The organism is Pseudomonas sp. B3G-3, assembly GCF_028640915.1.
GTDB lineage: Bacteria > Pseudomonadota > Gammaproteobacteria > Pseudomonadales > Pseudomonadaceae > Aquipseudomonas > Aquipseudomonas chlororaphis_I.
Genome location: NZ_JAQZAB010000077.1, coordinates 1 through 88,709 on the forward strand (window position 1 = coordinate 1; position 88,709 = coordinate 88,709).

General features: G+C 62.0%; 85 protein-coding genes and 1 tRNA gene. 55 read left to right on the forward strand and 31 right to left on the reverse strand.

All coding sequences use genetic code 11. The features are described from left to right. Positions 1-143: 143 nt before the first annotated feature. The 7 genes from PVZ80_RS08750 to PVZ80_RS08780 all read right to left on the reverse strand — a co-directional run bounded on the left by PVZ80_RS08750 (position 144) and on the right by PVZ80_RS08780 (position 10,161). Positions 144-1,631 carry a sensor domain-containing diguanylate cyclase gene (locus tag PVZ80_RS08750; RefSeq protein WP_053269867.1) on the reverse strand — a complete coding sequence of 496 codons (1,488 nt, stop codon included), beginning with the start codon at positions 1,629-1,631 and terminating at the stop codon, positions 144-146. Between the two features lie 153 nt (positions 1,632-1,784). After that, complete coding sequence (locus tag PVZ80_RS08755) at positions 1,785-3,065, reverse strand: OprD family porin (protein WP_273863716.1); 1,281 nt, start codon at positions 3,063-3,065, stop codon at positions 1,785-1,787. Positions 3,066-3,296: 231 nt separating this feature from the next. Beyond that, complete coding sequence (locus PVZ80_RS08760; RefSeq protein ID WP_016703533.1) at positions 3,297-3,521, reverse strand: hypothetical protein; 225 nt, start codon at positions 3,519-3,521, stop codon at positions 3,297-3,299. A gap of 337 nt (positions 3,522-3,858) precedes the next feature. Then, the gene (locus PVZ80_RS08765) at positions 3,859-5,223 is read right to left on the reverse strand and encodes a heavy metal sensor histidine kinase (protein WP_273863692.1); all 1,365 of its coding nucleotides are present in this window, start codon (positions 5,221-5,223) and stop codon (positions 3,859-3,861) included. Beyond that, complete coding sequence (locus PVZ80_RS08770) at positions 5,213-5,890, reverse strand: heavy metal response regulator transcription factor (protein WP_273863693.1); 678 nt, start codon at positions 5,888-5,890, stop codon at positions 5,213-5,215. Before PVZ80_RS08770 ends, PVZ80_RS08765 begins: the two co-directional genes overlap by 11 nt. A gap of 9 nt (positions 5,891-5,899) precedes the next feature. After that, positions 5,900-8,995, reverse strand: a complete 3,096-nt coding sequence (locus tag PVZ80_RS08775) for a multidrug efflux RND transporter permease subunit (RefSeq protein WP_273863694.1) — start codon at positions 8,993-8,995, stop codon at positions 5,900-5,902. Next, positions 8,992-10,161, reverse strand: coding sequence for an efflux RND transporter periplasmic adaptor subunit (locus PVZ80_RS08780; protein ID WP_273828879.1), 1,170 nt, complete (start codon positions 10,159-10,161; stop codon positions 8,992-8,994). The genes PVZ80_RS08775 and PVZ80_RS08780 overlap by 4 nt, the downstream gene beginning before the upstream one ends. A 239-nt stretch (positions 10,162-10,400) precedes the next feature. Here PVZ80_RS08780 and PVZ80_RS08785 point away from each other — a divergent pair, with 239 nt between their 5' ends. Then, positions 10,401-10,643: a hypothetical protein gene (locus tag PVZ80_RS08785; RefSeq protein WP_009050706.1), complete on the forward strand. Its 243-nt coding sequence runs from the start codon at positions 10,401-10,403 to the stop codon at positions 10,641-10,643. Positions 10,644-10,771: 128 nt separating this feature from the next. On the opposite strand, the gene PVZ80_RS08790 is transcribed toward PVZ80_RS08785, so the two are convergent. From PVZ80_RS08790 to norR, 5 genes are all read right to left on the reverse strand, one after another. Continuing rightward, a complete protein-coding gene (locus PVZ80_RS08790) occupies positions 10,772-11,521 on the reverse strand; it encodes a YkgJ family cysteine cluster protein (protein ID WP_038634983.1) in 750 nt (249 codons plus the stop codon). 92 nt (positions 11,522-11,613) lie between these two features. After that, the gene (locus PVZ80_RS08795) at positions 11,614-11,949 is read right to left on the reverse strand and encodes a hypothetical protein (RefSeq protein ID WP_009050704.1); all 336 of its coding nucleotides are present in this window, start codon (positions 11,947-11,949) and stop codon (positions 11,614-11,616) included. Between the two features lie 170 nt (positions 11,950-12,119). Beyond that, positions 12,120-12,611, reverse strand: coding sequence for a GNAT family N-acetyltransferase (locus PVZ80_RS08800; RefSeq protein ID WP_273863696.1), 492 nt, complete (start codon positions 12,609-12,611; stop codon positions 12,120-12,122). Positions 12,612-12,614: 3 nt separating this feature from the next. Further along, positions 12,615-13,517, reverse strand: a complete 903-nt coding sequence (locus PVZ80_RS08805) for a chemotaxis protein CheV (protein ID WP_009050702.1) — start codon at positions 13,515-13,517, stop codon at positions 12,615-12,617. 228 nt (positions 13,518-13,745) lie between these two features. Then, positions 13,746-15,296, reverse strand: coding sequence for a nitric oxide reductase transcriptional regulator NorR (gene norR, locus PVZ80_RS08810; protein ID WP_053269861.1), 1,551 nt, complete (start codon positions 15,294-15,296; stop codon positions 13,746-13,748). A gap of 156 nt (positions 15,297-15,452) precedes the next feature. Here norR and hmpA point away from each other — a divergent pair, with 156 nt between their 5' ends. The 9 genes from hmpA to queC all read left to right on the forward strand — a co-directional run bounded on the left by hmpA (position 15,453) and on the right by queC (position 24,423). Further along, positions 15,453-16,634 carry an NO-inducible flavohemoprotein gene (hmpA, locus tag PVZ80_RS08815; protein WP_273863697.1) on the forward strand — a complete coding sequence of 394 codons (1,182 nt, stop codon included), beginning with the start codon at positions 15,453-15,455 and terminating at the stop codon, positions 16,632-16,634. Between the two features lie 278 nt (positions 16,635-16,912). Beyond that, positions 16,913-17,452: an ester cyclase gene (locus PVZ80_RS08820; protein WP_016703523.1), complete on the forward strand. Its 540-nt coding sequence runs from the start codon at positions 16,913-16,915 to the stop codon at positions 17,450-17,452. 24 nt (positions 17,453-17,476) lie between these two features. Then, a complete protein-coding gene (locus tag PVZ80_RS08825) occupies positions 17,477-17,986 on the forward strand; it encodes a disulfide bond formation protein B (protein ID WP_009045493.1) in 510 nt (169 codons plus the stop codon). Positions 17,987-18,779: 793 nt separating this feature from the next. After that, a complete protein-coding gene (cyoA, locus tag PVZ80_RS08830; protein ID WP_009050698.1) occupies positions 18,780-19,721 on the forward strand; it encodes a ubiquinol oxidase subunit II in 942 nt (313 codons plus the stop codon). Positions 19,722-19,724: 3 nt separating this feature from the next. Beyond that, positions 19,725-21,743: a cytochrome o ubiquinol oxidase subunit I gene (cyoB, locus tag PVZ80_RS08835; RefSeq protein ID WP_009045490.1), complete on the forward strand. Its 2,019-nt coding sequence runs from the start codon at positions 19,725-19,727 to the stop codon at positions 21,741-21,743. A 3-nt stretch (positions 21,744-21,746) separates the two neighbouring features. Beyond that, positions 21,747-22,373, forward strand: a complete 627-nt coding sequence (locus PVZ80_RS08840) for a cytochrome o ubiquinol oxidase subunit III (protein WP_007929702.1) — start codon at positions 21,747-21,749, stop codon at positions 22,371-22,373. Further along, the gene (gene cyoD, locus PVZ80_RS08845; RefSeq protein WP_007929704.1) at positions 22,373-22,708 is read left to right on the forward strand and encodes a cytochrome o ubiquinol oxidase subunit IV; all 336 of its coding nucleotides are present in this window, start codon (positions 22,373-22,375) and stop codon (positions 22,706-22,708) included. Before PVZ80_RS08840 ends, cyoD begins: the two co-directional genes overlap by 1 nt. Before the next feature lie 11 nt (positions 22,709-22,719). Next, on the forward strand, positions 22,720-23,607 hold the full coding sequence (cyoE, locus tag PVZ80_RS08850; protein ID WP_007929705.1) for a heme o synthase: 888 nt from the start codon (positions 22,720-22,722) through the stop codon (positions 23,605-23,607). A gap of 117 nt (positions 23,608-23,724) precedes the next feature. After that, positions 23,725-24,423: a 7-cyano-7-deazaguanine synthase QueC gene (gene queC / locus PVZ80_RS08855; RefSeq protein ID WP_273863717.1), complete on the forward strand. Its 699-nt coding sequence runs from the start codon at positions 23,725-23,727 to the stop codon at positions 24,421-24,423. A 96-nt stretch (positions 24,424-24,519) separates the two neighbouring features. Here queC and PVZ80_RS08860 read toward each other — a convergent pair whose 3' ends face one another. After that, positions 24,520-25,401, reverse strand: coding sequence for a queuosine precursor transporter (locus tag PVZ80_RS08860; protein WP_009050696.1), 882 nt, complete (start codon positions 25,399-25,401; stop codon positions 24,520-24,522). Continuing rightward, positions 25,388-25,990 (reverse strand): helix-turn-helix transcriptional regulator, encoded by a 603-nt coding sequence (locus PVZ80_RS08865; RefSeq protein WP_028683348.1) that lies wholly within the window; start codon positions 25,988-25,990, stop codon positions 25,388-25,390. Before PVZ80_RS08865 ends, PVZ80_RS08860 begins: the two co-directional genes overlap by 14 nt. Before the next feature lie 492 nt (positions 25,991-26,482). Between PVZ80_RS08865 and glyA the strand changes: the two genes are divergently transcribed. Beyond that, entirely contained in the window at positions 26,483-27,838 is a 1,356-nt protein-coding gene (glyA, locus tag PVZ80_RS08870) for a serine hydroxymethyltransferase (RefSeq protein WP_038634967.1), read from the forward strand. A 95-nt stretch (positions 27,839-27,933) separates the two neighbouring features. Here glyA and PVZ80_RS08875 read toward each other — a convergent pair whose 3' ends face one another. The 3 genes from PVZ80_RS08875 to PVZ80_RS08885 all read right to left on the reverse strand — a co-directional run bounded on the left by PVZ80_RS08875 (position 27,934) and on the right by PVZ80_RS08885 (position 31,476). Further along, complete coding sequence (locus PVZ80_RS08875) at positions 27,934-28,635, reverse strand: hypothetical protein (RefSeq protein WP_009050693.1); 702 nt, start codon at positions 28,633-28,635, stop codon at positions 27,934-27,936. Between the two features lie 214 nt (positions 28,636-28,849). Next, positions 28,850-29,992: a fatty acid desaturase family protein gene (locus tag PVZ80_RS08880; protein ID WP_273863698.1), complete on the reverse strand. Its 1,143-nt coding sequence runs from the start codon at positions 29,990-29,992 to the stop codon at positions 28,850-28,852. A 14-nt stretch (positions 29,993-30,006) separates the two neighbouring features. Then, the gene (locus PVZ80_RS08885; protein ID WP_273863699.1) at positions 30,007-31,476 is read right to left on the reverse strand and encodes an amidase; all 1,470 of its coding nucleotides are present in this window, start codon (positions 31,474-31,476) and stop codon (positions 30,007-30,009) included. A 349-nt stretch (positions 31,477-31,825) separates the two neighbouring features. On the opposite strand from PVZ80_RS08885, the gene PVZ80_RS08890 reads away from it, so the two are divergent. From PVZ80_RS08890 to PVZ80_RS08950, 13 genes are all read left to right on the forward strand, one after another. Continuing rightward, positions 31,826-33,667 carry a fatty acyl-AMP ligase gene (locus tag PVZ80_RS08890; RefSeq protein WP_124315409.1) on the forward strand — a complete coding sequence of 614 codons (1,842 nt, stop codon included), beginning with the start codon at positions 31,826-31,828 and terminating at the stop codon, positions 33,665-33,667. Beyond that, positions 33,664-34,533 (forward strand): LuxR C-terminal-related transcriptional regulator, encoded by an 870-nt coding sequence (locus tag PVZ80_RS08895; protein ID WP_007929724.1) that lies wholly within the window; start codon positions 33,664-33,666, stop codon positions 34,531-34,533. The genes PVZ80_RS08890 and PVZ80_RS08895 overlap by 4 nt, the downstream gene beginning before the upstream one ends. Positions 34,534-35,018: 485 nt before the next feature. Next, entirely contained in the window at positions 35,019-35,285 is a 267-nt protein-coding gene (locus tag PVZ80_RS08900) for an acyl carrier protein (RefSeq protein ID WP_016703515.1), read from the forward strand. Between the two features lie 3 nt (positions 35,286-35,288). Then, positions 35,289-37,901: an aminotransferase class III-fold pyridoxal phosphate-dependent enzyme gene (locus PVZ80_RS08905; protein ID WP_273863700.1), complete on the forward strand. Its 2,613-nt coding sequence runs from the start codon at positions 35,289-35,291 to the stop codon at positions 37,899-37,901. Positions 37,902-37,929: 28 nt separating this feature from the next. Further along, positions 37,930-39,066 carry an acyl-CoA dehydrogenase family protein gene (locus PVZ80_RS08910; protein ID WP_016703514.1) on the forward strand — a complete coding sequence of 379 codons (1,137 nt, stop codon included), beginning with the start codon at positions 37,930-37,932 and terminating at the stop codon, positions 39,064-39,066. A 79-nt stretch (positions 39,067-39,145) separates the two neighbouring features. Next, positions 39,146-40,450, forward strand: coding sequence for a fatty acid desaturase (locus PVZ80_RS08915; RefSeq protein WP_273863701.1), 1,305 nt, complete (start codon positions 39,146-39,148; stop codon positions 40,448-40,450). Continuing rightward, complete coding sequence (locus tag PVZ80_RS08920) at positions 40,447-41,478, forward strand: ferredoxin--NADP reductase (RefSeq protein ID WP_041984282.1); 1,032 nt, start codon at positions 40,447-40,449, stop codon at positions 41,476-41,478. The genes PVZ80_RS08915 and PVZ80_RS08920 overlap by 4 nt, the downstream gene beginning before the upstream one ends. 26 nt (positions 41,479-41,504) lie before the next feature. After that, the gene (locus tag PVZ80_RS08925; protein WP_273863702.1) at positions 41,505-42,461 is read left to right on the forward strand and encodes a fatty acid desaturase family protein; all 957 of its coding nucleotides are present in this window, start codon (positions 41,505-41,507) and stop codon (positions 42,459-42,461) included. Between the two features lie 48 nt (positions 42,462-42,509). Further along, on the forward strand, positions 42,510-43,007 hold the full coding sequence (locus tag PVZ80_RS08930) for an HIT family protein (RefSeq protein WP_273863703.1): 498 nt from the start codon (positions 42,510-42,512) through the stop codon (positions 43,005-43,007). A gap of 110 nt (positions 43,008-43,117) precedes the next feature. After that, complete coding sequence (locus PVZ80_RS08935) at positions 43,118-44,632, forward strand: flavin-containing monooxygenase (protein ID WP_273863704.1); 1,515 nt, start codon at positions 43,118-43,120, stop codon at positions 44,630-44,632. Next, on the forward strand, positions 44,629-45,012 hold the full coding sequence (locus PVZ80_RS08940; protein WP_009050682.1) for a hypothetical protein: 384 nt from the start codon (positions 44,629-44,631) through the stop codon (positions 45,010-45,012). The genes PVZ80_RS08935 and PVZ80_RS08940 overlap by 4 nt, the downstream gene beginning before the upstream one ends. A gap of 162 nt (positions 45,013-45,174) precedes the next feature. Further along, complete coding sequence (locus PVZ80_RS08945) at positions 45,175-45,990, forward strand: carbon-nitrogen hydrolase family protein (RefSeq protein ID WP_016703509.1); 816 nt, start codon at positions 45,175-45,177, stop codon at positions 45,988-45,990. A 105-nt stretch (positions 45,991-46,095) separates the two neighbouring features. Further along, positions 46,096-47,190 (forward strand): polyamine ABC transporter substrate-binding protein, encoded by a 1,095-nt coding sequence (locus PVZ80_RS08950; protein ID WP_273863705.1) that lies wholly within the window; start codon positions 46,096-46,098, stop codon positions 47,188-47,190. Between the two features lie 229 nt (positions 47,191-47,419). Here PVZ80_RS08950 and PVZ80_RS08955 read toward each other — a convergent pair whose 3' ends face one another. Then, on the reverse strand, positions 47,420-48,694 hold the full coding sequence (locus PVZ80_RS08955; RefSeq protein WP_124300435.1) for a glycoside hydrolase family 68 protein: 1,275 nt from the start codon (positions 48,692-48,694) through the stop codon (positions 47,420-47,422). Between the two features lie 405 nt (positions 48,695-49,099). Between PVZ80_RS08955 and PVZ80_RS08960 the strand changes: the two genes are divergently transcribed. Then, positions 49,100-49,921: an amidohydrolase family protein gene (locus PVZ80_RS08960; RefSeq protein ID WP_124340710.1), complete on the forward strand. Its 822-nt coding sequence runs from the start codon at positions 49,100-49,102 to the stop codon at positions 49,919-49,921. Positions 49,922-49,930: 9 nt separating this feature from the next. Here the strand turns inward: PVZ80_RS08960 and PVZ80_RS08965 are convergent, their stop codons facing one another. From PVZ80_RS08965 to PVZ80_RS09010, 10 genes are all read right to left on the reverse strand, one after another. After that, positions 49,931-50,170, reverse strand: a complete 240-nt coding sequence (locus PVZ80_RS08965) for a hypothetical protein (RefSeq protein WP_009050677.1) — start codon at positions 50,168-50,170, stop codon at positions 49,931-49,933. Positions 50,171-50,317: 147 nt separating this feature from the next. Next, positions 50,318-51,568, reverse strand: a complete 1,251-nt coding sequence (locus tag PVZ80_RS08970) for a 2-aminoadipate transaminase (protein WP_009050676.1) — start codon at positions 51,566-51,568, stop codon at positions 50,318-50,320. 123 nt (positions 51,569-51,691) lie between these two features. Next, positions 51,692-52,282, reverse strand: a complete 591-nt coding sequence (locus PVZ80_RS08975; RefSeq protein ID WP_009050675.1) for a DedA family protein — start codon at positions 52,280-52,282, stop codon at positions 51,692-51,694. Between the two features lie 102 nt (positions 52,283-52,384). Beyond that, positions 52,385-54,334 (reverse strand): alkaline phosphatase D family protein, encoded by a 1,950-nt coding sequence (locus PVZ80_RS08980; RefSeq protein WP_273863706.1) that lies wholly within the window; start codon positions 54,332-54,334, stop codon positions 52,385-52,387. A gap of 138 nt (positions 54,335-54,472) precedes the next feature. Beyond that, positions 54,473-55,003: a hypothetical protein gene (locus PVZ80_RS08985; RefSeq protein ID WP_273863707.1), complete on the reverse strand. Its 531-nt coding sequence runs from the start codon at positions 55,001-55,003 to the stop codon at positions 54,473-54,475. Beyond that, the gene (locus tag PVZ80_RS08990) at positions 55,000-55,731 is read right to left on the reverse strand and encodes an alpha/beta hydrolase (RefSeq protein ID WP_273863708.1); all 732 of its coding nucleotides are present in this window, start codon (positions 55,729-55,731) and stop codon (positions 55,000-55,002) included. Before PVZ80_RS08990 ends, PVZ80_RS08985 begins: the two co-directional genes overlap by 4 nt. A 3-nt stretch (positions 55,732-55,734) precedes the next feature. After that, complete coding sequence (locus PVZ80_RS08995; protein WP_273863709.1) at positions 55,735-56,232, reverse strand: PAAR domain-containing protein; 498 nt, start codon at positions 56,230-56,232, stop codon at positions 55,735-55,737. Positions 56,233-56,436: 204 nt separating this feature from the next. Next, on the reverse strand, positions 56,437-56,613 hold the full coding sequence (locus tag PVZ80_RS09000; protein WP_164485205.1) for a hypothetical protein: 177 nt from the start codon (positions 56,611-56,613) through the stop codon (positions 56,437-56,439). A 207-nt stretch (positions 56,614-56,820) separates the two neighbouring features. Further along, a complete protein-coding gene (locus PVZ80_RS09005) occupies positions 56,821-57,096 on the reverse strand; it encodes a hypothetical protein (RefSeq protein WP_041984296.1) in 276 nt (91 codons plus the stop codon). Beyond that, a complete protein-coding gene (locus tag PVZ80_RS09010; RefSeq protein ID WP_110176017.1) occupies positions 57,083-57,871 on the reverse strand; it encodes an MlaA family lipoprotein in 789 nt (262 codons plus the stop codon). Before PVZ80_RS09010 ends, PVZ80_RS09005 begins: the two co-directional genes overlap by 14 nt. A gap of 168 nt (positions 57,872-58,039) precedes the next feature. Between PVZ80_RS09010 and PVZ80_RS09015 the strand changes: the two genes are divergently transcribed. Both PVZ80_RS09015 and PVZ80_RS09020 read left to right on the forward strand, forming a co-directional pair. Beyond that, a complete protein-coding gene (locus tag PVZ80_RS09015) occupies positions 58,040-58,750 on the forward strand; it encodes a response regulator (RefSeq protein WP_009050668.1) in 711 nt (236 codons plus the stop codon). Next, positions 58,747-60,090, forward strand: coding sequence for a sensor histidine kinase (locus PVZ80_RS09020; protein WP_038634909.1), 1,344 nt, complete (start codon positions 58,747-58,749; stop codon positions 60,088-60,090). Before PVZ80_RS09015 ends, PVZ80_RS09020 begins: the two co-directional genes overlap by 4 nt. A gap of 64 nt (positions 60,091-60,154) precedes the next feature. Here PVZ80_RS09020 and ppk2 read toward each other — a convergent pair whose 3' ends face one another. Together ppk2 and PVZ80_RS09030 are read right to left on the reverse strand one after the other, a co-directional pair. Beyond that, positions 60,155-61,243 (reverse strand): polyphosphate kinase 2, encoded by a 1,089-nt coding sequence (gene ppk2 / locus PVZ80_RS09025; protein ID WP_273863710.1) that lies wholly within the window; start codon positions 61,241-61,243, stop codon positions 60,155-60,157. Between the two features lie 275 nt (positions 61,244-61,518). Continuing rightward, positions 61,519-61,603 (reverse strand) — tRNA-Leu (locus tag PVZ80_RS09030). A gap of 108 nt (positions 61,604-61,711) precedes the next feature. Between PVZ80_RS09030 and queA the strand changes: the two genes are divergently transcribed. The 6 genes from queA (at position 61,712) to PVZ80_RS09060 (ending at position 67,798) form a co-directional block, all read left to right on the forward strand. Next, on the forward strand, positions 61,712-62,761 hold the full coding sequence (gene queA / locus PVZ80_RS09035; protein ID WP_273863711.1) for a tRNA preQ1(34) S-adenosylmethionine ribosyltransferase-isomerase QueA: 1,050 nt from the start codon (positions 61,712-61,714) through the stop codon (positions 62,759-62,761). 14 nt (positions 62,762-62,775) lie between these two features. Beyond that, positions 62,776-63,891 carry a tRNA guanosine(34) transglycosylase Tgt gene (tgt, locus tag PVZ80_RS09040; RefSeq protein WP_162096445.1) on the forward strand — a complete coding sequence of 372 codons (1,116 nt, stop codon included), beginning with the start codon at positions 62,776-62,778 and terminating at the stop codon, positions 63,889-63,891. A 47-nt stretch (positions 63,892-63,938) separates the two neighbouring features. Continuing rightward, positions 63,939-64,274: a preprotein translocase subunit YajC gene (gene yajC, locus PVZ80_RS09045; RefSeq protein ID WP_007929510.1), complete on the forward strand. Its 336-nt coding sequence runs from the start codon at positions 63,939-63,941 to the stop codon at positions 64,272-64,274. A 62-nt stretch (positions 64,275-64,336) separates the two neighbouring features. Then, on the forward strand, positions 64,337-66,205 hold the full coding sequence (secD, locus tag PVZ80_RS09050; protein ID WP_009050646.1) for a protein translocase subunit SecD: 1,869 nt from the start codon (positions 64,337-64,339) through the stop codon (positions 66,203-66,205). A 9-nt stretch (positions 66,206-66,214) separates the two neighbouring features. Next, positions 66,215-67,129, forward strand: a complete 915-nt coding sequence (secF, locus tag PVZ80_RS09055; RefSeq protein ID WP_009050645.1) for a protein translocase subunit SecF — start codon at positions 66,215-66,217, stop codon at positions 67,127-67,129. Positions 67,130-67,249: 120 nt separating this feature from the next. After that, on the forward strand, positions 67,250-67,798 hold the full coding sequence (locus PVZ80_RS09060; protein WP_009050644.1) for a glycine zipper 2TM domain-containing protein: 549 nt from the start codon (positions 67,250-67,252) through the stop codon (positions 67,796-67,798). A gap of 233 nt (positions 67,799-68,031) precedes the next feature. Here the strand turns inward: PVZ80_RS09060 and suhB are convergent, their stop codons facing one another. Further along, positions 68,032-68,847: a type III secretion system regulator SuhB gene (gene suhB / locus PVZ80_RS09065; protein ID WP_007929514.1), complete on the reverse strand. Its 816-nt coding sequence runs from the start codon at positions 68,845-68,847 to the stop codon at positions 68,032-68,034. A gap of 256 nt (positions 68,848-69,103) precedes the next feature. On the opposite strand from suhB, the gene trmJ reads away from it, so the two are divergent. From trmJ to PVZ80_RS09175, 22 genes are all read left to right on the forward strand, one after another. Next, a complete protein-coding gene (gene trmJ / locus PVZ80_RS09070; protein ID WP_009050643.1) occupies positions 69,104-69,883 on the forward strand; it encodes a tRNA (cytosine(32)/uridine(32)-2'-O)-methyltransferase TrmJ in 780 nt (259 codons plus the stop codon). Next, positions 69,876-70,652, forward strand: coding sequence for a serine O-acetyltransferase (gene cysE, locus PVZ80_RS09075; RefSeq protein ID WP_007929518.1), 777 nt, complete (start codon positions 69,876-69,878; stop codon positions 70,650-70,652). Before trmJ ends, cysE begins: the two co-directional genes overlap by 8 nt. A 281-nt stretch (positions 70,653-70,933) precedes the next feature. Further along, the gene (gene iscR / locus PVZ80_RS09080; protein ID WP_009045442.1) at positions 70,934-71,425 is read left to right on the forward strand and encodes a Fe-S cluster assembly transcriptional regulator IscR; all 492 of its coding nucleotides are present in this window, start codon (positions 70,934-70,936) and stop codon (positions 71,423-71,425) included. A gap of 50 nt (positions 71,426-71,475) precedes the next feature. After that, positions 71,476-72,690, forward strand: a complete 1,215-nt coding sequence (locus PVZ80_RS09085; RefSeq protein ID WP_273863712.1) for an IscS subfamily cysteine desulfurase — start codon at positions 71,476-71,478, stop codon at positions 72,688-72,690. A 102-nt stretch (positions 72,691-72,792) separates the two neighbouring features. Continuing rightward, the gene (iscU, locus tag PVZ80_RS09090; RefSeq protein ID WP_007929523.1) at positions 72,793-73,179 is read left to right on the forward strand and encodes a Fe-S cluster assembly scaffold IscU; all 387 of its coding nucleotides are present in this window, start codon (positions 72,793-72,795) and stop codon (positions 73,177-73,179) included. Positions 73,180-73,226: 47 nt separating this feature from the next. Continuing rightward, the gene (gene iscA, locus PVZ80_RS09095; protein ID WP_007929524.1) at positions 73,227-73,550 is read left to right on the forward strand and encodes an iron-sulfur cluster assembly protein IscA; all 324 of its coding nucleotides are present in this window, start codon (positions 73,227-73,229) and stop codon (positions 73,548-73,550) included. 8 nt (positions 73,551-73,558) lie between these two features. Beyond that, the gene (hscB, locus tag PVZ80_RS09100; protein ID WP_038576126.1) at positions 73,559-74,080 is read left to right on the forward strand and encodes a co-chaperone HscB; all 522 of its coding nucleotides are present in this window, start codon (positions 73,559-73,561) and stop codon (positions 74,078-74,080) included. Positions 74,081-74,131: 51 nt separating this feature from the next. Continuing rightward, entirely contained in the window at positions 74,132-75,994 is a 1,863-nt protein-coding gene (hscA, locus tag PVZ80_RS09105; protein WP_124312045.1) for a Fe-S protein assembly chaperone HscA, read from the forward strand. Between the two features lie 3 nt (positions 75,995-75,997). Beyond that, positions 75,998-76,339, forward strand: a complete 342-nt coding sequence (fdx, locus tag PVZ80_RS09110) for an ISC system 2Fe-2S type ferredoxin (RefSeq protein ID WP_007929527.1) — start codon at positions 75,998-76,000, stop codon at positions 76,337-76,339. Between the two features lie 14 nt (positions 76,340-76,353). Next, positions 76,354-76,554, forward strand: coding sequence for a Fe-S cluster assembly protein IscX (gene iscX / locus PVZ80_RS09115; RefSeq protein ID WP_007929528.1), 201 nt, complete (start codon positions 76,354-76,356; stop codon positions 76,552-76,554). A gap of 94 nt (positions 76,555-76,648) precedes the next feature. Then, positions 76,649-77,074: a nucleoside-diphosphate kinase gene (ndk, locus tag PVZ80_RS09120; protein ID WP_007929529.1), complete on the forward strand. Its 426-nt coding sequence runs from the start codon at positions 76,649-76,651 to the stop codon at positions 77,072-77,074. A 29-nt stretch (positions 77,075-77,103) separates the two neighbouring features. Further along, positions 77,104-78,252 carry a 23S rRNA (adenine(2503)-C(2))-methyltransferase RlmN gene (gene rlmN / locus PVZ80_RS09125; RefSeq protein WP_007929531.1) on the forward strand — a complete coding sequence of 383 codons (1,149 nt, stop codon included), beginning with the start codon at positions 77,104-77,106 and terminating at the stop codon, positions 78,250-78,252. Between the two features lie 12 nt (positions 78,253-78,264). Further along, complete coding sequence (pilW, locus tag PVZ80_RS09130) at positions 78,265-79,023, forward strand: type IV pilus biogenesis/stability protein PilW (protein ID WP_009050639.1); 759 nt, start codon at positions 78,265-78,267, stop codon at positions 79,021-79,023. Then, the gene (locus PVZ80_RS09135) at positions 79,023-80,048 is read left to right on the forward strand and encodes a RodZ domain-containing protein (RefSeq protein WP_273863713.1); all 1,026 of its coding nucleotides are present in this window, start codon (positions 79,023-79,025) and stop codon (positions 80,046-80,048) included. Before pilW ends, PVZ80_RS09135 begins: the two co-directional genes overlap by 1 nt. A gap of 3 nt (positions 80,049-80,051) precedes the next feature. Beyond that, complete coding sequence (gene ispG / locus PVZ80_RS09140) at positions 80,052-81,161, forward strand: flavodoxin-dependent (E)-4-hydroxy-3-methylbut-2-enyl-diphosphate synthase (protein ID WP_007929536.1); 1,110 nt, start codon at positions 80,052-80,054, stop codon at positions 81,159-81,161. A gap of 37 nt (positions 81,162-81,198) precedes the next feature. Next, complete coding sequence (gene hisS, locus PVZ80_RS09145; protein WP_009050637.1) at positions 81,199-82,488, forward strand: histidine--tRNA ligase; 1,290 nt, start codon at positions 81,199-81,201, stop codon at positions 82,486-82,488. 40 nt (positions 82,489-82,528) lie between these two features. Next, positions 82,529-83,170, forward strand: coding sequence for a tetratricopeptide repeat protein (locus PVZ80_RS09150; RefSeq protein WP_007929540.1), 642 nt, complete (start codon positions 82,529-82,531; stop codon positions 83,168-83,170). Beyond that, complete coding sequence (bamB, locus tag PVZ80_RS09155) at positions 83,163-84,314, forward strand: outer membrane protein assembly factor BamB (protein WP_009050636.1); 1,152 nt, start codon at positions 83,163-83,165, stop codon at positions 84,312-84,314. The genes PVZ80_RS09150 and bamB overlap by 8 nt, the downstream gene beginning before the upstream one ends. A gap of 139 nt (positions 84,315-84,453) precedes the next feature. Next, positions 84,454-85,926, forward strand: a complete 1,473-nt coding sequence (gene der / locus PVZ80_RS09160; RefSeq protein ID WP_038634893.1) for a ribosome biogenesis GTPase Der — start codon at positions 84,454-84,456, stop codon at positions 85,924-85,926. A 190-nt stretch (positions 85,927-86,116) separates the two neighbouring features. Continuing rightward, positions 86,117-87,265, forward strand: coding sequence for a pyridoxal phosphate-dependent aminotransferase (locus tag PVZ80_RS09165; RefSeq protein WP_273863714.1), 1,149 nt, complete (start codon positions 86,117-86,119; stop codon positions 87,263-87,265). After that, positions 87,253-88,050, forward strand: a complete 798-nt coding sequence (locus tag PVZ80_RS09170; RefSeq protein ID WP_038634887.1) for an amidohydrolase — start codon at positions 87,253-87,255, stop codon at positions 88,048-88,050. Before PVZ80_RS09165 ends, PVZ80_RS09170 begins: the two co-directional genes overlap by 13 nt. A 54-nt stretch (positions 88,051-88,104) precedes the next feature. Further along, the gene (locus PVZ80_RS09175) at positions 88,105-88,518 is read left to right on the forward strand and encodes a hypothetical protein (RefSeq protein WP_273863715.1); all 414 of its coding nucleotides are present in this window, start codon (positions 88,105-88,107) and stop codon (positions 88,516-88,518) included. Positions 88,519-88,709: the final 191 nt, after the last annotated feature.

Genomic DNA, 88,709 nt, shown 5'->3' on the forward strand with positions numbered 1-88,709 from the left:
GAATTCTTTTTCATGAAGATCAAGAGCGTCTTTCCCGGTATTCCGTGAAGAACCTTTTTTTATGCCCGCAGATTGTTGCGCGGCTGATGAGGTTATCGCGGGCAGCACGGGCCCCGTAGAAGCGAGGCTTGCCCGCGATGAGGTCAACCCACCACCCGGTTTCGCCCCTCGGCCTTGGCCTGGTACAGCGCCTTGTCGGCCATCGCGCACAGCGCTTTCAGGCTGGACTTCGGTGTGCCTGCCCAGGTGCCGAGGCCGATGCTGATGGTGATCGGTGAGGCGCCGTCCTGGATCGGCGGCAGGCGCTCGATCGCCAGGCGAATATGCTCGGCGATACGCCGGGCGCCGGCGTTGTCGGTCTCCGGCAGGACCACGGCGAACTCTTCGCCGCCGTAGCGTGCGGCCAGGTCGCCGGGGCGACGGATATTGTCACTGATCACCCGGGCGACGATGCGCAAGGCTTCATCGCCGAGCGGGTGGCCATAGCGATCGTTGAAGGCCTTGAAGTGATCCACGTCGAGCATCAGCAGCGACAGCGCGCTATGGGAGCGCTGCGCGCGACCCCATTCGCGAGCCAGGGTCTGATCCAGGCTGCGACGGTTGTCGAGGCCGGTGAGGGCATCGGTGGCCGCCAGTTGCGCGAGTTCCTGCTCGGCGCTCTGGCGCCGGCGCAATTCCCGGCACAGCAGCCAGGTCAGCCACAGCAGGCCCAGGCACAGCGCACCAGTGGCGCCGCCGACCACCAGCGCGGTGCGCTGCCAGGAGGCGAATACTTCATTGCTGGAGAGCGCCACGATCACGATCAGCGGCAGGTCCCCGACCTGGGAGAAGGTGTACAGGCGCGGCTGCTGGGTGCTGGACATGCCTTTGAAGCTGCCGTTCCCCTCGCGCAGGATGCGGATGAAATTGGGCCGTTGGCTGAAGTCCTGGCCGATCAGGTTGTCCGCTCGCGGCGGCTCCTGGGCCAACAGGATACCGTCGCGACTGATCAGGTTGACCGAGCTGTCGCGGCCGACATTCAGGCTTTTGAACAACTGGCTGAAGTAGTCCAGGCGCATGGCCGCTTCGGCCACGCCGAGGAATTCTCCACGTTCGTTGGAAACCCGCCGGCTGAAACTGATGCGCCAATCCAGCTCGGGCGGGAGGGCGCGGAACGGTCGGCTGATCAGCATGCCCGGATCGGGGTTATTCACATGAGACTGGAAATACTCCCGATCGGCAAAGTTGCCCTTGCGCGGTTCGACCGAAGCGGAGTCGGCGAGCACATCGCCGTGCGCGTCGAGCAGCAGGATGTTGCCCTTGTAGGGTGCAGCCGTGGCCCGGTCGAACAGCGCCATATGGCGAATGGTCGGCGAGACCTGTTTCAGGTCCTCGTGTTGCGAGGCGCTGATCAGGCCTCGCAGGGAGACGTCGTACAGCTCGACGTTGCGCAGCACGTCGGCGTCGATCAATTGCACGATGTTGGAAGCCGCGCGGGTGGCGGCTATTTCGGCGCTGCCGCGTTCGCGAATCAGCAAGAAGGTCACGATGCTCAGGATGGAGATGACCATCAATGAGCTTCCAAGAATCAGCATCCTTTCCGACCGGCTCGAAGTGGTCGTGTTGCGGGGTGTCGCACTACTCACACTCATGGTTCTGGCTTCTGCGTTGTGTACGTTTTCTATAAGGGTGTTTCGGGTGAAGCGAGCAGAGTTGCAGAGACCGATCGCGCCTGCGGGCGCATGTATAAATCGCAGACAAAAAAAAGGCCAGCAAAATGATGCTGGCCTTTTGCGTATTCGCGCTTAGAACACATTGATCGGGTAATCGACGATCACCCGGTATTCGTCGGTGTCGTTGTCCAGCGCGCCATAACCGTTGCCGCCACGGTTGGTGGCCCACTGCAGGCGGACCGCCAGGTCCTTGGCCTGGCCACCCTGCACCACGTACTTGAGGTCGAGGTCGCGTTCCCAGTGCTTGGCGTGCTCGCCGCCGGCGCTGTACCAGTGGGCGTAGCCACGGCTGTGCGGATCGACCTTGGTCAGGTCCAGCTCGCCGCGCGAGTAGGAAAGCGCCGACGTCAGGCCCGGCAGGCCGAGACCGGCGAAGTCGTAGGCGTACTTGAGTTTCCACGAGCGTTCGTTGGGGCCGTTGAAATCCGAATACTGCTGGGAATTGTCCAGGTAGATGCTGTCACCCTGGTTGATGTAGTCGAACGGTGTGTTGCCGTTCACCCGCTGGTAGGCGGCGGTGAGGCTGTGATGGCCCACGCCCAGGGTGAAATGCAGGCTGTAGGTGTTGTTGTCGATGTCGCCCAGCAGCGCGTCGCCGGTGTCCTGGGTGTGATAGAAGTGCAGGCCCGGGTTCAGGATCACCAGCTCGTTCAGCGCATAGCTGTAGTCGAGGTCGTAGTAGTACTGGTTCCAGATGTCCTTGAGTTCGGCGGCGTACAGGCTGCTGGTCAGCCCGTCCACGCCGCTCCAGGCCACGCCGGCCCAGTTCAGGTGGCGGCTTTCATCGCCGTCCAGCAGTTTGCCGTAGGCCGTGTCGATACGCTGGCGGCCGCTCTGGTTGTAGAGCTTGGTGAAGCTGGCCTGGCCGCCTTCGAGCAGCCAGCCGTCGAAGCTGTGGTTGCTCAGGCTGACCCCGCGGAAGGTCTGCGGCAGCATGCGGCTCTGGCCGCCGGCGATCACCGGATTGTTGAGGAACAGGTCGCCGGCCTTGAGCTCGGTGTCGAAGGCGCGGATTTTCAGGGTGGCGCCAGCGGTGGAGAACGACGTCGGGGCTTTGCCGTTGCCGTCGCTGATCGGCAGGATGCTCGAGCTGTCGGTACCGCCACCGCCATCGAGTTTCAGGCCGAGCATGGCGTTGGCATCGAGGCCGAAACCGACCGTGCCCGGGGTATAACCCGACTCGAAGATCCCCAGGAAACCCTGGCCCCATTCGATGTTGTCATCGTTCTGCTGGTGGCGGTTGCGATTCATGTAGTAGTTGCGGGCGTTGAGCTTGAGGCTTGCGCCTTCGACGAAGCCTTCGGGGCTGGCCTGATCGGCCGCCTGGGCACAGGGGGCGATAGTTGCAGCCATTGCAATGAACAACGGGCTGAGAGTTGAAGTGACCTTCACCGGTATAAAGCTCCTTGGATGAATGATGACAGTTGTTATTGTCGATTCGGGTGTTTCTTGTTCTGGGTGAAACGAATGAAACAGTCGGTTCTACATGGCAAAAAAAAGCCGCTGTTATCAGCGGCTTTAAGACAACTTACTCCGGGAGGTAGAGCAGAGAAGTTGTCGAGGGAAACGAGTCGGTAGCGGGTATCAGCTGTCTTTCTGAACTTCCGGCTGGCGCTGTTCCGCCGTGATGTTCTGCGGCTGCTCGCTGTTCTGTTGCTTGGCAGCCAGCACTTCCTGGGCTTCCTGGAATGCAGCGGCGCGTGCAGCGTTATGCGCGGCGAAAGTCTGCGATTCTTCGGCCATGGCCATAGGGGCCAAGAACAGGGAGGACAAAACAAAGGCGCTGGCAATACCCATACTGTTGGACATTTCTGAAGACCTTCTTGCAGAGCAAGTTCAAATTAGGTGCGACAAAAATATAACTTCAAGGCAGCTGGAAAAAGCGCCGAACAGGATAAGCACTGTTACACCAAAAGCAATAGTTGATACTGCTTCTGCAGGAACCAGGCTTGCTGGCGATGCAGGCAATGCGTTGTGTCTGACGTACTGCTATCGCGGGCAAGCCTCGCTCCTACAGGTCCGTGGTGGCCTTGGCTTCTGTAGGAGCCAGGCTTGCCGGCGATAGAGGCAATGCGCTGTGCCTGACGCACCGCTATCGCGAGCAATCGAGCGTCGACCGGCTGCTCCTACAGAGCAGAGGGAGAGTTCAGACCGGCAGGTAGATGCCGAAGGTGTTCATGCCGTCATCGCTGCGCACGAACACGTCGCCGCCGTGCATCAGGGCGATGGCCTTGACGATCGCCAGCCCCAGGCCGTGGTTGGCGCCACTGTTGCTGCGGGAGGCATCGACCCGGTAGAAGCGCTCGAACAGCCGTGGCAGATGCTCGCGGGCGATGGCCTGGCCGGGGTTGCTCACGGCGATGGCCACCTGGTGTTCCTGCACATCGATCTGTACCCGGATCACCTGCCCGGGCTCGGTGTGCTGCACGGCATTGCTCAGCAGGTTGATCAGCGCCCGGCGCAGGTGGGCGATCTCGATCTGCACCTGGGCATCGCCGCGGACCTCGACCTTGACCTGGGCGTCTTCGAGGATGAAGTCCAGGTAGTCCAGGGTGGTCGCCACTTCGCTGGCCAGGGAGGTGCTGGTGAGCTTGGTGGCCTTGCTGCCCTGGTCGGCGCTGGCCAGGAACAGCATGTCGTTGATGATCGAGCGCAGCCGTTCCAGCTCTTCGAGATTGGATTGCAGTACCTCGAAATAATGCTCGGCGGAACGCCCGCGGGTCAGCGCCACCTGGGTCTGGCCGATCAGGTTGGTCAGCGGCGAGCGCAGTTCGTGGGCGACGTCGGCATTGAAGGATTCCAGGCGCGAATAGGCCTGTTCCACCCGTTCCAGGGTCGAGTTGAACGAGTTGGCGAACTGCGTCAGCTCCGGCGGCAGCGACGACAGCTGCAAACGCCCGGAAAGCCTCGGCGGGGCCAGGCGCTGGGCTTCTTCGGACAGCCCGATCAAAGGCTTGAGGCCGATGCGCGCCACCCAGTAACCCAGCGCCGAGGCCAGCAGCACGCCGACGATGGCCAGGCTGATCAGGGCAATCAACAGCTGGTGCTGGGTTTCGTAGAAGGTCTCGGTGTCGATGGCGATCAGAAAGCGCAGCGGCGGGCGCAGCTCCTTGGCTGGCAGCTGGCTGACCAGCACTTTCAGCGGATAGGGATGCCCGGGCAGGGTCAGGTCGCGCATGCCCAGCGGACCCTGGGCGAAGCGGCGGATCTGCGGGTCGGGGTTGCCGTATTCGTAGGCGGGGTCGCCGCTGACCACCCAGAAACGGATGCGCTTGTCTTCTTCGCTGAGCAGCTTGAGCTTGTTGTTGATCTTGGCCCAGTGCTCCGGGTTGCCGAAGCGCGTCAGGGCCGACTCCAGCACGCTGTAGCGCGCGTCCAGTTCGGCCTCGGGCAGCAGGCCCAGGCCTTTGTCCACCTGTTGATAGAGCGCGCCGCCGATCAGCAGGAACACCAACAGGGCTACCAGGGTGAACAGCCCGCTCAGGCGCAGGGCAATCGAATTACGAGGCACCGCGGTTCTCCAGCACGTAACCCATGCCGCGGATGGTGTGCAGCAGTTTCTGTTCGAACGGCCCGTCGAGCTTGGCCCGCAGGCGCTTGATCGCCACTTCGACGACGTTGGCGTCGCTGTCGAAATTGATGTCCCAGACCATCTCGGCGATCGCGGTTTTCGACAGGATCTCGCCCTGGCGCCGGGCGAGCACGCTGAGCAGCGAGAACTCCTTGGCGGTCAGGTCCAGGCGCGTGCCGGCGCGGCTGGCCTTGCGACTGATCAGGTCGATCCACAGGTCGGCGATGCTGATCTGCACCGGTTCGTGGCCGCCGCTGCGGCGGGTCAAGGCCTGCAGGCGCGCCACCAGTTCGAGGAAGGAAAAGGGCTTGCCCAGGTAGTCGTCGGCGCCGTCGCGCAGGCCCTTGATCCGATCTTCGACGCGCTCGCGGGCGGTGAGCATGATCACCGGCGTCTGCTTGCGCGCGCGCAGGGCCCGCAGCACGCCGAAGCCGTCGATGCCGGGCAGCATCACGTCGAGCACGATCACCGCGTAGTTGCTTTCCAGCGCCAGGTGCAGGCCCTCGACGCCGTCGCGCGCGCGGTCCACGGTGTAGCCTTGTTCGGTCAGGCCGCGGTGCAGATAGTCCGCGGTTTTCTCTTCATCTTCGATAATCAGAACGCGCATGACCCCGCCTCAGGATGTGCTTGCCAGCGCTGGCGCTGGTGTGGGCCGATGGAATAGCCGCTCGAGCCACAAGTATATGACCGGAGTGGTGAACAGCGTCAGCGCCTGGCTCACCAGCAGGCCACCGACCACGGCGATCCCCAGTGGCTGGCGCAGCTCCGCGCCGGCGCCATAACCGAGCATCAGCGGCAGGGCGCCGAGCAGGGCTGCGAGGGTGGTCATGATGATCGGCCGGAAACGCGTGATACAGGCCTGGTAGATCGCTTCCTGCGGCGGCAGCCCGCCCTGGCGCTGGGCTTCGAGGGCGAAGTCGATCATCAGGATGCCGTTTTTCTTGACGATGCCGATCAGCAGCACCAGGCCGATCAGGGCCATGATCGAGAAGTCCTGGCCCAGCAGCCAGAGCATGATCAGCGCGCCAAGGCCGGCCGAGGGCAGGGTGGAAATGATGGTCAGCGGATGGACGAAGCTCTCGTAGAGCACGCCGAGGATGATGTACACCGCCACCAGCGCCGCGAGGATCAGCCACGGCTGGCTGGCCAGGGAACTCTGGAAGGCCTGGGCCGCGCCCTGGAAGTTGCCGGCGATGGAGGCGGGCATGCCGATCTGGTTTTTCGCCTGCTCGAGCATGATCACCGCATCGCCCAGGGCCACGCCGGGCGCCAGGTTGAACGACAGGTTGGCGGCCGGGAACATGCCGTCGTGGGCGATGGACAGCGGGCCGACGGTGGGCGGGTCGACCTTGGCCAGCGCCGACAGCGGCACCATCTCGCCGCTCAGGGGTGAGCGCAGGTAGAAGTAGTTCAGGCTTTCGGCCTTGCCGCGTTGCTTGGCGTCCAGTTCGAGGATCACGTTGTACTGGTTGGTCTCGGTCTGGAACTCGTTGACCTGGCGCTGGCCGAAGGCGTCGTAGAGCGCTTCGTCGACATCGGTGGCGGTCAGGCCGAAACGCGCCGCGGCGCTGCGGTCGATGCTGATATGGGTGATGCTGCCGCCCAGTTGCAGGTCGTTGGACAGGTCGCGAAAGGCCGGGTTGGCCCGCAGTTTTTCCGTCAGGCGCTGGGTCCAGGTATTCAGCGTCGGCCCGTCGTTGCTCTTGAGCACGTACTGGTACTGGCTGCGGCTCGGCCCGGAGCTGAGATTGATGTCCTGGCCGGCCCGCAGGTACAGGACGATACCCGGGACCTTGGCCAGCTGCGGGCGAATGCGGTCGATGAACTGGCTGGCGGAAACATCCCGCTGGCCGCGGTCCTTGAGGGCGATCCAGAAGCGGCCGTTGGCGATGGTCTGGTTGTTGCCGGTGACGCCGACCGAGTGGGAGAAGGTTTCCACCGCCGGGTCGGCGCCGAGGATCTTCGCCAGGGCCAGGTGTTTTGCCACCATGTCCGGGTAGGAGATGTCGGCCGCCGCTTCGCTGGTGCCCAGCACGAAGCCGGTGTCCTGCACCGGGAAGAAACCCTTGGGAATGAACACATAGCCGGCGATGGCCAGGCCCAGGGTCAGGCCGAACAGACCGAGCATCAGCCGCTGATGGGCCAGGGCCCGGCGCAACCCATGTTCGTAGAGCGCCAGCAGGCGTTCGCCGAAGCCCGGGCGATCGTGAGGATGATGAGTCGGGGCGCGCATGAACAGCGCCGCCAGGGTCGGCGCCAGGGTCAGCGACACCACCACGGAAATCAGGATGGTCGAGGTGGCGGTCAGGGCGAATTCCTTGAACAGCCGCCCGACCACGCCGCCCATGAACAGCAGGGGAATGAACGCGGCGATCAGCGAGAAGCTGATGGACACCACGGTGAAGCCAATTTCGCCTGCGCCCTTGATCGCCGCTTCGCGCATGCCGTCCCCGGCTTCCAGGTGGCGATGGATGTTCTCCACCACGACAATCGCGTCGTCGACCACGAAGCCCACCGAAATCACGATCGCCACCAGGGTCAGGTTGTTCAGGCTGAAGCCCATTACGTACATCAGCGCGAAGCTGGCCACCAGCGACACGCCGAGCACGCTGGAGACGATCAGCGTCGCCGACAGCTGGCGCAGGAACAGCGCCATTACCGCCACCACCAGCAACACCGCGATCAGCAGGGTGATTTCCACTTCATGCAAGGACGCGCGGATGGTCTTGGTGCGGTCCGAGAGCACGGTCACGTCCACCGAGGCGGGCAGCATGGCTTCCAGGCGCGGCAACTCGCTCTGGATGCGGTCCACGGTGTCGACGATGTTGGCCCCCGGCTGGCGGAAGATCACCAGGTTGAGCCCCGGCTGGTCGTTGGACCAGGCCTGCACGTAGGCGTTTTCCGGCCCGCTGATGACCCGGGCGACATCCTTGAGCTGCACCGGTGCGCCGTTCTTGTAGGAGACGATCAACTGGCCGTAGTCCTCGGGATGGAACAGCTGGTCGTTGGTCGACAGGGTCGAGATGCTCGACTCGCCATACAGCGCACCCTTGGCCAGATTGAGGCTGGCCTGCTGCAGGGCGACGCGGATATCGGCCAGGGTCAGGCCGATCGCCGCCAGCCGGTCGGGCGAGGCCTGGACGCGGATCGCCGGGCGTTGCTGGCCGGTGATGTTGATCAGGCCGACGCCGTCGATCTGGCTGATCTGTCGGGCCAGGAGGGTTTCCACGTAGTCGCTGAGCTCGGTGCCGGGCATCTGCGTGGAGCTGATGCTGAGGATCAGCACCGGGCTGTCCGCCGGGTTGACCTTGCGCCAGGTGGGCAGGCTCGGCATGTCGTTGGGCAGCTTGCCCGAGGCGGTGTTGATCGCCGCCTGCACTTCCTGGGCGGCGGTGTCGATGCTCTTGTCGAGGGTGAACTGCAGGGTCAGGATGGTCGAGCCCAGGGCGCTGCTGGAGGTCATCTGGGTCATGCCGGGGATGGCGCTGAACTGTACCTCCAGCGGCGTGGCCACCGAAGAGGCCATGGTTTCCGGGCTGGCGCCGGGCAATTGCGCGGAGACCTGGATGGTCGGGAATTCGGCTTCCGGCAGCGGGGCGATGGGCAGCCGGGGAAAGGCGATGGCGCCCAGCAGCACCAGGGCGAAAGTCAGCAGCAGGGTGGCGACCGGATGATCGACGCACCAGGCGGAGATCGAGCCGTGGCCCTTCATGGCTGCGGCTCCGTGTTCGCGGCCTGGATCTGTTGCGGCGGTTCGCTGAGCACCTCGATGTGCGAGCCGGCCTTGAGCCGCGACTGGCCGTCACTCACCAGCAGGTCGCCGGCCTGCACACCCTTGATGATGTTCTGGCCGCTGTCCTGATAGACCATCTGCACCGGGACGATTTCCACCTTGTCATCCTTGACCCGATACACGAAGTGCTTGTCCAGGCCGCGCTGCACCACGCTGGGCGGCACCACCAGGGCGGCTTTTTCCACGGTGGTGCGGATCTTGATGGTCACCAACTGGCCGGGCCAGAGCTTTTGCCCGGGATTGTTGAATTCGGCCTTGGCGCGGATGGTCCCGGTATTGGTGTCGATCTGGTTGTCGATCAGGCTCAGGTGACCTTCACCCAGGCGCTCGCCGGTGGCGGAGTCGGTATCGGCGCCCAGGTAGGCGTCCACCGTGGCCGGGTGTTCGGCGACCAGCAGCCCCTGCAAGGTCGGCAGCATCTGTTGCGGCAAGGAAAACTCGACCGCGATCGGGTCGATCTGGGTCACCGAGAACAGGCCCTGGGTATCGCTGGTGCGCAGGAAATTGCCTTCGTCCACGGTGCGGATGCCGACGCGGCCGGACACCGGCGAGCGGATCTGGGTATAGGACAGCTGCACTTGCGCCGCATCGATGGCGGCCTGGTTGCCCTGGGCGCTGGCCCTGAGCTGGTTGACCAGCGCTTGCTGCTGGTCGTAGGTCTGCTGGGACACGCCGTCATCCACCGACAGCAGCTTGTAGCGCTTGAGGTTGACCTGGGCCACCTGCAGTTGCGCCTGGTTTTCCGCCAGTTGCGCCCGGGCCTGGTCGAGACTGGCGCGGATCGAGCGGTCGTCGATGGTCGCCAACAGGTCGCCGGCCTTGACCAGTTGGCCTTCCTTGACCAACAGCCGGGTGAGGATGCCGTCCACCTGGGGCCGGATCACCACGCTGTGCAGCGACAGCACCGAACCGATGCCGCTGACATACCGCGGCACATCCTGCCGGGCGACGCTGATCACCCGCACCGGCACGGCAGTCGGCGCTGCCAGTTTGGTGCTGGGCGGCTTGAGCAGGTGCCACAGGCCAGCGGTGGCGAGAACGGCGAACACGCCTGCGAGCACAAGGGTTGTTTTTCGATTACGCATGGACGCCAGCGCCGGGGGGCAGGTGGGACGGGAGGATGGCCAGTATCGATGGCCCCTTTATAGCCGCCCGACCCGGTCAGCAACGTGACGCCTGCCTGACAGCGCTGTCAGCAAAGGCCGACCGATGACCCTGGCCCATGCCGGTCGCGGCAGGTCAAAGACCCGCAACCTGGGTATACTGCCGGCCCTCGCGGCCCGCTTGCCCGGGCCCGGCCTTTGCTTTTCACCCCGGAGCTTCCATGACTACCCCAGCACAACCGCCTGTGTCCGACGCTCCCAGCGCCGACCAGGTCGATGACGCCAACGCGCCTGGCGAAGGCAAGCCGGCGATCGCGCCGTTCAAGTTTCCGTTCAAGCCGTCCGAGTTCGCCCAGGCCAAGAATGCCCAGCAACCCTGGTACAAGAACGGCGCCACCAACGGCCACACCAAGACCCCGGGCGCGGCGCCACCCGGCACCCGTCGCTCGATGGGCAAGCGCTGAACCTGAGCTTTTGTAGCCGCTGCCGCAGGCTCGGGCCGCGTTCGGACAATCGACCGCGAAGCGGGCGCACGACCTTAAGATCGCCGAAGGCCTTCGGCCTTATCGCAGCCTGCGGCAGCGGCTACGGATCAGGCCGCTCGCAGGGAAATGAAGGCGTAGGTGAGTGGCGCCTCGGTCACCACCTGGGCGCCGGCCTCCTGCACCTGCCCGGCAATGTCTTCACCAGATACATGGAACAGCCACTCGCTGGCCGGCGCGGCCAGCGGTTGCGCCTGGACCCGCTCGATGGCTTCGGCCAGGGCAGCCATGTCCGGCAGGTAGGCGGTAAAGCCATCGCCCTTGAGGGCGGTGGTGTGAATCCCCAGCAGTTGGCAGATGGCTTGTTTGCTGTGGATATCGTCGCGGTCGGCCTGGCGTGAACGCTGGATCAGTTCGGCCAGTTCCCGGTCCACCAGCTCACCGCCGACAATCAGCTGCGGGCCTTTTTCCCAGGACTCGGGCGGGCAATCCTTGATCGCCGGGTTGAGCGGGATGTGCGGATTGATTTCCATCGGGTAGATGCGGCACACCAGCGGCCGGCGCTCATAGATCCGGCACAGCTGGTCTTCGTCAAGATTCCGGCAGGGGCCGACGTTGTAGGCGGCGAAAGTGATTGCCACGTGGGCCTGGGCTGTGCCGCTGGGCACCACGCAGGAACGCCGTTCGGCGTGTTCGCGCTGCTGGGCCGGCAGCCCCAGGCCATTGCTCAGGAACCCCTCCACCAGCACGATCACCTGGCCGCCATCCAGCGCCCACTGGCGGGCTTCGCCGAGGGTCAGGGGGACGTGGTGATCGTTGCAGCACTTGCCGCAGCCTACGCAGGAAAAACGAGTATTCATTGAGCCGACAGCCATAGTCGAAAGGTGGAAGCGGCGACGGAATGACTCACATCGCCCTCTAAATAGCGCTCTCGAAGCAAGTTATGCGCCAGTCACCGGCCCTTGGCCTCGAGGGCGGGGCGGATCGAATCCCATTCGGTGACATGGGCGCTCTTGCGCTGCTTGTCGTACAGGCACAGTTCCATGCCGGTCTGGCCCTTCATGTGTTTTTGCGGGTACTGGCCCTGAAGCAGCAAGGCGCTGTAGCCAACCCGGTCGTCGAACTGCGCGGCATTGCCCAGCACTTTGACATTCTTTAGCTGGCTGGCCTTGGTGCAACTGGCCCGCACCTGCTTGTCGAATGTCGCCCAGGCATCCGGGCTGGAGGCCTGGGCCTGGCTGGCGAGGAGGGTGGTCAGGCAGGCGAGGCTCAGAGACAGGGCTTTCATGGCGGGGCGTTCCTTCGTTCGCGGGTATGCGCAGGAGTATGCCTGAGGCGCGGGCGATGAAAGATCTGTAGCCGCTGCCGCAGGCTGCGATCGGCCGGAACGGCCGCGGCGATCTTGAAATCGCTGAAGGTCCTGCGGACCTTATCGCAGCCTGCGGCAGCGGCTACAGGTTACAGCGGCGTCTGGGGAACCTGCTCGCGGCGGATCGTGACCATGCCGACGCTGTCATACAGCCCGCGGGCTCGCTGGTTGTCTTCCAGCACGCGCAGGTCGACAAAGGCCTCGCGGCGCTGGCGGAAGACCTCGAAGGCCTGCAGCAGCAAGGCCCGTCCCAGGCCCTGGCGGCGGGCCCGCGGATGCACCACCAGATCCTTGATATAGGCGCTGGTCCAGCACTGGATCACCCCGACGACGCCCTCGGCATCCTGGGCCACCAGGCACAGTTGCGGGTCGTATTCGGCGTCGCTTTCGAAACGCTGGCGCCAGCTGTCCAGCTCCGGCACGCGCCCGCCGCCGTCCTGGTAGCCAAGGTGCATCAGGCCATGCACCGCTTCGGCCAGTTCCGGCCGATAGCTGTCGAGGCTGAAGGCGGCCGGCCAACTGGCGGGAGCCGGTTGCCCGGTCAGGTCGCGGCGCATCAGCAGGCAGTAGTCGTCGGCCATGGCTCAGGCGCTCTGGGCGGCGACGTGACGGGCCGCTTCGATCAGGCAGCGGGTCAGGTCCGGCGAGGAAAACTTGGTCAACACCGCGTTGGCGCCGGCCAGGCGGGCCTTTTCTGCGTTCATGGCGCTGTCCAGCGAGGTATGCAGCAAGACGTAGAGGTGGGCGAAGTCCGGGGTCTCGCGCAGGGTGCGGGTCAGGGCATAGCCGTCCATCTCCGACATCTCGATGTCCGAGACGATCAGGTTGATTTCCTGGGCGGTGCCTTGCAGGTCCAGCAGGCAGTCGATGGCCTCCTTGGCGCTGCGCGCGGTGTGGCATTGCAGGCCGAGGTTGCGCAGGGTATGCACCGACTGCTGCAGGGCCACCTGGCTGTCGTCGACCACCAGGATCCGCGCGTTACCCAGCAGTTCGGCGTCTTCCATGCTCAGCTCGGTCGGCGCGGTTTCGATCTGCGCCGGGGCGATGCCGTGGATGACTTTCTCGATGTCCAGCACCTGCACCAGGGTGCCGTCGACCTGGGTGACCCCGGTGATATAGGACTTGACCCCGCCGGAGCCATAGGGCGGCGGACGGATATCGGTGGTCAGGCAATGCACGATCTTGCTCACCGCCTGCACATGCAGGCCCTGCTTGGAGCGGCTGACGTCGGTGACGATCAGGCAGCCGCCCTCCGGGTCTTCCAGCGGCCGTTCGCCGATGGCCCGGCTCAAGTCGATGACCGACAGCGAATTACCGCGCAGGGTGGCGATGCCTTTCACGTGCGGGTGCGATTCCGGCAGTTTGGTCAGCGGCGGGCAGGGAATGATTTCACTGACTTTGAGCAGGTTGATTGCCATCAGCTTGCCGCTGCGCAAGGTGAACAGCAGAAGCGAAAGGGAATCTGCGCGGGCTTTGTTGGAAGACATAAAAACCTTCTGTGGAAAAAGGTGGTTCGCGCAATAGGTCGCGAACAGCTAGCGATAACGGGTTATCGACGCGTGGAGGGCTGGCTTTAGCGGCTTTGTCGGTTTGCGGATCAACGCACGCGGTATTACGACAATTGTAGGAGCGAGCTTGCTCGCGATAGGCCGAAGGTCGCTTGTGAGTTCGCTATCGCATCGCGAGCAAGCTCGCTCCTACAAGGTTCGCACTCTTTATTTCAGTCCCAGGCGCTTGGCCATGCGCCCCAGGTTGGCGCGGTCCAGGCCCAGCTCGCGGGCGGCGCTGGCCCAGTTGTGCTGGTGACGCTCAAGGCAGGCGCTGATCAGCTGGCGCTGGTAGTTTTCGGTGGCCTGGCGCAGATCGCCACTGCCGGGAATCTCGGCCATGGCTGCCGGGGCGGGCTGGGGCGCGACCGGTGTCGAGGCGTCCGGCAGGTCCAGGTCGGCGGCGCTCAGGCTGAGGATCTTCGGCCGTTCGCGGCAATTGCCCAGGGCCTTGAGGGCGCTGCGGCCGATCAGGTGTTCCAGCTCACGCACGTTGCCCGGCCAGGCGTAGGCCAGCAGCGCCGCCTGGGCATCGCTGGTCAGGCGCAGGCTGCCCAGGCCCATGCGCGAGCGATTCTGTTCGAGGAAGTAGCCGCTGAGCAGCAACACATCGCGGCCGCGGTCGCGCAGGGCCGGCACCAGCAGCGGGTAGACGCTGAGGCGGTGATAGAAGTCCGCGCGATAGCGGCCGCTGCGCACTTCTTCGGCCAGGTCGCGGTTGGTGGCGGCGATCAGCCGCACGTCGACCTGATGCTCCTGGTCCGACCCCAGGCGTTGCAGCTGGCCGCTTTGCAGCACGCGCAGCAGCTTGGCCTGGACGGTCAGCGACAACTCGCCCACTTCGTCGAGAAACAGCGTGCCGCCATTGGCCAGCTCGAATTTGCCGCGGCGGTCGTTGGTGGCGCCGGTGAAGGCGCCGCGTACATGGCCGAACAGTTCGCTTTCCACCAGGGTGTCGGGCAGGGCGGCGCAGTTGAGGCTGATCAGCGGCTTGTCGGCCCGGGGCGAGGCGGCATGGATGGCCTGGGCCACCAGTTCCTTGCCAACCCCGGTTTCGCCGGTGATCAGCACCGTCAGGTCGCTGCCGCCGACCAGGCCGATTTCCTCCAGCAGGCGTTTGTGCGCCTTGCTCTGGCCGATCATTTCGCGGTTCTGGCCGCTGGCCTGGCGATAGACCTCGGCGCGCTGGTGTTCGTCTTCGGCGCGCAGGGCCAGGCGCTCAATGCGCTCGGCGGCGTTGACGGTGGCCGCCGCCAGGCTGGCGAAGGCCTGCAGGGCATCCAGTTCGATCGGCTCGAAGCGCTGCGGGTCGAGGGCATCCAGGGTCAGCAGGCCCCAGGGGCGTTCGTCGATAAACAGCGGGCAGCCCATGCAGTCGTGGACTTCCAGGTGTTCATGCAGGCCATCCACCAGGCCGTCGTAAGGGTCCGGCAAGTCGCTGTCGCTGGCGAAGCGGGTAGGGCCGGGATGGCTGAGCAGGGCGGCGAAACGCGGGTGTTCGCTGACCTTGAAACGCCGGCCCAGGGTGTCGGTGCTCAGGCCGTCCACTGCCAGCGGCACCAGCCATTCGCCATCCAGGCGCAGCAGCGCGGCGGCGTCGCAGGGCAGCAGGGCGCGCATGGCTTCCAGCAGGCGGCGGTAGCGCTCGCCTTCGGGCAGTTCGCGGGACAGGTCGGAGACCAGGGGCAACAAGGCGGTGAGCAGGGACTTTGCGGTCATAATGACTCCGTATGGTCTTAATGACTATAAATGCCGGTGTGTCGATATGACTACAATTATTTTAAGATATTGATTTATATGGTTTTTATTGTTGGCACGAAAACTGATTGGTAAAGGGCAACCTGCAAGTAGTCAGAAGGCTCAGGAGTTGTACTTATGCTTAGCGTCGAAGATCGTGCCATCATCAAATCCACCGTTCCGCTGCTGGAAAGCGGTGGCGAAGCCCTGATCACCCACTTCTACCGGATGATGCTCTCCGAGTATCCGCAAGTGCGTCCGCTGTTCAACCAGGCGCACCAGGCCAGCGGCGACCAGCCACGGGCCCTGGCCAACGGCGTATTGATGTACGCCCGGCACATCGACCAGCTCGACCAGTTGGGCGACCTGGTGGCGAAGATCATCAACAAGCACGTGGCCCTGCAGATCCTGCCGGAGCATTACCCGATCGTCGGCAGCTGCCTGCTGCGCGCCATTTCCGAAGTGCTGGGCGAGGAGATCGCCACGCCGGCGGTGATGAGCGCCTGGGGCGTGGCCTATAACCAGTTGGCGGATATCCTGATCGGTGCCGAAGGCGCGATCTACGACCAGAAGGCCCAGGCCCCGGGCGGCTGGCGCGGCGCGCGGGAATTCAAGCTGGTCCGCCGGGAGCAGGAGAGCGCGGAAATCACCTCGTTCTATTTCGAGCCTGTGGATAACGGCCCGATTCTCGCCGCCGAGCCGGGTCAGTACATCGGCATGCAACTGTTCCTCGATGGCGAGGAAATCCGCCGCAACTACTCGCTGTCGGCCCTGTCCGACGCCGGCCAGTACCGCATCAGCGTCAAGCGCGAGGCCGGTGGCCGTGCTTCCAACTATTTGCATGACCAGATGCAGGTTGGCGCCAGCATCCAGCTGTTCCCGCCAGCGGGCGAATTCACCCTGGCGGACAGCGACAAGCCATTGGTGCTGATCAGTGGCGGCGTCGGCATCACTCCGACCCTGCCAATGCTCGAAGCCGCGCTGGCCAGCCAGCGTCCGGTGCACTTTATCCACTGCGCGCGCAACGGCGGGGTGCATGCGTTCCGCGATTGGGTCGACGGTCTGGCCGCGCGTCATCCGCAACTCAAGCGCTTCTACTGCTACGCCGAAGACGACGGCGTCAGCCCGGCGGCGGACAAGGTCGGCCTGCTGAGCCAGGAACAACTGGCCGCATGGTTGCCGCAGGAGCGTGACCTGGACGCCTACTTCCTTGGCCCGAAAGCCTTCATGGCGGCGATCAAGCGCCACCTCAAGGCCCTGGGCGTACCGGAAAAGCAAAGCCGCTACGAGTTCTTCGGCCCGGCCGCGGCCCTGGAGTAACCCCCATCGGCCAGCCTCCGCCCGGAGGCTGGCCTCTTTGTAGCCGCTGGCGCAGCCTGCGATCGAGCGCGCAGCGCTCGCAACACTATCCCCCCGAGTACACCAGGCAAACCGCGAGCTCAGGCTGACGGTCGCTGCGCAACCGGTCGCAGGCTGCGCCAGCGGCTACAGGCCGCACTCGTAAAAATCCTTTAAAGGTTAATCCGTTCTTAACCTGTTTATCGTTAATTCCCCGATGCTGATGATAGGCGCTCGTTCGCACTGATCAGGATCATCCCATGCAACTCTCAGCCATTCCCCGCATCACCCTGGCCGCAACCTTGCTCGCCAGTCCCCTGGTTTTCGCCGAGCCGGCCTTGCTCCAGGCGCAAACCCTGGTCGTCGACCAGAGCCTGCCCAAGGCCCAGCGCGAGGCCATGGAACTGGCCGCGCGGCGCTACGGCAGTTTCTGGAACAGCGGCGATGAAAGCCTGGCCAAGGCTGCGCTGGCGGAGAACTTCGTCGATATGACGCCGCCTGCAGGGCGGGTCCAGGGCCCGACCGGGCCGCTGCTGGCGTCGCGCTTCTTTCGTACGGCGGTGCCGGACTTGAGCGCACAAATCGAGCAGATGATCGTGGCCGGGGATCGGGTGGTGCTGCACCTGCATTTTCGCGGGCACTTCAGCGGGACCTTCAATGCACTCAAAGGTCATGGTCAGCGTGTAGACTTCCGGGCAACCGACATTTATCAGATCGCCAACGGCCGGATCACCGCCAATTGGCATATCGAAGACAACCTCAGCCTGATGCAGCAGTTGCAAGCGCTGCCATCGGGTTGAGCCACAGAAAGAAAGGAATTGAGGATGACTGACGACACACTGCGCTTGGGGCGCGAGCGACGTTTTCTGGTGTTGCTGGGGGTGATCTGCCTGGCGCTGATCGGCGGCGCGCTGTACATGCAGGTGGTGCTGGGCGAGGCGCCTTGCCCGCTGTGCATCCTGCAGCGCTACGCGTTTCTGCTGATCGCGATTTTCGCCTTCATCGGCGCGGCCATGCGCAGCCGTCGCAGTCTCACGGTGCTGGAAGCGTTGGTCATGCTCAGCGCGCTGTTCGGCGCGGCGGTGGCGGGGCATCACGTCTACACCCAGGCCCATCCTGCGGTCAGTTGCGGCATCGATGTGCTGCAGCCGATCGTCGACAGCCTGCCGTTGGCGACCGTCTTCCCGCTGGGGTTCCAGGTCGATGGCTTCTGCTCCACGCCGTACCCGCCGGTGCTGGGCCTGTCCCTGGCGCAATGGGCGCTGGTGGCCTTTGTGCTGACCCTGGTGCTGGTGCCGCTGGGCATCATTCGTAACCGTCGTCAAAGCGCCTGATCCGGCGTAAAAAGCCCCGCTCCCGATGTTCGGGGCCGGGGCTTTTTTGCGTGTAGGACAATGTGCGAAAGGGGCGTGATATGGGGCAATCGGACGTGCGATAAACGTGCGACATGTTGTCACATGGAGGGTGTCGCACCTGTGTTTGCGCAGATGACAGTACGCCGTTTTTTTTGTGTCAGAAACGGAAAAAGTCTGTCAGTTCGTGTTGGCGCAGTGAGCGGCAAAACAAACATAGCCGGCTATCTAAATAAATCGTTTCAGCCCTCGTTTTACAAGGGATAGCGCGATGCCATCGGTGGATTTTGCGCGGGTGAAAGGCCCCTTTTTCGAGCTGGCTGGAAGGCGTTTTTGGGGCTTTTTATTGCGAATGAATCTCGATATGATCGCGACCCGTTGCAATAATCGCCACGCATTGTTGCGCGAACCGATAAAAATTATTTCGGGATAAGACATGGTTTATAAAACGCTACATATCTACAATCGCCCGCACTGAATTTCCGGCGCTGCTCACCCTGAGCTTACGGCGGCGGTCGAGGGGCGTTGGACGCTCCATGCGACCCCAGGTGTCGGCACCTTCCAAATATCCGCACCAAATGGAATTGGTCTGTAACAAGGCCTTTGACCACGAATTCGAATAAGAACTCACTGCTAGCCCAGGATTTGTCAAACAGCGCGTAACGCGCCGGGCAGGCCCTTATTCAATCGAAGAAAAAATGCCAACCCTTGGCACGGTGAAGTGTTGGCCATCAAAACCCAACTGCATTGCGCAAGCTGCTTTAGAGGTCGTGAGATGAGTAAAAACAGGTACCCCCGATTACTAGGCTTTTTGCCGCTGCTTGGCATGATGTTAATGCTGGGAGGCTGCAAGTGGACCTTGCTCGACCCGAAAGGACAGGTCGGTCTGGATGAGCGAAACCTGATCATCACCGCTACCTTGCTGATGCTGCTGGTCGTGATCCCGGTGATCGTGATGACCTTCGCGTTCGCCTGGAAATACCGCGCGTCCAACACCAACGCGACCTACGCGCCCAAGTGGTCGCACTCCACCAAGATCGAAATCGCGGTGTGGCTGGTCCCGATCCTCATCATCATTGCCCTGGGTTATGTGACCTACAAGTCCACCCACGCGCTGGACCCGTATCGTCCGCTGGAATCCGACGCCAAGCCGATCAACATCGAAGTGGTCGCGCTGGACTGGAAGTGGCTGTTCATCTACCCGGACCAGGGTATCGCCACGGTTAACCAAATCCGCTTCCCGGAGCACACTCCGCTGAACTTCAAGATCACCTCCGACGCTGTGATGAACTCGTTCTTCATCCCTGCCCTGGGCGGCCAGATCTACGCGATGGCAGGCATGCAGACCAAGCTGCACCTGATCGCCAACCAGAAAGCTGAAATGGAAGGCATCTCCGCTAACTACAGTGGCGCTGGCTTCACCGGCATGAAATTCAAAGCGATCTCGACGAGCCAGGAAGATTTCGACGCCTGGGTAGCCGAAGTCAAGGCCGCACCTAAACAGCTTGATCAAGCTGAATACGAAGCCCTTGCCAAGCCAAGCCAGAACAACCCTGTCGCGCTGTACTCCTCGTACACGCCGGACCTGTTTCAGAAAATCGTCGACAAGTATGAAGGCATGAAACCAGGCAAGCCGGTCAAGCACGAGAAGAAAGAAGTGGCCGCTGTGGAAGGGACTGACATGAGCTCGCATTCAGCTGCTGGGGCAGAGGAGTAAACGATGTTTGGTAAATTAAGTCTGGACGCGATACCGTTCCACGAGCCGATTGTCATGGTGACCGTTGCCATGATCATCCTCGGTGGTCTGGCGCTTGTCGCGGGTATCACGTACTTCAAGAAGTGGTCCTACCTGTGGACCGAATGGCTGACTTCGGTCGACCACAAGAAAATCGGCGTGATGTACATCATCGTCGCCATGGTCATGCTCCTGCGCGGCTTCGCCGACGCGATCATGATGCGTACCCAGCTGGCCATGGCCACCGAGGGTTCGCCGGGCTACCTGCCTCCTGAACACTATGACCAGATCTTCACCGCCCACGGTGTGATCATGATCATCTTCATGGCGATGCCATTCTTCACCGGCCTGATGAACCTCGCAGTGCCGCTGCAGATCGGCGCGCGTGACGTTGCCTATCCGTTCCTCAACTCCCTGAGCTTCTGGCTGCTGGTTTCCGGCGTCGTGCTGATCAACCTGTCCCTGGGCGTCGGCGAATTCGCCAAGACCGGCTGGGTTGCGTATCCGCCGCTGTCGGGCCTGCAATACAGTCCGGGCGTGGGTGTCGACTACTACATCTGGGCGCTACAGCTATCCGGGCTAGGGACGACACTGACGGGGGTCAACTTCCTGGCCACCGTGCTGAAAATGCGTACCCCGGGCATGAAGATGATGGACATGCCGATCTTCACCTGGACCTGCACCTGGGCCAACGTGCTGATCGTCGCTTCGTTCCCGATCCTGACCGCTACCCTGGCACTGCTGACGCTTGACCGTTACATGGATTTCCACATTTTCACCAATGAACTTGGTGGCAATCCAATGATGTACGTGAACCTGTTCTGGGCTTGGGGTCACCCTGAGGTGTACATCCTGATCCTGCCGGCGTTCGGTATCTTCTCCGAAGTCATCTCGACCTTCTCGGGCAAGCGCCTGTTCGGCCACCACTCGATGATCTACGCTTCCGGCGCGATCTCGGTACTGGGCTTCATGGTCTGGCTGCACCACTTCTTCACCATGGGTTCGGGGGCCAGCGTCAACGCCTTCTTCGGCCTGGCGACCATGCTGATTTCCATCCCGACGGGTGTGAAACTATTTAACTGGCTGTTCACCATCTACCACGGCCGTCTGCGTATCACCAGCCAGGTCCTGTGGACCCTGGGCTTCATGGTGACCTTCGCCATCGGCGGCATGACCGGCGTACTGCTGGCCATCCCGGGTGCTGACTTCGTCCTGCACAACAGCCTGTTCGTGATCGCGCACTTCCACAACGTGATCATCGGTGGTGCTGTATTCGGCTACATCGCTGGCTTCAGCTTCTACTTCCCGAAAGCGTTCGGCTTCAAGCTGCACGAAGGCTGGGGCAAGGCTGCATTCTGGTTCTGGATCTCGGGCTTCTTCGTCGCGTTCATGCCGCTCTATGCACTGGGCTTCATGGGCATGACCCGTCGCCTGAATGCCACGACCAACCCTGAGTGGGTGCCGTACCTGTACGTCGCCATGTTCGGTGCGGTGATGATCGCCATCGGTATCGCCTGCCAACTGATCCAGCTGTACGTCAGCGTGCGTGATCGCAAGCAGAACCAGTGTGTTTCCGGCGACCCATGGAATGCCCACACCCTGGAATGGTCGACTTCGTCGCCACCACCGTTCTACAACTTCGCCGTACTGCCGAAGGCCAATGGCATCGACCCGTTCACCGAAGCCAAGGAAAACGGTACCGCGTACCAGAAGCCTGCTCGCTACGAACCGATCCACATGCCGAACAACACCGCCACCGGCCTGGTGATGGGTGCTCTGTTGACCGTCTTCGGTTTCGCGATGATCTGGCACATCTGGTGGCTGGCGATCGCTAGCCTGGCCGGTACCGTGATCTATTTCGTGATCCACGCGGCTCGCGATGATCAAGGCTACATGGTGCCGGTCGACGTGATCGAACGCATCGAAGCCGAGCAGCACGCTCGCCTGGTAGCCGAGAAGAAGATTCCGGCCAACCGTGTAGAAACCTCGTTGGAACAGGCTTAAACCATGTCGAACTTAGTGACCAATGCTGGACACACCCATGTCGATGACCATGGGCACGATGACCATCACCACGACTCGGGCGAGATGACCGTATACGGTTTCTGGCTCTACCTGATGACCGACTGCATTCTGTTTGCGTCGATCTTCGCGGTGTACGCGGTACTGGTAAACAACGTAGCGGGTGGCCCGTCGGGCCACGACATCTTCGAACTGCCTTACGTGCTCGGCGAAACCGCCTTGCTGCTGTTCAGTTCGATCACCTACGGCTTCGCCATGCTGGCGTTCTTCCGGGGTAACAAGAAGCAGGTCCTGGGCTGGCTGGCCCTGACCTTCCTGTTCGGCCTGGGCTTCATCGGCATGGAGATCAACGAGTTCCACCTGCTGATCTCCGAAGGCTACGGCCCTAGCCGCAGCGGCTTCCTGTCCGGGTTCTTCACCCTGGTCGGCACCCACGGTCTGCACGTGACCGCTGGCCTGATCTGGATGGCGATCATGATGTATCAGGTCAACAAGCACGGCCTGACCGCAACCAACAAGACCCGCCTGAGCTGCCTGAGCCTGTTCTGGCACTTCCTGGACGTGGTCTGGATCTGCGTCTTCACCGTTGTTTACCTGATGGGGACTATGTAATGGCTAATGCACACTCCCATGACAGCCATGATGCTGGCCACGGCAGCGTAAAGTCGTACGCCATCGGCTTCATCCTGTCGGTGATCCTGACGATCATCCCGTTCGGCCTGGTGATGTACCCGACCCTGCCGAAATCCATCACCCTGATGATCGTGCTCGCCTTCGCGGTGATCCAGGTCCTGGTTCACCTGGTGTACTTCCTGCACCTGGACCGCTCCGAGGCCCAGCGTAACAACGTGATCGCGTTCGTCTTCGCTGCCCTGGTGATCGTCCTGCTGGTTGGTCTGTCGTTGTGGATCATGTTCAGCATCCACACCTACATGATGGCGAAGTGAGGTAAGACCCGATGTCGCTCAAGCACTTTATCCAAATCACCAAACCGGGGATCATTTTCGGTAACGTGCTTTCTGTGGCGGGCGGTTTTTTCCTGGCCTCCAAGGGACATGTCGATCTGGCCATCTTCCTGGCCGCGATGATCGGCACGTCCCTGGTGGTAGCTTCCGGTTGCGTGTTCAACAACTGCATCGACCGCGACATCGACTTGAAGATGGAGCGCACCAAGAACCGCGTGCTGGTTCAGGGCCTGATCTCCCTGAAAGTGGCACTGGTCTACGCGACCCTGCTGGGTGTCGCCGGCGTTGCGTTGTTGTACAAGGTGGCCAATCCGCTGGCGGCGCTGTTTGCCGTGATCGGCTTTGTCATCTACGTCGGTTTCTACAGCCTGTACCTCAAGCGCAAGTCGGTGCACGGCACGCTGGTGGGCAGCCTGTCCGGGGCGATGCCGCCGGTGATCGGTTACGTGGCCGTGAGCAACAGCTTCGACATGGCCGCGCTGACCCTGCTGGTGATGTTCAGCCTGTGGCAGATGCCGCATTCCTACGCCATCGCGATCTTCCGCTTCAACGATTACCTGGCCGCATCGATTCCGGTGCTGCCAGTGAAGCGCGGCATCCTGGTGGCCAAGAAGCACATCCTGCTCTACATCCTGGCGTTCCTGGTGGCGACCCTGATGCTGACCTTCAGCGGGTATGCCGGCATGAGCTACCTGGCCGTCGCGGCCGCGATGGGCATGTACTGGCTGTACATGGCCTGGACCGGCTACAAGGCGGTGGACGACACCGTCTGGGCCCGCAAGCTGTTCGTGTTCTCGATCTTCACCATCACCGCGCTGAGCGTGATGATGTCCCTGGATTTCAAGGTACCGAGCGAACTGCTGCTGACCTACGCGCCATAAGCTGCAAAGGCTATGAAAAAGCCCCGCCTTCGAGAGAAGCGCGGGGCTTTTTATTGAGTGTCAGTCAGTGGGCTGTTTAAATATTCAAATGACTCTATTCATGCAGGAAGCAGAATGATGAAGAAAAAAGCTGTTGTCGTATTCAGTGGCGGGCAGGACTCGACGACTTGTCTGATCCACGCATTGCCGCTCTATGATGAAGTGCACTGCATTACCTTTGATTACGGCCAGCGTCACCGCGCAGAAATAGAAGTGGCGCAGCAGCTCGCGAAGCAGCTGGGAGCGACAGTCCACAAAGTGCTGGATGCTTCGTTGCTCAATGAGTTGGCGATCAGCAGTCTCACTCGGGACAATATTCCGGTGCCGACGGTGAACAGTTCAGGTGAAAGCCTGCCTAGCACTTTCGTGCCGGGAAGAAACATTCTGTTTCTGACCCTGGCCTCTATCTATGCCTACCAGGTACAGGCTGAAACAGTCATTACCGGGGTGTGTGAAACGGACTTCTCGGGTTATCCCGATTGCCGTGACGAGTTTGTAAAGGCCTTGAACAAGGCCGTCGAGTTGGGCATGGAATACCGCCTGCGTCTTGATACGCCACTGATGTGGCTGAACAAGTCGGAGACGTGGGCGCTGGCGGATCATCACAATCAGTTGAGCCTGATCCGCGAGCAGACCCTGACGTGCTACAACGGCGTGATTGGCAGCGGTTGTGCCAATTGCGATGCGTGCAACCTTCGTGCAAGAGGGCTGAGTGATTACCTGGGGAACAAGACAGAAGTCATGAATAGCTTGAGAAGCAAGATGAATCTGCAATGACGGCTTGATCGACAGTACGTCAATGGATTTCAACACTGCATCCACACCTGCCGGATGAGTGTTGAATCCATCAGCTTGAGATAAAGAGTGGTTGCACTACTTTGTCTGGCTGTCCGTCATGTATCTCTTGAACAGTGACCTGGCTCCATAGGCAGGCAAGATGTTGAAGAAGGCAAAGCACACCTTGATCGCGATCTGCACATAAATCATGTTCAGGATGTCGTTGTTTTGCATCGAGCCATAAAAGGCGATGTAGCAAAACACGAAGCTGTCGATAATGACCGCGAACAGCGTACTCAAGAATATCCGCAGGAACAGGAACCTGGAATTCGTCAGCTCTTTTATCTTGCACAGCAAGTACGAGTTGATGTTCTCGGAAACCAGGAAAGAGACAGAGGACGCCACCAGGACAGATGACACATGAATGATCACATCGTTGTACGGGGTGTCGAGCTTCCAGCCTGGCAGGCCGGGGAGAAAGGTCGAGCCATAGAGCAGGATGATAATCATGGCGTTGCTGGCGAAGGCAAAGAAGATCGCTTTTCTTGCCAGCCGCAGTCCAAAGTTTTCGTTCAACAGGTCAACGATCAAGAATGTCAGGGGATAAAGGAAGGTGCCCGGAGTGATAATGATGCCAAGGGATTCAAGATAAATGGGCTTGGTGGCGGCAATGCTGGTGAAGATATAGAAGGTAAAGAGCAGTAGATTGAGGATGATATAAATCATCCATGAGCTTTCGTGGCGGTCATTCAGATCGTATGCGGTCAGCGCTCCTCCTTGGGAGTAGAACTTCTTGTAGATGTTTTTAACTTCCATTTTGTTCAGGTTTTCCATTATTTCGCTGTTAAGCACTTCGCTCAGTTTGATTTTTATGACTTTGCCCGTAGCGATGATCATGATCACCGCCAGGCTCTTGTTGTTTTCAAAGCCCAGAAGTTTATATTTGCTGTTCTCGAGTTCGCCTTCATAAGCTGCCATTGAATCGCTCCTCGATGATGTCACCCACCACAAGTACTCGGTCTGAGTCGGAGCATGGCTCATTGATGATGAACAGCTTTCTTGCCTGTCTGTCGTAGACCAGTTTTTCCTTGTCGTCGCTCGACACTCCCTTTTGAATGATCAAGAGGTCGCCGGCCTCGTACAGGCCCTTGATCTCATTCTCCAGCAGCACCGCTATCAAGTTGTAGGAGGCGCCGAAGTAATAGGTCAGTGGGTGAAGTATGGCCAGTTCGCCAATCCGCTTGTCCATGTTGATCATCAACAGGCTTTCCTTGAGGATCGGAACCGCCGCCGGGTTCATGTTTCCTTGTGGGGAAATACTGCTGTCGATGATTTCCTTCTCTTCAAAATCGACGGTTTCTATTTCTTCGTAGGAGACACCGAAGAAATCAGAGATTTTGCGAATGGTGGATTGCTGTACGTTGCTGACCTTGCCTTCCAGAATGTTGTAGATGGTCGTCCTGGTCAGGCCGCTGGCATTGCATAAAGACAGTTGCGTCTCGCCGCGACTTTTTATCAGGTATTTGATATTGCTCTTCAAATACTCTGTTCTTTCTCTTCTGTGCATCAAATGCTCACCATTTCCTTATAGTCGCCACGCTTAGGGGCTTTCATAGCGTGCGTGGCGTGCATGACATTCAACTGCTCGACGCCAGGGGGTGAGAACAGTCGGATTGATGCGGCAAGAGCTTGTCGGCTTTGTGGTCTGTACCAACTCGCTAGTGCTCCTTTAGCCAGCCTGCATCCATCCTGGAATATTTCGCTGTCGGTATCGGGCGCGCCCGGAATCCTTGGGAGGGTTCGGACCGAGGGCGCCGCGGGGGGCAAGTGTTGCATGTCCCTGTCATGACAATAAAGCCCCGAAATGCGCGGTGCCATCGCCTTGATAGGCGAACATCCAGCAGCAACGCAAACCTGCTGTCCCTTCCCGCTCCTCGGAAAAGAAGCATTTAATTTGGAAAGTGTTTAATTTTTTGATTAATTAGCTGCCCACGAACGTTAAACCAGGAAGCGTGCTGTCGTTCGTAGCACGCAAATGACAAGGAAGGAACACCGAACGATGGCAGCTTATACAGAACCACTGAGGGACCAGGCCGACCTGTTGCGACGTGGTTTGGCGGATTTGCGCGCTGAAGACGCCGAACTGGCCGGGATCCTGGACGCTGAAGTCACGCGTCAACACCGCACACTGTCCCTGGTTTCATCCTCCTGCGCGGCCAACCCTCGCATCCTGGCGGCGTCTGCCTCGGCACTGGTCAACGTCACAGCCGAGGGCACGCCAGGCAAGCGTCATCAGGTTGGCTGCGAGAACGTCGACCTGGTCGAGTCGCTGGCGATTCGCCGGGCGCGGGAGTTGTTCGGGGCGCAATATGCCAGCGTCCAGTCACACTCCGCCTCGAACGCCAACTACCAAGTGCTGGCTGCCCTGCTCGAGCCGGGGGACACCATTCTCGGAATGGCCCTCGATCATGGCGGGCACCTGACCCACGGCAGCCCTGTCGCATTCACCGGCGCCCACTACAAGGCAATCCGCTACGGTACTACCTCGCAGGGCGTGATCGATTACGCAGAGGTACGCCAACTGGCGCTCGCCCATCGTCCGCGCATCATCATCTGCGGTGCGACCGCCTATTCCCGGGTCGTGGACTTCCAACGCTTTCGCGCTATTGCCGACGAGGCCGGGGCCATCCTCCTGGCGGATATCTCCTATATCGCCGGGCTGGTCGCAACGGGGCGGCATCCGAGCCCGATCGACGTGGCGCATGTCACCACCGCTTGTACCCACAAGCAACTCGCGGGGCCTCGTGGCGGCCTCATTCTTTCCGGCCGGGACGCCGACACCAAGGTTCCCGGCCTGAGGGCGAGCTTCAGTCGGGTCCTTGAACAAGCGGTATTCCCCCGGATGCAAGGCGCGCCGGCGGTCAACATGATCGCGGCCAAGGCCGCTGCGCTGGGCTACGCGATGTCCCCCGAGTTCGATGCCTACATGGGACGGATTCGCAGCACGGCCGATGCAATGGCCAGCGCATTCATGGCGCAGGGCTACGAGGTCGTGGGCGGGGGGACGGAGAACCACACGGTTCTGCTCAGGTTGCGTGGGGGCATCAGCGGTTCGATTGCCGCCTCGGCACTGGAGCGATGCGGCATTATCGTGGGTAAAAACCGCGCACTGGGGGAAACCCGGTCCTCATTCGTCGCCAATGGCTTGTGTATCGGCACCGGTTCCATCGCCCAACGCTACATCGATTCCCAAGGGTGTCGTGAAGTGGTCGATCTGGTGTGCCGGATACTGGACAAGGTCACGCCACTCAGCGAGCAGAAGTACAGCCTGGAGCCTGAGTTGCAAGAGCAGTTCCGACTCCAGACCGAGGCGTTGTGCGCGATGTATCCCATTGCCGATTACCGGGGCAACTGAGGGGGCCCGGTCTTTCATTCGCAGGAGCCAGCCGCTGAGGGGCGCTGCGCTGTTGCGCGATCCGCCCTCTGCGCGAGCCAGCTCGCGGGTACGGGTTATTGCTGTTGTAGAGCGCTGTAGCCTTCGAACGCGGTCTGCTGCTGGATCGCGGTGACGATGTTCTTGCGGGTGGCTGGTTGTTCGTTGCCGTCCTTGTCGAAGAACACTTCGCTTTCCAGCTCAGCCTCGTCGCCTTCGCCGACAAAGGCGAAACCGAGGAATTCGAAGGCTTCACGGTCGACGTTGGCCTTGGAGCGCGGGCGGATCGGCAGGGTGACGCTGATGCCGTCCTTGCTGATGGCGAACACTTCCATTTCTTTCTTCGGCCGCGCCTTGCTTTTGCCGCCGCCTGGGCTGCTGATGGCCTGGTGGGTCTGGTTCAGCACTTTCAGCGCCAGGCCGTAGACCAGCTCCTGGAAGCTCGGGTCGTCCTTGTAGCTGGACAGGATGCGGCTGATCGGGAACTTGCTGCTCAGGTCTTCGAGGGCGGCGCTGTCGGCGGCCTCGGCGTCCTTGAGCTGCTTGAGCTGGCCCATGAGTTCATAGGCGCGGTCGTCGTCGAAGCGGTCGTGAGCCTGGCGGATCTCGGCGCGCAATTCGCGGATCTGGTCGCTTTCCTTGGTGGACTGGAAAGCATCGAGGACCATCTCGCTGATGGTCTTGGCCTGGGACACGTGCTGTGAAAGATTGATGGCGTTTTCGTATTCCGCTTTGGACGACAAGGCGTTTACGGATTCTTCTGTATTGGAATCGGACATTGATATTTCACTACTTCGTTTAACTGGAAATGAGGCTAGAAAAGCACCGGGCCTTTTCAGGGCGCCTAATTTATGGGACCGAGGCCCCATTGTCACGGACCAACGGACCGGTGCGAAAAGGCGTGGCTCTACTGACCCACGATCGACGGGAAAATTCCGGCGTCGATCATCCCTGGCGAGTGCTCGCCGGGCAACGCCCGACAGCTCATTTCCTTCAGCGTTGCGCCTGCTGGTGAAACTCGGCGAACGAGATCATGCGCTGGTGCGCCGGGTCCCACAGCTTGAGTCGCAGGCAGCGGTAGATATCCCGCGGGTGCAGCGAGGTGATGATGGGGGACTGCAACGCGGGGATCGCCGCCATGGCTTGCGGCAGGCGGTAGAAGGGGATGCCCGAGTTGGCGTGATGCACATGGTGGTAGCCGATATTGGCGGTGAACCAGGCCATCAGTGGGCCGGTGCGCATGTAGCTGGAGGAGAACACCGCGGTGGCGGCATAGTCCCAGTCGGCGCGCTCGGGGTAACGCACGCCGGGGAAGTTGTGCTGGCAGTAGAACATGTAGGCGCCCAGCGCCGAGCCGGACAGGCTGGGGATCAATACCCCGTACAGCAGGATGTCCGGTGCCAGCAGTGCCAGGGCGACGGCGCTCGCCAGGTTCAGCGCCAGCGCCAGTAGCGACCAGAGCCGATGCCGCGGCTGGGTGATCAGCGACACCATGCAGATGCTGAAAATGAAGATGCTGAATGACGCCAGCAGGATCATCAGCGGGTGCCGGGCGACACGATAACGCAAGCGCTTGAGGCGCCCGGCGCGGGCATATTCCTCGGTGGACAGCAGGGGAAAGGTGCCCAGGTCAGTGTGGGTGGACAGCAGCGGCAGGCGGTTTTGTTCCGCGCCGACGTACTGGCAGCTGTGGCCGTGGTGGTAGTCGTGGGACTGCTTCCACAGCGTCGGCGGGGCCATCAGCAGCAGGCCGAAGGTCTTGAAAAACACCTCGGCAAAACGCGAGCCCTTGAGGATCGCGCCGTGCATGTAGTCGTGGTACAGCACGAACATGCGCACCAGGGACAAGCCCAGCAGCACGCTGCACGCCAGGCGCAGCGGCCACCACAACGGCATGGCCACGGCCGCGCCGAACAGCCCGATCACCAGCAGCGTCGAGTAGAAATGCCACCAGCTCAGGCGGCGGTTTTCCACGGTAAAAGGCAGGGTCTGGCGAATCAGCTCCTTGCCATAACGCGCCAGTTGCTCGCGGTTCAGGCCATCGGTGGGCCAGGGAATGGCCCCCGGCAGGCGCTGCTCCTGGCCTGAACCAACGGGGCAATAAGGCGGGGCGGTCGAGGTGTCCAGCGTGCGCATGGGTGCTGCTCTCCTTAGCCGATAACCGCTTCGTTGGGGCGGTGCTGCATGAACAGCTGCGGCCGCCGGTCCTTCCATGGCCGTGCCTGTTCCAGCTGGCCGGCCAGGCGGAACAGCAGGCTTTCCTCGCCAAAGGCGGCGCTGAGCATCAGGCCGATCGGCAGGCCCTCGGCGTTCCAGTGCAGCGGCAGGGAAATCGCCGGCTGCCCCGAGGCGTTGTGGATGGCGGTGAACGGGCTGTAGTCGATCAGCGGGCCGTAGGTGTTTTCCAGGTCGCAGGAATGGATATCCACCACCCCGTTGCGCAGCGGCGGCCGGGCCAGGGTCGGGGTCAGCCAGCAATCATAAGTCTGGTGGAAGCGCGCCATTTCCCGGCCGACCTGCTGCAGCACCAGCTCGGACATCTGGTACTCCACCGCACTCACGCCGAGGCCGCGTTGATGCACGGCCTGGGTCAGGTTTTCCAGTTCGCCGGGCAGCGGGCCGCGTCCTAGTTGCAGGCTCATCAGTTCTACGGCGAAGGCGATTCCGGAGAACCACAGGGCGCTGAAGGCTTCGGCAAAACTTTGCAGGTCCAGCTGCGGCGCGGCTTCTTCCACATGGTGGCCGAGGGATTCGAGCAGGCGCGCGGTGCTTTCCACCGCTGCGATGCAGTCGGGGTGCAGCGGCCGACCGGCCGGGTCGGTGCTGGAGAAGGCGATGCGCAGGCGCCCCGGTTCGCGGCCGAGCTGGTCGAGAAAACGCCCCTGCATGGGCGGCGCGCGATACGGATCGCCCGGCACCACGCCGTGGGTGGCGTCGAGCAGGGCGGCGCTGTCGCGCACGCTGCGGGTCAGCACATGTTCGTCCAGCAGGCCGCTGAGCAGTTCGCCGAAGTCCGGGGCCAGGGAGTTGCGCGCCCGGGTCGGCTTGAGGCCGACCAGACCGCAGCAGGAGGCGGGAATGCGGATCGAGCCGCCGCCGTCGTTGCCATGGGCCGCCGGGACCATGCCAGTGGCCACCGCGGCGGCCGCGCCACCACTGGAGCCACCGGTGGAATACTCCAGGTTCCACGGGTTGCGCGCCGGGCCGTAGAAGGCCCCTTCGGTGGTGGGCAGAATGCCGAACTCCGGGGCGTTGGTCTTGCCGACGAACACCAGCCCGGCCTGGCGAAAACGCTTCACCAGCTCGCAGTCCTGGGGCATGACCCGTGCTTGCAGCATGCGCGAAGCCAGGGTCGAGGGCAGGTCCTGGCAGTCGCCGAGGATGTCCTTGAGCAGGAACGGCACGCCGTGCAGCGCGCCCGTCGGCACGGCCTTGTCCTGTTCGGCGGCCTGCGCCCGGGCCTTGTCGTAGGCTTTGTAGACCACGGCGTTGACCGCCGGGTTGAAGGCTTCGATGCGGCGTATGGCTTCCTCCAGCAGTTCGGAGGGGCGTACCTGTCTGGTTCTGACCAGATCGGCCAGGCCGACCGCGTCGAAGGTGGCGTATTCGCTAAAAGACATCCTGTTCTCCCGGTGCTGCGCACGCTGGTGGCGAAACCGGAACGCTCCCGTTCCGGCGTGGATTTCATGACATGGCCAGTTACACAAGCCCAGCTTGCGCAGGCCCGGATAGTCGGCTTCACCTCTTTGAAAAGGGCTGATGACTGCAAGGCTGTATGGCAAAAAGCCATGCATGCATCGAGCTGTGAGGCGAATATGCGCCGGGGGCGGAAATTGCGGGTATACGCCGTTCGGAGTATTAACTTCGAGTGCGCGCTCCCAGAGGATGATCAAGCGTAATGGATGCGCAAGGCCGCAGATTTCGGGCCTTGCGGGAGATGGCTAAGTACGGCTGCCTGGACACAAAATAATGACTACGAACGACCACGATAGCGACGTTCCGTATGCGAATTTTTCGGAATGTCTGCAGCTTCACGCCCATACGATCCCGGACCGATTGGCCTATCGTTTTCTGCACAACGGGCGAGACGAAGAAACCCTGATCACCTTCTCTGAACTGGACCGCGCAGCGCGAGCGGCGGCGGCCCGGTTGCAGGGGCATTGCCGGGTGGGGGACAGGGTGCTGATCCTGCTCAAGCCGGGCCTGGACTATGTGATCGCCTTCATGGGCTGTCTGTATGCCGGGCTGGTGGCGGTGCCGGCCTATCCGCCGGGGGCGACCAAGACCCTGGACCGGCTGGACGGCATCATCGATGACTGCCAGCCGACGGCGGCGCTGGCCAGTGGCGAGGATGTCCCGACCATCCAGGCCCGGCTGGGGCAGGCCGAAAGTCCGCGGGTGCTGGACATGGCGACTCTGGACCTGGCCCTGGCCAGCGAATGGCGGACGGTTCCTGTGACCCGGGACGATATCGCCTTTTTGCAATACACCTCCGGCTCCACCGGGATTCCCAAAGGAGTGGCGGTGACCCACGGCAACCTGATTCACAATTCGCGCAGCATCAGCCGCGGCTTTCTGACCCACAAGGACAGTCACCTGGTCAGCTGGCTGCCGCCGTATCACGACATGGGGCTGATCGGCGGCATCCTGCAATCCTTGTTCGTCGGCTTCGGCTCGACCCTGCTGGCGCCGATCCACTTCCTGCAACGGCCGCTGCGCTGGTTGCAGGCCATCAGCACCTACCGCGGCACCGTCAGCGGCGGGCCGAACTTCGCCTATGAATTGTGCCTGCGCAAGATCAAGGACGAAGAGCTGGCCGGCCTCGACCTGAGCAGTTGGGAGGTGGCCTTCAACGGCGCCGAACATGTGCGGGCGCAGACCATTGCCGCCTTCCATGAGCGTTTCGCCCGCGCCGGTTTTGCCAGCACCTCGGCCTTTCCCTGCTACGGGCTGGCCGAAGGTACGCTGATGGTCAGCGCCGGCGGTAGCAAGCGCGAGCCGGTGATTCGCCAGTTCCATGCCGGCTTGCTGGAGGACAATGTGGCGCGCCTGCACGACGACCAGGGCAGCGACGCCGAGTTGCGCCTGCGCACCCTGGTCAGCAGCGGCCGTGGCATTCCGGGGCAGGGCCCGTTCATCTGCGACCCGCACACCGAACAGCCGCTGGAGGACGGGCGGGTCGGCGAGATCTGCATCCTCGGCGACAGCGTCGCCAGCGGTTACTGGCAGCGCCCGGAGAGCACCGCCGCGGCCTTTCGCCCGGCCCCGCCGGCGCTGGGCTGGTCGCGCTACTTCCGCACCGGCGACCTGGGCTTCCTGCTCGATGGCGAGCTGTTCGTCACCGGGCGGCTCAAGGACCTGATCATCGTCAATGGCGTCAACCATCACCCCGGCGATATCGAGAACACCGTGCTGCGTACCCATGACAGCTTTCGCCCGGACGGCACCGCGGCCTTCAGCATCGAGACCGGCGACAGCGAGCAGGTGGTGATCGCCCAGGAAATCGAGCGGCGGGCCTTGCGCAGCCTCGACCTGCCGCAGCTGTTCAGCGACTTGAAGGCGCGGCTGTGGCAACAGCACCAATTGGCGCGGCCGGTGCTGTTGCTGGTGTTCGGCGGGTCGTTGCCGCGTACCTCCAGCGGCAAGATCAAGCGCCAGGAGTGCCGCAAGCAGTTCGCTCCCTGGCTGGCGGCACTCGAGGGCACGGCGCCGGCCGAAGCCCATCCGCTGGACAAGTCGGTGGTCGCGGTGGAGAGCAACGGCCGGGTATTGCGTGACATCACCGTCGACAGCCAGGTCGTGGAAGCATGACCAGTCTATCGATCGGCCCGGTGCATGCGCCCAAACCCGCGGCGTTGCTGTTCGCCCAGCCGGCCTTCTGCGAACCGCGGCTGGAACTGGCCAGCCGCCCGCGGTCGGTGCTGTCGTTGCCGCCCACCGACAGCCAGCAACGGTTGCAGCTGACCAGCGTGCTCAACTCCATCACCTCGGCGCGCAGCATCGCCGAGCTGACACAGCAGACCCAGCTGGCGCTGCCGCAGATCCTGCCGTGCGAGAACTTCGTGTTCGCCAGCGGCCGGGTCCGTGCGCACCGGGTGTTCTTTTCGCACCTGATTCATCCGGACAGCGTCTCCGATGACCTGATCAAGGCCATCGTCGGTCGCGACGGCATGATTCCGCCGCTGGGCATCGACCCCATCGAGCATTGCGGACGCCCCAAGTTCACCACCCTGGAGCGCCTGGGTAACTCGCAGGACCAGGTGTGGGCGAAGATTTTTCGCGAACACGGCATACGCAATCTGGGCTGGACCCTGCTGCCCGGATTGCACCGCAACACCTTCACCGGCTACTTCTTTCACAACATCTCGGCCACCGTGGCCCATGAAAGCAAAATGCGCATGATGGTCTTCGCCCCGTACCTGCACATCGCCCTGAACCGGGCGCTGGGCAGCAAGCTGTTGCGCCACAACCCGGGGCCGAACCATCAACTGTTGTCCATCCTGTCCAGCCGCGAAGCGGAGATTTCGCGCTGGGTGGCCCGAGGCAAGACCAACTGGGAGATTGGCCAGATCCTCGGCATCAGCGACAAGACCGTGAAAACCCACCTGCAGAACATCTTCTCCAAACTCCAGGCGTCGAGTCGGGCGCAGATCGCGGCGTTGTTCTGCGACGAGTGAGTGCTGCCTGTCTTTCATCCAGTAACCACCCCCTCAGTGCTGACGAGGCTCAGTGCTTCGGCGTCGCCTGCGCCTCCCCCCTGTAGGAGCGAGCTTGCTCGCGATAGCCGCGCAGCGGCGGCTCCATTGGACACCGTGCCGTCATTGAGTTTTTTTTCGCGAGCAAGCTCGCTCCTACAACGGAGTGGGCGGTCGTCGCTCAGGTGTTGGCGATGCTGGGCACGGCATTTCGAGGCGCCGCGTGCCCGCTCATTTTCGGCTTCGACCGCGTCCTCCGGCCCGGCGCTACTCCTTACGGAGTATTGAGCTGAGCCGGCATGACGCCGAGCATCGGGGTGTAGCAAATGGCCTGCTGCGGCGGGTCATCCACACTCAAAACGCGTTTGCATCATGACGCCTGCCCAAGCGTCGATCCCGTGGTTTCACCACGGGGTGGCGCGGGCCAACGGCCATGCAAAGGAAGCGAAATACGCTGGGAGGCGACTGTGCATATAGACGAAATAACCTTTGCCGTGACCGAAACCCTGGCCAGCCTGCTGGAGGTCGATTCCGGGTCGCTGGACGTCGAGCGTTCGTTCCACGAGATGGGCGTCGACTCGGTGCTGATCGTCGGTCTGTCCGCCGAGTTCGAAGACCGTTTCGGCATCTCCCTGGACCCGGAACTGGCCTACCTGCACGACACCGTGAGCAAGGTCAGTCAGCATCTGTATGGCGTCATCAACCAGGGCGCGCTCGGCGCGGTGGGGAGGTAAGCCATGGCTGACTCTTTGCTCAATATCACCCGCCAGGAACTGCTGGAATTCGTCGGCCTCAACGAGACCGTGGTTCGCGCCCAGGGCACCCGGATCGAAACCGCCAGCGGCCAGACCCTGATCGATTTCGTCGGCCAGTTCGGCGCGGTGCCCTTCGGGTATGGCGCGGCGCCAATTACCGAGGCGATCCACACATTCCTCGCCAGCGGCCAGGCCTCGCTGGTCCAGCCACTGATCAACCCCGGCGCCGAAGAACTGGCGCGGCGTCTGATCGAGCTGGCGCCGGGCAGCCACTCGAAAGTGACCTTCACCACCAGCGGCGCGGAGACGGTCGAGGCGGCGATCAAGCTGTGCCGCGCCGCGACCCAGCGCGAGCTGGTGATCGGCACCCTGACCGGCTTTCACGGCAAGACCCAGGGCGCGGTGGCGGTCACCGGCAAGGCCATTTACCGCGAGCCGTTCCAGATCCGCGCCGAGGGTTTCAGCCATGTGCCCTATGGCGACCTGGAGGCCCTCGAGGAACAACTGAAAACCCGCCGTGCCGCGGCCTTTTTCGTCGAGGCGGTGCAGGGCGAGGCGGGCATGATCACCCCGCCGCCAGGCTACCTGCTGGCGGCGCAGAACCTCTGCCGGCAATACGGCACCCTGTTTGTCCTCGATGAAATCCAGACCGGCCTGGGCCGCACCGGCGAGCTGTTCGCCGCCACCGCCCACGGCCTGGAGCCGGACGTAGTACTGCTGGCCAAGGCCCTGGGCGGCGGTGTCGCGGCCATTGGCGCGTGCATCTACGGCGAGCAGTGCTGGAGCCGTGATTTCGACCGGCACCACAGCTCCACCTTCGCCGTAAATGGCTTCAGCGCCGCCATCGGCCTGGCCGTGCTCGACCAGCTCACAGCCAACGACGGCGCCCAGCTCAAGCACGCGGCGCAGCAGGGCGCCTACCTGCATGCCGGGCTGTCGCGTCTGGTACGCGACTATCCCGAGGTGTTCCACAGCCTCGACGGCCGCGGCCTGATGCTTGGCCTGAAATTTCGCCGCTGGAGCGGCGAGCGCCTGTATACCCTGTCCCTGGCCAGCGCCTTCGGCGCCCTGGTACCGATCGTTTGCGGCTACCTGAAAAGCCGCCATGGCGTGTACTGCCTGCCGACCCTCACCGAAGGCAACGTGCTGCGCATCCAGCCACCGCTGTGCATCGAACGCGCCGACATCGACCTGCTGCTCGAAGGCCTCAAGGCGGTGGCGGAACTGGTGGTGCACAACCAGCAGCATCGCTTGATCCTCGAAGCCCACGGCTATGCCGGGCCACGGGGTGTGCCGAGCCCCTGGGTGGTGCCCGGCAAACCGCGCAGCAGCGGGCGCTGCCTGGGTCGCTTCGCCTTCCTGCTGCACCCGACCACCGCCGAGAGCGTCAACGGCGACAGCGTGGTGGACGGCCTGGGGCTGTCGGCGGCGGAAAAAACCTTCATGCAGGGCTGGCTCGACGACTTCTCCGAATGGGCCAAGCCGGACCTCGATGCCGGTGTGTCCTATCACGCCCGGCGGGTCTACAACGATGCCGGCGACTACGTCGAAGGCTGGCTGGTCGGCAGCCTGCTGCAACCACGCGACCTGATGCGCCTGAGCCTGGGCAAGCGGCGCAAGCTGCTGGCCAACTACCTGGACAGCGTCGCCGAGCTGGAGGTGGATTTCGTCGGCCTGGGGGCCTACACCTCGGTGATTTCCAGTGCTGGTGTCGATGTCATCAACGAGCGGTTCCACACCACCACCGGCAACAGCCTGACGGCCATGGTCGGTGTCGATGCGCTGCTGAGCACCTGCGCCAATCGGGGCGCGCCGCTGGCCAAGCGCCTGACCGGGGTGATCGGTGCCTACGGTTCGGTGGGCCGCCTGGCCAGCCTGCGCCTGGGGCGCCTCTGCGAGCACCTGGTATTGCTCGGCAATGGGGCCAATCGGGGCGCCATGGACGAGCTGCGGCTGGTGGCCGGCGAGCTGTATCGCGACGCCTTGCTGCAGATCCAGGGCGGCCACAGCAGCGGCATCGCCAAGACCCTGGTGCTGCTCCTGCCGAGCCTGGCCAGCGTCGAGCAACTGCTGGATCGCGACCTTGGAGACGAGGAGCAATTGCGCGAACTGTTCGACCGCATCGATGCCCTGGCCCAGGGCAAGCCGCAGGTGCAGCCGCCGCTGGTGATCACCGCGGACCTGGGGAGCTGGCTGCCACGCCTGGAAACCGTGCTCTCGGCCACCTCCAACGGCTCGGCCTTTATCGACCCGCTGGTCCTGCATCAGAACGCGATCATCTGCGACTGCGCGCAGCCGCCGGACATCGGTCACGTCACCCTGGCGCTGCGCCCGGACGTCACGGTGATCGAAGGCGGCCTGATCCATTTGCCCGACCGCAGCCAGCGTTTCGGCCAGCAGAACCTCACCGGTCTGCCCACGGGCGTGACCTTCAGTTGCCTGGCCGAAACCATGGTCCTGACCATGGCCGGCCTGCAGCGCGACTACAGCATCGGCAAGCGTCCTCCGCTGGAGGATGCCGAAGCGATCTTCGACCTGGCCCGAGCCTTCGGTTTCGCCCCCGCGGTGGAGCAGTTGATCGAAAAAGCCGGTTAACCCTGACAACGAGAAAGGAGTCCACACCATGTCGATGCACAACGCCCGCAACGCCACCGAGAAGTACCTGCCGGGCCTGCTCGCCGCCCTCCAGGAGCGTGGCCTGATGGCCCTGGAGCAGGCCGACCCGGCCGTGCTCTGCGGGCTGTTTCGCGACTACCGCGCCGCCGGCCTGATCATCCCCGAGACCTACGGCGGCCTCGGCGCCTCGCCGGAGGAAACCGTGGAAATCCTGCGGGCCATCGGTTCGCTGTGCCCGTCCCTGGCGGTGATGATGACCATGCACCACCACACCATCGCCACCATTGTGCAACTGGGCGGGCTGATCCCGGCGGCGGAAGAACTGCTGTGGGGCATCACCCAGAACCAGTTGCTGATCGCCTCGGCCTTCGCCGAGGGCAAGCCGGGCTCGGAGATCTTCAACCGCAGCGTCAAGGCGCGGCCGGTGGAGGGCGGTTTCGTCCTCGACGGCAGCAAGAAGCCCTGCACCATGAGCCACCACATGGACGTGATCGTGGTCGGTGTCGCCTGTGAGCAGGACGACGGCAGCGTCAGCCAGGGTTTTGCCGTGGTCTTTGCCGATGGCAGCACGGTCACCCGTGAACCCTTCTGGAACGCCACGGTGCTGCGCGCCACCGACAGCAACGAACTGGTGTTCAACGGCGTGTTCGTGCCCAGCGAGCGCATGCTGCTGGCCGACGGCGCCGACAGCGAAGAAGTGGCCGCGACCGCCATGGAAACCTCGCTCAACGGCCTGAGCTGGTTCCAGCTGATGGTCGGCGGCAGCTACCTGGGCGTGGCTTCGGCCCTGGTCGACCGGCTGCTGCGAAAAGCCTTCGCCGACCCCGCGCAACTGGCGCTGCTGTGCATCGAACTGGAGGGTGCCCATCAGGCGCTGCTCGGCACCGCCGGCGAATTGCAGGCGCAACAGGATGCGCCGATGAACACCTACCACAAGGCGCTGTGCACGCGCTTCCTGGTACAGGCAGCGATCGAGCGTGCGACCAACCTCAGCGTCGAGCTGTTGGGCGGCATGGCTTTCATCGCCTCCGACGAAGTGGCCTATCTGCTGGCGGCCTCCCGGGCGATCTGCTTCCACCCGATCTCCCGCGGCGCCGCCACGCCGTTGCTGGCGCAGTTCCTGCGCGAGTCCTACAGCGCCTGATTCGCCTGCTACCGCAGCCGGAGCTGTGGCGCCGCTGGCGTCGCTCCGGCCTCGGCAACATGCCTAATGGAGTAGAAGCATGAGTAGCGATTTTCTCTATCCGCCGCGCCCGGCCAATGTCGGTCGCGGGTTTCACTGCCTGGCTGTTCCGCTGTTCAGTCTGCTGCTGGTGTTCAACACCGCGGCCATCGTCGTGATTCTGGCCCTGTCGTGCACCTTGCAGGCCGGGCGCCGGGTGTTGTCGTGGTTGCCGGGAATGAAGGCCCTGGGCGGCTGGCTGGTGACGAGCTATCACCGCTTGTTGCAGCCGCTGGCCGAGCGCTTGCTCAAGGACCCGCGGGACGAGCCGATCCTCGCCGCCGCCATCAGCCTGGGCCTGACCGCCGGGCCGGTGTTCATCGCCCAATTGTGGCTCAAGGAAATCTCCTGGCTGCTGGTGCTGCTGTTCTACGCCTTCGTCTACGGCCCGAACATCCGCGGCTTCGTCCGCTCCTTCAGCGCCATGCATCAGGAAGGCCACGTGCCCGGCGGTATCTTCAAGCGTTCGAGCCTGCTGGATCGCTGGGTCGGCAACTCCTTCCTGTACATGTTCTTCGCCATTCCCATGGGCCTGATCCCCCACGCGGCGGCGCATTTGCAACAGCATCACCGGGAGAACGCCGGGCCGCTGGATGTCTACGCCACCGCACGCTACGACCATGCCAGCGCCTGGGATTTCGCCGTCTACATGGTGCGCGAGGTGATGTACCAGCAGTTCATGGTTTCGCCCTGGCTGTACTTCAAGAGCAAGCGCAAGCGCAGCCAGGCCCGGGCCATGGTCATGGGCAACCTGGTGCATGGCGGGCTGTTCGTCGCGCTGGCGTTCTACAGCCTGCCGATCGCCGTGCTCTACATGCTGGTGCCCTGGTGCGCGAGCAACTTCCTGATGGGCGTCATCCACTGGAGCCAGCACGCCTTCTACGGCGGCCAGGAAGACCCCAGGGACTGGATGTACAACACCGTGACCCTGCTGGAAACGCCGGTGAATATCCTCAACGAGGGTTACCACGCCTGCCACCATCACTGGGCCGTCGGCCACTGGTCGGAGAGCCCGGCGCTGTTCGAGCGGCTCAAGCCGGAACTGGCGGCCGCCGGCTCCATGGTGTTTCGCGACCTCAGCGTGTTCGGCCTGTTCGTGCTGCTGATGCTGCGCCGCTTCGATGCGCTGGCGGACAAGCTGGACTGGTGGCAGCCGCTGGACCACGCAGAGAAAGTCCGCCTGCTGCAATACCGGGTGCTGCCGGCGCCCATCTCGGCCCATGAGCACGCCCATCAACGGCGCCTCGGCACAGCGCACGACGCCCACGAATCCACACCTGCGCACAGCGCCCTGGGCCAGCCATGAACCGTCCCCTGACCTTGAAAGTCGCCGCCATCGAACGGGAAACCGACGACGCGGTGACCATTCACCTCAAGCAGCCGCTGCTGCGCAAAGTCCGCTACAGCGCCGGGCAATACCTGACCCTGGAGGTCGACGTCGACGGGACCAAGGGCTGCCGTGCCTATTCCATCAGCAGCACGCCGGGGCTGGACAAGACCCTGTCGATCACCGTCAAGCGGGTGGCCGGCGGCAAGGTCTCCAATCGCCTGGTGCAGGAGCTGAGCGCCGGCGACGCGGTGCAGACCCTCGGCACCCACGGCCGCTTCACCTTCGCTCCGCAGCCGGGTAGGGGGCGGCACTTGGTGCTGCTGGCGGCGGGCAGCGGGATCACGCCGATCTTCTCGATCCTCAAGTCGGCGCTGCACTTCGAGCCGGACTCGCAGGTGTCGCTGATCTACGGCAACCGCAATCGGGAGTCGGTGATCTTCCGCGACAAGCTCGACCAGTTGCGGCAGACCTTCGGCGAGCGTTTGCAGCTGGTGCATGTGCTGTCGCGGCCAGACACCCCGGGGGCTCACGAAGGGCGCCTGACCCGCGAGCGGGTGATGGACATTCTCGGCGCGCTGCCCGGCCCGCAGGCCCGCGAATACTACAGCTGTGGCCCCAGCGGCATGATGGATGAGGTGACCGCCGCCCTGGAGGCCCTGGGCATTGCCCCGGAACGTGTGCACCAGGAGCGTTTCACCCCGGCCAAGGCGCCAGTGGCCAGCGGCGACACGGAAAAACGCGTGGAGCTGCTGATGCAGGGCCAGACGTTCAACTTCACCGTTGCCCCAGGCCAGACCCTGCTCGACGCGGCCCTGGCCAGCGGCGTGCAGCCACCGTTTTCCTGCCGCAGCGGTTTCTGCACCGCCTGCGTCTGCACCCGGCTGACGGGGCAAGTGCGCATGCGCGAAGACCACGGGCTGTCGGCGGACGAACTGAACCGAGGCCAGGCACTGTTGTGCGTGGGCTATCCATTGACGGACGACGTGCGCCTGCAAGTCGATTAGCAATACAGACAGAGGAAGGTCAATTCATGAGTCATTCAACCCACGATGCCGCCGAAGACCAGTTGCGGTTGGCCAAGCGCGCCGAACTGCGGGTCGACCGCGAGCGCCAGGCCCAGTTGCAGGCATTGATGCAGCCGCAACCGCTGAAGTTCGTGCTCTGGTCGTTGTTGCACGTGCTGGTCTGGTGCGCGGCGGCGCTGTACATCCTGCTTGGCGACAACCCCTGGGGCCAGGCGCTGGCGGTGCTGGTGCTGGGCAACCAGCTGCATGCCTTCACCGTGCTGCAACACGATTGCGGGCATGCCAGCGGCTTTCGTTCGGCGGCGCTGAACCTGTGGGTCGGGCGCTTCATGGCCTGGTTCATCGTGTTTCCGTTTTCCTCCTTCACCGAGTGCCACAAGTACCATCACCGCTACCTGGGCGATCCGCACAAGGACCCTGACGACTGGAACTACACCGGCGGGGTGAAGTGGATGTTCCTGCGCATCGCCGTGTTCGTGCCGCGCTTCATCTACTTCTCCCTGGTGCGCTACGGCAAGGCGGTGCGCAACCGGGTGCTGCGCGAGCTGGCGTTCAATCTGCTGTCGATGGCGGCGATCGGCGCCTGGTGCTACAGCCAGGGGCTGATGCTGCAGTTCGTGCTGATCTTCATCGTGCCGCTGCTGTTGCTGGCGCTGGTGATCAACCCGATTTCCCGGGGCTACGAGCACTTCCCCATGGCCACCCTGGAGGTCGGCGACCCGCAGCGCCTGGACCTGGCGAAAAACACCGTGACCGTCAGCGACCGGCTGATCGGCCTGTTGTGGGCCAACATCAACTACCACGTCGAGCATCACATCTACCCCGGTGTGCCCTTCGTCAACCTGCCACGGCTGGCGGCGCTGCTGGACAACAAGCCCTACCTGCGCGACCGCTGGCTGCTGGCGCGGATGTTCGCGCGACGTCCGGTAACAACTTCCGCCGAACCTCGGCGAGCGGCGTGAGCTACATTTACAGCGCCCGAAGGAGCGCCACCCACCGAGGATTCACGGATGACCTGTATTTTCTGCCAGATCGCAGCCGGCGAATTGCCCAGCGCCCTGGTCTATCGCGACACCCACTGCATGGCCTTCATGGACGTACACCCGCTGGGGCAGGGCCACGTGCTGCTGATCCCGCTGGCCCATGTGGAAAAACTCGAGCAACTGCCCACGATCATCCGCCAGCACCTGTACCAGGTGTTCGATACCTTGCTGGCCGCCCAGCGCCGCGCTGGCTTCGGGGTGGAAGGCACGCACCTGATCGTCAACGACGGCAAGGCCACCAACCAGCACATCCCCCATGCCCACCTGCATCTGGTGCCGCGGCAAAGGGGCGATGGGCTGGGCTTCGGAATGCGCATGTTCATGCACTTCACCGGCGTGTTCGGCCGCCGCACGCCGCTGCAAACCCTGCGCCACCAGGCCCTGGTGATCGCCGCCGAGCTCGATCCGCAGGCGCTGGAGAACCTGGCGCACCGGACCAGCAGGCTGCACGCCGAGTCGATTTAGCCGCCCCGGGCCGGCGAGCGGCCGGCCCTCGATCCACAGAGGTTTAAAATAAACAGTGCATGCGCTGCGGACGGTCACGCCCGGCGTTTGTGCCGCCAGGAGTCAGGAACATGAGTGCGCTACTTCAGGAGCAGGCCGATCCGGCGCGGGTCTATCGGGTATTGATCATCGGCGCCGGCTTCTCCGGCATCGGCATGGCGATCAACCTGCGCCAGCGCGGCGAGCAGGACTTCCTGATCCTCGAGCAGGAAGCCGGTGTCGGCGGCACCTGGTGGGTCAATCAGTACCCTGGCTGTGCCTGCGATATTCCTTCCCACCTCTATTCGTTTTCCTTCGAGCCCAACCCCGACTGGTCGCGGCGCTATTCGCCGCAGCCGGAGATCCGCGATTACCTCAGGCACTGCGCCGACAAGTATCAGGTGCTGCAACACTGTTGCTTCAACACTGCGGTCACTGGCCTGCGCTGGCTGGAAGAGCGCGCCCTGTGGCAAGTGACCGATGCCCGTGGCGGCGTGCGTTTTGCCCAGGTGGTGGTGGCCGGCACCGGGGCCTTGTCGACCCCGGATTATCCCCAACTGCCGGGGCTGGAGCGCTTCAAGGGCCGGGTCTTTCATTCCCAGCAGTGGGACCATGAGTACGCCCTGGCCGGCAAGCGGGTCGGGGTGATCGGCACCGGTGCGTCGGCGATCCAGTTCGTGCCGCAGATCCAGCCGCAAGTGGCCAGCCTGGCGGTGTTCCAGCGCACGCCGCCGTGGATCATCCCCAAGCCGGACCGGGCCTTTTCCACGACCGCCCAGCGCCTGCTGCGGCGTTTTCCCGCGGTACAGCGGCTGTTACGCGGGCTGATCTACACCGCCCATGAAACCCGAGTGTTCGGTTTTGTGTTCAACCCGCGGCTGATGGCCTTGCACAAATGGCTGGCGCTCAACCTGCTACGGCGCCAGGTCAAGGACCCGGAACTGCGCCGGCGCCTGACCCCGGACTACGCCATCGGCTGCAAGCGCATCCTGCTGTCCAACGACTACTTCCCGGCCCTGGCCCAGGCCAACACCCGGCTGGTCACCAGCGGCATCCGCGAAGTCACCGAGGACGCGCTGATCACCGTCGACGGCCAGCGCCATGCCCTGGATGCGCTGATCTTCGGCACCGGCTTCAAGGCGCGTACACCGTTCCCGGCGGGGATGATCCTCGGGCGCGGCGGGGTGGATATCGTCGATACCTGGCAGCAGGGCAGCGAAGCCTACAAGGGCACCACGGTCAGCGGCTTCCCCAATCTGTTTCTGCTGATGGGGCCCAACACCGGCCTGGGGCACAACTCCATCGTCTACATGATCGAGTCGCAGATCGCCTACATCCTCGGTGCCCTGGACACCCTGCAACGCCTGGGCGTGACCAGTGTCGATGTCGACCCGCAGGCCCAGCTGCGCTTCAACCAGGGCCTGCGCCACAGGCTGCGCGGCGCGGTGTGGAGCGTCGGCAGTTGCCAGAGCTGGTACGTCGACCCTCACAGCGGGCGCAACGTCGCCCTGTGGCCGGGGTTCAGCTGGCAGTTCCGCCAGCAGACCCGTTATTTCGATGCCGAGGCCTATCGCCTCACATCGCATCCCCAAGGAGTAAAACCATGAGCCATCCGGGCAAGAGCGTGTTTCTGTTCGGCCTGTACATGTTGTTGCTGGGCGCCGCGCTGGTGCTGGCGCCCAACCTGCTGCTGCCATTGTTCGGTTTCGCCCTGACCGACGAGGTGTGGATCCGGGTGATGGGCCAGCTGGCGCTGTACCTGGGGGTCTATTACGTCTGGGCCGGCTACACCGAGCGGCGCGAATTCATGGCCCTGACCGTGGCGATTCGTCTGTCGGTGCCGGTGTTTTTTGCCGCCTTCGTCGCCGCCGGGCTGATATCGCCGGTGCTGTTGCTGCTGGCCTTGCCGGACCTGTGCAGCGCGCTGTGGACCTGGTGCGCGCTGAAAGCCCCGACGGCTTCACGCCAGCCACCGGGTCATGCCTGAGCCCTTCAGTCTGGCGCTGACTCGACCCGCCAACTAACCCTGGCGGGGTACTCCATTGAAGTGATTACCACGCGGCTGCGCGCCCTCCATACTCGCCACCAGCCCTGGCGGGTGCCGCTCATGCGGCGTTCGGAGACCTGCCGACACTTCAAAGGATCCGCGATGAAGATTGAACTGATGCAACTGGCCGGCCGTGACGGCGACACGGCCTACAACCTCGAGCGGGTCCTGCGGGGCATTGCCGACTGTGACGACGACATCGACCTGCTGGTGTTCCCGGAAACCCAGATCAGCGGTTTCGCCAACCCGCAGCAACTGGCCGAGGTCGCCGAGCCATTGGACGGGCCGAGTATCCAGGCCGTGTTGCGGGCGGTGCGCGCCAAGGGGGTCGCGGTGGTGGTCGGCATTGCCGAAAAAGCCGCCGGCCACTACTACAACACCTCGCTGCTGGTGACCCCCGAAGGGGTGGCGACGAGTTACCGCAAGACCCATCTGTGGCCCGACGAGCGCGGCCTGTTCCAGCCCGGCGACCGCTACAGCACCGTGTTCTGGCGGGGCGTGCGGGTCGGCCTGCTGATCTGCTACGACATCGAACTGCCGGAAAGCGCCCGCGCCCTCGGCCAACTGGGCGCCGAACTGATCCTGGTGAGCAACGGCAACATGGACCCCTACGGCCCGGTGCATCGCACCGCGATCATGGCCCGTGCCCAGGAGAACCAGGCCTTCGCGGTGATGGTGAACCGGGTCGGCGACGGCACCGACGGCCTGGTGTTCGCCGGCGGTAGTGCGCTGGTCGATCCCTTCGGCCGGCTGCTGTTCGAGGCCGGCCGCGACGAGTGCCGGCAGGTGGTGGAGCTCGACCTCGGGCAACTCAAGGCCGCCCGCCGCGATTACGACTACCTGCACGACCGGCGCCTGCAACTGTCCGGCGAATACGTCGAGCACGCCGATGGCCGTCGCGAACTGTTGATTCCTTAAACCCCATCGCTGTTTTTCCGCCGCTTTCGGCCCTGCCATAACAACCCATAATCAGCAGGCGAGGCGCACGTCCCTTGGACGGGTGCCAACGCTCGGAGTCCTCAGATGAAAGCTATCCGCTGTTTGCCCCTGGCCCTGGCCGCACTGTTCGGTTTCGCTACGGCCCAGGCCGCTGAACCGAGCGTGCATTTCTACAACTGGTACGACTACATCGCCCCGGACACGCCCGGGCAGTTCCACAAGGAAACCGGCATCAGCGTGCTGCAGGACACTTTCGACAACAGCGACGTGATGCAAAGCAAGCTGATGGCCGGGCGCAGCGGCTATGACGTGGTGGTGGCCAGCAGCGACCTGCTGCCGAACCTGATCAAGGCCGGGGTGCTCCAGGAACTGGACCGCAGCCAGCTCGGCAACTGGTCGCACCTGGACCCCGAGATGCTGGCCAAGGTACAGAGCAACGACCCCGGCAACCGTTTCGCCGCGCCTTACCTGTGGGGCACCACGGGCATCGGCTACGACGCCGACAAGGTCAAGGCGCTGCTCGGCGACCAGGCGCCGGTGGATTCCTTGGACCTGATCTTCAAGGAAGAGAACCTGGCCAAGCTCAGCCAGTGTGGTGTCGCCATGCTCGATGCTCCGAGTGAAATCATCCCCATCGCCCTGCATTACCTGGGCCTGCCCTACAACAGCCAGAACCCCGAGGACTACAAGAAGGCCGAGGCCTTGTTGCTCAAGGTCCGGCCGCATATTCGCTACTTCGACTCGTCGAAATTCATCACTGACCTGGCCAACGGCAACATCTGTGTGGTGCTGGGCTGGAGCGGCGGAGTGTTCGATGCCCAGGTCGCCTCGCAGAAGGCCAACAACGGCCGCCGTCTGGTCTACAGCATTCCCCGCGAAGGCGGGCCGGTCTGGGTGGAAAACCTGGTGGTGCTCAAGGATGCGCCGCATCCCCAGGACGGCCTGAAGTTCATCGATTACCTGCTGCGCCCGCAAGTGATTGCCCAGTCTTCCGACTACCTGGGCTACCCCAACGCCAACCGCGATGCCACGGCGCTGGTGGCCCAGAAGATCCGCGACAACCCTGGGGTCTATCCGTCTGCAGAAGTGATGGCCACGCTGTTCCCGCTGGAGCCGCTGCCGCTGAAAATGGAACGGGTGCGTACCCGGGTGTGGAGCAAGGTCAAGACCGGGAGCTGATCCTGGGAGGGCCACTGCTGGCCGGAGAGAGGAGGGGGCTGCTGCGATTTCCGCAAGCAGGAGCAGAACTGGCTACATCCGTGTAGCCAGTTGCGAAGGGTTGGTACTACGCATTGTTCAATGAAGCTCCTGAGCAAAGTCGCAGTGAGCCAGGCGGGATATCTCGATCATATCCACAACGGGTTCTTCATCGAACTCGAGCCCGCTGCCTGAGCGCCCTGTGTCGCTATTACTTGAGCGTTACATCAAGCATCGGCGGGATGTAACCGTAGTCGTACTCGGCCACCACGAACGTCTGCTGCCCTTTGATCTTGATCTCCACCGTAGGCGCTTCGGTACCGCCGATACGAATCTGCGTGCCGCTTTCGTCGGTCGGTACGCTGTCGATGAAGGAGGTCACCAGGCCGTTGGGCATCACACAGTGCGAGTAGGTCTGGAACGGCTGGGAAGACGGGTTGCCCAGCACCAGGCCGGAACCGTTCAACGGCACGTAGGGGCCGAACAGCGAATCGGCAACAAAACCGTACACCCCGTCTGGCCCGGTCACACCGTCGGCATAGGTGAAGGTGTGGCTGATGGTGAACAGGTAGTACTTGCCGTCCTGGAACACGAAGTGCGGGCGTTCGGTCTGGTCGTTGACGCCGACCGCGGTCAGCAGCGGCGGCAGCATTTCCCAGTCGTCGCCGTCTTCGTCGCGGGCCACGGCGATACCGACACAGGCAGTCTGGAAGCGCGAGTTGCCGACGTCTTCATAACCTGGCGGTACGTCGCCGATTTCCGCTTTCCCGACCTTGTGCGAGCCGCGTTCACCGGCCACGTTGCCTTCGAACAGCATGTACAGCTTGCCGTCGTTGGGGTCGCGGAACGGCCATGGATCGCGGAAGCCCCAGAAGGGGTTCTGCGCTTCGGTCTGGTACATCTTGCCGTCGGCCTCGAACAGCGGCTTGACCTTCTCGAAGCCAACCATGCTGACGCCATGCTCGGTCGTCACCACCCGGCCACGCACCTTGACGATGGTCGCGCCCGGAGTGACAGCGGTGTAATACAGGTCCACATCACCCTGTTCGTTCAACAGGATCGGCGTGCCGGCCCATTCGCGAGCGGTCGGCGAAACCCCTTCGGCCATTACCCGGCCACCGAGTTTCCAGTCCTTGCCGGTACGGGAGAACCAGTAGTACATCTTTGCCCGGCCGTGGCGGTCGTTCCAGTCGCGGGTGATGTCGTAGTTGCCGTTTTCGTCGATGTACTGCGGGTCGTTCGGATGACGATCCGCAGTCAGGGTGAAGATCACCGACCAGCCATCGACGGAGGTTATGTTTCCGTCCAGGTCGCGCAGCGGCATGGTGTCCCAGATGAACACCTCGTTGCTCAATACCGGGAAATCCGCACTGACCAATGGTTGGGTCGTGGTGGGATCGTCCGCATGGACTTTCAGCGCATCGGCCCGAGTCCAGAGGCTGGGTTGATGGGGTGCCTTGCCGAATTTTTCAGTGTTGCTTTTCATAGGTAATACCTCGTCCGTGAATGGATTCGCTTATCAAAAATACTGTATGTGCATACAGCAATTTCACCTTAAGCGAGGCGATTTTTCGGGTCAAGGATAAATTTGCATTTATGCATAATTGCCGTTTTTGCTGGAGCTGATACGTTTCAGCTAGTTATGTTTCCAGAAGTTTGTTTTTCGGCCTGATCAGCGACGATGCCAGCAAAATGCGCGCTTGGAACCGTTGGTCGGTCCGAGGGGCAGGGAGGGGGAAAGGAGGGAGGCAGAACCAGGTGAAGGACGGGCGCCGAACCTGGGCGGATCGGTCAATGCCGCCGAGCGCTGCGAACATTGTCGCTGTCATGGCGCGGACGTAGCCTGGGCCCTCGTCGCCTGAATCACGGTCAGCAGAGGGGGATCGCTCTCATGAAGGGTGCAATCGACGCATGGGCACAACCGGCCAATGGCCGGGCGCGGCAGTTGCTGCCGGAGGTGGCGCGGCTGTTCGAGAAGTCAGGTTCCGCGCATTTGCTGGACCAGCCGCTGAGCATCGAGCAGACCGTCGAGCTGATGGACCAGGCCGGGGTAGAGAAACTGATGCTGGCGGCCTGGTGCCGGCCGGAGCGCTGGGTGTTCAGCAACGATGAAATCGCCGCCTACACCCGGGCTTATCCCGAGCGTTTTGTCGGCGTGGCCACGGTGGACCTGAGCCGGCCGATGGCGGCGCTGGCCGAGCTGCAGCGAGCGGTCGACGAGCTGGGCTGCAAGGCCCTGCGCATTGTGCCCTGGCTGTGGAAACTGCCGCCCAACCACCGCCTGTACTACCCGCTGTACGCCAAGTGCGTGGAGCTGGGCATTCCCTTCTGCACCCAGGTCGGCCACACCGGCCCGCTGATGCCTTCGGAAACCGGGCGGCCGGTGCCTTATCTGGATGAGGTGGCGCTGGACTTCCCGGAACTGCGAATTGTCGCCGGGCACATCGGCCACCCCTGGACTGACGAGATGATCGGCCTGGCCTGGAAGCACGACAATATCTACATCGACACCTCGGCCTACCTGCCAGCTTATTACCCGCCGCAGTTGCTGCATTTCATGCGCACCTACGGGCAGGACAAAGTGCTGTTCGGCAGCAACTTCCCGCAGTTGCCGTTCGATAAATGCATGCAGCAGGTCCAGGCCCTGGAGCTGCCGGAGCCGGTACGGGACAAGTTCCTGCATGGCAATGCGCGGCGGGTATTCGGCTTGTAGTGCAGCGCCTCAGCTGTGGTCCTGGTAGCGGCGCCGGCTGAAAAACAGCGAGCTGCCCATGGCCACCAGTGCCACGGCAATCAGCCCGGCATCGAGGTCGCCCAGCATCGACGGCAAGAACAGTATCCATAGCAGCCCGGCCAGGCTCAGGGCCAGGCCTGTCCACTTCCTCAGCGGGTAAGGCTTCATCCAGTAATACAGCGGCATCAGCAGCAGGCATACCAGCACATAGGGAAGGTTCTGCTTCATGAGTCTTGCTCGCTGTGGCTGTAGCTCACTGTATTGCCGGCCATGAGCCGTTTTCTGTTGCTGGGACACTGCATGTCGCGCTTCCTTGTCGATGGCATGAGGCGCGCCAGTGTCCATGGCGAGCGGCTTTTGCGCAAATATCTGGTGTTATGCCAACCGCGCCAGGCAGTCCTCCAGAATATCCAGCCCTTCTTCCAGCACCTCGAGTTCAATGGTCAGCGGCGCCAGCAGGCGGACGATGTGCCGCGATTTGCCGCTGGGCATCAACAGCAGGCCGGCGTCCCGCGCGGCGCTGAGCAGTGCGCTCAGTTGCTCCGGGGCCGGCGAGCCGTCGGCCTTGACCAGTTCGATGCCACGCATGGCGCCGACCCCGGTCAGGCGCCCGAGATAAGGCGTCAGGCGCTCGGCCTGCCAGCGCTGGTAGCGGCTGACGATGGCTTGCTCCTGGCACTCGCCCCAGGTTTGCAGGTTGTGATCGCTCATCTCGTCCAGGGTCGCCAGGGCCGCCGCGCAGGCGATGGGGTTGCCGGAATAGGTGCCGCCCAGGCCGCCCTTGGGCAGGTTGTCCAGCAGCGCTTTGCGCCCGACCACCGCGCCCAGGGGCACACCGCCGCCAATGCTTTTGCCCAGCAGCACCAGGTCCGGCTCGATCCCCAGCCGGGTGAAGGCGAAGCGCTGGCCGGTGCGACCGAAGCCGGACTGGATTTCATCGGCGATCAGCAGGATGCCTCGTTCATCGCAGAAGCGCCGCAGGGCGCGGGCGAACTCGACGTCCAGGGCCAGGAAACCAGCCTCGCCCTGCACCGGTTCGACGATGAAACAGGCCACTTCGGCAACGTCGATCTCCACGCTGAACAGCCGGTCCATGGCCTTCAGCGCCTCCTCGCAGGTCACGCCGTTGTCCGCGCTCGGGTAGGGCAGGTGATACACCGGGCCGGGCAGCACGCCGATCTTCTGCTTGTAGGGCGCGACCTTGCCATTGAGGTTGAGGGTGGCCAGGGTGCGGCCATGGAAGCCGCCGTCGAAGGCGATCACCGCGGTGCGCCCGGTGGCGCCACGGACGATCTTCAAGGCGTTCTCCGCCGCTTCCGCGCCGCTGTTGGTGAGCATGCCGCTGACCGGGTAACTCAAGGGCATGAAACGCGCCAGCCGCTCCATGAATTCGACATAGGGCCCGTGGGGCGCCGCGTTGAACGCGTAGTGGGTCAGCCGGGTGGCCTGCTGCTGAATCGCCGCTACCACCCGCGGATGGCAATGCCCCAGGTTGAGCACGCCGATCCCGCCGACGAAATCGATGTAGCGTTTGCCGTTCTCGTCCCACACCTCGGCATTCTTGCCATGGCTCAGGCGGATGGGGTGAACGATGGAAATCGACTGGCTGATGCTTTCGCTGCTCATGGGCTAAGGGCTCTGGCTACCTGGAACATGGCGGCTATCTAAGCCAAGAGCGAGGCCGTGTCGCAAACGAAATAAAGTGCGGGGGTCAGTATGAAAATTCTGGATGTTGGGGTGGAGGCTGGATCAGTCGTTCAGTGGCGCGACGTTTCTGGTTCTGGCCCGGCGTTGGCGAAACAGTGCGACCGCCACCACCAGCACCACGACACCGAGGACAATCGGCAGGCGATAAGGCTTCAAGTCGCCGAACAGATGTTCCAGCGCATCGCCGGCCCAGTAGCCGCCGCAGACGAACAGCGTGGCCCAGAGCAGCGCGCCGAGCATGTTCAGCAAGGTGAAGCGCAGCGGCGACAGGCCGCTGGCGCCGATCACCACCGGGCCGACCCAGCGCATGCCATACATGAAACGCACCGCCAGCACCGAGGTCGAGGGATAACGCCGGATCAACCCGGTCACCCGCTCGATGGCCGCCTGCTGGCCCTTCAGGCGTGGCAACAGACGCCCGCCAAAATGCCGCCCGCTCCAGAACAGCAACTGGTCGCCGAACATCCCGCTGACCGTCGCCACGGCAATCACCGCCCACAGGTCCAGCACCTGCTGATGCGCCGCCATGCCACCCAGGATCAGCACGGTTTCGCCTTCCAGCAGACAGCCAAGGACAATCACCCAGTAGCCATAGGTCACAAGCAGGGCGTGCAGGTCGAGGTGTTCGAACATGGGGATGAAGGGGCCTTTGAAGAGCTGATTGGGTGGTGCGATCAACCTGCTGAACCATAGCGCGTCCGAGCGAATCCGTTGTCACGAATCGCTCGGTGGGGTTCAGTCCTCATCCGGCGCCAGCATCTGGGTTTTCGGCGCGCCATTGGCGTTGTGCTGGTAGATCTCCCGGGGCTGGCCGTGGTCGTTGAAGAACACCTGGCCAATGCCCGCCGAGTTCCACAGCCGTTCGCCGGCTTCGCGATGTTCGGGGCTGTAGGGCACCACGCGCATCAGCCGGCGGCGGGTGAACCAGTTCAAGGGTGAGCGCGGCGAATACAGCCAGCGATTGAGGCGGTCGAACCATTCCAGCAGGGTCGGCGGGAACTCGTTCTTGATGCCGCTGCTGGTGATCTGCCAGATCTTTGGGCCGCCCTTGCGGTGGCGGATCAGCACTTCGTAGACAAAGGAATAATGCACGTCGCCGGAGAGGATCACGTAGTTACCCGGGGTACGCGAGTGGCGGAAGATATTCAGGATGACCTGGGCCGCGCCGCGGTGGGCCATCCAGTTTTCCGCGTCCACCAGCAGTGGGTGACCGCACCAGCTGAAGACCTTCTGCACCGTCTCGATCAGCTTGACGCCGAACACCGGCGCCGGGGAAACGATGATCGCCGACGGGTGATCCAGCAGTTCATGTTGCAGCTCGCTCAGGGCTTCCCAGTCGAGCAGGCCCGAGGGCTGCGCCAGGTTGAACTCGCTGCGCCAGCGCCGGGTGCGGGTGTCCAGCACCACCAGCGCCGGAGTGGTGGGCAGGGTGTATTGCCATTGCTGGAAGCGCAGCAGTTCGTCGATCAGGGTGTCCTGGGCGGCACTGTCCAGGTAGAGCGCATCGCCCTGGGCCTCGGCGCTCAGGGCGTGGGTGTGTTGCAGCGGCGTGGTGAAGGCATCCGGGTTGTTGCCCCAGCCCTGGCACAGCATGTAGGCGATCAGCGCGTTGCCGATGATGCGTTTGGAAAACGGGTGGCCGTAGGCGGTTTCTTCCCACTGGGCGCTGAGGTTCCAGTCGTCGGTGATGTCGTGGTCGTCGAAGATCATCAGGCTTGGCAGGTGGGCGAACACCCGCGCCACACTACCCAGGCCTTTGGCGAACGCCTCGATCCGCAGCTGCTCGCGCTGGTAGCGCTGTTGCTCCTTGGCTGCGAGCTGCGGCGGGCGTGGATCGATCAGACTCCAGGGCACCGGCGACCAGACCAGCAGGTACATGGCCATGACCTCGGCGAAGGTCACCAGATGGTTGTCGGCGCTGCTGCTGGTGAAGATCGGCTTTTTCACCCCGCCGAAGAAACGCTCGCGCAGGGTCTCGTTGCTTTTCAGCGCCGGCAGCAATTCGGCGCGTTGGTAATAGCTGGCGCGGTGCCGATAGAGCGCGGCACTGTCGCTGACCACCGCGCCTTCCAGATGCTCGCCGAACAGACCCAGGCGCTCGATCAGCGCATGAATCGCCCGCAACATCGGCCCGGCCACATCGTCGGCATACACCTGATCGCCGGTCATCAGCAGCAGGGCAGGGCGTTGCTGCGGCTCTGGCGTTTCCGCCAGCAGGCGATCGACGCAGAGCAAACCCTCGTCCGCCGAATGATGGGGCTTGCGGCAGGAGCCGTGGACCAATTGATGGATACGGCTATGCAGGACGAAATCCGGCTGCTGCTTTTGCCCATAGAGCAGATGCGGCGCCCACTCGGCGATACCGGAATTTGAGCCATCGGCCTGGGCGATCAGCACGTCGTAGTCGATACGCACATCGCAGGGCAGGGCGCTGTCCAGCGGCAAGTCGATCAGGTGGATAAAGGCATGCTGCCCTACCGGGATCACCTGGCACTGCTCGGCGGTAAGCGGGTAATCGCGGCTTTCCGCGCCGCTGCCAGCCTGCAAACGCAACGTCAGCTCCAGCGCACGAGAGCCTACCAACCACAGCACCAGCCGCGTGTGTTCCAGGCGGCGCAACAGAGGGCCGGCGAGGACGCAGGGTAAGGCGATGCTGGAAGCGGTCGATGGCAACATTTGAGACATGCAGGTTCGAGGCTCTTGCGGCAAACGGAGGCGGGGATAGTAGCGCAGCTGATGTCGAAGAATTGTCAGCGAGTGCTTGGGTTGGTTGGGGGGGAGTCGCGCAGAGGGGGGTAAGAACTGCGCGGTGCTTGTAGGGGGTTACGGGGTCTCGGGTTTATTGATTCCCCGAAGGAGTTCGGCAACGGGTAATTGCAAGGTGTTGGAGTAGTAGGCTTTGTAGCCATAGGCGGTGATGACGGCTTTGCAGGGGATACTTTGTTTGTTGGCTAAAAGCTCATTCAGTTTGCTTTGGGAAAGAAAAGTATTGGATTGTCCATTGTTGGGTGTTTCGTAAAGTGGTAGTCGAGTCGTGAAGTTAAATGCTGATGTCGAAGTTTGAATAGCATCCTCTTTAATCAAGCCGGCGGCATAGTACATGGGGGTATGACCAACGGATAGGTCTTGGTCATCACCTAAGGCACAGATGAAAAACGCTGCAGCTATCCCGTCTCTTGCACCCTCGCCGTATAGATTTAGTAGTTTTACGTTCGAGTTGTAATGAATGGTGTACAGCGGAAGATCATCTTTTCGTTCGATAGAGAGGAAAGTCAGATCGGCGATTACTTTTCCATGGTCTTTGGCGCAGGATGAGCAAGTAGCGATTAATAGCAGGAGCAGTATTTTTTTCATTTGCTGAACTCCTTTGTAATGGACTCGAAAATCAGGTCGCAAGCGGACTTTCGATCTGCAATGGCCCCTGTGAACATGCCGAGTGCATTAGCATGGTTTGTATTCATGCTTACATTGAGGTCAGGCCCGCTGCTTATTAACCATTTTTCCCCAAAGTTAGCGACGCCATCCGATCTATCGGGATTGGAGGGTGTGGCTTTGATGTTTATCCACTGCTCGGCGACGGGAGTTGGCACTGATCCGTAAATATCTGATCCGAGCCATACCAGTGCACCCTCGCCTACAGGGTCGAGAGTGACCAGCATTTTGATGGTGTAGCCCCAATTGGCCATGATGCTGGTCAGGTGCCCGCTATTCCAACCACCCAGGCTGTGGCCGATTATATAGATAGGGCAAGACTTATACGGAATGATATTCAGCACATTTTTTTGAATATCTTTTTTTCCTCTGATTTCGTTGTACCCCAGCCACTCAGACCGGTACTTGCCTTGTAGCTGGAGTTGTACCGCCCGGTCATCTAGAGGTCTCTTTGCCTCATTGATGTTGGCATAGGGACCAGAAAAATAATAACTTTCCTTGTCCCCTGCACCCCCGACAAAAAACACAATGGCCTTGGTGCTCTCGATAGGAACGACTTTATCGCTCTTGTCTTTTTTATCCGTAAGCGTGTGCTCGGCTTTCAACTTGACGGGTTTACCGTTCGCCGAAGTAATGGTGCTGGCTTCCATGCGTCATTCTTCCAAAAACAACTTGATGCTTTCTGCAATATGCGAGCTGATTTCATGGGTGAAACCAGCGGTATCCGAAATCCCGTGCTCGAGGCGACCATCGGCCCGTTGGATCACGTAAGCATGATTGGGCATCGGTTCGCCCGTCACATCGTTCACCAGCTTCAAGCGGTCGGTGAAGTTGACCGGCATGGGCAAGAGCCCGGTGAAGGGGGCGTTGACCACGGTGTCGCCAATGATGATGGTGCCGGAGCCCCCGATGATGATGTTGCCGTGCCCGCCGGTGCTGTCCAGCGTGGCGGCATTCAAGCCATTGATGAATACAGTGCTGGAAACCGCCCCGGTTATCGGGCTGCCGCAAGCTGATTGGTCACTCTTTCGAGCGGCGGCCAGGCCGTCGAAAATGACATTGGGCGAACCCGTGACGATAGGGTTGGTGCCATGACCCGGAAGCGGGCAGGCGGTTGGGTCGCTGACGCGGGCAGCGGGTTTACCACTCATGATCGGGTCCTTGAAGTGTTGCGAGTCATCCATTTGGGGCGCGCATGATGCAGTAGCCGAGCAGGTTCTTCAAACCTGAACTTCCACAGATGACTCGGTTTCTGTTGATGCACAGGCATACGCATTTTTCTACCGAGGTGCAAAAAGCCCTCCGCCGGAAACCGAGGGAGGGCTGCACGCAAGACATGGTGAAACTACCTGTTTTTAATCATCGCCGGTTGGGGTCTTAAGTACCCAGTGGTTTTCCCCGTTGGGTGTTGGAGTCATGGTGTTACCAATGCCGAACGAGCGAGTGGAGCTCGGATTGCCAACCGGGTACCAGATTCCACCTTGTGGGCATTTTTCGCCGATTTCGGCGGTTGCGCCTGCTTTGAGTGCCATGTGTATTTCTCTTTGAGTGCCACCAGGATTAGTGACCTCCGAACCATGACACTGCGCTTTTTAAAAACAAATCAGGGCAGAGTTATCTTCCTTTTTATAGGCACTATCTGATTGATCCTGATTGAAGTAGCTGACGCATAGCCTCAGACGAGGAACTCTGACCCACTTTTTCAGCGGTGCTGTCCAAGGCAGGTGCTTCGCTCGGCTTCAAGCCGAAGCCCTTTGTGGCTCCATGTTCTGCACCAACACCTGCGGTTCCCCCTGCTTGATCACCCACCGTATCAACTCGCTCACGCTGATGCGGTGCTGGCGCTCGACCCATTCCAGTCCCTCGGGGCTGTAGTGTTCGCTGTAGCGGCTGAGGGTCAGGTGTTGCTGGTCGGCCGAGAGGCGCAGGCTGACTTCGCGGCATTGCAGGGAGGCGTCGCCGTGTTTGGCCACGCGTTGCAGCAGGACCAGGGCGTCGGTTTCAGAAGTCATCATGGGTCGCTCCTTCACAACGATGTTTGGCGGGGCTGGTAGCGCCTTGCTTGCCTTCCTGCACGAAGGCGGCGCGGTGTTCGGCGTTCACGTCGCGCAGGGCGCTGTAGTAGTCGGGCATGGTTTTCAGGCTGTCGGTCAGCGGCAGCAGGGCGGCGCGGCCGTCCACTACGCCACCGACCATGGCGACGGTGCCCAAGGTCTGCACGGTGTCGCTGTTGTCGCCGAAGGGGGAGACCACGAAGTTGAGGATCTTGCCCACCGAGTCGCGGCTGTTGTCGGTGCCCAGCAGCGGCAGTTCGACGATGGGGCCGTTGCCGATGCCCCACACACCGAAGGTCTGGCCGAAGTCGGCGGTGTGGCGCGGGATGCCGAGCGGGTCCGAGACGTTGAATAGGCCGAGTACGCCAACCGTGGTGTTGACCGCAAAGCGCCCCAGACTGTTGACCGAGCGTTGCGGGTTGCCTTGCAACAGGTCGTTGATGAAGACCTTGGGTTCGCCGAAGTTGCTCGCGAAGTTATGCACGCCCTGTTGCATGAAGTCCGGCAGGTGGCGGTAACCGCGGGCGACCGGTGCCAGTGCGTAGTCGTCAACGGCCTTGTTGAAGGCGAATACGCCACGGTTGACCGGCTCGGCGGGGTCATAGATCGGATAGTCGACCTTCGCGCAGTCGGGTTGAGTGGCAGGCCCCGGGCTGGTACAGCCCGCCAGGTAGGACAGGGACAGCAGCAGGGCGGTATGACGACACAGGCGGGTGGAGCACAGGAGTGAGCGCATGGGCGGACGACCTTGGGAACAGGGAGGCCGATGCTGGCATGGACGTTTTGCCTGAAGATGTCTGCTTTATTGCGGGGTTGTCGGTTTGTTACCGCGTTGAAATATATGACGGGCCGCGGCCAATGGTTTTGAATGACAGTACTTTCCGAGCTTGAGTGATACGCACTGGTGAGCAGTCTGTTGATCGTGGACGACGACCTTGAGGTCCTCGCGCTGCTGAAGAAATTTTTTGTGCAACACGGCTACTCGGTGGAAGTCGCCACCGAGGGCGCTTCGTTGTGGGCGGCGCTGGAGCGGCAGGTGCCGGACCTGATCATTCTCGACCTGATGCTGCCGGGGGAAAACGGCCTGACCCTGTGTCAGCGCCTGCGCCAGCAGCACGCCGTGCCGGTGATCATGCTGACCGCCATGGGCGAGTTGAGCGACCGCGTGGTGGGGCTGGAAATGGGCGCCGACGATTACCTGAGCAAACCCTTCGATGCCCGCGAACTGCTGGCCCGAGTGCGCGCAGTGCTGCGCCGCGCCGGGGAGAGCCGGCCGGTGGTCGGGGAGGTGCCGCGCCCGCTGATCAGGTTCGCCGATTGGCAGCTGGACCTGACCCGCCGCGAGCTGCGCTCGCCGGATCAGGTGATGATTCCGCTGTCGGCGGGGGAGTTCGACCTGCTGCTGGTGTTCGTCGAGCATCCGCAACGCATCCTCAGCCGCGAACAGTTGCTCGACCTGGCGCGCGGGCAGGCCCATGACGCCTTCGATCGCAGCATCGATGTGCAGGTCAGCCGCCTGCGACGCAAGCTAGAGTTCGACACCAAGCGCCCGGCGATGATTCGCACGGTGCGCAATGGCGGCTACCTGTTCACCCCCAGCGTGACCCGCCAATGAAAGTGAGACACAAGCCGGGCGGCCCGCGCGACACCATCGCCCGCTGGATCGCCCTGACCACCCTGATGGCGATGCTCACCGCGCTGGCCTTCAATGCGCTGTTCGTGCAGTTGGCCGGAGTCTGGGCCAAACCGCCGTTGAGCGAATCCGGCCTGGTGGAAAAGATCGCCTCCATCAGCAATATGATCGACGCCTCGGAGCCGGGGCAGCGCGCGCGCCTGGCCGAGTCGGTCAGCGACCACGGCCTGAGCGTGACTTGGCACCCGACGCGACGGGACATCGAGGTGCCGGTAGTCGATGAGCCGGAGTACCGCGAGGGCTCGACGAAACTGAAACAGCTGCTCAGGCCCGGGGCGGGGCACATTGAAGCCTACCAGCCCAGCGACTGGCCGGAGCCGGGCGGACCGTATGCGTTGTTGATCCAGATGAGCGATGGCTCCTGGCTGATGTTCTCCTCGCTCTCGCGCAACTGGGGGCTGGATGAGGGACCGCGCAATCTGATCGTGATCGGTCTGGTGCTGTTGTCCACCGTCCTGGTCGCCTTGATCGCCACCCGCCGCCTGGCCCGGCCCCTGCAGCAGTTCGCCCTGGGCGCGCGGCGGTTTGGCGTGGATTTTCGCGCGCCGCCTATCGAGCCGGTCGGCCCCCACGAGATTCGCCAGGCGATCCTCGCATTCAACGCCATGCAGGCGCAGTTGCAGCACTTCATCAAGGACCGCACGCAGATGCTCGCGGCGATCTCCCACGACCTGCGTACCCCCCTGACTCGCATGCGCCTGCGTGGCGAGTTCATCGAGGACTCCGAGCAGCAGCGCCGGTTGTTCCATGACGTCGATGAGATGCAGGCGATGATCAATTCGGCCCTGGAGTTCTTCCGCGACGATGCGCGGCTGGAGGAGGCGACGTCTTTCGATCTGGCGGAGCTGCTGCAAACCCTGGTCGACGATTACCGCGACCAGTCCATCGACATCGCGTTCAGCGGCCCGCCGCGCCTGGTGTATTTCGGTCGCCCGTTGGGGCTCAAGCGGGTCATGAGCAACCTGCTGGAAAACGCCATCAAATACGCCAGCGAGCCGGCGATTGAAGTGGTGGCGGATGCCGAGCAGGTGAAGGTCTGTGTGCTGGATCGCGGGCCGGGGATTCCCGTTGAGTGGCAGGAACAGGTGTTCGAGCCGTTCTTCCGCATGGAAAGCTCGCGCAATCGCAACACCGGCGGCGTCGGCCTGGGGCTCTCCGCGGCGCGGGCGATCGTGCTGGAGCACGGCGGCGAACTGCGCTTGCGCAACCGTGACGGTGGCGGGTTGCAGGCCTGTGTGCTGTTGCCGGTGCAGGGTATCTAGCTGGTCGGACCCGCTTCAGGACATTTCATCGATCCTGGAGCGGGCCCTCTTCAAGGCTGGCTGCTTACGCGAGCGTCACCTGTGGATTGCGCACCGGCTCCGCGGCCGCTTCGTTGTACACCCGCTCGTCTTCTTCCATGACCCGCGACGCCCGGCCGACCAGCACCGGGTCGGGTTGATGGGCCACGCGCAGGTTCTTGCCTGGGTAGTCGAGGGAGTGCAGGAAGTGGCGGATGCAGTTGATTCGCGCGCGTTTCTTGTCGTCCGACTTGATCACCGTCCAGGGCGCATCGGCGGTGTCGGTGTGGAAGAACATCGCCTGTTTGGCGGCAGTGTATTCGTCCCACTTGTCCAGCGACTTGATGTCGATGGGCGAGAGTTTCCAGTGCTTGAGCGGGTCGTCGCGGCGCGAAATGAAGCGGCGCAGTTGCTCGTCGCGATTGACCGAGAACCAGTACTTGAACAGCAGGATGCCGCTGTTGCACAGCATGCGTTCCAGCTCGGGCGTCTGGCGCATGAACTCCAGGTATTGCAGGGGCGAGCAGAAATCCATGACCCGCTCGACCCCGGCGCGGTTGTACCAGGAGCGGTCGAAGAACACCATTTCTCCGGCGGTGGGCAGGTGCTGGATGTAACGCTGGAAATACCACTGGCCCTGTTCCTGTTCGCTGGGTTTTTCCAGGGCGACGATCCGCGCGCCACGCGGGTTCAGGTGCTCCATGAAACGCTTGATGGTGCCGCCCTTGCCCGCGGCGTCGCGCCCCTCGAATAGCACCACGACGCGCTGCCCGGTTTCCTTGACCCAGCTTTGCACCTTGAGCAGTTCGATCTGCAGTTCCTGCTTAGCCTTTTCATACTCGGCGCGACGCATGCGGCTGCGGTACGGATAGCTGGCCGGCAGCTTGGCGGTGGAACTGTCTTCATTGCTGCCATGGGGCGCGCTGGCCACCTGCAGGGCGACCGGCTGCTGGCTGATGGCGCTGATTTCAGCTTCGGCGGTCTTGGCCGCGGCAGGTTTAGTGGTCGCGCGTGGCCGGCGCGGGCGTGGGGTGGCCGGTTTGCGTGGGGCGCTTTTGCTACTGGCCGTGACCGTCGGTTTGGTGGCTGGCGTGGCTTTTTCGGGAAGGGGACGCGCGGTGGATTCTTCGCTCATATCGGGCCTGTCTGATCGCTCCAATGTCTTTCAGACAGTCTATGGCGCACAAAACCGGGCTTCTTGATGCGTATCAAGGAAGCTTTTGAGCCGGTCTGTGTTTGTCCGTAGGAGCGAGGCTTACCCGCGAAACAGGCGCTGCGCAGTGTCAGCCAATCCGCGTCATCGTTCATCGCGAGCAAGCTTCGCTCCTACAGAATCATGGCGCGCGGGGGCGGCGGCACTTTTCTACAGGCGAAAAAAAAGACCTTGAATTTCAAGGTCTTTTTTAAGTTTGGTGCCCCGAGGGAGACTCGAACTCCCACTTCTCTCGAAAACGGATTTTGAATCCGCCGCGTCTACCAATTCCGCCATCAGGGCTCAATGGCGGCGAAGTATAGAGACGTGCCTACCGTTGGTCAATCAGGTTTCATGGTCAATTTTGGCTATTTCCGCTAAACTTTCCGGCCCTGCTAGACGAACCCCATCATGCGTGTTGCTGACTTTACCTTCGAGCTCCCTGATTCGCTGATCGCCCGCCATCCCCTGGCCGAGCGTCGCGCGAGTCGCCTGTTGACCCTGGATGGGGTCACCGGCGCCCTGGCCCACCGTCAATTCACTGATTTGCTTGAGCATTTGCGCCCGGGCGACTTGATGGTGTTCAACAATACCCGGGTGATTCCGGCGCGGCTGTTTGGCCAGAAAGCCTCCGGCGGCAAGCTGGAAATCCTGGTGGAGCGGGTGCTCGACAGCCACCGTGTGCTGGCCCATGTGCGCTCCAGCAAGTCGCCGAAACCGGGTTCGAAGATCCTGATCGAAGGCGGCGGCGAGGCCGAGATGCTGGCCCGTCACGACACTTTGTTCGAACTGGGGTTCGCCGAGGAAGTGCTGCCGCTGCTGGAGCGCGTCGGCCATATGCCGTTGCCTCCTTATATAGACCGCCCGGACGAAGACTCGGACCGCGAGCGTTATCAGACCGTGTATTCCGAGCGCCTGGGCGCCGTGGCCGCGCCGACCGCGGGGCTGCACTTCGACCAGCCGCTGCTGGAGGCGATTGCCGCCAAGGGCGTCGAGACCGCGTTCGTGACCCTGCATGTGGGCGCCGGGACCTTCCAGCCGGTACGGGTCGAGCGCATCGAAGATCACCATATGCACAACGAATGGCTGGAAGTCAGCCGGGACGTGGTGGATGCGGTGGCGGCCTGCCGCGCGCGTGGCGGTCGGGTGGTGGCGGTGGGGACCACCAGCGTGCGTTCCCTGGAAAGCGCGGCGCGTGATGGCGTGCTCAAGCCGTTCAGCGGCGACACCGACATCTTTATCTACCCGGGCCGGCCGTTCCATGTGGTCGATGCCCTGGTCACCAACTTCCATTTGCCCGAATCCACACTGTTGATGCTGGTTTCGGCGTTCGCCGGTTATCCCGAAGCCATGGCCGCCTACAAGGCCGCCGTCGAGCATGGATACCGCTTTTTCAGCTACGGTGATGCGATGTTCATCACCCGCAATCCCGCGCCACGCGGTCCTGAGGAAACAGCATGAGTCGCACCTGTCGTATGTCTTTCGAGCTGCTCGCCACCGATGGCAAGGCTCGTCGCGGTCGTCTGACCTTCCCCCGTGGCACCGTGGAAACCCCGGCTTTCATGCCGGTGGGCACCTACGGCACGGTCAAGGGCATGCTGCCTCGGGACATCGTCGCCACCGGCGCCGAAATCATCCTGGGCAACACCTTCCACCTGTGGCTGCGCCCGGGCACCGAAGTGATCAAGAAACACGGCGACCTGCATGACTTCATGCAGTGGAAAGGCCCGATCCTCACCGACTCCGGCGGTTTCCAGGTGTTCAGCCTGGGCGCCATGCGCAAGATCAAGGAGGAGGGCGTGACCTTCGCCTCGCCGGTCGACGGCGCCAAGGTTTTCATGGGCCCGGAAGAGTCGATGCAGGTCCAGCGCGACCTGGGCTCGGACATCGTGATGATCTTCGACGAATGCACCCCGTACCCGGCCGACGAGGACGTCGCGCGGGTGTCCATGGAGCTGTCGCTGCGCTGGGCCCAGCGCTCGAAGAACGCCCATGGCGACAACACGGCGGCGCTGTTCGGCATCGTCCAGGGCGGCATGCACCAGGACCTGCGCATGCGCTCCCTGGAAGGCCTGGACAAGATCGGCTTCGACGGCCTGGCCATCGGTGGCCTGTCGGTGGGCGAGCCCAAGCACGAGATGATCAAGGTGCTGGACTACCTGCCGGGCCAGATGCCAGCAGACAAACCTCGTTACCTTATGGGTGTTGGCAAGCCGGAAGATCTGGTTGAGGGTGTGCGCCGCGGTGTGGACATGTTCGATTGCGTGATGCCAACCCGTAATGCCCGCAATGGGCACCTGTTCATTGACACTGGCGTGCTGAAGATCCGCAACGCGTTCCATCGCCATGATGATTCGCCGCTGGATCCGACCTGCGATTGCTATACCTGCCAGAACTTCTCCCGTGCTTATCTGCATCATCTGGACAAGTGCGGCGAAATGCTGGGGAGCATGCTCAATACCATCCATAATTTGCGTCATTACCAACGTCTTATGGCTGGTTTGCGCGAGGCTATTCAACAGGGTACATTGGCCGCCTTTGTCGATTCCTTCTATGCCAAACGCGGGTTGCCCGTGCCGCCTTTAGAATAAGTTCTAAAGACGTTTAGACCCACTTTTGTAATTATCCGGAGTGTTACATGAGCTTTTTTATCTCGACTGCAATGGCTGACGCTGCTGCACCTGCTGCTGGCCCTGCTGGCACTGGCTTTGAGTGGATTTTCCTGGTCGGTTTCCTGGTCATCTTCTACCTGATGATCTGGCGTCCACAGGCCAAGCGCGCCAAAGAGCAAAAGAACCTGCTGGGCAGCCTGCAAAAAGGTGACGAAGTTGTGACTACTGGCGGTATCGCCGGCAAGATCACCAAAGTGACCGATGACTTCGTAGTGCTGGAAGTTTCCGACACTATCGAGATGAAGTTCCAGAAAGGCGCTATCGCTGCCACGCTGCCAAAAGGCACGCTGAAGGCGATCTAAGTTTCATCTTTTACCAATCGACGGGGCGCGCAAGGCGCCCCGCTTCATAAACGGGCGGCGTGATGCTGAACAAATACCCTCTGTGGAAATACGTACTGATCCTGGCGGTGCTGGCGATCGGTTTTATTTATTCCGCTCCCAATCTATACCCTGATGATCCGGCCATTCAGGTCAGCGGCGCGAGCACTGCGTTGCAGGTCACTCAGGCGGATCTGGATCGTGCGAGCAAAGCGCTCACCGACGCCGGGATCAACGTCAAGGCAGCGACCATCGCGGCCAAGGGCAAGGGCGGCCTGTTGCGTCTGACCAAGCAGGAAGACCAGCTTCCAGCCAAGGACGTCGTGCGCAAGGCCCTGGGTGACGACTACGTCGTTGCATTGAACCTGGCACAAACCACCCCGCAATGGCTGCGCAACCTCGGCGCGCATCCGATGAAGCTGGGCCTGGACTTGTCCGGCGGTGTGCACTTCCTGCTGGAAGTGGACATGGAAAAAGCCCTCGACGCACGCCTGAAAGTCTACGAAGGCGATGTGAAGAGCCTGCTGCGTAAAGAGCGCCTGCGCTATCGCAGTCTGCCGCAGCTCAACGGTGCCATTCAGCTGGGCTTCAGCGACGAAGCGACCCGTGAACAGGCGCGTACGCTGATCCGCAAGAACTTCAACGATTTCGACATTGTTCCGGCCGACCTCAATGGTCAGGCGGTGCTGCGTCTGGCGATGACCCCGGCCAAGCTGGCGGAAATCCGTGAATATTCCATCAAGCAGAACTTGACCACGGTGCGTAACCGCGTCAACGAGCTGGGTGTTGCCGAGCCTCTGGTTCAGCGCCAGGGTGCCAACCGTATCGTGGTTGAGCTGCCGGGCGTGCAGGACACCGCTGAAGCCAAGCGTATCCTGGGCAAGACGGCCAACCTTGAGTTCCGTCTGGCCGCGGAGCCGGGCGCTTCGAAAGCCACTTCCGAGTCTTTCGAGTTCCGTGAAGGCAATCGTCCTCCTGCGCTGATCGAGCGTGGCCTGATCATCACCGGTGACCAGGTGACCGACGCCCAGGCGGGCTTCGACGAACACGGTCGTCCACAGGTGAACATCAAGCTCGATGGCCACGGCGGCGAGCTGATGAGCCGTTCGACCCGCAGCAACGTCGGTCGCAGCATGGCGGTGATCTTCATCGAGCAGAAGCCGACCACCACTTACACCAAGCAAGTGGTCGACGGTGTCGAGAAAGACGTCGCGGTGCAGAGCTTCAAGGAAGAGAAGAAGATCATCAGCCTGGCGACCATCCAGTCGCCGCTGGGTAGCCAGTTCCGCATCACCGGCCTGAACGGCCAGGGCGAGTCCTCCGAGCTGGCGCTGCTGCTGCGTGCCGGTGGCCTGGCCGCACCGATGTACTTCGCCGAAGAGCGCACCATCGGCCCGAGCCTGGGTGCCGACAACATCACCAAGGGTATCGATGCGTCGCTGTGGGGCATGCTGTTTGTGTCGCTGTTCATCATCGCCATCTACCGTTTCTTCGGCATCATCGCCACCGTGGCGCTGGCGCTGAACATGGTGCTGCTGCTGGCCCTGATGTCCTTACTGGGGGCTACGCTGACCCTGCCGGGTATCGCCGGTATCGTGCTGACCATGGGTATGGCGGTGGACGCCAACGTACTGATCTTCTCGCGGATACGTGAAGAGATCGCCGCCGGCATGACCGTGCAGCGGGCAATCAATGAAGGCTTCGGCCGGGCATTCACCGCGATTCTCGACTCCAACCTGACCACATTGCTGGTCGGCGGGATTCTCTTTGCCATGGGCACCGGCCCGGTCAAAGGCTTTGCGGTGACCATGTCCCTCGGGATCTTTACCTCGATGTTCACGGCCATCTGGCTGACCCGCGCGATGGTCAACCTGATCTTCGGCGGTCGTGACTTCAAGAAGTTGTGGATTTAAGGGGCTGCCATGTTACGTACTATCAACTTCATGGGCGTCCGCAACGTTGCGTTCGGCGTCACCCTGCTCCTGACCGTTCTGGCGCTGTTCAGCTGGTTCCACAAGGGGTTGAACTACGGCCTGGACTTTACCGGCGGAACGCTCATCGAGCTGACCTACGAGCGTCCGGCGGATGTGATGAAGGTTCGCGCTCAACTGAGCGAATCCGGCTATCACGAAGCGATCGTGCAAAGCTTCGGTGCCACCACCGACCTGCTGGTGCGGATGCCGGGTGAAGACCCGCAACTGGGCCACCAGGTGGCAGAAGCGCTGCAGAAGACTGGCGGCGACAACCCGGCGCAGGTCAAGCGCGTCGAGTTCGTCGGCCCGCAGGTGGGTGAAGAGCTGCGCGACCAGGGCGGCCTCGGCATGCTGATGGCGCTGGGCGGCATCCTGATCTACCTGGCCTTCCGCTTTCAGTGGAAGTTCGCGGTAGGTGCCATCGTCTCGCTGATCCACGACGTGGTGGTGACCGTAGGTATCCTGTCGTTCTTCCAGATCACCTTCGACCTGACGGTGCTGGCGGCGGTACTGGCGATCATCGGTTACTCGCTCAACGACACCATCGTGGTGTTCGACCGGGTGCGTGAGAACTTCCGCGTGCTGCGCAAGGCCAGCCTGATCGAGAACATCAACATCTCGACCACCCAGACCCTGCTGCGCACCATGGCGACCTCGATCTCCACCCTGCTGGCGATCGCGGCGCTGCTGTTCTTCGGTGGCGACAACCTGTGGGGCTTCTCCATCGCATTGTTCGTGGGTGTTCTGGCGGGTACCTACTCGTCGATCTACATCGCCAACGTGGTGCTGATCTGGCTGAACCTGAGCAGCGAGGACCTGATTCCTCCGGCCAATACCGATAAGGAAGTCGACGACCGTCCATAACGGTTTCCGCTTCCCGGCAGGCAGTCGAAAAGGCGCGAGTATTGAACTCGCGCCTTTTTTTATGCTCCAAGGCAGGGAGAAGCGCGGGCTTGTCCCGCTTGTGATGGTCAGGAGGTTCACGTGAACAAGTCGATGCTGGTTGGTGCGGTATTAGGTGCCGTCGCTGTGACTGCTGGGGGGGCTGTTGCCACCTACAAGCTGGTCAATAGTGGCCCTGAGTATGCGCAGGTGCTGGCAGTTCAGCCGGTCAAACAACAGATCAAAACACCGCGTGAAGTATGCAAGGACGTCACCGTGACCCGTCAGGCTCCGGTGAAGGATCAACATCAGATCGCCGGTACGGTGGTCGGTGCACTGGCCGGCGGCCTTCTGGGTAACCAGATCGGCGGCGGTACAGGCAAGAAGATCGCCACGGTCGCCGGTGCGGTCGGCGGTGGTTACGCTGGTAACAAGGTGCAGGAAGGCATGCAGGAGCGTGATACCTACACCACCACTCAGACTCGCTGCAACACGGTCAACGACATCAGTGAAAAGGTCGTGGGTTATGACGTGAAGTACGAGCTGAACGGCAAGCAAGGCCAAGTGCGTATGGATCGTGATCCAGGCAGCCAGATTCCGGTCAACAAGGAAGGCCAGCTGATCCTGGGTCAGAACCAGCCGGCGCAATAAGCCTTTCGGCGTCAATCAAAAAAAGCACCCTGCGGGGTGCTTTTTTATTGCCTGTGGCTTGGGTTTGCTTCTGTAGGAGCGAGGCTTGCCCGCGATAGCTTCAGCCCCGAATGAGGCTGATATACCGCGGTGCCCAGATCGCGGGCAAGCCTCGCTCCTACAAGGAAAGTGGTTTCCGACAAATCCCAGGCATAAAAAAAGCACCCCGCAGGGTGCTTTTTTGTCGCTGGCGCTTAGCGCTTCAGCGAAGCCGGCAGATGCGGCTGGATGGCGGTGAGGACCGCCTTGAAGCATTTGGTGTTGCCGGCAACCACGTGGCCTTTTTCCAGGAAGTCGTGACCGCCGGTGAAGTCGCTCACCAGGCCGCCGGCTTCTTGGATCAGCAGGGCGCCTGCAGCCATGTCCCACTCGGACAGGCCCGACTCCCAGAAGGCGTCGAAGCGACCGGCGGCCACGTAGGCCAGGTCCAGGCTGGCAGCACCAGCGCGGCGGATGCCGGCGGTCTGGCCAACCAGGGCGCGAAACATGCCCAGGTAGTTGTCGAGGTTGTCCATCTGGTCGTCACGGAACGGGAAGCCGGTGCCCAGCAGGGCGCCGTCCAGGCTGGTGCGGCCGCTGACGCGCAGGCGACGACCGTTCAGTTGTGCGCCGCGACCACGGCTGGCGGTGAATTCTTCCTGGCGCACCGGGTCCAGAACCACGGCGTGTTCCAGGCGACCACGGTATTTGCAGGCGATGCTGACAGCGAAATGAGGAATGCCGCGCAGGAAGTTGGTGGTGCCGTCCAGTGGGTCGATGATCCACAGGTAGTCTTCGCCTTCGCCGCTGCCAGCATGCAGACCGGTTTCTTCACCGAGAATGCCGTGAGTCGGGTAGGCCTTGCGCAATGCGTCGATGATCTTCTGCTCGGCAGCGCGATCAACTTCGGATACGTAGTCTTTGGCGTCTTTTTCGTCGACCTTGATGGTATCCAGGCGCTCGATGGAGCGGAAAATCAGTTCACTGGCGCTGCGGGCGGCGCGCAGCGCGATATTCAGCATTGGCTGCATGGATAGGTCACCTAAGGTTGTTAAAGAAAGCCGAGCATTCTAGCAGAAAACTTTTGCAGATGAAGATCGACATTCGCTCCGCTTGCCTCGGACTGTCGCTCGGGCCCATAAATACGCGGACATTTTGACGAGCGGCAGTCCGTCTGGAGTTGGTCAGCTTCTATAAGGTACCAGCCAGAAGCAGTTATTTTTGAGGCGGGAGCGCTGGCGGTTCTGTAAGATTTGCTCCCCTTTCCCGTGTCCGAGAGCACCTCCCTTGCTGCAGAACATTCGTGTCGTCCTGGTCAATACCAGTCATCCCGGGAACATCGGTGGGGCTGCGCGTGCCATGAAGAACATGGGGCTGTCGCGGCTGGTACTGGTCGAGCCGCGGATTTTCCCGTCCCATGAGGCCGATGCGCGTGCATCCGGCGCTACCGACATTCTTGAAAACGCTCAGGTCGTCGCCACCCTGGAAGACGCCCTGGCCGGCTGCACCCTGGTGTTTGGCACCAGTGCTCGTGATCGGCGTATCCCCTGGCCATTGCTCGATCCCCGTGAATCCGGGGCCAAGGTGGTGCAAGAGGCAGGGCAGGGCGCCGAAATTGCCTTGGTCTTCGGCCGTGAAGATTCCGGCCTGACCAATGACGAACTGCAGCGATGTCATTTTCACGTGCATATCCCTTCGGACCCGGAGTTCAGCTCGCTGAACCTGGCGACGGCGGTGCAGGTGCTTGCTTATGAAGTGCGTATGTCCTGGCTGGCGGCCGAAGGTCAGCCGAGCAAGGTCGAGAAGGATGAAGTGGCGTCGCCGCGCAGCGATGAGCTGGCGACCATGGACGAGCTGGAGCGGTTCTACGAGCATCTGGAGCAGACGCTGGTGGCCATCGACTTCCTCGATCCGGAAAAACCACGGCACTTGATGGCGCGCCTGCGCCGGTTGTACGGACGCAGCTCGGTAAGTCGGGCGGAAATGAATATTTTGCGTGGCATCCTCACGGAAACCCAGAAAGCGGCCCGTGGCGAGCTCCTTAAGCGGAAGAATGATGATGTTTGAGCGTTTGCGTGAAGATATCCAGAGTGTTTTCCATCGTGACCCGGCGGCGCGTAATGCGTTCGAGGTCCTGACCTGCTACCCGGGCATGCACGCCATCTGGATTCATCGCCTGTCCGGCGCGTTGTGGGGCATGGGCTGGAAGTGGCTGGCGCGCCTGGTGTCGAACTTCGGGCGCTGGCTGACTGGGATCGAGATTCACCCGGGGGCCAAGGTTGGTCGCCGCTTCTTTATCGACCACGGCATGGGCATCGTCATTGGCGAAACCGCCGAGATCGGTGACGACGTCACCCTCTATCAGGGCGTGACCCTGGGCGGCACCAGCTGGAACAAGGGCAAGCGTCACCCGACCCTGGAAGATGGTGTGGTGGTGGGGGCGGGCGCCAAGGTGCTGGGCCCGTTCACCGTGGGGGCGGGGGCCAAGGTCGGTTCCAATGCGGTGGTGACCAAGGCGGTGCCGGCGGGTGCCACGGTAGTGGGCATTCCCGGGCGCATCATCGTGAAGTCCGATGACGAGCAGGAAGCCAAGCGCAAGGCCATGGCCGAGAAGCTCGGTTTCGACGCCTATGGTGTCAGCGAGGACATGCCGGACCCGGTGGCGCGGGCCATTGGCCAGTTGCTCGATCACCTGCAGGCTGTCGATGGGCGCCTGGAGGGTATGTGCGGGGCCTTGAAGGATCTGGGTAGCAACTACTGCGCCAAGGACCTGCCAGCGCTGCGCGATGAGGACTTCGCAGGCGTCAAGGACAAGGGCGACAGTCAGGTCGGTTGAGCCGTCCAGGCGCCTTGGCGTTGATCACGAGCAAGCTTGCTGCTGCAGAAGAGCGTTATGGTTTTTCTAAGGTGAGCTTGCTCGCCCCGAGTCCGAAAGGGCGCTGGCGACCCATTAGTCACCCGTCAAATCCAGGGCGTGCCATTACCCTGCAGACTTTGCTATGATTCGCGCGCTCTTTTGCGGGTAAACCTGACTAAAGTAGTAGGTCTTATAGTTGACTTAATTACTCGGGAATTGCATACTCGCTCCCATCCCGAAACACTCCGTGGTACTTGTCCATGCGACTGACTACAAAAGGCCGATACGCGGTAACTGCCATGCTTGACCTGGCGTTGCACGCGCAACATGGGCCGGTGTCCCTGGCCGATATCTCTGAGCGCCAAGGCATCTCCCTGTCCTATCTCGAACAGCTCTTCGCCAAGTTGCGCCGCAGCAATCTGGTGTCCAGCGTGCGTGGTCCAGGCGGTGGCTACCAGCTGTCGCGCGACATGCAAGGCATTCAGGTGGCCCAGGTGATCGATGCGGTGAACGAGTCGGTCGATGCAACCAAATGCCAGGGCCAGGGCGATTGCCATTCCGGCGACACCTGTCTGACCCACCACCTGTGGTGCGATCTGAGCCTGCAGATTCACGAATTTCTGAGCGGTATCAGCTTGGCTGACCTTGTGACTCGCCGTGAGGTGCAAGAAGTAGCCCAGCGTCAGGATCAGCGCCGCTGTAATGGCAAGGCGCAGCACCTGGACAAGATTGAAGCGTCCGCCGTCGAATGACAGCCAAAGAGCTAGCGGCACGCCAGCCAGCCTGATTTAGGAGAGAGTCCATGAAATTGCCGATTTACCTTGATTACTCAGCGACCACCCCGGTTGATCCGCGTGTCGCGCAAAAGATGAGTGAATGCCTGCTGGTCGACGGAAACTTCGGTAACCCGGCGTCCCGCTCCCACGTGTTCGGCTGGAAGGCCGAAGAGTCGGTGGAAAATGCCCGTCGCCAAGTGGCTGACCTGGTCAACGCCGACCCACGTGAAATTGTCTGGACCTCCGGTGCCACCGAGTCCGACAACCTGGCAATCAAGGGTGTCGCGCATTTCTACCACACCAAGGGCAAGCACCTGATCACCTCGAAGATCGAGCACAAGGCTGTCCTGGACACCATGCGCCAACTCGAGCGTGAAGGCTTCGAAGTCACCTACATCGAGCCAGGCGAAGACGGCCTGATCACTCCGGCCATGGTCGAAGCCGTCCTGCGCGACGACACCATCCTGGTGTCGATCATGCACGTGAACAACGAAATCGGCACCATCAACGACATCGCCGCCATCGGCGAGCTGACTCGTTCCAAAGGCATTCTGTTCCACGTCGACGCGGCTCAGTCCACCGGCAAGGTCGACATCGACCTGCAGGCGCTGAAAGTCGACCTGATGTCTTTCTCCGCCCACAAGACCTACGGTCCTAAGGGTATCGGCGCGCTGTACGTCAGCCGCAAGCCGCGGGTTCGCCTTGAGGCGACCATGCACGGCGGCGGTCACGAGCGCGGCATGCGTTCCGGCACCCTGGCTACCCACCAGATCGTTGGCATGGGCGAAGCCTTCCGTGTAGCCAAGGAAGACATGGCTGCCGAAAACCTGCGCATCAAGGCGTTGAGCGACCGCTTCTACAAGCAGGTCGAGCACCTGGAAGAGCTGTACATCAACGGCAGCATGACTGCTCGTGTACCGCACAACCTGAACCTGAGCTTCAACTACGTCGAAGGCGAGTCGCTGATCATGGCGCTCAAGGACCTGGCGGTTTCCTCCGGTTCGGCCTGCACCTCGGCTTCGCTGGAGCCTTCGTACGTACTGCGCGCCCTGGGCCGCAACGACGAACTGGCACACAGCTCGATCCGCTTCACCTTCGGCCGCTTCACCACCGAAGAAGAAATCGATTATGCCGCGCAGAAAGTCTGCGAGGCCGTGACCAAGCTGCGCGCTCTGTCGCCGCTGTGGGACATGTACAAAGACGGCGTCGATATCTCGAAGATCGAGTGGGCGGCACACTAAATATAGAAGCCGCCAGGTACAGCTCCTGTAGCGACGCGGCGACTGACGCAGGCGTAACTACAGGGGCTCAAGAGCGGCCCTGATGAGTGAGGATTAAGAATCATGGCTTACAGCGAAAAGGTCATCGACCACTACGAGAACCCGCGCAACGTCGGCAAGATGAACGCGGAAGATCCTGATGTCGGCACCGGCATGGTCGGCGCTCCGGCGTGCGGCGACGTGATGCGCCTGCAGATCAAGGTCAACGAGCAGGGCATCATCGAAGATGCCAAGTTCAAGACCTACGGTTGCGGTTCGGCTATCGCCTCCAGCTCCCTGGCTACCGAGTGGATGAAGGGCAAGACTCTGGATGAAGCAGAGACCATCAAGAACACTCAGCTGGCTGAAGAGCTGGCCCTGCCGCCAGTGAAAATCCACTGCTCGGTACTCGCCGAAGACGCCATCAAGGCCGCCGTTCGCGACTACAAGCAGAAGAAAGGCCTGATCTGATTTAGCGGATCAGCTTTCACAGATTGAGCGAAAAGTAAGGAGTCACGATGGCTATCAGCATGACAGAAGCGGCTGCTCAACACGTGCGACGCTCCCTCAACGGGCGCGGCAAAGGTGATGGGATTCGCCTGGGTGTTCGCACCACGGGCTGTTCCGGCCTTGCCTATGTCCTGGAGTTCGTCGACGAGATCGGTGAAGACGATCAGGTGTTCGAGAGTCATGGCGAGAAAGTGATCATTGATCCGAAAAGCCTGACCTACCTGGATGGCACCGAACTGGACTTCGTCAAGGAAGGGTTGAACGAAGGCTTCAAGTTCAACAACCCCAACGTGCGCGGTGAATGTGGCTGCGGCGAAAGCTTCAATATCTGAGGCTGCTCGTGGGTACTCCTTGTCATTTCGCTTTATTTGAGCTGCAACCGAGCTTCCGTCTGGATCTCGATCAGCTGGCCACGCGTTACCGTGAGTTGGCGCGTGCCGTTCATCCGGACCGCTTCGCTGACGCTTCCGAGCGTGAGCAGCGGCTGGCGCTGGAGCAATCCGCCAGCCTCAACGAGGCCTACCAGACCCTCAAGAGCCCTCCCAAGCGCGCGCGATACCTACTCGCCATGGGCGGCCATGAGCTGCCGCTGGAGGTCACGGTGCACGATCCGGAGTTCCTTCTGCAGCAGATGCAGTGGCGCGAAGAGCTCGAGGATCTGCAGGACGAGGCCGACCTGGCCGGTATTGCAGCCTTCAAGCGCCGCCTGAAAGTGGCCCAGGATGAATTGAACGAAAGCTTCGCAGCCTGTTGGGATGATGCTGCGCAACGCGAACAGGCCGAGCGCCTGATGCGGCGCATGCAGTTCCTCGACAAGCTCACCTACGAAGTGCGCCAGTTAGAAGAGCGCCTCGACGATTAACCCAGTGCCGCTCCGGTCGCACGCCTGATATTCAGATAAGTCCAGATAAACATGGCCCTACTGCAGATCGCCGAACCCGGCCAAAGTCCTCAACCGCACCAGCGTCGCCTGGCTGTGGGGATCGACTTGGGTACTACCAATTCGCTGGTCGCTGCCTTGCGCAGTGGTCTTTCCGAGCCGCTGGCCGACGCCAACGGGCAGGTCATCCTGCCGTCTGCCGTGCGTTATCACGCCGACCATGTCGAGGTGGGCGAGTCCGCCAGGCTGGCGGCGTCTGCCGACCCCTTGAACACTGTGCTGTCGGTCAAGCGCTTGATGGGGCGTGGTCTGTCCGACGTCAAGCAATTGGGCGAACAGCTGCCGTACCGCTTCGTCGACGGCGAGTCGCACATGCCGTTCATCGACACCATCCAGGGCCCGAAAAGCCCGGTGGAAGTTTCCGCCGACATCCTCAAGGTCTTGCGCCAGCGCGCCGAGTCGACCCTGGGCGGTGAGCTGGTGGGGGCGGTGATCACCGTTCCGGCCTATTTCGACGATGCGCAGCGTCAAGCGACCAAGGATGCGGCCAAGCTGGCTGGTCTCAACGTGTTGCGTCTGCTCAACGAGCCGACCGCGGCGGCCGTGGCCTATGGTCTGGATCAACACGCTGAAGGCGTGGTGGCCATTTATGACCTGGGTGGCGGGACCTTCGATATTTCCATTCTGCGCCTGACCGGCGGCGTCTTCGAAGTGCTGGCCACCGGTGGCGACAGCGCCCTGGGCGGAGACGATTTCGATCATGCGATCGCTGGCTGGATCATCGAGAGCGCCGGCCTGTCCGCCGATCTCGATCCGGGTAAGCAGCGCAATCTGCTGCAAATCGCCTGCGCCGCCAAGGAAGCGCTCACCAATGCCTCATCGGTCGACGTGACCTATGGCACCTGGTCGGCGCCGCTGACCCGTGAAGCCTTCGATGCCCTGATCGAGCCGATGGTGGCGCGCAGCCTCAAGGCTTGCCGTCGCGCCGTGCGTGATTCCAATGTCGAGCTGGAAGATGTCCAGGCGGTGGTCATGGTCGGCGGTTCGACCCGTGTTCCACGGGTTCGCGAAGCTGTCGCCGAAATGTTCGGTCGCCAGCCGCTGACCGAGATCGACCCGGATCAGGTGGTGGCCATTGGTGCTGCGATCCAGGCCGATACCCTGGCCGGCAACAAGCGCGATGGTGGCGAACTGCTGCTGCTTGATGTGATTCCGCTGTCCCTGGGGCTGGAAACCATGGGCGGGCTGATGGAGAAGGTGATTCCGCGTAACACCACTATCCCCGTTGCCCGTGCCCAAGACTTCACCACTTACAAAGATGGCCAGTCGGCCATGATGATTCATGTATTGCAGGGCGAGCGCGAGCTGATCAGCGACTGCCGCTCCCTGGCGCGTTTCGAGCTGCGCGGTATTCCGGCCATGGTCGCCGGAGCGGCGAAGATCCGCGTGACCTTCCAGGTCGATGCCGACGGTCTGCTGAGCGTGTCCGCTCGCGAGCTGGGCTCGGGCGTTGAAGCCAGCATCCAGGTCAAGCCATCCTACGGCCTGACCGACGGCGAAATCGCCAGGATGCTCAAGGACTCCTTCCAGTACGCCAGCGACGACAAGGTCGCCCGCGTGCTGCGTGAGCAGCAGGTCGATGCCCAGCGTCTGATCGAAGCGGTGCAGGGCGCTCTGGAAGCAGACGGCGAGCGTCTGCTGGATGCCGAAGAGCGCATGGTCATCGAGCTGCAAATGCAGGAATTGAGTGAATTGATGCGTGGCACCGATGGTTACGCCATCGAGCAGCAGACCAAGCGTCTGTCGCAAGTGACCGATGCTTTTGCTGCCCGCCGCCTGGACTCGACGGTGAAAGCCGCTCTGGCGGGGCGCAATCTGAATGAAATCGAGGAATAACTGATGCCGCAGATCATTTTTCTGCCACACGCCGTGTTTTGCCCGGATGGCCTGGTTGTAGAGGCTGCACCGGGTACCTCGATTCTCGAAGTGGCGCATGACAACCACATCGAGATCGAGAGCGCCTGCGGCGGCGTCTGCGCCTGCACCACCTGCCACTGCATCATTCGCGAGGGTTTCGACTCGCTGAACGAAGCCGACGAGCTGGAAGAAGACCTGCTGGACAAGGCCTGGGGCCTGGAGGCGCAATCGCGTCTATCCTGTCAGGCGATCGTCGGCGAGGAAGACCTGACCGTCGAAATTCCGAAATACTCGCTCAACCATGCGGCCGAAGCGCCGCACTGATTCAAGGAATCATCATGAGTCTGAAATGGGTTGATGTGCTGGAAATCGCGATCCAGCTGGCTGAGTCCAAGCCGGATGTGGATCCGCGGTACGTAAACTTTGTCGATCTGCACCAATGGGTTCTGGCACTGCCGGAATTCAGCGACGATCCGGCTCGCGGTGGCGAGAAGGTTCTTGAAGCAATTCAGGCCGCCTGGATCGAAGAAGCAGACTGAGTCTGTCCCGTACGCAGTTAGGCAATCCCTATAAACCCGCGTATAATTCGCGGGTTTAATTTTTCGCTTTAATCACCGTTTCTGGAGTTACACCATGGCTGTTCAACGTACTTTCTCCATCATCAAGCCTGACGCTGTTGCAAAAAACGTCATCGGCGAGATCGTTACCCGTTTCGAAAAAGCTGGCCTGCGCGTTGTAGCTTCGAAAATGAAGCAACTGTCGAAAGCCGAAGCTGAAGGCTTCTACGCTGAGCACAGCGCTCGTGGTTTCTTCGGCGAGCTGGTTGCTTTCATGACTTCCGGTCCGGTTGTCGTTCAGGTTCTGGAAGGCGAAAACGCTATCGCTCTGAACCGTGAGCTGATGGGCGCTACCAACCCTAAAGAAGCTGCTGCCGGCACCATCCGTGCTGACTTCGCTGAATCCATCGACGCCAACGCCGTTCACGGTTCGGACTCCGAAGCCGCTGCTGCACGCGAAATCGCTTACTTCTTCGCTTCCACCGAAGTGACCACTCGCTAAGCCAAAGGCCCGTGAGTGAAGGTGAAACCATGACTACATCGACTGGCAAAACTAACCTGTTGGGTCTGACTCAACCGGAAATGGAAAAATTCTTCGACTCAATCGGGGAGAAGCGTTTCCGTGCCGGTCAGGTAATGAAATGGATTCACCACTTTGGCGTCGATGATTTCGACGCCATGACGAACGTCGGCAAGGCCTTGCGCGAAAAGCTCAAGGCCGTTGCCGAAATTCGTGGTCCGGAAGTGGTCAGCGAGGACATCTCCAGCGACGGCACCCGCAAGTGGGTGGTGCGCGTGGCGTCCGGCAGCTGCGTCGAGACCGTTTACATTCCCCAGGGCAAACGCGGCACCTTGTGCGTTTCGTCCCAGGCAGGCTGTGCCCTGGACTGCAGTTTCTGCTCCACCGGCAAGCAAGGCTTCAATAGCAACCTCACCGCCGCAGAAGTTATCGGCCAGGTGTGGATTGCCAACAAATCCTTTGGCAGCGTCCCGGCGACCGTCGACCGTGCCATCACCAACGTGGTGATGATGGGCATGGGTGAGCCGCTGCTGAACTTCGACAACGTCATCTCGGCCATGCACCTGATGATGGACGACCTGGGCTACGGCATCTCCAAGCGCCGCGTGACCCTGTCGACCTCCGGCGTGGTGCCGATGATCGATGAGCTGGCCAAGCACATCGACGTCTCCCTGGCGTTGTCCCTGCACGCACCGAACGATGCGCTGCGCAACCAGCTGGTACCGATCAACAAGAAGTACCCGCTGAAGATGCTGCTCGAATCCTGCCAGCGCTACATGTCGTCGCTGGGCGAGAAACGTGTGCTGACGATTGAGTACACGCTGCTCAAGGACGTCAATGATAAGGTTGAACACGCTGTCGAGATGATCGCGTTGCTCAAGGACATTCCTTGCAAGATCAACCTGATCCCGTTCAACCCGTTCCCGCATTCCGGTTACGAGCGGCCGAGCAACAACGCCATTCGCCGGTTCCAGGATCAACTGCATCACGCAGGCTTCAACGTCACCGTGCGCACCACGCGTGGCGAAGACATCGATGCGGCCTGTGGACAACTGGTCGGGCAGGTGCTGGATCGCACCCGTCGTAGCGAACGTTATATCGCCGTGCGCGAGTTGAGCGCCGATGCCGATATGCCGCAAAGCGCTGCGAATCGTACCTGAGAGAGGATCTCCATGACCTTGCGCGTCGCGCTGCTTCTGCTTTTTGTCAGCCTGTCGGCTGGCTGTGTTCTTTCGGGGGATTTCAACCCGATGAAGACAAGCAAGGGGCGGGACGAGGCGCGTGAGGCCTATGTTCAGTTGGGCCTGGGCTATCTGCAGCAAGGCATGACCGAGCGGGCGAAAGTGCCGCTGAAAAAGGCCCTGGAGCTGGACGAGTCCGACGCTGACGCCAATGCCGCCCTGGCGCTGGTGTTCCAGGCCGAAATGGAACCCGAGCTGGCTGACCAGCATTACCGCAAGGCCCTGGCCGCGCGTCCCTCCGATGCCCGTATCCTGAACAACTACGGCAGCTTTCTCTTTGAAGAAAAACGTTACAAAGATGCTTATCAGCGCTTTGAACAGGCGGCTGCTGATACCCTGTACCCCGAGCGATCCCGAGTGTTCGAGAACCTTGGCATGACCGCCGTGATGCTGGGTGATCGTGATCTGGCCCGGCAACACCTGGAAAAAGCCCTGCGCCTGAACCGCCAGCAGCCTCGCGCATTGCTGGAAATGGCTGAGTTGTCCTTCGAAGACAGGCATTATGTGCCCGCACGCGACTATTACGATCGTTTTAGCCTGCTGAGCGAGCAAAATGCACGTAGTCTATTGCTCGGCGTTCGGCTGGCAACGGTGTTTGAAGATCGCGACAAGGCCGCCAGTTACGGCCTGCAATTAAAACGACTCTATCCCGGTTCGCCGGAATATCAGCAATACCTGTCGGAGCAATGATGAAAGCGGCGCATCCCGAAGTTCTAGCAGCGACTCGCGTCAACCCCGGTGAGACCCTGCGTCAGGCCCGCGAAAGCAATGGTTGGTCGCTGGCTGAAGTGGCCCTCAAGCTCAATCTGACCGCCAGCTCGTTGAGCAACCTGGAAGCCGGTGCTTTCGACAAGCTGCCGGGGCATACCTTTGCCCGTGGTTATATCCGTGCCTATGCCAAGTTGCTGGGGATGGACCAGGCCGTTCTGGTCCAGGCCTTCGACCAATACACGGGCACCGATTCCCAGGGCAGCAATGTGCACAGCCTGGGCCGTATCGAAGAGCCGGTACGGGTCTCCCACACCATTTTGCGCATCGTCAGCCTGTTGCTGCTGATCGCAGTGATCGGCGGCGGCTTTATCTGGTGGCAGGATCAGACCTCGGTGCGCACCAAGGAGCTGATCAGTCTCAATCAGGAACATGTCGAAGTCGAAGGGGCCGACGGCACCACGCAGATTCATCCGATCGACGAACCGGAAGACCAGGCGGTCGTGGAAGGCCAGACCGAAGGCGAAACCGCCCTGGCCCTGCCTGAAACCCCGGCTCCAGGCCAGGCCCAAGCAAATGCCGCGGCCCCGGCGCCAAGTGCTCCGGCTGCCGCACCTGCTGCTCCGGTTGTTTCTGCTCCAGTGGTCGTGGCACCGGCAGCACCCGCGCCGAGTGCTCCGGCCGCGCCAGCCCCTGTAGCGCCAGTGGTCGCCGCACCGGCTGCCCCGGCAGCTCCAACTGCACCTGCCGCCGCGCCTGTAGCTGGCGCCGGTCAGGTACATATCCAGTTCACAGCCGATTGCTGGACCCAGATCACCGATGGCAGCGGTAAAGTGCTGTTGAGTGGCCTGAAGCGCAAGGGCGAGACCGCCGATGTTTCCGGCAAGCCGCCATTTGCCGTGCGCCTGGGTTATGCCCGTGGTGCACAGGTCAGCTACAACGGACAAGCGGTCGATGTGGCTCCGTTCACCAGTGGCGAGACTGCTCGCCTGAAGTTAGGTCAATAAGTCATGCACGGCGAATCTCCAATCAAACGTCGCGAATCCCGCAAGATCTGGGTCGGCTCGGTACCCGTGGGTGGCGATGCCCCCATTGCCGTGCAGAGCATGACCAACAGCGACACCAACGATGTGGCGGCCACTGTGGCCCAGATCAACCGTCTGGAAGCCGCCGGCGTCGATATCGTGCGGGTTTCCGTACCGGACATGGACGCGGCCGAAGCCTTCGGCCGTATCAAGCAGCAGGTCAAGGTGCCATTGGTTGCCGACATCCACTTCGACTACAAGATCGCCCTGCGCGTGGCCGAACTGGGTGTCGATTGCCTGCGGATCAACCCCGGCAACATCGGTCGTGAAGATCGCGTGCGTGCGGTGGTGGACGCGGCCCGTGATCGCGGGATCCCGATCCGTATCGGCGTCAACGCCGGTTCCCTGGAAAAGGACCTGCAGAAGAAATATGGCGAGCCCACCCCGGCTGCATTGGTGGAGTCTGCCCTGCGTCACGTCGAGCACCTCGAGCGCCTAAACTTCAAGGACTTCAAGGTCAGTGTGAAAGCCTCCGACGTGTTCATGGCCGTCGAGGCCTATCGCCTGCTGGCCAAGGAAATCATCCAGCCGCTGCACCTGGGGATCACCGAAGCCGGCGGTTTGCGTTCAGGCACGGTGAAATCCGCCGTGGGCCTCGGTATGCTGCTGGCCGAAGGGATTGGCGATACTATTCGCATCTCGTTGGCGGCCGACCCGGTCGAAGAAGTGAAAGTCGGCTACGACATTCTCAAGTCCCTGCATCTGCGTTCCCGTGGCATCAACTTCATCGCCTGCCCGAGCTGTTCGCGGCAGAACTTCGATGTGGTCAAGACCATGAACGAACTGGAAGGGCGTCTCGAGGATCTGCTGGTGCCGCTGGACGTGGCGGTCATCGGTTGTGTGGTCAACGGTCCGGGCGAAGCCAAAGAGGCGCATATCGGCCTGACCGGCGGGACGCCGAACCTGATTTATATCGACGGCAAGCCGTCGCAGAAACTGACGAATGACAATCTTGTGGATCAACTGGAAAAGCTGATCCGCGAGAAGGCGGCCGAAAAGGTCGAAGCCGACGCAGCGCTGATCGCGCGCGGCTGAGCCCGACTGAAGAGCCGAACGAATTTAAGGATTTATAGTGAGCAAGTCTCTGCAAGCCATTCGTGGCATGAACGACATCCTGCCCGAGCAGACGCCCCTGTGGCGCTATTTCGAGGGCACCGTTGCACGTTTGCTGGATAACTACGGTTACAAGCAGATCCGTATGCCGATCGTCGAGTTCACCGAGCTGTTCAAGCGCTCCATCGGTGAAGTGACCGACATCGTCGAAAAAGAGATGTACACCTTCGACGACCGCAACGGCGACTCCCTGACCCTGCGTCCGGAAGGCACCGCGGCGTGCGTGCGCGCTGTGCTCGAGCATGGCATCACCGGCGGTGGCCAGGTGCAGAAACTCTGGTACATCGGCCCGATGTTCCGCCACGAACGTCCGCAGAAAGGCCGTTATCGCCAGTTCCACCAGATCGGTTGCGAGGTCTTCAACCTCGACGGTCCGGACATCGACGCCGAACTGATCGTGCTGACTTGGCGCCTGTGGGGCGAGCTGGGTATCCGTGATGCGGTCAAGCTCGAACTGAACAGCCTGGGGACCGCCGAAGCCCGTGCACGTTATCGCGATGCGCTGGTGACGTTCCTCTCGGCGCGCATGGACAGCCTGGACGAAGACAGCCAGCGCCGCCTGAAAACCAACCCGCTGCGCGTGCTCGACACCAAGAACCCGGACACTCAAGCCGTGCTGGTGGACGCGCCCAAGCTGGCCGACTACCTGGATGAGGAGTCCCGCGTGCACTTCGAGGGTCTCAAGGCCCGTCTGGATGCCGCCGGTATCCCTTATGTGATCAACCCGAAGCTGGTGCGCGGGCTGGATTACTACAGCAAGACCGTTTTCGAATGGGTCACCGACAAGCTCGGCGCCCAGGGCACCGTCTGTGCCGGTGGCCGTTACGACGGTCTGGTCGAGCAGATGGGCGGCAAGCCGACCCCAGGCGTTGGTTTTGCCATGGGCATCGAGCGTCTGGTGCTGCTGCTGGAAACCCTGGAGCAGATCCCGGAAGAGATCTCGCGTCAGGTCGACGTTTACCTCTGCGCCTTCGGGGAAGCTGCCGAACTGGCCGCACTGGCGCTGAGTGAGCGTGTTCGTGATCAATTGCCGAACCTGCGCCTGCAGATCAACGCCGGCGCCGGTAGCTTCAAGAGCCAGTTCAAGAAGGCCGACAAGAGCGGTGCGTTGTACGCACTGATCCTCGGTGACGACGAACTGGCCCAGCAAGTGGTAGGTTTCAAACCCCTGCGTGGCCAGGGCGAACAACAAAGCATTGCCTGGGATGCGCTCGCTGCACACCTGGCCACCTGCGTCGTGCAGGGTTGAAGCTGTCAAACAGCCGATTTAGCGAATAAGGAGTATTGGGGTGTCGAGTACCGAAGATGAACAGCTGGCGGATTTGAAGGACTGGTGGCAGCGCAACGGCAAACCCCTGGTCACCGGCGGCCTGTTGGCGCTGGTCATCGTGTTCGGCTGGCAGGCCTGGCACAAGTATCAGAACAATCAGTCGCAAGGCGCCTCGATGCTCTATCAGCAATTGCTGGAGACCACGCTGACGCCTGACGGCAAGCCGGATGCAGCCCGTGTCGCAGACCTGGCCGGCAAGCTCAACAGCGAGTTCGGCGGTACTGCGTACGCGCAATACGGCAGCCTGTTCGTCGCCAAGGTGGCGGTCGACACCGGCAAACTGGACGACGCGGCGACCGAACTCAAAGCCATCGCCGACAAGCCGGCCAACCCGACGCTGGGCGAGATCGCCCGTCAGCGCCTGGCCCAGGTCCTGGCGGCGCAGAACAAGGCAGATGAAGCGCTGAAGCTGCTCGAAGGCGATGCCGACAAGGCATTCCTGGCCACTCGCGAAGAGCTCAAGGGCGACCTGCTGGTCCAATTGGGCCGTACCGACGAAGCCCATGCTGCGTACGAAAAAGCCAAGGCTGCGCTGTCCGATGAAGCGGCAGTCGGTGGCCTACAAATCAAGCTGGACGACCTGGCCAAAGGGGATGCGTGACGTGATCCGTTGGAAACATGCAGCATTGCTGGCTCTGGCCGTTCTGGCCGCGGGTTGCAGCAGCAACAGCAAGAAAGAATTGCCACCTGCCGAACTGGTCGACTTCAAAGAAGAAGTGGTCCTGCAGAAACAGTGGAGCCGTTCGGTCGGTGACGGCCAGGGCGAAACCTACAACATGCTGGTTCCGGCGATCGACGGCAGCACCATCTACGCCGCCGACGTCACTGGCGTGGTAGAAGCGCTGGATCGCATGAACGGCGACGTCAAATGGAAACAGGACCTGGAATTGCCTGTGTCCGGTGCCGTTGGCGTGGGTTACGGCCTGGTCATGATCGGTACCCTCAAGGGCGAAGTAGTCGCCCTGGATGCTTCGAGCGGCGAAGAGAAGTGGCGTGCGCGGGTGACCAGTGAAGTACTGGCTCCGCCATCCACCAACGGCGATGTGGTTGTGGTCCAGACCCAGGATGACCGTGTGATCGGCCTCGACGCCGCCACCGGCAACCAGATGTGGGTCTATGACAGCACCCCGGCGGTACTGACCCTGCGTGGCACCAGTGCGCCAATCACTACCAATCGCCTGGCGGTCGCCGGTCTGTCGACCGGTAAAGTGGTGGCCCTGGATATCCGCAACGGCGTGCCGGTGTGGGAACAGCGCGTGGCCATTCCGCAAGGCCGTTCCGAGCTGGATCGTGTGGTCGACATCGACGGTGGCTTGCTGTTGTCCGGCGGCACCCTGTATGTCGCCAGCTACCAGGGTCGCGTAGCGGCGCTGGACCTGGAAAGCGGTCGTCCGCTCTGGCAGCGCGATGCTTCCAGCTATGCGGGTGTCGCTCAAGGTTTCGGCAGCGTCTATGTGAGCCTGTCTTCCGGCACAGTCGAAAGCGTCGACGAGCGTTCCACCACTGCACTGTGGAGCAACGACTCGCTGGCTCGCCGCCAACTGTCAGCCCCGGAAGTCTTCTCCAGCTACGTGGCGGTCGGTGACCTGGAAGGTTACCTGCACCTGCTGAGCCAGGTGGACGGTCGCTTCGTTGGCCGTGAGCGTATCGACAGCGATGGTCTGCGTGCGCGTCCGCTGGTGGTGGGCAACATGATTTATGTGTATGGCAACAGCGGCAAACTGGAAGCCCTGACCATCAAGTAATGGTTTGACTATGCTTGGGGTTGATCCCCAAGCGGCCTTGCCCTGGCAAGGTTCGCAGCACGCCATGTGCTGCCCCGAGCACCAGCCGCTGCCTCGCAGCGGCTTTTGTATTTTCTGAATTAACGCAGTGGAGAGCCGCATGGTTCCCGTAATCGCCCTGGTGGGCCGACCGAACGTCGGCAAGTCCACCTTGTTCAACCGCCTGACTCGGACTCGCGACGCCATTGTCGGCGACCTGTCCGGTCTGACCCGTGATCGCCAATACGGTGAGGCCAAGTGGCAAGGGCGTACCTACATTCTGATCGACACCGGCGGTATCTCCGGTGACGAGCATGGCATGGACGAAAAGATGGCCGAGCAGTCGCTGCTGGCCATCGAAGAAGCCGATGTCGTCCTGTTCCTGGTAGACGCCAAGGCCGGTTTCACCGCGGCCGACCAGATGATCGGCGAGCACCTGCGCAAACGGAACAAGACCTCTTACGTGATTGCCAACAAGGTCGACAATATCGACCCGGACATGGCGCGTGCCGAGTTCGCTCCGCTGGGCATGGGCGACGCGATCCCGATCGCCGGTGCTCACGGCCGCGGTATCACGCAGATGCTGGAAATCGCCCTGCGCGAGTTCCCGAAAGACGACGCAGACGAGCCGGAAGAGGGTGAGGAAGAAGTCGTAGCCGAAGGCGAGGAAGCCAAGCGCATTCCGGGCCCGAGTGAAAAAGACGGGATCAAGATCGCCATCATCGGCCGGCCGAATGTGGGCAAGTCCACCCTGGTCAACCGCATGCTCGGCGAAGACCGGGTCATCGTCTACGACCAGCCCGGTACCACCCGCGACAGTATCTACATTCCCTTCGAGCGTAACGACGAGAAGTACACGCTGATCGACACCGCCGGTGTGCGCAAGCGCGGCAAGATCCACGAGGAAGTCGAAAAGTTCTCGGTGGTCAAAACCCTGCAGGCGATCAAGGACGCCAACGTGGTGATCTTCGTCATGGACGCCCGCGAAGGCGTGGTGGACCACGACCTGAACCTGCTGGGCTTCGCCCTGGAAGCAGGCCGGGCCCTGGTCATCGCCCTGAACAAATGGGATGGCATGGACCCGCGCGAGCGTGACTATGTGAAGACCGAGCTGGAGCGCCGGCTGTTCTTCGTCGACTTCGCCGACATCCACTTCATCTCGGCGTTGCACGGCACTGGCGTGGGCAACCTCTACCAGTCGGTGCAGAACTCCTTCAAGTCCGCGGTAACCCGCTGGCCGACCAGCCGTCTGACGCAGATTCTCGAAGACGCCGTGAGCGAGCACGCGCCACCGATGGTCAACAACCGTCGCATCAAGCTGCGTTATGCCCACCTGGGTGGTGCCAACCCGCCGCTGATCGTGATCCACGGCAACCAGGTGGAGAAGGTGCCGAAGTCTTATGTGCGCTACCTGGAAAACACCTACCGGCGTGTTCTGAAGCTGGTCGGCACGCCGATCCGCATCGAATTCAAGGGCGGTGAAAACCCGTATGAAGGCAACAAGAACACGCTCACCGACCGTCAGGTCAACAAGAAGCGTCGCTTGATGACACACCACAAGAAGGCCGAGAAGAAGCGCAAGGACAAGCGCTGACACAGCGCTTCGAGTTGCAAGCCACAAGCTACCAGTAAAAAAGCGGCAGGGCTTGCAGCTTATGGCTTACAGCTTGTAGCTGCGATTAAAAAGGGTCCTTGAGGGACCCTTTTTTAATCGCCGCCCTTTGGGCTATTCTCGGGACCTCCCCGTGCCGCCGTAGAGCCGGGTGTTCAGCAGGGAATCACCCATGATCACCAGTAAGCTGCCGAATGTCGGCACCACCATCTTCACGCAAATGTCGCAGCTCGCCGTGGAAACCGGCGCGCTGAACCTGTCCCAGGGTTTTCCCGATTTCGATGGTCCGCAGGCCCTGCGCGATGCGGTCGCCCGGCATATCGCCAGCGGCCACAACCAATATGCGCCAATGACCGGCCTGCCGGCCTTGCGCCAGCAAGTGGCGGCCAAGATCGCCCGCAGTTACGGCGTGCAGGTGAATGCCGAGACTGAGGTAACCATCACTCCGGGCGCCACCCAGGCGATCTTCTGTGCCATCCAGGCGGTGATCCAGCCCGGTGATGAAGTGATCGTCTTCGATCCTTGCTATGACAGCTATGAGCCTTCGGTGGAGCTGGCCGGCGGCCGTTGTATTCATGTGCAGCTGGGCCTGAACGATTTCGCCATCGACTGGCAGAAGCTCGGCGAGGCGCTGAGCCCGCGTACGCGGATGATCATTCTCAACGCGCCGCACAACCCCAGCGGTGCCCTGATCAGCCGTGCCGAGCTGGATCAGTTGGCGGCGCTGATTCGTGATCGGGACATCTATCTGGTCAGCGACGAGGTGTACGAACACCTGGTATTCGACGGCATCCCCCACGTCAGCGTGCTGGCCCATGAAGAGCTGTACCAGCGGGCATTCGTGGTCAGTTCCTTTGGCAAGACTTATCACGTGACCGGCTGGAAAACCGGCTATGTGGTCGCTCCACCGGCCCTGAGCGCCGAGCTGCGCAAGGTGCATCAATATGTCAGCTTCTGCGGCGTGACCCCTTTGCAGTACGCTCTGGCGGACTACATGGTCGAACACCCGGAACATGTCGAAGAGCTTCCCGCTTTCTATCAGGCCAAGCGCGACCTGTTCTGCGACCTGCTGGGGCCTTCACGATTCAGCTTTACCCGGGTGGCCGGTACTTACTTCCAACTGGTGGACTACTCGCAGATCCGCCCGGACCTGAATGACGTCAAGATGGCGATCTGGATGACCCGCGAGCACGGCGTCGCGACCATTCCGGTCTCGGTGTTCTACCGCGAGCCACCGCAAGGACAGCGTCTGGTAAGGCTATGCTTTGCCAAACGTGAGGAGACGCTGCGTCAGGCAGCGGAGAAGCTATGCGTGATCTGAGTGCTTTACCCAATCTGAACGTGGCGCTGGTCCAGACCTCCCTGGTCTGGCACGACCGCCAGGCCAATCTCGAGCACTTCGAGCTGTTGCTCGAGCAGGCCCGGGGCGCCGACCTGATTATCCTGCCGGAAATGTTCACCACCGGATTTTCCATGGAGTCCGAAGCCCTCGCCGAGGCGGAAAACGGTCCGACCAGCAAGTGGCTGCGCATCCAGGCCGCCAGGCTCGATGCGGTGGTCACCGGCAGCGTGATTATCCAGGCTGCTGACGGCAGCCACCGCAACCGCCTGCTATGGGCACGTCCCGACGGCGAGGTCTGGCATTACGACAAGCGTCATTTGTTCCGCATGGCGGGCGAGCATGATCACTACACGCCGGGCGAGCGCCAGGTGCAGTTCGAACTCAAGGGTTGGCGGGTCAGGCCGCTGATCTGCTACGACCTGCGTTTTCCGGTATGGAGCCGCGATGCGCGGGATACCGACTTGCTGCTGTACACGGCCAACTGGCCGGGGGCGCGGCGTCAGCACTGGAATCGCTTGTTGCCGGCCAGGGCCATCGAAAACCTGTGTTATGTGGCGGCGGTCAATCGGGTCGGTACCGACGGCAAGGGGTTTGCCTACACCGGGGATAGCCAGGTGCTGGATTTCCAGGGCGAGACCCTGCTCAGCGCCGGTGAGGCCGACGGGGTATTCCAGGTCTGCCTGAATGCCGCGGACCTGGCGGCCTATCGCGCGCGCTTTCCAGCCTACCTCGATGCCGACACCTTCGAGTTCACCCAGGCTTAAAGATCTGTCGGGGTGGGCCGTTAAGGGGTAAGAGGATTTTCAGGGAGATTCATCATGACCACTATCAGTGCTGCGAGCATCAATCCATTCCCGCTGGGGGCAGCGCCGCAAAAGCTCAACATCGCCGAGCAGCAGGCCAGCCCGCTCGAGGTGCAGGACAAGAGCATTGCCGAAGACCGCGACTCGGTGAGTGTCGACATGCAGGAATACGGCGCCAAGGCCGATTTCACGTCGTCCACTGCTGACATCGTCGCGCAGTTGCAGAAGCAGATCGACCAGACCGAAAAGACCCTGTCCGAGCAGCAGTCGCAATTGTCCGGGGTGCAGAAGGGCCAGGCGAGCGATGAGCAGAAGGCGCAACAGGCCCTGGAGGTGCAGGTGCAGATCGCGATCACCGCCAACAACCTGCAGGTGTTGCAGGCGGCCTTGCTCCAGGCGCTGACGGCGCGGATCAATACCACTGCCTGAGTGAGGCAATAAATACACAATAAAAAAGGTTCTTCACGGAATTCCGGGAAACACAGAAACAAGAACGCCGATTTGATTGATGATGTTCGTGCGAGCAAACACATCTAAAAAACCGGCGTTCTTATGCACGATATTAATACTTTCCTTCCTTTTTGGGAGGGCTTTTCTGTCGTCACGATCAAGCCTGATGG

What these genes read in the sequence shown, in the direction of transcription:
- PVZ80_RS08750 (WP_053269867.1), bottom strand. Translation starts at nt 1,631, where the DNA reads ATGAGTGTGAGTAGTGCGACACCCCGCAACACGACCACTTCGAGCCGG.
- PVZ80_RS08755 (WP_273863716.1), bottom strand. Translation starts at nt 3,065, where the DNA reads ATGGCTGCAACTATCGCCCCCTGTGCCCAGGCGGCCGATCAGGCCAGC.
- PVZ80_RS08760 (WP_016703533.1), bottom strand. Translation starts at nt 3,521, where the DNA reads ATGTCCAACAGTATGGGTATTGCCAGCGCCTTTGTTTTGTCCTCCCTG.
- PVZ80_RS08770 (WP_273863693.1), bottom strand. Translation starts at nt 5,890, where the DNA reads ATGCGCGTTCTGATTATCGAAGATGAAGAGAAAACCGCGGACTATCTG.
- PVZ80_RS08775 (WP_273863694.1), bottom strand. Translation starts at nt 8,995, where the DNA reads ATGAAGGGCCACGGCTCGATCTCCGCCTGGTGCGTCGATCATCCGGTC.
- PVZ80_RS08780 (WP_273828879.1), bottom strand. Translation starts at nt 10,161, where the DNA reads ATGCGTAATCGAAAAACAACCCTTGTGCTCGCAGGCGTGTTCGCCGTT.
- PVZ80_RS08785 (WP_009050706.1), top strand. Translation starts at nt 10,401, where the DNA reads ATGACTACCCCAGCACAACCGCCTGTGTCCGACGCTCCCAGCGCCGAC.
- PVZ80_RS08790 (WP_038634983.1), bottom strand. Translation starts at nt 11,521, where the DNA reads ATGAATACTCGTTTTTCCTGCGTAGGCTGCGGCAAGTGCTGCAACGAT.
- PVZ80_RS08795 (WP_009050704.1), bottom strand. Translation starts at nt 11,949, where the DNA reads ATGAAAGCCCTGTCTCTGAGCCTCGCCTGCCTGACCACCCTCCTCGCC.
- PVZ80_RS08800 (WP_273863696.1), bottom strand. Translation starts at nt 12,611, where the DNA reads ATGGCCGACGACTACTGCCTGCTGATGCGCCGCGACCTGACCGGGCAA.
- PVZ80_RS08805 (WP_009050702.1), bottom strand. Translation starts at nt 13,517, where the DNA reads ATGTCTTCCAACAAAGCCCGCGCAGATTCCCTTTCGCTTCTGCTGTTC.
- norR (WP_053269861.1), bottom strand. Translation starts at nt 15,296, where the DNA reads ATGACCGCAAAGTCCCTGCTCACCGCCTTGTTGCCCCTGGTCTCCGAC.
- hmpA (WP_273863697.1), top strand. Translation starts at nt 15,453, where the DNA reads ATGCTTAGCGTCGAAGATCGTGCCATCATCAAATCCACCGTTCCGCTG.
- PVZ80_RS08820 (WP_016703523.1), top strand. Translation starts at nt 16,913, where the DNA reads ATGCAACTCTCAGCCATTCCCCGCATCACCCTGGCCGCAACCTTGCTC.
- PVZ80_RS08825 (WP_009045493.1), top strand. Translation starts at nt 17,477, where the DNA reads ATGACTGACGACACACTGCGCTTGGGGCGCGAGCGACGTTTTCTGGTG.
- cyoA (WP_009050698.1), top strand. Translation starts at nt 18,780, where the DNA reads ATGAGTAAAAACAGGTACCCCCGATTACTAGGCTTTTTGCCGCTGCTT.
- cyoB (WP_009045490.1), top strand. Translation starts at nt 19,725, where the DNA reads ATGTTTGGTAAATTAAGTCTGGACGCGATACCGTTCCACGAGCCGATT.
- PVZ80_RS08840 (WP_007929702.1), top strand. Translation starts at nt 21,747, where the DNA reads ATGTCGAACTTAGTGACCAATGCTGGACACACCCATGTCGATGACCAT.
- cyoD (WP_007929704.1), top strand. Translation starts at nt 22,373, where the DNA reads ATGGCTAATGCACACTCCCATGACAGCCATGATGCTGGCCACGGCAGC.
- cyoE (WP_007929705.1), top strand. Translation starts at nt 22,720, where the DNA reads ATGTCGCTCAAGCACTTTATCCAAATCACCAAACCGGGGATCATTTTC.
- queC (WP_273863717.1), top strand. Translation starts at nt 23,725, where the DNA reads ATGAAGAAAAAAGCTGTTGTCGTATTCAGTGGCGGGCAGGACTCGACG.
- PVZ80_RS08860 (WP_009050696.1), bottom strand. Translation starts at nt 25,401, where the DNA reads ATGGCAGCTTATGAAGGCGAACTCGAGAACAGCAAATATAAACTTCTG.
- PVZ80_RS08865 (WP_028683348.1), bottom strand. Translation starts at nt 25,990, where the DNA reads ATGCACAGAAGAGAAAGAACAGAGTATTTGAAGAGCAATATCAAATAC.
- glyA (WP_038634967.1), top strand. Translation starts at nt 26,483, where the DNA reads ATGGCAGCTTATACAGAACCACTGAGGGACCAGGCCGACCTGTTGCGA.
- PVZ80_RS08875 (WP_009050693.1), bottom strand. Translation starts at nt 28,635, where the DNA reads ATGTCCGATTCCAATACAGAAGAATCCGTAAACGCCTTGTCGTCCAAA.
- PVZ80_RS08880 (WP_273863698.1), bottom strand. Translation starts at nt 29,992, where the DNA reads ATGCGCACGCTGGACACCTCGACCGCCCCGCCTTATTGCCCCGTTGGT.
- PVZ80_RS08885 (WP_273863699.1), bottom strand. Translation starts at nt 31,476, where the DNA reads ATGTCTTTTAGCGAATACGCCACCTTCGACGCGGTCGGCCTGGCCGAT.
- PVZ80_RS08890 (WP_124315409.1), top strand. Translation starts at nt 31,826, where the DNA reads ATGACTACGAACGACCACGATAGCGACGTTCCGTATGCGAATTTTTCG.
- PVZ80_RS08895 (WP_007929724.1), top strand. Translation starts at nt 33,664, where the DNA reads ATGACCAGTCTATCGATCGGCCCGGTGCATGCGCCCAAACCCGCGGCG.
- PVZ80_RS08905 (WP_273863700.1), top strand. Translation starts at nt 35,289, where the DNA reads ATGGCTGACTCTTTGCTCAATATCACCCGCCAGGAACTGCTGGAATTC.
- PVZ80_RS08910 (WP_016703514.1), top strand. Translation starts at nt 37,930, where the DNA reads ATGTCGATGCACAACGCCCGCAACGCCACCGAGAAGTACCTGCCGGGC.
- PVZ80_RS08915 (WP_273863701.1), top strand. Translation starts at nt 39,146, where the DNA reads ATGAGTAGCGATTTTCTCTATCCGCCGCGCCCGGCCAATGTCGGTCGC.
- PVZ80_RS08920 (WP_041984282.1), top strand. Translation starts at nt 40,447, where the DNA reads ATGAACCGTCCCCTGACCTTGAAAGTCGCCGCCATCGAACGGGAAACC.
- PVZ80_RS08925 (WP_273863702.1), top strand. Translation starts at nt 41,505, where the DNA reads ATGAGTCATTCAACCCACGATGCCGCCGAAGACCAGTTGCGGTTGGCC.
- PVZ80_RS08930 (WP_273863703.1), top strand. Translation starts at nt 42,510, where the DNA reads ATGACCTGTATTTTCTGCCAGATCGCAGCCGGCGAATTGCCCAGCGCC.
- PVZ80_RS08935 (WP_273863704.1), top strand. Translation starts at nt 43,118, where the DNA reads ATGAGTGCGCTACTTCAGGAGCAGGCCGATCCGGCGCGGGTCTATCGG.
- PVZ80_RS08940 (WP_009050682.1), top strand. Translation starts at nt 44,629, where the DNA reads ATGAGCCATCCGGGCAAGAGCGTGTTTCTGTTCGGCCTGTACATGTTG.
- PVZ80_RS08945 (WP_016703509.1), top strand. Translation starts at nt 45,175, where the DNA reads ATGAAGATTGAACTGATGCAACTGGCCGGCCGTGACGGCGACACGGCC.
- PVZ80_RS08950 (WP_273863705.1), top strand. Translation starts at nt 46,096, where the DNA reads ATGAAAGCTATCCGCTGTTTGCCCCTGGCCCTGGCCGCACTGTTCGGT.
- PVZ80_RS08955 (WP_124300435.1), bottom strand. Translation starts at nt 48,694, where the DNA reads ATGAAAAGCAACACTGAAAAATTCGGCAAGGCACCCCATCAACCCAGC.
- PVZ80_RS08960 (WP_124340710.1), top strand. Translation starts at nt 49,100, where the DNA reads ATGAAGGGTGCAATCGACGCATGGGCACAACCGGCCAATGGCCGGGCG.
- PVZ80_RS08965 (WP_009050677.1), bottom strand. Translation starts at nt 50,170, where the DNA reads ATGAAGCAGAACCTTCCCTATGTGCTGGTATGCCTGCTGCTGATGCCG.
- PVZ80_RS08970 (WP_009050676.1), bottom strand. Translation starts at nt 51,568, where the DNA reads ATGAGCAGCGAAAGCATCAGCCAGTCGATTTCCATCGTTCACCCCATC.
- PVZ80_RS08975 (WP_009050675.1), bottom strand. Translation starts at nt 52,282, where the DNA reads ATGTTCGAACACCTCGACCTGCACGCCCTGCTTGTGACCTATGGCTAC.
- PVZ80_RS08980 (WP_273863706.1), bottom strand. Translation starts at nt 54,334, where the DNA reads ATGTCTCAAATGTTGCCATCGACCGCTTCCAGCATCGCCTTACCCTGC.
- PVZ80_RS08985 (WP_273863707.1), bottom strand. Translation starts at nt 55,003, where the DNA reads ATGAAAAAAATACTGCTCCTGCTATTAATCGCTACTTGCTCATCCTGC.
- PVZ80_RS08990 (WP_273863708.1), bottom strand. Translation starts at nt 55,731, where the DNA reads ATGGAAGCCAGCACCATTACTTCGGCGAACGGTAAACCCGTCAAGTTG.
- PVZ80_RS08995 (WP_273863709.1), bottom strand. Translation starts at nt 56,232, where the DNA reads ATGAGTGGTAAACCCGCTGCCCGCGTCAGCGACCCAACCGCCTGCCCG.
- PVZ80_RS09000 (WP_164485205.1), bottom strand. Translation starts at nt 56,613, where the DNA reads ATGGCACTCAAAGCAGGCGCAACCGCCGAAATCGGCGAAAAATGCCCA.
- PVZ80_RS09005 (WP_041984296.1), bottom strand. Translation starts at nt 57,096, where the DNA reads ATGATGACTTCTGAAACCGACGCCCTGGTCCTGCTGCAACGCGTGGCC.
- PVZ80_RS09010 (WP_110176017.1), bottom strand. Translation starts at nt 57,871, where the DNA reads ATGCGCTCACTCCTGTGCTCCACCCGCCTGTGTCGTCATACCGCCCTG.
- PVZ80_RS09020 (WP_038634909.1), top strand. Translation starts at nt 58,747, where the DNA reads ATGAAAGTGAGACACAAGCCGGGCGGCCCGCGCGACACCATCGCCCGC.
- ppk2 (WP_273863710.1), bottom strand. Translation starts at nt 61,243, where the DNA reads ATGAGCGAAGAATCCACCGCGCGTCCCCTTCCCGAAAAAGCCACGCCA.
- queA (WP_273863711.1), top strand. Translation starts at nt 61,712, where the DNA reads ATGCGTGTTGCTGACTTTACCTTCGAGCTCCCTGATTCGCTGATCGCC.
- tgt (WP_162096445.1), top strand. Translation starts at nt 62,776, where the DNA reads ATGTCTTTCGAGCTGCTCGCCACCGATGGCAAGGCTCGTCGCGGTCGT.
- yajC (WP_007929510.1), top strand. Translation starts at nt 63,939, where the DNA reads ATGAGCTTTTTTATCTCGACTGCAATGGCTGACGCTGCTGCACCTGCT.
- secD (WP_009050646.1), top strand. Translation starts at nt 64,337, where the DNA reads ATGCTGAACAAATACCCTCTGTGGAAATACGTACTGATCCTGGCGGTG.
- secF (WP_009050645.1), top strand. Translation starts at nt 66,215, where the DNA reads ATGTTACGTACTATCAACTTCATGGGCGTCCGCAACGTTGCGTTCGGC.
- suhB (WP_007929514.1), bottom strand. Translation starts at nt 68,847, where the DNA reads ATGCAGCCAATGCTGAATATCGCGCTGCGCGCCGCCCGCAGCGCCAGT.
- cysE (WP_007929518.1), top strand. Translation starts at nt 69,876, where the DNA reads ATGTTTGAGCGTTTGCGTGAAGATATCCAGAGTGTTTTCCATCGTGAC.
- iscR (WP_009045442.1), top strand. Translation starts at nt 70,934, where the DNA reads ATGCGACTGACTACAAAAGGCCGATACGCGGTAACTGCCATGCTTGAC.
- PVZ80_RS09085 (WP_273863712.1), top strand. Translation starts at nt 71,476, where the DNA reads ATGAAATTGCCGATTTACCTTGATTACTCAGCGACCACCCCGGTTGAT.
- iscU (WP_007929523.1), top strand. Translation starts at nt 72,793, where the DNA reads ATGGCTTACAGCGAAAAGGTCATCGACCACTACGAGAACCCGCGCAAC.
- iscA (WP_007929524.1), top strand. Translation starts at nt 73,227, where the DNA reads ATGGCTATCAGCATGACAGAAGCGGCTGCTCAACACGTGCGACGCTCC.
- hscA (WP_124312045.1), top strand. Translation starts at nt 74,132, where the DNA reads ATGGCCCTACTGCAGATCGCCGAACCCGGCCAAAGTCCTCAACCGCAC.
- fdx (WP_007929527.1), top strand. Translation starts at nt 75,998, where the DNA reads ATGCCGCAGATCATTTTTCTGCCACACGCCGTGTTTTGCCCGGATGGC.
- iscX (WP_007929528.1), top strand. Translation starts at nt 76,354, where the DNA reads ATGAGTCTGAAATGGGTTGATGTGCTGGAAATCGCGATCCAGCTGGCT.
- ndk (WP_007929529.1), top strand. Translation starts at nt 76,649, where the DNA reads ATGGCTGTTCAACGTACTTTCTCCATCATCAAGCCTGACGCTGTTGCA.
- rlmN (WP_007929531.1), top strand. Translation starts at nt 77,104, where the DNA reads ATGACTACATCGACTGGCAAAACTAACCTGTTGGGTCTGACTCAACCG.
- pilW (WP_009050639.1), top strand. Translation starts at nt 78,265, where the DNA reads ATGACCTTGCGCGTCGCGCTGCTTCTGCTTTTTGTCAGCCTGTCGGCT.
- PVZ80_RS09135 (WP_273863713.1), top strand. Translation starts at nt 79,023, where the DNA reads ATGAAAGCGGCGCATCCCGAAGTTCTAGCAGCGACTCGCGTCAACCCC.
- ispG (WP_007929536.1), top strand. Translation starts at nt 80,052, where the DNA reads ATGCACGGCGAATCTCCAATCAAACGTCGCGAATCCCGCAAGATCTGG.
- bamB (WP_009050636.1), top strand. Translation starts at nt 83,163, where the DNA reads ATGCGTGACGTGATCCGTTGGAAACATGCAGCATTGCTGGCTCTGGCC.
- der (WP_038634893.1), top strand. Translation starts at nt 84,454, where the DNA reads ATGGTTCCCGTAATCGCCCTGGTGGGCCGACCGAACGTCGGCAAGTCC.
- PVZ80_RS09165 (WP_273863714.1), top strand. Translation starts at nt 86,117, where the DNA reads ATGATCACCAGTAAGCTGCCGAATGTCGGCACCACCATCTTCACGCAA.
- PVZ80_RS09170 (WP_038634887.1), top strand. Translation starts at nt 87,253, where the DNA reads ATGCGTGATCTGAGTGCTTTACCCAATCTGAACGTGGCGCTGGTCCAG.
- PVZ80_RS09175 (WP_273863715.1), top strand. Translation starts at nt 88,105, where the DNA reads ATGACCACTATCAGTGCTGCGAGCATCAATCCATTCCCGCTGGGGGCA.